Annotated in this window: 119 protein-coding genes and 1 pseudogene (2 of these 120 cut by a window edge); 62 read left to right on the top strand and 58 right to left on the bottom strand. The window is 45.0% G+C overall.

All coding sequences use genetic code 11. The features are described 5' to 3' along the window. Both flgL and ACZ424_RS03925 read left to right on the top strand, forming a co-directional pair. Positions 1-116, top strand: the final stretch of a protein-coding gene (gene flgL, locus ACZ424_RS03930; RefSeq protein WP_464903709.1) for a flagellar hook-associated protein FlgL. It extends 826 nt beyond the left edge of the window; 116 of the gene's 942 nt are visible here — the last part of the coding sequence; its start codon lies off the left edge, out of view; its stop codon occupies positions 114-116. Positions 117-123: 7 nt separating this feature from the next. After that, complete coding sequence (locus tag ACZ424_RS03925) at positions 124-909, top strand: hypothetical protein (RefSeq protein WP_464903708.1); 786 nt, start codon at positions 124-126, stop codon at positions 907-909. A 3-nt stretch (positions 910-912) separates the two neighbouring features. Here the strand turns inward: ACZ424_RS03925 and cmk are convergent, their stop codons facing one another. From cmk to ACZ424_RS03900, 5 genes are read right to left on the bottom strand one after another with little or no spacing between them, the layout of a single operon-like run. Then, positions 913-1,569, bottom strand: a complete 657-nt coding sequence (gene cmk / locus ACZ424_RS03920; protein WP_464903707.1) for a (d)CMP kinase — start codon at positions 1,567-1,569, stop codon at positions 913-915. Beyond that, positions 1,562-2,878 carry a nicotinate phosphoribosyltransferase gene (locus ACZ424_RS03915; protein WP_464903706.1) on the bottom strand — a complete coding sequence of 439 codons (1,317 nt, stop codon included), beginning with the start codon at positions 2,876-2,878 and terminating at the stop codon, positions 1,562-1,564. The genes cmk and ACZ424_RS03915 overlap by 8 nt, the downstream gene beginning before the upstream one ends. Then, positions 2,878-3,537, bottom strand: a complete 660-nt coding sequence (locus ACZ424_RS03910) for an endonuclease III domain-containing protein (RefSeq protein ID WP_464903705.1) — start codon at positions 3,535-3,537, stop codon at positions 2,878-2,880. The genes ACZ424_RS03915 and ACZ424_RS03910 overlap by 1 nt, the downstream gene beginning before the upstream one ends. After that, positions 3,515-4,312 carry a 3-deoxy-8-phosphooctulonate synthase gene (gene kdsA, locus ACZ424_RS03905; protein ID WP_464903704.1) on the bottom strand — a complete coding sequence of 266 codons (798 nt, stop codon included), beginning with the start codon at positions 4,310-4,312 and terminating at the stop codon, positions 3,515-3,517. The genes ACZ424_RS03910 and kdsA overlap by 23 nt, the downstream gene beginning before the upstream one ends. Before the next feature lie 54 nt (positions 4,313-4,366). Beyond that, positions 4,367-5,119 (bottom strand): pseudouridine synthase, encoded by a 753-nt coding sequence (locus ACZ424_RS03900; RefSeq protein WP_464903703.1) that lies wholly within the window; start codon positions 5,117-5,119, stop codon positions 4,367-4,369. Positions 5,120-5,173: 54 nt separating this feature from the next. Here ACZ424_RS03900 and deoC point away from each other — a divergent pair, with 54 nt between their 5' ends. Genes deoC through ACZ424_RS03870 form a run of 6 tightly spaced genes read left to right on the top strand, consistent with a single transcriptional unit; the run spans position 5,174 to position 9,092 of the window. Beyond that, entirely contained in the window at positions 5,174-5,836 is a 663-nt protein-coding gene (deoC, locus tag ACZ424_RS03895) for a deoxyribose-phosphate aldolase (RefSeq protein ID WP_464903702.1), read from the top strand. Beyond that, a complete protein-coding gene (locus ACZ424_RS03890; protein WP_464903701.1) occupies positions 5,808-6,638 on the top strand; it encodes a riboflavin kinase in 831 nt (276 codons plus the stop codon). Before deoC ends, ACZ424_RS03890 begins: the two co-directional genes overlap by 29 nt. 4 nt (positions 6,639-6,642) lie before the next feature. Further along, positions 6,643-7,563 carry a GTPase Era gene (gene era / locus ACZ424_RS03885; protein ID WP_464903700.1) on the top strand — a complete coding sequence of 307 codons (921 nt, stop codon included), beginning with the start codon at positions 6,643-6,645 and terminating at the stop codon, positions 7,561-7,563. Between the two features lie 12 nt (positions 7,564-7,575). Next, positions 7,576-7,974, top strand: a complete 399-nt coding sequence (locus ACZ424_RS03880) for a hypothetical protein (protein WP_464903699.1) — start codon at positions 7,576-7,578, stop codon at positions 7,972-7,974. Continuing rightward, positions 7,967-8,380: a hypothetical protein gene (locus ACZ424_RS03875; RefSeq protein WP_464903698.1), complete on the top strand. Its 414-nt coding sequence runs from the start codon at positions 7,967-7,969 to the stop codon at positions 8,378-8,380. The genes ACZ424_RS03880 and ACZ424_RS03875 overlap by 8 nt, the downstream gene beginning before the upstream one ends. Then, complete coding sequence (locus ACZ424_RS03870) at positions 8,367-9,092, top strand: pseudouridine synthase (protein WP_464903697.1); 726 nt, start codon at positions 8,367-8,369, stop codon at positions 9,090-9,092. The genes ACZ424_RS03875 and ACZ424_RS03870 overlap by 14 nt, the downstream gene beginning before the upstream one ends. 1 nt (position 9,093) lies before the next feature. Here ACZ424_RS03870 and ACZ424_RS03865 read toward each other — a convergent pair whose 3' ends face one another. Beyond that, positions 9,094-11,004, bottom strand: a complete 1,911-nt coding sequence (locus tag ACZ424_RS03865; protein WP_464903696.1) for a thioredoxin domain-containing protein — start codon at positions 11,002-11,004, stop codon at positions 9,094-9,096. A gap of 105 nt (positions 11,005-11,109) precedes the next feature. On the opposite strand from ACZ424_RS03865, the gene ACZ424_RS03860 reads away from it, so the two are divergent. Then, positions 11,110-11,493, top strand: a complete 384-nt coding sequence (locus tag ACZ424_RS03860) for a rhodanese-like domain-containing protein (RefSeq protein WP_464903695.1) — start codon at positions 11,110-11,112, stop codon at positions 11,491-11,493. Here ACZ424_RS03860 and ACZ424_RS03855 read toward each other — a convergent pair. Continuing rightward, positions 11,490-12,518 carry a KamA family radical SAM protein gene (locus ACZ424_RS03855; protein ID WP_464903694.1) on the bottom strand — a complete coding sequence of 343 codons (1,029 nt, stop codon included), beginning with the start codon at positions 12,516-12,518 and terminating at the stop codon, positions 11,490-11,492. The two genes, ACZ424_RS03860 and ACZ424_RS03855, sit on opposite strands and share 4 nt — an antisense overlap. After that, the gene (locus ACZ424_RS03850) at positions 12,511-13,260 is read right to left on the bottom strand and encodes a type II toxin-antitoxin system RelE family toxin (protein WP_464903693.1); all 750 of its coding nucleotides are present in this window, start codon (positions 13,258-13,260) and stop codon (positions 12,511-12,513) included. Before ACZ424_RS03850 ends, ACZ424_RS03855 begins: the two co-directional genes overlap by 8 nt. A gap of 34 nt (positions 13,261-13,294) precedes the next feature. On the opposite strand from ACZ424_RS03850, the gene ACZ424_RS03845 reads away from it, so the two are divergent. From ACZ424_RS03845 to ACZ424_RS03820, 6 genes are read left to right on the top strand one after another with little or no spacing between them, the layout of a single operon-like run. After that, positions 13,295-14,041 (top strand): MBL fold metallo-hydrolase, encoded by a 747-nt coding sequence (locus ACZ424_RS03845; RefSeq protein WP_464905198.1) that lies wholly within the window; start codon positions 13,295-13,297, stop codon positions 14,039-14,041. Beyond that, positions 14,041-14,307 (top strand): hypothetical protein, encoded by a 267-nt coding sequence (locus ACZ424_RS03840; RefSeq protein WP_464905197.1) that lies wholly within the window; start codon positions 14,041-14,043, stop codon positions 14,305-14,307. Before ACZ424_RS03845 ends, ACZ424_RS03840 begins: the two co-directional genes overlap by 1 nt. A 51-nt stretch (positions 14,308-14,358) precedes the next feature. Then, positions 14,359-16,947: a preprotein translocase subunit SecA gene (gene secA / locus ACZ424_RS03835; protein WP_464905196.1), complete on the top strand. Its 2,589-nt coding sequence runs from the start codon at positions 14,359-14,361 to the stop codon at positions 16,945-16,947. 43 nt (positions 16,948-16,990) lie between these two features. Further along, the gene (locus ACZ424_RS03830) at positions 16,991-17,854 is read left to right on the top strand and encodes a C40 family peptidase (RefSeq protein ID WP_464905195.1); all 864 of its coding nucleotides are present in this window, start codon (positions 16,991-16,993) and stop codon (positions 17,852-17,854) included. A gap of 23 nt (positions 17,855-17,877) precedes the next feature. Continuing rightward, positions 17,878-19,317, top strand: coding sequence for a DegQ family serine endoprotease (locus ACZ424_RS03825; RefSeq protein WP_464905194.1), 1,440 nt, complete (start codon positions 17,878-17,880; stop codon positions 19,315-19,317). 1 nt (position 19,318) lies between these two features. Continuing rightward, positions 19,319-20,281: a sigma-70 family RNA polymerase sigma factor gene (locus tag ACZ424_RS03820; protein WP_464905193.1), complete on the top strand. Its 963-nt coding sequence runs from the start codon at positions 19,319-19,321 to the stop codon at positions 20,279-20,281. On the opposite strand, the gene ACZ424_RS03815 is transcribed toward ACZ424_RS03820, so the two are convergent. The 3 genes from ACZ424_RS03815 to ACZ424_RS03805 are packed head-to-tail and all read right to left on the bottom strand — an operon-like array spanning position 20,262 to position 22,499. After that, positions 20,262-21,026: an OmpA/MotB family protein gene (locus ACZ424_RS03815; protein WP_464905192.1), complete on the bottom strand. Its 765-nt coding sequence runs from the start codon at positions 21,024-21,026 to the stop codon at positions 20,262-20,264. The genes ACZ424_RS03820 and ACZ424_RS03815 overlap by 20 nt on opposite strands. A 7-nt stretch (positions 21,027-21,033) precedes the next feature. After that, positions 21,034-21,735, bottom strand: a complete 702-nt coding sequence (locus tag ACZ424_RS03810; RefSeq protein ID WP_464905191.1) for an OmpA/MotB family protein — start codon at positions 21,733-21,735, stop codon at positions 21,034-21,036. Beyond that, positions 21,735-22,499 (bottom strand): motility protein A, encoded by a 765-nt coding sequence (locus tag ACZ424_RS03805; RefSeq protein WP_464905190.1) that lies wholly within the window; start codon positions 22,497-22,499, stop codon positions 21,735-21,737. Before ACZ424_RS03805 ends, ACZ424_RS03810 begins: the two co-directional genes overlap by 1 nt. A gap of 243 nt (positions 22,500-22,742) precedes the next feature. On the opposite strand from ACZ424_RS03805, the pseudogene ACZ424_RS03800 reads away from it, so the two are divergent. The 3 genes and pseudogenes from ACZ424_RS03800 to ACZ424_RS03790 all read left to right on the top strand — a co-directional run. Further along, positions 22,743-22,913: pseudogene (locus ACZ424_RS03800) on the top strand (IS5/IS1182 family transposase); the annotation flags it as partial. A gap of 126 nt (positions 22,914-23,039) precedes the next feature. Next, on the top strand, positions 23,040-24,656 hold the full coding sequence (locus tag ACZ424_RS03795; RefSeq protein ID WP_464905189.1) for a lytic transglycosylase domain-containing protein: 1,617 nt from the start codon (positions 23,040-23,042) through the stop codon (positions 24,654-24,656). Further along, complete coding sequence (locus ACZ424_RS03790; RefSeq protein ID WP_464905188.1) at positions 24,632-25,423, top strand: site-specific integrase; 792 nt, start codon at positions 24,632-24,634, stop codon at positions 25,421-25,423. Before ACZ424_RS03795 ends, ACZ424_RS03790 begins: the two co-directional genes overlap by 25 nt. On the opposite strand, the gene ACZ424_RS03785 is transcribed toward ACZ424_RS03790, so the two are convergent. The 3 genes from ACZ424_RS03785 to ACZ424_RS03775 form a co-directional block, all read right to left on the bottom strand. After that, positions 25,420-26,151 carry a segregation and condensation protein A gene (locus ACZ424_RS03785; RefSeq protein ID WP_464905187.1) on the bottom strand — a complete coding sequence of 244 codons (732 nt, stop codon included), beginning with the start codon at positions 26,149-26,151 and terminating at the stop codon, positions 25,420-25,422. The genes ACZ424_RS03790 and ACZ424_RS03785 overlap by 4 nt on opposite strands. Further along, positions 26,152-26,556 carry a CBS domain-containing protein gene (locus ACZ424_RS03780; RefSeq protein ID WP_464905186.1) on the bottom strand — a complete coding sequence of 135 codons (405 nt, stop codon included), beginning with the start codon at positions 26,554-26,556 and terminating at the stop codon, positions 26,152-26,154. A gap of 120 nt (positions 26,557-26,676) precedes the next feature. Continuing rightward, positions 26,677-27,327, bottom strand: coding sequence for a DUF2155 domain-containing protein (locus ACZ424_RS03775; protein WP_464905185.1), 651 nt, complete (start codon positions 27,325-27,327; stop codon positions 26,677-26,679). Positions 27,328-27,445: 118 nt separating this feature from the next. Here ACZ424_RS03775 and ACZ424_RS03770 point away from each other — a divergent pair, with 118 nt between their 5' ends. From ACZ424_RS03770 to groL, 4 genes are all read left to right on the top strand, one after another. Beyond that, positions 27,446-30,976, top strand: coding sequence for a 4Fe-4S dicluster domain-containing protein (locus tag ACZ424_RS03770; RefSeq protein WP_464905184.1), 3,531 nt, complete (start codon positions 27,446-27,448; stop codon positions 30,974-30,976). 1 nt (position 30,977) lies between these two features. Continuing rightward, complete coding sequence (locus tag ACZ424_RS03765; protein ID WP_464905183.1) at positions 30,978-31,886, top strand: transglutaminase-like domain-containing protein; 909 nt, start codon at positions 30,978-30,980, stop codon at positions 31,884-31,886. A gap of 154 nt (positions 31,887-32,040) precedes the next feature. Beyond that, positions 32,041-32,331 carry a co-chaperone GroES gene (groES, locus tag ACZ424_RS03760; protein ID WP_464905182.1) on the top strand — a complete coding sequence of 97 codons (291 nt, stop codon included), beginning with the start codon at positions 32,041-32,043 and terminating at the stop codon, positions 32,329-32,331. Positions 32,332-32,359: 28 nt separating this feature from the next. Next, on the top strand, positions 32,360-34,006 hold the full coding sequence (groL, locus tag ACZ424_RS03755) for a chaperonin GroEL (protein WP_464905181.1): 1,647 nt from the start codon (positions 32,360-32,362) through the stop codon (positions 34,004-34,006). A gap of 219 nt (positions 34,007-34,225) precedes the next feature. Here groL and ACZ424_RS03750 read toward each other — a convergent pair whose 3' ends face one another. From ACZ424_RS03750 to rpiB, 3 genes are all read right to left on the bottom strand, one after another. Beyond that, complete coding sequence (locus tag ACZ424_RS03750; RefSeq protein WP_464905180.1) at positions 34,226-35,260, bottom strand: GGDEF domain-containing protein; 1,035 nt, start codon at positions 35,258-35,260, stop codon at positions 34,226-34,228. A gap of 61 nt (positions 35,261-35,321) precedes the next feature. Continuing rightward, the gene (locus ACZ424_RS03745; protein ID WP_464905179.1) at positions 35,322-36,578 is read right to left on the bottom strand and encodes a serine hydroxymethyltransferase; all 1,257 of its coding nucleotides are present in this window, start codon (positions 36,576-36,578) and stop codon (positions 35,322-35,324) included. Next, positions 36,565-37,035, bottom strand: a complete 471-nt coding sequence (rpiB, locus tag ACZ424_RS03740; RefSeq protein WP_464905178.1) for a ribose 5-phosphate isomerase B — start codon at positions 37,033-37,035, stop codon at positions 36,565-36,567. Before rpiB ends, ACZ424_RS03745 begins: the two co-directional genes overlap by 14 nt. A 50-nt stretch (positions 37,036-37,085) precedes the next feature. Between rpiB and hypF the strand changes: the two genes are divergently transcribed. From hypF to ACZ424_RS03650, 18 genes are all read left to right on the top strand, one after another. Continuing rightward, positions 37,086-39,329, top strand: coding sequence for a carbamoyltransferase HypF (hypF, locus tag ACZ424_RS03735; RefSeq protein ID WP_464905177.1), 2,244 nt, complete (start codon positions 37,086-37,088; stop codon positions 39,327-39,329). Beyond that, positions 39,326-40,498 (top strand): nickel-dependent hydrogenase large subunit, encoded by a 1,173-nt coding sequence (locus ACZ424_RS03730; protein ID WP_464905176.1) that lies wholly within the window; start codon positions 39,326-39,328, stop codon positions 40,496-40,498. Before hypF ends, ACZ424_RS03730 begins: the two co-directional genes overlap by 4 nt. 9 nt (positions 40,499-40,507) lie before the next feature. Beyond that, positions 40,508-41,245, top strand: a complete 738-nt coding sequence (gene frhG, locus ACZ424_RS03725; RefSeq protein ID WP_464905175.1) for a coenzyme F420 hydrogenase subunit gamma — start codon at positions 40,508-40,510, stop codon at positions 41,243-41,245. Between the two features lie 10 nt (positions 41,246-41,255). Continuing rightward, complete coding sequence (locus ACZ424_RS03720; RefSeq protein ID WP_464905174.1) at positions 41,256-42,149, top strand: Coenzyme F420 hydrogenase/dehydrogenase, beta subunit C-terminal domain; 894 nt, start codon at positions 41,256-41,258, stop codon at positions 42,147-42,149. Beyond that, on the top strand, positions 42,149-42,433 hold the full coding sequence (locus ACZ424_RS03715) for an ArsR/SmtB family transcription factor (protein ID WP_464905173.1): 285 nt from the start codon (positions 42,149-42,151) through the stop codon (positions 42,431-42,433). Before ACZ424_RS03720 ends, ACZ424_RS03715 begins: the two co-directional genes overlap by 1 nt. Before the next feature lie 212 nt (positions 42,434-42,645). Next, positions 42,646-43,728, top strand: coding sequence for a hydrogenase small subunit (locus ACZ424_RS03710; protein ID WP_464905172.1), 1,083 nt, complete (start codon positions 42,646-42,648; stop codon positions 43,726-43,728). A gap of 32 nt (positions 43,729-43,760) precedes the next feature. Continuing rightward, the gene (locus ACZ424_RS03705; RefSeq protein ID WP_464905171.1) at positions 43,761-45,506 is read left to right on the top strand and encodes a nickel-dependent hydrogenase large subunit; all 1,746 of its coding nucleotides are present in this window, start codon (positions 43,761-43,763) and stop codon (positions 45,504-45,506) included. 44 nt (positions 45,507-45,550) lie between these two features. Further along, the gene (cybH, locus tag ACZ424_RS03700) at positions 45,551-46,198 is read left to right on the top strand and encodes a Ni/Fe-hydrogenase, b-type cytochrome subunit (protein ID WP_464905170.1); all 648 of its coding nucleotides are present in this window, start codon (positions 45,551-45,553) and stop codon (positions 46,196-46,198) included. A gap of 63 nt (positions 46,199-46,261) precedes the next feature. Continuing rightward, positions 46,262-46,792 carry a HyaD/HybD family hydrogenase maturation endopeptidase gene (locus ACZ424_RS03695; protein WP_464905169.1) on the top strand — a complete coding sequence of 177 codons (531 nt, stop codon included), beginning with the start codon at positions 46,262-46,264 and terminating at the stop codon, positions 46,790-46,792. Then, the gene (locus ACZ424_RS03690) at positions 46,793-47,032 is read left to right on the top strand and encodes a HypC/HybG/HupF family hydrogenase formation chaperone (protein WP_464905168.1); all 240 of its coding nucleotides are present in this window, start codon (positions 46,793-46,795) and stop codon (positions 47,030-47,032) included. Then, positions 47,032-47,382, top strand: a complete 351-nt coding sequence (locus ACZ424_RS03685; RefSeq protein ID WP_464905167.1) for a hydrogenase maturation nickel metallochaperone HypA/HybF — start codon at positions 47,032-47,034, stop codon at positions 47,380-47,382. The genes ACZ424_RS03690 and ACZ424_RS03685 overlap by 1 nt, the downstream gene beginning before the upstream one ends. Beyond that, a complete protein-coding gene (locus tag ACZ424_RS03680) occupies positions 47,383-48,078 on the top strand; it encodes a class I SAM-dependent methyltransferase (RefSeq protein WP_464905166.1) in 696 nt (231 codons plus the stop codon). It abuts the gene before it with no gap. Beyond that, positions 48,071-48,823: a hydrogenase nickel incorporation protein HypB gene (gene hypB, locus ACZ424_RS03675; RefSeq protein ID WP_464905165.1), complete on the top strand. Its 753-nt coding sequence runs from the start codon at positions 48,071-48,073 to the stop codon at positions 48,821-48,823. Before ACZ424_RS03680 ends, hypB begins: the two co-directional genes overlap by 8 nt. Before the next feature lie 116 nt (positions 48,824-48,939). Beyond that, on the top strand, positions 48,940-49,182 hold the full coding sequence (locus tag ACZ424_RS03670; RefSeq protein ID WP_464905164.1) for a ribbon-helix-helix protein, CopG family: 243 nt from the start codon (positions 48,940-48,942) through the stop codon (positions 49,180-49,182). A gap of 187 nt (positions 49,183-49,369) precedes the next feature. After that, the gene (locus ACZ424_RS03665; RefSeq protein ID WP_464905163.1) at positions 49,370-50,611 is read left to right on the top strand and encodes a TolC family protein; all 1,242 of its coding nucleotides are present in this window, start codon (positions 49,370-49,372) and stop codon (positions 50,609-50,611) included. Beyond that, entirely contained in the window at positions 50,608-51,846 is a 1,239-nt protein-coding gene (locus ACZ424_RS03660; RefSeq protein WP_464905162.1) for an efflux RND transporter periplasmic adaptor subunit, read from the top strand. Before ACZ424_RS03665 ends, ACZ424_RS03660 begins: the two co-directional genes overlap by 4 nt. 64 nt (positions 51,847-51,910) lie before the next feature. Beyond that, positions 51,911-52,075: a rubredoxin gene (gene rd / locus ACZ424_RS03655; protein WP_464905161.1), complete on the top strand. Its 165-nt coding sequence runs from the start codon at positions 51,911-51,913 to the stop codon at positions 52,073-52,075. Next, positions 52,075-53,271 carry an FprA family A-type flavoprotein gene (locus ACZ424_RS03650; RefSeq protein WP_464905160.1) on the top strand — a complete coding sequence of 399 codons (1,197 nt, stop codon included), beginning with the start codon at positions 52,075-52,077 and terminating at the stop codon, positions 53,269-53,271. Before rd ends, ACZ424_RS03650 begins: the two co-directional genes overlap by 1 nt. A gap of 30 nt (positions 53,272-53,301) precedes the next feature. On the opposite strand, the gene ACZ424_RS03645 is transcribed toward ACZ424_RS03650, so the two are convergent. From ACZ424_RS03645 to ACZ424_RS03625, 5 genes are read right to left on the bottom strand one after another with little or no spacing between them, the layout of a single operon-like run. Beyond that, positions 53,302-54,141, bottom strand: a complete 840-nt coding sequence (locus ACZ424_RS03645) for a 4Fe-4S binding protein (RefSeq protein ID WP_464905159.1) — start codon at positions 54,139-54,141, stop codon at positions 53,302-53,304. Positions 54,142-54,149: 8 nt separating this feature from the next. After that, the gene (locus tag ACZ424_RS03640) at positions 54,150-54,290 is read right to left on the bottom strand and encodes a CD1871A family CXXC motif-containing protein (protein ID WP_464905158.1); all 141 of its coding nucleotides are present in this window, start codon (positions 54,288-54,290) and stop codon (positions 54,150-54,152) included. After that, on the bottom strand, positions 54,280-55,170 hold the full coding sequence (locus ACZ424_RS03635) for a P-loop NTPase (protein ID WP_464905157.1): 891 nt from the start codon (positions 55,168-55,170) through the stop codon (positions 54,280-54,282). Before ACZ424_RS03635 ends, ACZ424_RS03640 begins: the two co-directional genes overlap by 11 nt. A 12-nt stretch (positions 55,171-55,182) precedes the next feature. Next, positions 55,183-55,962, bottom strand: coding sequence for an inositol monophosphatase family protein (locus ACZ424_RS03630; RefSeq protein WP_464905156.1), 780 nt, complete (start codon positions 55,960-55,962; stop codon positions 55,183-55,185). Continuing rightward, positions 55,946-56,200 (bottom strand): hypothetical protein, encoded by a 255-nt coding sequence (locus ACZ424_RS03625; RefSeq protein ID WP_464905155.1) that lies wholly within the window; start codon positions 56,198-56,200, stop codon positions 55,946-55,948. The genes ACZ424_RS03630 and ACZ424_RS03625 overlap by 17 nt, the downstream gene beginning before the upstream one ends. A gap of 61 nt (positions 56,201-56,261) precedes the next feature. Between ACZ424_RS03625 and ACZ424_RS03620 the strand changes: the two genes are divergently transcribed. Both ACZ424_RS03620 and ACZ424_RS03615 read left to right on the top strand, forming a co-directional pair. Beyond that, positions 56,262-56,921 carry a response regulator transcription factor gene (locus ACZ424_RS03620; protein ID WP_464905154.1) on the top strand — a complete coding sequence of 220 codons (660 nt, stop codon included), beginning with the start codon at positions 56,262-56,264 and terminating at the stop codon, positions 56,919-56,921. Continuing rightward, positions 56,869-57,780, top strand: a complete 912-nt coding sequence (locus tag ACZ424_RS03615; protein WP_464905153.1) for a sensor histidine kinase — start codon at positions 56,869-56,871, stop codon at positions 57,778-57,780. Before ACZ424_RS03620 ends, ACZ424_RS03615 begins: the two co-directional genes overlap by 53 nt. On the opposite strand, the gene ACZ424_RS03610 is transcribed toward ACZ424_RS03615, so the two are convergent. The 4 genes from ACZ424_RS03610 to ACZ424_RS03595 all read right to left on the bottom strand — a co-directional run bounded on the left by ACZ424_RS03610 (position 57,772) and on the right by ACZ424_RS03595 (position 61,447). Beyond that, on the bottom strand, positions 57,772-59,517 hold the full coding sequence (locus tag ACZ424_RS03610; RefSeq protein ID WP_464905152.1) for an HD-GYP domain-containing protein: 1,746 nt from the start codon (positions 59,515-59,517) through the stop codon (positions 57,772-57,774). The genes ACZ424_RS03615 and ACZ424_RS03610 overlap by 9 nt on opposite strands. Before the next feature lie 489 nt (positions 59,518-60,006). Further along, entirely contained in the window at positions 60,007-60,522 is a 516-nt protein-coding gene (locus ACZ424_RS03605; protein ID WP_464905151.1) for a hypothetical protein, read from the bottom strand. Next, entirely contained in the window at positions 60,455-60,838 is a 384-nt protein-coding gene (locus ACZ424_RS03600; RefSeq protein ID WP_464905150.1) for a hotdog domain-containing protein, read from the bottom strand. The genes ACZ424_RS03605 and ACZ424_RS03600 overlap by 68 nt, the downstream gene beginning before the upstream one ends. A gap of 9 nt (positions 60,839-60,847) precedes the next feature. Next, positions 60,848-61,447, bottom strand: a complete 600-nt coding sequence (locus ACZ424_RS03595) for a hypothetical protein (protein WP_464905149.1) — start codon at positions 61,445-61,447, stop codon at positions 60,848-60,850. Between the two features lie 80 nt (positions 61,448-61,527). Between ACZ424_RS03595 and prfA the strand changes: the two genes are divergently transcribed. The 4 genes from prfA to ACZ424_RS03575 all read left to right on the top strand — a co-directional run bounded on the left by prfA (position 61,528) and on the right by ACZ424_RS03575 (position 65,724). Beyond that, on the top strand, positions 61,528-62,616 hold the full coding sequence (gene prfA, locus ACZ424_RS03590) for a peptide chain release factor 1 (RefSeq protein WP_464905148.1): 1,089 nt from the start codon (positions 61,528-61,530) through the stop codon (positions 62,614-62,616). A 67-nt stretch (positions 62,617-62,683) separates the two neighbouring features. After that, positions 62,684-63,799, top strand: coding sequence for a radical SAM protein (locus ACZ424_RS03585; RefSeq protein WP_464905147.1), 1,116 nt, complete (start codon positions 62,684-62,686; stop codon positions 63,797-63,799). 12 nt (positions 63,800-63,811) lie between these two features. Continuing rightward, positions 63,812-64,858 (top strand): uroporphyrinogen decarboxylase, encoded by a 1,047-nt coding sequence (gene hemE, locus ACZ424_RS03580; RefSeq protein ID WP_464905146.1) that lies wholly within the window; start codon positions 63,812-63,814, stop codon positions 64,856-64,858. Continuing rightward, positions 64,855-65,724 (top strand): hypothetical protein, encoded by an 870-nt coding sequence (locus ACZ424_RS03575; protein WP_464905145.1) that lies wholly within the window; start codon positions 64,855-64,857, stop codon positions 65,722-65,724. The genes hemE and ACZ424_RS03575 overlap by 4 nt, the downstream gene beginning before the upstream one ends. On the opposite strand, the gene ACZ424_RS03570 is transcribed toward ACZ424_RS03575, so the two are convergent. The 12 genes from ACZ424_RS03570 to murJ form a co-directional block, all read right to left on the bottom strand. Further along, complete coding sequence (locus ACZ424_RS03570; RefSeq protein ID WP_464905144.1) at positions 65,721-65,900, bottom strand: hypothetical protein; 180 nt, start codon at positions 65,898-65,900, stop codon at positions 65,721-65,723. The genes ACZ424_RS03575 and ACZ424_RS03570 overlap by 4 nt on opposite strands. Before the next feature lie 165 nt (positions 65,901-66,065). Beyond that, positions 66,066-66,317 carry a 4Fe-4S binding protein gene (locus ACZ424_RS03565; RefSeq protein WP_464905143.1) on the bottom strand — a complete coding sequence of 84 codons (252 nt, stop codon included), beginning with the start codon at positions 66,315-66,317 and terminating at the stop codon, positions 66,066-66,068. 94 nt (positions 66,318-66,411) lie between these two features. Beyond that, positions 66,412-67,773, bottom strand: a complete 1,362-nt coding sequence (locus ACZ424_RS03560; protein ID WP_464905142.1) for a sigma-54-dependent transcriptional regulator — start codon at positions 67,771-67,773, stop codon at positions 66,412-66,414. A gap of 2 nt (positions 67,774-67,775) precedes the next feature. Next, a complete protein-coding gene (locus ACZ424_RS03555) occupies positions 67,776-68,765 on the bottom strand; it encodes a two-component system sensor histidine kinase NtrB (protein ID WP_464905141.1) in 990 nt (329 codons plus the stop codon). A 31-nt stretch (positions 68,766-68,796) separates the two neighbouring features. Beyond that, positions 68,797-69,198, bottom strand: a complete 402-nt coding sequence (locus tag ACZ424_RS03550) for a hypothetical protein (RefSeq protein WP_464905140.1) — start codon at positions 69,196-69,198, stop codon at positions 68,797-68,799. A gap of 48 nt (positions 69,199-69,246) precedes the next feature. After that, positions 69,247-69,969 (bottom strand): 23S rRNA (guanosine(2251)-2'-O)-methyltransferase RlmB, encoded by a 723-nt coding sequence (gene rlmB / locus ACZ424_RS03545; RefSeq protein ID WP_464905139.1) that lies wholly within the window; start codon positions 69,967-69,969, stop codon positions 69,247-69,249. After that, complete coding sequence (gspG, locus tag ACZ424_RS03540) at positions 69,969-70,400, bottom strand: type II secretion system major pseudopilin GspG (RefSeq protein WP_464905138.1); 432 nt, start codon at positions 70,398-70,400, stop codon at positions 69,969-69,971. Before gspG ends, rlmB begins: the two co-directional genes overlap by 1 nt. Then, complete coding sequence (locus tag ACZ424_RS03535) at positions 70,388-70,642, bottom strand: DUF4911 domain-containing protein (protein ID WP_464905137.1); 255 nt, start codon at positions 70,640-70,642, stop codon at positions 70,388-70,390. The genes gspG and ACZ424_RS03535 overlap by 13 nt, the downstream gene beginning before the upstream one ends. Continuing rightward, complete coding sequence (locus ACZ424_RS03530) at positions 70,639-72,072, bottom strand: ASKHA domain-containing protein (RefSeq protein ID WP_464905136.1); 1,434 nt, start codon at positions 72,070-72,072, stop codon at positions 70,639-70,641. The genes ACZ424_RS03535 and ACZ424_RS03530 overlap by 4 nt, the downstream gene beginning before the upstream one ends. A 278-nt stretch (positions 72,073-72,350) precedes the next feature. Beyond that, complete coding sequence (locus tag ACZ424_RS03525) at positions 72,351-73,265, bottom strand: branched-chain amino acid transaminase (protein ID WP_464905135.1); 915 nt, start codon at positions 73,263-73,265, stop codon at positions 72,351-72,353. Further along, on the bottom strand, positions 73,266-74,024 hold the full coding sequence (gene lgt, locus ACZ424_RS03520) for a prolipoprotein diacylglyceryl transferase (protein WP_464905134.1): 759 nt from the start codon (positions 74,022-74,024) through the stop codon (positions 73,266-73,268). Next, positions 74,025-75,545 (bottom strand): murein biosynthesis integral membrane protein MurJ, encoded by a 1,521-nt coding sequence (gene murJ / locus ACZ424_RS03515; RefSeq protein ID WP_464905133.1) that lies wholly within the window; start codon positions 75,543-75,545, stop codon positions 74,025-74,027. A 16-nt stretch (positions 75,546-75,561) separates the two neighbouring features. Here murJ and ACZ424_RS03510 point away from each other — a divergent pair, with 16 nt between their 5' ends. From ACZ424_RS03510 to lepA, 6 genes are all read left to right on the top strand, one after another. Further along, on the top strand, positions 75,562-76,848 hold the full coding sequence (locus tag ACZ424_RS03510; RefSeq protein WP_464905132.1) for an NAD-binding protein: 1,287 nt from the start codon (positions 75,562-75,564) through the stop codon (positions 76,846-76,848). Beyond that, a complete protein-coding gene (locus ACZ424_RS03505; protein WP_464905131.1) occupies positions 76,845-78,293 on the top strand; it encodes a TrkH family potassium uptake protein in 1,449 nt (482 codons plus the stop codon). Before ACZ424_RS03510 ends, ACZ424_RS03505 begins: the two co-directional genes overlap by 4 nt. A 76-nt stretch (positions 78,294-78,369) precedes the next feature. Next, positions 78,370-79,566 (top strand): GumC family protein, encoded by a 1,197-nt coding sequence (locus ACZ424_RS03500; RefSeq protein WP_464905130.1) that lies wholly within the window; start codon positions 78,370-78,372, stop codon positions 79,564-79,566. Then, the gene (locus ACZ424_RS03495) at positions 79,559-82,717 is read left to right on the top strand and encodes an SLBB domain-containing protein (RefSeq protein WP_464905129.1); all 3,159 of its coding nucleotides are present in this window, start codon (positions 79,559-79,561) and stop codon (positions 82,715-82,717) included. Before ACZ424_RS03500 ends, ACZ424_RS03495 begins: the two co-directional genes overlap by 8 nt. Positions 82,718-83,007: 290 nt before the next feature. Continuing rightward, on the top strand, positions 83,008-83,718 hold the full coding sequence (locus tag ACZ424_RS03490) for a hydroxymethylpyrimidine/phosphomethylpyrimidine kinase (RefSeq protein ID WP_464905128.1): 711 nt from the start codon (positions 83,008-83,010) through the stop codon (positions 83,716-83,718). A 36-nt stretch (positions 83,719-83,754) separates the two neighbouring features. Continuing rightward, entirely contained in the window at positions 83,755-85,551 is a 1,797-nt protein-coding gene (gene lepA, locus ACZ424_RS03485) for a translation elongation factor 4 (protein ID WP_464905127.1), read from the top strand. A 261-nt stretch (positions 85,552-85,812) separates the two neighbouring features. On the opposite strand, the gene hpf is transcribed toward lepA, so the two are convergent. Next, positions 85,813-86,376, bottom strand: a complete 564-nt coding sequence (gene hpf, locus ACZ424_RS03480) for a ribosome hibernation-promoting factor, HPF/YfiA family (RefSeq protein WP_464905126.1) — start codon at positions 86,374-86,376, stop codon at positions 85,813-85,815. A 60-nt stretch (positions 86,377-86,436) separates the two neighbouring features. Between hpf and ACZ424_RS03475 the strand changes: the two genes are divergently transcribed. Genes ACZ424_RS03475 through ACZ424_RS03465 form a run of 3 tightly spaced genes read left to right on the top strand, consistent with a single transcriptional unit; the run spans position 86,437 to position 88,398 of the window. After that, entirely contained in the window at positions 86,437-87,426 is a 990-nt protein-coding gene (locus tag ACZ424_RS03475; RefSeq protein ID WP_464905125.1) for a DUF814 domain-containing protein, read from the top strand. Between the two features lie 10 nt (positions 87,427-87,436). Then, positions 87,437-87,910 (top strand): universal stress protein, encoded by a 474-nt coding sequence (locus tag ACZ424_RS03470; RefSeq protein WP_464905124.1) that lies wholly within the window; start codon positions 87,437-87,439, stop codon positions 87,908-87,910. Continuing rightward, positions 87,910-88,398 carry a universal stress protein gene (locus ACZ424_RS03465; protein WP_464905123.1) on the top strand — a complete coding sequence of 163 codons (489 nt, stop codon included), beginning with the start codon at positions 87,910-87,912 and terminating at the stop codon, positions 88,396-88,398. Before ACZ424_RS03470 ends, ACZ424_RS03465 begins: the two co-directional genes overlap by 1 nt. Positions 88,399-88,564: 166 nt before the next feature. Here ACZ424_RS03465 and bioA read toward each other — a convergent pair whose 3' ends face one another. From bioA to ACZ424_RS03375, 18 genes are all read right to left on the bottom strand, one after another. Continuing rightward, positions 88,565-89,917, bottom strand: coding sequence for an adenosylmethionine--8-amino-7-oxononanoate transaminase (bioA, locus tag ACZ424_RS03460; protein ID WP_464905122.1), 1,353 nt, complete (start codon positions 89,915-89,917; stop codon positions 88,565-88,567). Next, positions 89,918-90,142, bottom strand: a complete 225-nt coding sequence (locus ACZ424_RS03455) for a hypothetical protein (RefSeq protein WP_464905121.1) — start codon at positions 90,140-90,142, stop codon at positions 89,918-89,920. Then, entirely contained in the window at positions 90,142-92,583 is a 2,442-nt protein-coding gene (locus tag ACZ424_RS03450; RefSeq protein ID WP_464905120.1) for an OmpA family protein, read from the bottom strand. The genes ACZ424_RS03455 and ACZ424_RS03450 overlap by 1 nt, the downstream gene beginning before the upstream one ends. A gap of 55 nt (positions 92,584-92,638) precedes the next feature. Next, a complete protein-coding gene (gene paaI / locus ACZ424_RS03445) occupies positions 92,639-93,046 on the bottom strand; it encodes a hydroxyphenylacetyl-CoA thioesterase PaaI (RefSeq protein ID WP_464905119.1) in 408 nt (135 codons plus the stop codon). 100 nt (positions 93,047-93,146) lie between these two features. Next, positions 93,147-93,773 (bottom strand): 2-oxoacid:acceptor oxidoreductase family protein, encoded by a 627-nt coding sequence (locus ACZ424_RS03440; RefSeq protein WP_464905118.1) that lies wholly within the window; start codon positions 93,771-93,773, stop codon positions 93,147-93,149. Further along, entirely contained in the window at positions 93,770-94,621 is an 852-nt protein-coding gene (locus ACZ424_RS03435) for a 2-oxoacid:ferredoxin oxidoreductase subunit beta (protein ID WP_464905117.1), read from the bottom strand. Before ACZ424_RS03435 ends, ACZ424_RS03440 begins: the two co-directional genes overlap by 4 nt. Positions 94,622-94,632: 11 nt before the next feature. Further along, positions 94,633-95,784, bottom strand: a complete 1,152-nt coding sequence (locus ACZ424_RS03430; RefSeq protein ID WP_464905116.1) for a 2-oxoacid:acceptor oxidoreductase subunit alpha — start codon at positions 95,782-95,784, stop codon at positions 94,633-94,635. An 11-nt stretch (positions 95,785-95,795) separates the two neighbouring features. Beyond that, on the bottom strand, positions 95,796-96,023 hold the full coding sequence (locus ACZ424_RS03425) for a 4Fe-4S binding protein (protein WP_464905115.1): 228 nt from the start codon (positions 96,021-96,023) through the stop codon (positions 95,796-95,798). 11 nt (positions 96,024-96,034) lie between these two features. Next, complete coding sequence (gene sucD / locus ACZ424_RS03420) at positions 96,035-96,937, bottom strand: succinate--CoA ligase subunit alpha (protein WP_464905114.1); 903 nt, start codon at positions 96,935-96,937, stop codon at positions 96,035-96,037. A 10-nt stretch (positions 96,938-96,947) separates the two neighbouring features. Next, positions 96,948-98,117 carry an ADP-forming succinate--CoA ligase subunit beta gene (gene sucC, locus ACZ424_RS03415; protein ID WP_464905113.1) on the bottom strand — a complete coding sequence of 390 codons (1,170 nt, stop codon included), beginning with the start codon at positions 98,115-98,117 and terminating at the stop codon, positions 96,948-96,950. A 71-nt stretch (positions 98,118-98,188) separates the two neighbouring features. Further along, positions 98,189-100,297, bottom strand: coding sequence for an HD domain-containing phosphohydrolase (locus ACZ424_RS03410; RefSeq protein WP_464905112.1), 2,109 nt, complete (start codon positions 100,295-100,297; stop codon positions 98,189-98,191). Positions 100,298-100,304: 7 nt separating this feature from the next. Continuing rightward, positions 100,305-100,793 (bottom strand): hypothetical protein, encoded by a 489-nt coding sequence (locus ACZ424_RS03405; RefSeq protein WP_464905111.1) that lies wholly within the window; start codon positions 100,791-100,793, stop codon positions 100,305-100,307. Between the two features lie 60 nt (positions 100,794-100,853). Beyond that, positions 100,854-102,092 carry a (Fe-S)-binding protein gene (locus ACZ424_RS03400; protein ID WP_464905110.1) on the bottom strand — a complete coding sequence of 413 codons (1,239 nt, stop codon included), beginning with the start codon at positions 102,090-102,092 and terminating at the stop codon, positions 100,854-100,856. 85 nt (positions 102,093-102,177) lie between these two features. Further along, complete coding sequence (locus ACZ424_RS03395; RefSeq protein WP_464905109.1) at positions 102,178-102,924, bottom strand: dihydroorotate dehydrogenase electron transfer subunit; 747 nt, start codon at positions 102,922-102,924, stop codon at positions 102,178-102,180. Continuing rightward, complete coding sequence (gene rpoZ, locus ACZ424_RS03390; RefSeq protein ID WP_464905108.1) at positions 102,924-103,133, bottom strand: DNA-directed RNA polymerase subunit omega; 210 nt, start codon at positions 103,131-103,133, stop codon at positions 102,924-102,926. The genes ACZ424_RS03395 and rpoZ overlap by 1 nt, the downstream gene beginning before the upstream one ends. A gap of 53 nt (positions 103,134-103,186) precedes the next feature. Beyond that, on the bottom strand, positions 103,187-103,840 hold the full coding sequence (gmk, locus tag ACZ424_RS03385) for a guanylate kinase (RefSeq protein WP_464905107.1): 654 nt from the start codon (positions 103,838-103,840) through the stop codon (positions 103,187-103,189). Then, positions 103,830-104,699 (bottom strand): YicC/YloC family endoribonuclease, encoded by an 870-nt coding sequence (locus tag ACZ424_RS03380; protein WP_464905208.1) that lies wholly within the window; start codon positions 104,697-104,699, stop codon positions 103,830-103,832. Before ACZ424_RS03380 ends, gmk begins: the two co-directional genes overlap by 11 nt. Before the next feature lie 5 nt (positions 104,700-104,704). Further along, positions 104,705-106,015, bottom strand: a complete 1,311-nt coding sequence (locus ACZ424_RS03375; protein ID WP_464905106.1) for a peptidylprolyl isomerase — start codon at positions 106,013-106,015, stop codon at positions 104,705-104,707. Positions 106,016-106,097: 82 nt separating this feature from the next. Between ACZ424_RS03375 and ACZ424_RS03370 the strand changes: the two genes are divergently transcribed. Further along, entirely contained in the window at positions 106,098-107,345 is a 1,248-nt protein-coding gene (locus tag ACZ424_RS03370) for a tetratricopeptide repeat protein (protein ID WP_464905105.1), read from the top strand. Here the strand turns inward: ACZ424_RS03370 and hflX are convergent. After that, positions 107,338-108,435, bottom strand: coding sequence for a GTPase HflX (hflX, locus tag ACZ424_RS03365; protein ID WP_464905104.1), 1,098 nt, complete (start codon positions 108,433-108,435; stop codon positions 107,338-107,340). The genes ACZ424_RS03370 and hflX overlap by 8 nt on opposite strands. Before the next feature lie 74 nt (positions 108,436-108,509). On the opposite strand from hflX, the gene ACZ424_RS03360 reads away from it, so the two are divergent. The 6 genes in view from ACZ424_RS03360 to ACZ424_RS03335 are tightly spaced (at most 11 nt apart) and all read left to right on the top strand, a layout consistent with a single transcriptional unit that may run on beyond the window. After that, positions 108,510-108,836, top strand: a complete 327-nt coding sequence (locus ACZ424_RS03360) for a YbaB/EbfC family nucleoid-associated protein (RefSeq protein WP_464905103.1) — start codon at positions 108,510-108,512, stop codon at positions 108,834-108,836. Continuing rightward, positions 108,833-109,444, top strand: coding sequence for a recombination mediator RecR (recR, locus tag ACZ424_RS03355; protein ID WP_464905102.1), 612 nt, complete (start codon positions 108,833-108,835; stop codon positions 109,442-109,444). The genes ACZ424_RS03360 and recR overlap by 4 nt, the downstream gene beginning before the upstream one ends. Beyond that, positions 109,437-110,003: a 2-oxoacid:acceptor oxidoreductase family protein gene (locus ACZ424_RS03350; protein WP_464905101.1), complete on the top strand. Its 567-nt coding sequence runs from the start codon at positions 109,437-109,439 to the stop codon at positions 110,001-110,003. The genes recR and ACZ424_RS03350 overlap by 8 nt, the downstream gene beginning before the upstream one ends. Beyond that, on the top strand, positions 110,000-110,290 hold the full coding sequence (gene porD / locus ACZ424_RS03345) for a pyruvate synthase subunit PorD (RefSeq protein WP_464905100.1): 291 nt from the start codon (positions 110,000-110,002) through the stop codon (positions 110,288-110,290). Before ACZ424_RS03350 ends, porD begins: the two co-directional genes overlap by 4 nt. 1 nt (position 110,291) lies before the next feature. After that, positions 110,292-111,500 carry a pyruvate ferredoxin oxidoreductase gene (porA, locus tag ACZ424_RS03340; RefSeq protein ID WP_464905099.1) on the top strand — a complete coding sequence of 403 codons (1,209 nt, stop codon included), beginning with the start codon at positions 110,292-110,294 and terminating at the stop codon, positions 111,498-111,500. An 11-nt stretch (positions 111,501-111,511) separates the two neighbouring features. Further along, positions 111,512-112,310 carry the 5' portion of a thiamine pyrophosphate-dependent enzyme gene (locus ACZ424_RS03335; protein ID WP_464905098.1) on the top strand. Its footprint extends 182 nt past the window's final position, so 799 of the gene's 981 nt are visible here — the first part of the coding sequence; it begins with the start codon at positions 111,512-111,514; its stop codon lies beyond the right edge, outside the window.

Below are 112,310 nucleotides of genomic sequence, written 5' to 3'. Positions count from 1 at the left end.
CCGATTACGCTGGGGCTATAGCAGAATACGAGAAGGCTAAGACGGCGTATCAAGCCCTTCTGGCGGCAATAAGTCAAACTCAGAGCCTTTCCCTTTTGAACTTCTTCGTAAAGTAATTTAAATATGGCCTTATTTAGCTGTTATGTAGACGTTGAAAGATTTTTGGGAGAGCCTGTTAAGGAGCTTGTCCACTTTCTCATCTGTCTGAGGAGAAAGGATAGGCTGCCGGTTATTACGCATATAGCTAAGTTCTTCCAGCACGTTGACCACGTCAGCCAGTTCTACCAATTTAAAAAGGAGCGGAAAGAGGAGTTTTTAAGCTTTATTCCTCTATCCCTTGCTGAAAAAAATATCCTTTGGAACCTGATAGAGAACTTTTTCCTTAAACACGCGGAGAACTCATCCGGAAAGCCGATTCCTCAGGACGACGTTGTCTCTCTGAGGAAGGGGAGACTCTTTGAGGAGCTCGTTTACAACTTGGGGCCGATAGGTAGGGATAAGGTGGAGCTCCTCTCTATGCACTGTCAAGCGATGGTAAACAGAGAGAGGTTGAGGATATTCTGCGGGGAGAGGGAGCTCTCCAACAAAAACGTTGACGTTGCCTTTTGGGGGAGGCACTACGTTGAGGCTTACGAGTGTAAGGGAAACGTTGAGTTCTTTATGAAGCTGGCCTTTCAGGGAGGGGAGAAGGCGAGAAAGGTTAAGGAGAAAATACTCTACCTGAACCAGTTGGCCTATGAGCTAAGGAAACATTTTGAGACGAAGGTTTACCTTGCCAGTTTTGCTCCCGATATAGACCTTAACTGGTGCAATGAGACGGCTCTGAGGTTGGTGAGGGAGTGCGGAGCTCCCAAGTTGGACTTTGAAATCATTACAGTTAACGAGTTTTTAGAGAAGGTAGAGAAGTAAACTTTAAGGGTCTATTAGTTTCTCAACCTGAAAGAGGACTTCCTCAAGGCTTTTATCGGTTGTGTCAATTATTACGGCTCCTTTAGGGACTGTGAGGGGGGCAAAGGGTCTACTCTCGTCCTTTCTGTCCCTCTCTATTACTTCTTTTAGTATCTCTTCGTATGAGACGTTATAACCTTTCTTTCGGAGCTCCTCCCACCTCCTCCTTGCCCTCTCCTCCGGGGTTGCAGTCAGGTAGATTTTAAGCTCTGCCTTCGGGAATATGTAAGTTCCTGCATCCCTTCCGTCTGTTACAACCTTTTTCCCTTCTGCCAGTTGTCTAAGCTTCTCTACAACAATTTCCCTCACCTCGGGATACTGGGCAACTTGAGAGGCCAAAACTCCCCCTTCAGGAGTTCTTATCCTCTCCGTAACGTCCTCACCGTTGAGTAGAACTCTTCCGTCTGGTAGGAGCTCCACCTCTAAAGACCTGGCAACCTCTACAACGGTTTTCCTGTTTTTCAGGTCAACTCCCTTTACCTTACAGCCGTAGCCGATTGCCCTGTAGAGAGCTCCAGAGTCTAAGTGTAAGTAACCAAATCTCCTTGCTATCTCCTTTGCAACTGTGCTCTTTCCCGCCCCTGCAGGGCCGTCAATCGTTATTACTTTTGGATTAATCATTTTCTCCCTCTATCCTCTCAAGGACTTTTCTGTAGAGATTTTCTAAATTACTGCTGATTCTGACCGGGTATTCTACGCTCTCGTAGATGTTTTTAATTTCGTTTGGGAGCTTTGAGAACCTACTTAGGAAGTATTCCCTTGACTCCTTTAGTGAAGGGAGCTCCTTAAGGAGCTCCCCGTTTTCCATTACCTTCTCAAGGAGCGGCTCTCCGGAGAGCTCCTCTCCGAAAACTCCTACAGTGTCGTATCCTTCGTTTCTGAATACCTGTTTCCTTCCCGGATACATCCTCTTCCCTGTGCTCGTCTTCATAACGGGCTTTCCGTTGATCTCAACTAACTTATAGACAAAGTCTATGTAAGGTGAGTCTGCAGACGTTCCGACCTTTGTTCCGACTCCGAAGGCGTCAACGGGAGCTCCGGCCTTTAGAATCTCGTCTATCCTATACTCGTCAAGTCCTCCGCTTACGATTATCTTCGTATCTGTAAATCCAGCTTCATCTAAGATTTTTCTCGCTATTTTTGAGAGCTCTAAGACGTTTCCGCTGTCAAGCCTCACTGCTTTTAGTGGAACTTCCGTTTCCTTTGCAACTCTTACTGCTTTTTTGACTCCCTCTACCGTGTCGTATGTATCAACCAACAAAACTCCGTGGTTTGGAAACGCCTTAAGATAGGCTCTGAAAGCCTCTTCTTCGCTTTCAAAGGCCATAATGAACGAGTGGGCAACGGTTCCGACCACCGGAATTCCGTAGAGCTTCCCTGCCAAAACGTTAGAGGTTGAGTCAAAACCTGCTAAGTAGGTATTCCTTGCAACCTTTAAACCGGCGTCAAACCCGTGGGTTCTCCTCAGTGAAAAGTCTGCAAGTTTTTTTCCTCTTGAGACTGAAAAGACTCTCGCGGCCTTTGAGGCTATTAGGGAAGAAATGTGAACCTGGTTCATTATTGCCGTCTCAAAGAGCTGTGCTTCGTATATCGGTGCTTCAACCCTTAAAACGGGCTCGTTGTGGAAGAATACCTCTCCCTCCCTCATTGCGTAGAGGTTCCCGGTAAATCGGAACTCTTTTAGAAAGTCTAAGAAGTCGTCTGGGAAGAGGTTCAGAGAGTGAAGGTAGTCAATGTCTTCACTTGAGAACTTAAAGTCTTGGAGAAGCTCCACAACCTCTTTTAGCCCTGAGAAGACCAGGTAGTTCCTGTTCTTAGGGAGCTTCCTCACAAAGAGCTCAAATGAGGCCGTTTCTCTCTTTCCGGCCTTCAAGTAGGCGTTCATCATCGTAAGCTCGTAGAGGTCTGTGAAGAGAGGGGAAGTTCTCATTACCTGCTCCTCTTAACTCCGATTTTGGGACAGTAGGGCTCAATGGGGCACTGTGAACACTTTGGGGAAGTTGGATGACAAATGTGCTGACCTAAAGAGACCAGGAGGTCGTTTATCTCTATCCAGAACTCTTTTGGGAGTTTTTCTCTGAGGGCGAACTCGGTCTCTTCAGGGGTTTTTGTCTTTACGTAGCCTAACCTGTTCATTATCCTGTGGACGTGGGTATCAACGCAGATTCCCGGCTTTCTGTATCCGAGGGTTACAACGAGGTTTGCCGTTTTCCTTCCAACTCCCGGAAGTTTGAGGAGCTCTTCTAAATCATCAGGAACTTTTCCACCGTAATTTTCAAGGAGGATTTTTGCAATCTCTTTGAGGTTCTTTGCCTTTCTCCTGTAAAAACCTACAGGGTAGATGAGGGAGGCTATCTCGTCTTCCTCAAGTTTTAAGAGTTTTTCAGGAGTGTCTGCGACCTGAAAAAGCCTCTCTGCCGCTTTTGCAGTTACTTCGTCCTTTGTTCTCAAAGAAAGGACTGTTGCAACTAATATCTTAAACGGGTCACTCCCTGTTTGGGACATCAGCGTAACTATCGGAACGTTCCACTTTTCCTTCTCTTTTCTCAGTATTTCAATGATTTTCTTAATCCTCTCTTCTTCCTTCAACGGCTTCCTCCAGGCAGGAGTTTAGTTTAAGGAGTTCCTCTATTAGACGTGGAAACTCTTTCAGCGGAACCATGTTGGGGCCGTCGGAGAGAGCTCTCTCAGGGTTCGGGTGGGTTTCAAAGAAGAGTCCGTCAACTCCAACGGCAACTGCAGCCCTTGAGAGGTATGGAACAAACTCCCTGTCTCCTCCGCTTGCCTTTCCAAGTCCCCCGGGTTTTTGGACAGAGTGGGTTGCGTCAAAGATAACCTTATCTGAAAACCGCTTCATTATGGGAAGAGACCTAAAGTCAACTATGAGGTTGTTGTATCCAAAGGTTGTTCCCCTCTCTGTAAGCCAAACCTCCTTAGCCCCGCTCTCTCTCAGCTTTTCAACTACGTTCTCCATGTCCCATGGAGCCATGAACTGTCCTTTCTTGACGTTTACCGTCTTTCCCGTTTTTGCCGCAGCTACTAATAGGTCTGTCTGCCTGCACAGGAATGCCGGTATTTGAACAATATCAACGATTTTCCCTACAGGTTTGGCTTGGTGGCTCTCGTGGATATCTGTCGTTACGGGAAGGTTGAACTTTTCCTTTACCTCTGAGAGGATTTTCAGGCCTTCCTCAAGTCCCGGCCCTCTGTAGGAGTGGATGGAGCTCCTGTTTGCCTTGTCAAATGAGGCCTTGAAGATGAACCTGTGATCCGGGAAGCGGTCTTGGAGCTCCCTTACAACCTGTGCAACCTGAAATACCGTTTCCCTATCCTCAATAACACACGGCCCAGCTATTACTACCATGGCTAAATTTTTCCTCCCAAGAAGAAAATAAAAAGATTTAAAAGATAAAGATATCTAGCTAATTTCTAAACCTGTAGCCTTCTTAAGTCGTTTAACCTCCTCAGGAGTTAACTCCCTGTAAGTTCCCTTTGGTAAATCCCCAAGTTTTATGGGGCCAACTGCTACTCTCTTGAGCTTTAAAACTCCGTGGTCAAACCTGTCAAAGAACCGCCTAACTACTCTGTTCTTTCCCTGGTCTATGGTTATCTGAACGTAAGTGTTCCTTCCGGTTTTACTTGGATGGAGAAGTTTGACGTCTAAAGGCTTTATGAAAAACTTTTTACCCTTATCGTCAACCAGGAGAGCTCCCTTCTTCATCCTCTCAACCTCAGCAGGGCTAACCCTTCCCTTAACCTTTGCTATGTAGGTTTTCGGAACGTGGTATCTGGGGTGGGCAAGCCTGTCGGCAAGCTCTCCGTCGTTCGTCATTATGAGTAGGCCTTCCGTGTTGTAGTCAAGTCTACCGACGGGAAAGAGGCGAACCGGGTATTTCCTGAAGTAGTCTGCAACTATCGGCCGCCTGTCGCCGGGAGCTCTCTCCATTGCAGTTAAAACCCCCTGTGGTTTGTTAAAGGCAATGTATACAAACTTTTTTGGTAACCTTACCCTTTCTCCGTCAACCTTAACTACATCCTTCTTTGGGTCAACCTCAACGGCAGGGTTCGTTACTACCTCTCCATTTACTTCAACCCTTCCCTGCTTTATTATCTCCTCAACCTTTCTCCTTGCTCCAAAGCCTGCGTAGGCTAAAAACTTATTTAAACGCATCTTTTACCTCCCGGTTTGTTTAAAATTAAAACAAGAACCCCTTTTGAGGTGGTTATGGAAACTGAAAAGAAGCTGCTATCAAAAATAGACTATTCCGTTTTAAAGGCCACAACAACAGAAGAAGACGTATTTAGGGCAGCTGAGATGACTAAAGAGTTTGGATTTGCAACCCTCTGCGTCTTTCCAAAGCACGTTAGGGTTGCAAGGGTTGTCCTTCCTAAAGAGAGGGTCTGCTCGGTAGTTGCCTTTCCACTCTCTACCGTCCCTTCTCAGCTAAAGGTTGCTGAAGGCCTGTTTGCAGCCGAGGAAGGAGCTGGGGAGCTTGACGTAGTCGCCGACATAAGCGCCGTGAAGGAGGGGAACTGGAAGGGGGTTGAAGAGGAGCTCCTTGAAATCAGAAACAACCTCTCGGATGTTGTTTTGAAGCTGATAATGGAGTGCTGCTACTTAACTGAAGAGGAGAAGAGGACGCTCTGCAGGTTAGCAATTGAGACCGGCTGGGACTACGTTAAGACCTCAACAGGTTACGGGGCTTACGGGGCTACCGTAGGGGACGTTGAGTTACTAAAGCGGTGTTCCGGCGGAAAGATTGGGGTAAAAGCGGCAGGCGGAATTAAGAACCTTGACCTTGCAAAACAGTTTGTAGAGGCTGGAGCAGACAGAATTGGAACGAGCTCGGCAGTTGAAATTGCAAAAGAGCTGCTGCACGGTTGGTAAGTTTGAGGCCTTCCACAGGGGGCACAGGAAACTGATAGAGGTAGCCAAAGGCCTCTGCCCTTCCGTTAAGGTCATCTCTATCAGGGGTAAAGGGGAGACCCTCTTTACAGATGAGGAAAGGGAGGAGATAGCCAGGGGTTTGAAAATTGAGCTTCTGAACCTTTCTTTTTCAGAGGTTAAAGAATTAACTCCTGAAGAGTTCTTTAACCTACTTAAAGACTTGGGGTGTAGCGTTTTGGTAGTTGGGGAAGACTGGAGGTTCGGGAAAGATCGCTCCGGAGACGTTGAGACAGCCCGGGAGTTGGGAAAGAAGCTTGGAATAGAAGTTGTGACTGTCCTTGTTGAAAGGTTTAACGGAGAGAAGATAGGGGCTACTAAAGTAAGGGAACTCCTCTCTATAGGAAAAGTAGAGGAAGCCAACAAGCTCTTGAGTTTTAACTACTTTGCTTTTGGAGAGGTTGTTAAAGGCTCATCTAAAGGAAGAGAAATCGGGTTTCCAACTGTTAACGTTAAACCTTTTAAGGAGCTCCCTCTTCCTTTTGGAGTTTATGCAGTTAACTTAGTGGTTGACGGAAGAGTTTACAGAGGGATTGCCAACTACGGGAGAGCTCCTACACTGAAAGAATCTGAACCCCTGATTGAGATTTTTGTGCCGGGGGAGGAGCTGCCGGAGCTCTACGGAAAGACCGTTAAGGTAGAATTTCTCAAGTTCTTTAGGCCTGAGAAGAGGTTTAGTTCAGTTGAAGAGTTGGTAAATCAGATTAAATTAGACTTAAAAAATCTAAAAGAGTTTTGGAGGTAAGGAGTTGGAGCAGGAGAGTAAGGGGTTTAAGTCGGGATATGTTGCAATTCTTGGAAGACCTAACGTAGGAAAGTCAACCCTCTTAAACAGCCTTCTGGGAACTAAGGTAGCAATCGTTACAGACAAGCCCCAGACCACTCGCCACAGGATCGTTGGAGTAAAGCACTTAGAGGACGGCCAGATAGTCTTCTTAGATACTCCTGGAATCCACAAGGAAAAGTTTGAGCTCAACAGGTACATGAACGAGATAGCTTTCAGCGTTATTCCCGATGCAGACATCATTCTGTTCCTCATAGACGCAAGGGCCGGCCTTACAGAGGCAGACAGGAAGATTCTCCAGAAGATCGAAGAGGAGAAGAGAAAGGATACGAAGGTTATCGCCGTTATAAACAAGATTGACGGCGTTCCAAAAGAAGAGCTCCTTCCACTGATTGACGAGATACACAAAGAATTCCCGTTCGTTGACGAGATTATTCCCATCTCCGCCACCAGGGGAACGAACCTTGATAGGTTGCTGGAGCTCCTTGTCAAATACCTTCCAGAAGGTCCAAAGTACTACGAAGACCACATGGTAACCGACCAGCCCATTGAACAGTTCATAGCCGAGATAATCAGAGAAAAGATAATGCTCTTAACGAGGGACGAAGTTCCCCACGCAACAACAGTTCAGGTAGTTAACATTCAGCCCGGCGATAAGAACCCCAACATGCTTGTAATAGATGTCGACATAATCGTAGAGAAAGAGTCCCAAAAGCCCATAATCATTGGTAAGGGTGGTCAGAGACTAAAAAAAATCGGCCAGCTTGCAAGGGAGGAACTTGAGCAGCTCCTCGGAAAGAAGATCTACCTGAGGCTTTGGGTTAAGGTGAAGGAGGACTGGAGGAGCAGACCTGAGCAGCTGAGGGGACTGGGGTATTCCTACTAGTAGGAGGTGGTTTTGAACAGGAAGTATAAGGCGTTTCTGATATACGCCTACGTTTTCATCTTTATCTACATGATAAACAGCCTGATTACTCGGCTCTTTCTGAAAATGGAGCTCCCTTGGGTTTTGGGAACGGCAGTAGAAGCCCTCTTAATGGTTTTAGCCCTATACTGGGCTTTTGTTGTTCTTATGAAGAAGTATTACAGAATAGAGGATAGAAAGAAGCTTGCCGTTGCTTGGCTCTTTCACTTTATTCCTTTTATAATTTCTTCGTTTCTTCTCTTCTTTGCCCTAATTAAGGCCGTTCCGAACCCTTCTTTTGCAGTTTTCGTCTACCTTAACGGAGCGATTCTTATGCTGTTTATCACTTATAAGTTTGCAGTAGAAAAGTTTATAGAGAAGGAAAATGGGTAGGTTTATTCAAGGTGCTGCCTTTTATCTTTTTGTCTACTTTATGTTAGGTTTAATTAATTCGGGAATTCTTTACTTTCTGACTAAATTTTTTCACGTTTATCCTGCAATATCCCTTGGGCTTTTGATATTTCTGACAGTTTTTGTTCTATTTTTCGGCTTTAAAAAGTCCATTGAAATCTTCTTTCAGTTTAAACTTAAAATGAGCAGGACTGTTTTAGGCTGGATAGTTCAGGTAGTTCTGTTTATAACCGTTGCAACACTGATAGAAAAGAAGTTGGCTGCTGCAGTCGGGAATCCGAAAGTTTTTAAGGTTTTGACAGTTTTTATTAATTTCGTAGTTTTCTTTATTACCTACTGGCTTTCAGTCAGGTTTATCGTTCTAAGAGGTGAATGTGAGGTTAGATAAGCTCCTCTCAAATGCCGGTTTCGGTCCTCGCTCTCAGGTTAAGAGGTTAATCAGAAAAGGGCACGTTACGGTTAACGGGGAGGTCATTAAAGACCCTTCTTTTCACGTTGACCCAAAAAAAGACGAGGTATTGGTTGATGGTGAGCTGGTTTTCTACGAGGAGAACTACTACGTTATCCTAAACAAACCGGCAGGCTACGTCACCTCAACGAAGGACAGGGAGCTGACTGTTATGGAGCTCCTTGCCGACATTCCCCGCTTTGAGAGACTTTTTCCCGTTGGAAGGCTTGATAAGGATGCCGAAGGGCTGCTCCTTTTAACGACAGATGGAGAGCTTGCCCACAGGCTCACCCACCCTAAGTGGAAGGTTCCTAAAAAGTACTACGTTGTCGTTGATGGTAAGCTGACGGAAGAGGAGGTTGAGCCTTTAAGAAAAGGAATAGAGCTTAAGGACTTTAAGGCCAAGCCGGCAAAAGTCAGGATAGTTAAGGCAGGGGAAGGGGAGTCTGAAGCGGAGATAGAGATTTCAGAGGGGAAATATCACCAAGTAAAAAGGATGTTTGCAGCCATAGGTTACCCGGTTAAATACCTGAAGAGGGTTGAGTTCGGGGGGATAAAGCTCGGGGAACTCCCCGTCGGAGAATACCGCCACCTTACCGACGAAGAAGTGGAGCTCCTTAAAAGGCGCGTAGGTCTAATGAAAAGATCTTAATTCAAATTTCCTCTACCTCTCTACAGGTTCCCTTCTGGCACACTTTTAACTTTTCTACCTGTGGGTTAACCTTTGTTGCCATGTAGGGTCTGTAAGGAAGACTTTTAAGTTTTTCCTCTTTTCCATTTACTAGCTGAAACTCTTCGTATATTACTGCCCCTTCAAGTGATGAGGTAAGAGCTGCCGGATACCTTTCGGCCGATTCACTTAGGTTTTTTATGCTTCTTTCAAAAATCTCTCTGAACTTAAACTCTCCGGTTAGGTTAAAGAGTAGAGAGAGGTTTTGGAGCATCACTCCGTTGGCAGAGGGGTAAGCTCCGTCTAAGAGCTCTTTCTGTTTCACTGGGAGGTCTTTCTGAACTGAGGAGAAAAAGTTTCCCCTCTCTCTGTCGTAGAACAGTCTAATGGCCTTCTCTGTAAGCTCTACTGCTCTCTCTAACAGTTTCTCGTCCCCTACGGTGAGGTATAGCTCAACTGTTCCTCTAACGGTAAAGGCGTAGTCGTCAAGAAGCCCCTTTTCTGCGGCTTCTTTCCCGTATACGACGTGGGGGAGCTCCCCGTTCTCTGCATATTTTTCAATTTCGTTGTAAAGAACTTGAGCAGCTTCTCTCATCTCGTTGTCGTTTAGACTTCTGGCTGCAACAGACAGTCCCCACAGGAGGTAGCTGTTCCAGTCTATGAGGATTTTCTCGTCCCTTTCCGGTTTTGGCTTGTTCTTCTCCCTAAAAGAGAGGAGTTTCTCGTCAACTGTTCTTTTCTTCTCTATCAGGGTAGGGAGTTCCATTCCCACCTCCCTTGCCGCCGTTTCAAGGTCTCTTCCTATGAAGGGAAGGTTGTAGCCCCCTTCGTAGTTTCCTTCAGGCGATAGATTGTAAATGTGCCTTACAAACTCTAGTTCCTCAGAAGTTAAGGCCTCTTTTAGCTCCTTCCAATTCCAGAGGTAAAATCCTCCCTCTACTCCGTTTGAGTCGGCGTCTTGAGATGAGTAGAAAGTTCCGTAAGGGTTTCTCATTTCCCTCTTTAAGTACCTGAATATTCCTTCGGCGGTTTCTTTGAAGAGCCAGTATCTGCTGTAGCCGTATGCCGTTGAGTAGGCCACAAGTAGGCCGGCTTGATCGTAGAGCATCTTCTCAAAGTGGGGAACGAACCACATGGCGTCTACAGAATACCTGTGAAACCCGCCTCCTATCTGGTCGTAAATTCCCCCTAATCTCATGGCTTTAAGTGTATAGGCTGCCATTTCAAAGGCCTTTTCCGTTCCATAAAGTGACGAGACGTTTGTCAAGAACCAGAGGTTCTGTGGTTGGGGGAACTTTGGCGGTGGAGAGAAGCCGCCGTTTACCTCGTCAAACCGGTTTTCAAGCTCTGCCGTAAACTTTTCTACCAGTTTTAAAACGTTGGGGAGCTCCCCTTCCCTCTCTAAAGAAAAACTCTGAATGTGTTTAACCACCTCTTCACCTGCAGAAACGAGCCTTTTCCTCTCCTCTCTCCACATTTTTGCTATCTGATTCAGGATTCTTAACAGCCGTCCTTTCGGTAGGTATGTTGCAGCAAAGAAGGGTTTTCTATCTGGAGTTGCGACTACAGTTAACGGCCAGCCGCCGCTTCCTGTCATTGACTGACAGGCTTCCATGTAAAACCTGTCTACGTCCGGTCTCTCTTCCCTGTCAACTTTTATCGGGACAAAATTCTCATTTATTACTCTTGCCACTTCTTCGTCTTCAAAGCTCTCCTTTTCCATTACGTGACACCAGTGGCACGATGAGTAACCGATAGAGATAAAGATTGGTTTATCTTCCTTTTTTGCTTTTCTGAAGGCTTCTTCTCCCCAGGGGAACCAGTCAACGGGGTTGTATGCGTGCTGTTTCAGGTAGAAACTCTTCTCTTTTATTAGTCTGTTTGCCTTCTTCATGGTCTTTCTCTCCGTTATTAGGAATGATTATCAATTATCAATTTAACTCTTGTCTTCCGATTTGTCTATAATTATTTCGTCAAACTTAGAAAAAGGAGGGATGCTATGACTTTTGACGAGTATCTGAAAAGCTTTGACTACGAAGAGAGAAGGAAGATGAAGATTGGAACTGAAGAGCTCCTTGAACTCTACGCTAAAGGCGAAGCTGAGATAGTTGACATTAGGTTTCCTGAGGAGTATGAGGCTTGGCACTTTGGCTTTGGAAAGCACATTCCGTTAAACGAGCTTCCGGATAGACTTAACGAGCTTGATAAGGATAAAGTGATAGTTACCGCCTGTCCCCACAAGGATAGGGCTGAAATTGCAAGGCTCTACCTTACGTTTAAAGGATTTAAGGCAAGGTATTACACAGAGGGACTTTTAAAGCTTGCAGACTACTTAAGGGGAGACAGGGCAAGGAAGTTTATTGAGATGATAAAGAAAGGTTAGCGGTCTTCCATCTCAAACCAGTTTCCATTGAAGCTCTCAAACAGGTATTTTCCGTTTTTCACTCTGAACCTATGGGGGAGGAGGGGGACTTTTCCGTACCCTCCGGGTCCGTCAACGGCGTAGTAAGGGATTGCAAGGGGCGAAAGTTTCTTAAAGAGCTCCCTCACTATCTCAAGTCCTTTTGTTATTGGCGTTGAGAAGTGCATCACCCCTTTAACTGGGTCGCAGTGGAAAAGGTAGTAGGGACGAACTTTTGCCTTCTGGAGCTCTCTAAATAGCTTTTCTAATACCTCTACAGAGTCGTTTATTCCCTTTAGTAGAACCGTTTGGTTGTTAACGGGAGCTCCACACTTTAGGAGAGCTCTGACAGCCTCTTTAGACTCCTCTGTTACCTCGTCTGGGTGGTTAAAGTGGGTGTTAACCCAAACCTTCTCTGCCCTTTCTATGGTTTTTAGGAGCTCTTCGTCTAAGACCCTATCCGGGTCTACTACAGGGATTCTCGTTCCGATTCTGACCACTTCAACATGCTCAATCTCTTTCAGTTTCTCAAGGAGTTCTTTGAGGAGTTCTAAAGGAAGGGTTAAAGGGTCTCCGCCAGAGATTAGAACGTCTCTGATTTTGCAGTTCTTCCTGATGTAGGAAAGGGCTTTCTCTAACTCTTTTTCGGATATCGTAAATGTAGGTTTTTTCCAGTTTCGCTTTCTCATACAGTATCGGCACAGAACGGGGCAGTAGTTTGTGGTTACTAAGAGGACTCTGTCGGGATACCTGTGGGTAAGGTAGGGAGTCGGGGAGTCTTTCTCCTCGTTTAGAGGGTCATCTTCCCCGTGTTTTTGAACTTCCGGGTCAATTTCCTCAACCGATGGAATTACCATCTTCCTGACGGCGGGGGAGCTCCGTGCAACGCTCAAGTAGTATTCGGTTGTTGAAAACGGATAAACTGGAGTTACTCTCTTAAAGACCTCTACCTCTTCCTTAGAGAGATAGGGAGAGACCTGACAGAGTTCCCTTAAAACCCTACTCAAACTTCCACCCGCAGGCCTCAAGCTCTCTGTAAATTGAGTCTCTCTGACCGAACCGAACGAACTTTATCGTGTTCTTCTCCATCTGCAGGTAAACAGCCCTGTATTCTCCGTATGGAGAGGTGACCCTTATTCTGTAAATGTCGTGTTTTGAGTCTCTCTTTAGTAGTTTTGAAGTCGTCCCAATTCTTGAAAGTGCAGAGATAAAGCTGTTAAACAGAAACGGCCTTACGGAGACTTCTTTAACCATATCCTTCCTGAACCTTTTGGAGAAGAGAACTTTCGTTTTACTCTGTCCTGCTGCAAGTTCTGAAACGGAGTTTAAGGCTACCTCAATAAAGAGCTCAACCTTCGGTTTAGGGATTTCCTGAGCTTTTAGGTTCTCTATCTGCTTATCTTTCTCGGCAATTTCTCCTTTAAGTTTTGATATCTCCGCCTGAAGACTATCAATTTTCTCTTTATACCTGTCAATTTCCTGAAACTCTTTTTCCTTTTTCTCCAATTCTTTTTGAATTTTCTTAAACTTTGAGAGTTCGTTCTGAAGTTGACCTATCTCACGGTAGAGCTCCCTTATTTTCCTGTCTTTCCCTTTGAGTTTCTCGTTAAGGTTCTTTATCTGATTTATCAAGTTCTCCCGTCTCTGGACAGGTCTTTGGTTTCTTTCCTTCTTCTCTTTAATCCCCTTTAGCCTCTTTTCCTCGGCTTCTAAGAAGAACTGTTCTATATCGCTAAAACCTTTCTTCATTGCTCTTCTCCCTTGATGAGATAAATTCACCAACATGGGACTTCAGATAGAAAATTTAGGTCACTCCACCATTCGGGTAAAGTTAGGAAGTTTGGAAATCCTAACTGACCCTTTTCTCACCAGCTCTGCCGGGGGAATTCCGAGGGTCGTTCCGCCGGCCTGCTCTCCTGAGGAGGTTTCCCCGGAGGTCGTCCTTATCTCCCACGCCCACTACGACCATTTAGACCTTAAAACTGTAAGGCGAATCCCTTCAGATTTCGTTGCCGTTACTCCAGAAAACTGCTCCAAGCTCCTAAAAGGGAGGGAGACCGTTGAGCTTAGACCCTTTTCTTCCTTTGCTTATAAGGATTTAAAGGTAACTTTAGTTCCTGCAAGGCACAACAGGGGTAGAAACGTCCTCTACCCGAATACCGGTGTCGGCGGTTTCGTTCTTGAGTGGAGCGGCTTAACCGTCTACTTTGCCGGAGATACTGCCTTTTCTGAATACCTTTATATCTCAATAGCAGAGAGGTTTAAGGTTGACGTTGCTCTTCTTCCGATAGGCGGTTTTATGCCTTTTCTTAGGAAGTTTCACCAAACTCCCGAAGAGGCCGTTAGAGGATTTAAGATTTTGGGAGCAATGTGGCTTATTCCCATCCACTACGGCTGCTGGCACGTGATTCCCTTCCTTGCCAAGAGGGAGAGGGCACTTGAAAGGCTTCTCTCCTACAGTTATATTTCAAACGTTAGCGATAATGTTGTAGTTCTTGAAACCGGTAGTTGTTGGAGCTTAGAGGATTGATGAAGTTCAGGAAGTTCCTGATAGGTTTTTTCTTACTGACTGCGGTTATCTGCTGCGGAGTAGAGGTTTCCGGTTTCTCCGATGGACACTATTCGAGGGAAGTTGCTTCTTACGTTGTAGTTTCCCATCAGAGGCGGGAGCTCTCGCCTTCAGCACCAGCCCTTCCCGTTGAGAGGGAGGCTGAGACGGAGCTCCGCTACAAGTTCACAGTCAAAATATCCCACCGCTTTAACTCCTCTCCACCGAGGGCTTCACCTACCGTTTAGGATAAATTTTGCGCCAATCTCTTTTCGCTAAAACCTTTTGGAGGTGAAGCCGTGATAAACGCCATTCTTACTAAGATTTTGGGAAGTAAAAACGAAAGAGAGATAAAGAAACTAAGGCCTATCGTTGACAGGATAAACTCCCTTGAGAAGGAGTTTGAGAAGAAGAGTAAGGAGGAGCTCCAGTCACTAACTGCAAAATGGCGCTCAGAGCTTAAAAAGATACAGGAGCTTGAAGAGCAGTTTAGGTATATGGACAGGATTCTTCCCGAGGCCTTTGCAGCAGTCAGGGAGGCGGCAAAGAGAACTAAAGGAATGCGCCACTACGACGTTCAGCTCATAGGGGGTATTGTTCTCCACCGGGGAAAAGTTGCAGAAATGAAAACGGGAGAGGGTAAAACCTTAGTTGCAACTCTTCCTGCCTACCTTAATGCCCTTGCAGACAGGGGAGTCCACATCGTTACGGTTAACGACTACCTTGCAAAGCGTGACGCCGAATTGATGGGGCCAATTTATAACTATTTAGGGCTAACCGTCGGTTACCTTCAGAACCAGATGGAGAAAGACAAAAGAAAAGAGATGTATTCAAGGGACATTACCTACGGAACCAACTCGGAGTTCGGTTTTGACTACCTCAGAGACAACATGGTCTTCTCAAAAGAGGATAAAGTTCAGAGGGAGCTCTTCTACGCAATTGTTGATGAGGCGGACTCTGTCCTCATAGACGAGGCGAGAACTCCGCTCATCATTTCGGGTCCCTCAGAGGAGAGCGTTGACGTCTACTACATAGCTGACGGGATTGTTAGGCAGCTTCAAAAAGGTAAACACTTTAAGGTTGAGGAGAAGACGAAAACGGCAACCCTTACAGACGAGGGAATCAGAAAAGTTGAGGAGATAGTTTCACAGATTACGGGAATTAAAGACTTTAACCTTTACGACCCTAAGTTTTCAGACCTTCTCCACGCAATAATCCAGTCTTTAAGGGCTCACCACCTTTTCCACAGAGACGTTGATTACGTCGTAAAAGATGGCAAGGTAATAATTGTTGACGAGTTCACAGGCCGTATCATGCCGGGAAGGCGATGGAGCGACGGTCTCCACCAGGCTGTAGAGGCTAAAGAGGGAGTGAAGATAGAGGCTGAAAACCAGACCCTTGCGACCATAACCATTCAGAACTACTTCAGGCTTTATAAGAAACTTGCCGGAATGACAGGAACGGCCGAAACTGAAGCTGCAGAACTGAAGGAGATTTACGGCTTAGACGTCGTCGTAATTCCGACGAATAAGCCGGTTATAAGAAAAGACCACCCTGACCTTATCTACAAGAATAAGAAGGCCAAGTTTAACGCCGTTGTTAAAGAGATTGAGAAGAACTACCGGATAGGGAGGCCTGTTCTTGTAGGAACCAACTCCATTGAGGATTCTGAGTACCTATCAAGGCTCCTCAAGAAGAGAGGAATTCCCCATCAAGTCTTAAACGCTAAACACCACGAAAGGGAAGCTGAAATCGTTGCTCAAGCTGGAAGGCTTGGGGCCGTTACGATTGCAACAAACATGGCCGGTAGGGGAACAGACATTCTCCTTGGAGGAAACCCTGAGTTCCTTGCAAAGAGAGAGCTAAAAGAGAAAGGAATAGCTCCCGAAAAGGTCGGAGAGGAAAAGTATCAAGAGATTTACGAGGAAACTTTCCGGAAGTATAGAGAGATAACGGAAAAGGAGAAAGAGAAAGTTAAAGAGTTAGGCGGTCTTTACATCATTGGAACTGAGAGGAACGAATCACGGAGGATTGACAACCAGCTGAGGGGTAGGGCAGGAAGGCAGGGAGATCCAGGAGAGTCAAGGTTCTTCCTCTCCTTAGAGGATAACCTCTTAAGGCTCTTTGGTTCCGACAGGATAAAGAAGATGATGGAGATGATGAACGTTCCAGAGGACGAGCCTATAACCCACAAAATGGTCAGTAAAGCCCTTGAGAATGCTCAGAGGAGGGTTGAGGAGCAGAACTTCCAGATTAGGAAGAGGCTCCTTGAGTATGACGAGGTTTACAACGTCCAGAGGAAAGTTGTTTACGAGCAGAGAAACAAGGTTTTAGAGGGTGAAAACCTGAAAGATGAGATTTTAGGATTCTTTGAGGATGTTGCTTGGGAGCTTGTTGACTCTTTCGCTCCGGAGAACGTTCTGCCGGATGAGTGGAACTTAGAAGAGCTTAAGAGAACCCTTGAAGCCCGTTTCGGTTTTGAGTTCCCGATTCCTACAAAGTATGAAGAGCTTATGAACTTGCAGGTTGAGGGAGCTCCCACCGACAGAGAGAAACTCGCAAAGCTCATTTACGATACGCTGATTAGTAAGTATGAGGAGCTTGAGAATCTGGTAGGAGAGGGACAGCTCAGAGAGATTGAGAGGATGATACTTCTTGACAGGCTTGACCACTACTGGAGGGAAAATCTTAGAGCTCTTGACCACATAAAGGAGAGCATCGGCTGGAGGGGTTACGGTCAGAGAGACCCAGTTGTTGAGTTTAAGAAAGAGGCCTACCAGCTTTTTGAGGATTTCCTCTCAAACGTTGAAAACGGAGTGGTAGACTCTCTGATAAACTACTACAGGTACGTAAAGGAGCAGGTTGAGACGGAAGGAGCAGTAGTATAAGTGTGCTAAAATCTAAGTTCACCGTATGAGGGAGAGGTTGGAGTTGAGGAAGCTGATTTTCTGTACCTTATTTCTCCTATCCTTTTCTGTTCCAGCTTTTTCTCAGGTTTACGTAGTAAAAAGAGGAGATACTCTATCTAAGATAGCTAAACGGTTCCATCTTTCCGTTTCAAAGATAAAGAGGGCTAACCACTTAAGGAGCTCCATAATATTAGTAGGTCAGAGGCTCTACATACCGCCTAAGTTTCACTCTGTTAGCTGGTATCGGCAGTTTAGACCTAAAAAGAGCCTTGAAACTATAGAGTTTTTAGAGGAGAAGTCTGAGAAGTTTAAGTCAAAAGTCGTTTCTGAGGAGATATACCCGATAACAGACGTGGTCTACAGGGAGTCTGAAGCCCTTTCAGACGTTCTCTCTACTCCTCTTAATGTAAGGTATGACAACTGGAGTCTTTCAATACTCAACGACCCTCAGTATAAGGGAACTTTCTATCAAATATTGGCAGATATTTTCAAAACCCTGAAAAACACTCCTTACGTTTTCGGGGCAGCAAATCCAAAAGTAGGTTTAGACTGTTCCTCTTTTACCATGTATGTATACAGAAAGTTAGGGATAAACCTTCCGAGAACTGCAAGGGCTCAGTTTAATGTAGGGATGCCTGTTGATAAGAACCACCTAAAAGTAGGTGACTTGGTTTTCTTCAGAACTTACGCCAGCTACCCGTCCCACGTTGGTATATACATCGGAAACGGAAAGTTTATCCACTTCTCTTCAATGTTCCATGGTCTTGCAATTTCATCACTTAGCAACCGTTACTTCAGGTATAGGTTTATTGGTGCAAAGAGAGTTTTAAGTGAAAAAAAGGTAAAAGAGTTAGTAGAAAAGCTATATGCTAAGAAAGACAACTAAAAACAAATTCTGGAGGTAGTGCGATGAACACCAGACAGCTTCTAAGGTGTGTCCTAACAGCTGTAGCTGCAGTATCTATTACATCTTCTTCCGTTTTGGCCTCTGTTCAGGCTACGCAGGAGGATTACTCCGTTGCCGAGTCTCTACAGAGAGTTTTTGAAACTGTTGCTGAAAAGGTAAAGCCTGCCGTTGTCAACATCAGCACGGTTTCTGAAGTAAAGATTAACCATCCACCTATTCCACATGAGTTTAGAGATTTCTTCCACCAGTTTGGGTTTCCTTTCCCACAGATTCCAGATCGTTTTCAGATGAGAGCTCTCGGTTCAGGTTTTATCGTTAAGGAAGAGAAGGGCTGGGCTTACATCCTTACAAATAACCACGTTGTTGCACAAGCAAAGGTTATAAAAGTTAAGCTCAGCGACGGTTCTGTTTACAGGGCTAAGATTGTAGGTAGAGACCCAAAAACAGACGTTGCACTTATAAAGATTAAGGTAGGCAATAGGAAAGTTCCTACAGTTAAGCTTGGGGATTCAGACAACATAAAAGTAGGGGAGTTTGTTATTGCTGTTGGTAACCCTTACGGCCTTAACTGGACTGTAACCCACGGAATAGTATCAGCAAAGGGTAGGCACGGTTTAGGCCTTAACCCGATTGAAGACTTTATCCAGACCGATGCAGCTATAAACCCCGGAAACAGCGGAGGTCCTCTGTGTGATATTCACGGCAGGGTAATCGGAATAAACACCGCTATTGTAAGAAACGCTCAAGGTTTAGGCTTTGCCGTTCCCATAAACATTGCAAAGAAGGTGATGAACGACCTTCTCAAGTACGGAAAAGTCATTAGAGGCTGGTTAGGAGTCTACATTGAGGACGTTTCTCCGGATCTTGCAAAGAAGTTCGGCGTTAACCACGGAGTTCTCGTAACAAAGGTAATGCCTGGTTCTCCTGCGGAGAAGGGAGGTTTAAAGAGCGGCGACATTATTGTTGAGTTTAACGGAGAGCCTGTTAAAGATGTGACAGACCTCCAGCTAAAAGTCATAAACACGCCTCCGGGGGAGAAGGTAAAAATTACACTTATCAGAGATGGCAAGAGGAAAGTCCTTACGGTCAAGATCGGTCAGATGCCCGGAGGGACTAGCGTAGCTTCTGTTGACTTGATGAGTAAGTTTGGCTTCTCAGTTCAGAAGCTTACTCCGGAGCTCCGCAAGAAGTTAGGCGTTCCAAGTTGGATAAAGTACGGGCTTTTAGTTACTTCTGTTAAACCCGGTTCTCCTGCAGACGATGCCGGTCTGAGCGAAGGTGACATTATCGTTGAAGCTGGTATAACGCCGAGGACTATGAAGTCAGTAAAAAGTGTTGATGACCTCATTAAAGTCCTTGAACAGGCCGGAGATTCCGGTGTTCTCCTCAAAGTGATCAGAGGAGAGGGTGTTATTTACCTAGTTCTCAAGCCGGAGGAGTAGAATGGAAGAAAAGGATTTCTTTTTAGAGGATGAAGAAAATCAGGTTTTTGACGATAGTATGGGAGCTCCCTCTGAGGAAGGGGAGCTCTCCCTCTTTGACCAAGAAATTGACCCGTCTCTCATAGAGTCTTTCGTTCCCGATAAGGACTCCTTAGACGCCTTTTTAAAGGCCATATCAAAGATTCCCCTTCTTTCAAGGGAGGAAGAGGTTAAACTTGCAAAGAGGGCAAAGGCTGGGGATAAAGAAGCTCTGAAGAAGCTCGTTGAGTCTAACCTCAGGTTCGTCGTCAGCGTTGCGAAAAAATATCTGGGATGCGGACTACCACTTCATGACCTCATAGCCGAAGGGATTTTGGGGCTTATAGAGGCCGCAAGGCGTTTTGACCCAGATAAGGGCGTTAAGTTCATCTCCTACGCCGTTTGGTGGATAAGGCAGTCCATAATGCAGGCTTTAGCTCAGCAGACAGGGGCAGTAAAGATTCCCGTTAAACAGGCGGTTTTGGTTAACAAGATAACCCGCTCCTACGGGGAACTCCTTAAAAAACTTGGAAGAGAGCCTACCACCGAGGAGCTTGCAGAATACGTTGGTATGGATCCAAAAGAGATTGAAAGGCTCCTCTCAGTCTGTCAGGTTCCCCTCTCTTTAGATACTCCAATAGGGGATGAAGAGGATACGACTTTTAAGGACTTCTTAAAAGGGGAGGGAACTGCAGAAGTTGAGGAGAAGGTGGTTCAGGAGGAGCTGAAACAGAGCATCCAGGAGATGCTTGAACAACTTACTCCTCAAGAGAAGAAAATAATAACTATGCGCTTTGGTTTAGACGGAAACGAGCCTAAAACCTTGAGAGAGATAGGCGAAAAGTTGGGCATTAGTCGTGAAAGGGTTCGCCAGCTTGAGACGAGAGCTAAGAAGAAGATGAAAGAGTATGCCCTTAGGAAGAAGCTTAACGTTTTTCTGAACTGATGGAGCTCTTCTCACTGCCCTTTCCGGGCAGTTTTTCCTTCTTCTTAAACTCAACCTTTTCCTCATTCTCTTCTTTTGGAACGGCAACCTTTATGTATATCTCAACCCGTCTGTTCCTTGCCTGAAGTATCGGGTTGTTCCAGGTATAAAGAGGCCTCGTTGTATCGTAGCCGACTGCTTCAAACTTTGAGGGGTCTACACCCTTTGATGTAAGATACCTGACTACGGCTGTTGCCCTTCTTATTGATAAGTCCCAGCTATCCTGAATGCCGGGTATGGGAACTGTCGGTTCACCCTTACTTGTGTGGCCTTCTACAACGACTTGGTAATTGCCCTTTAGTCCTTTTATTACCTTTGCTATTTGGTCTAACGCTCTCTTTGCCTGAGGTGTTATCTCGAGAGAGTTCTCCTTGAATAAGATTCTGTTAAATAGCCTTACCATTACGTAGTTCTTGGTTACTACTATCTGGTATCCGGATATAGGAAGAATCCTCTTTAGAATCTTTTTTATTTTCTTTGCAAGGTCTGTTGTGTATATCTGAATGGGTTTAACGACCGATAACTGTTCAAAGGATTTTGCCTTTTCTCCCTGAAAGTATGAGAGGAATTTCATAGCTTTTGTTATGTCAAGTGTTGACATAGAGTAGAGGAGGATGAAAAAGGTAAGGAGAAGAGACATCAGGTCGCTAAAGCTGGTTAGCCACGCTGGAACCGATTTACACTCTTCCTGCTTCTTCCTTGCCATAGCCCTCTCACATCGGAAGGTGAATTACGATCTCTATTCTTCTGTTTTTTGCTTTCCCTTCTGGGGTTGTATTGGGGGCTATAGGCCTATAAGGGCCGCAACCTGCTGCTGAGAGTTTCTTTGGATCGTAACCACACTGAAGAAAGAGCCTTAGTACGCTGGTTGCCCTTGCAGCAGAGAGTTCCCAGTTTGAAGGGAATCTATTGCTTTTTATAGGAGTGTTATCCGTGTGTCCCTCTATAGTTATAGGAAGGTTAAGCTCTTTGAGTTTTCGGCATATCTCCATGATTACAGGTATGGTCTGAGAGTAGGGTCTGTCGCTTCCTGGAGGAAAGAGTTTGTCTGTGTTTATTCTGAGCCTTATGCTTGTTCCGAACTTTGCAACTTCAGACTTTATCCCGAGTTTACTGAGGGTTTCTCTTATCTCGTGGAGTTTTTCTTCAATTGCTTTTCTGCTTCTCATCTTCGGGTACATGTTAGGCATTTGAACGGGAACATTTTTTCCCCGTATTACCCTTTCCTCGTAGACTACGTAGTGACCACCAAAGGCCTGAATAATTCCTTTGATTGCTTGGTAGAACTTCTCTAACGAGATGGTAGACATTGAGTATAGGAGAATAAAAAAAGTAAGGAGGAGGGACATTAAATCACCGAAACTTGTAAGCCACGCCGGAGGAGCCTTACACTCCTCCTTTTTCTTCCTTGCCATTACTGACCCTCTTTCAGCTCAACTCCAAATAGCCCTGCAAGCTTCTGACGGAGGATGTTCGGGTTTATACCCTTCTCTATTGCTTCTGCAGTAATGATGTAGGCTTCAAGGAAGAGCATCTTTAAGTCTTTATAGTATTTAAGTTTCTTGGCTACAGGAATACAGAGGGTATTGGCCAGAATAGCTCCGTAAAGGGTTGTAATCATAGCTACCGCCATTCCGGGACCTAAAGCAGAAGGGTCTGACAGGTTCTGAAGCATCTGGATAAGTCCTATGAGGGTTCCAATCATTCCAAAGGCCGGGAATAGGTCTCCAAGGGCTTCCCATACAGCTACTTCAGTTGAGAGTTTTTGGTCTATTTGAGCCATGGAACTCTCCGCCGTACTTTTTATCTCTTCTACCTCTAACCCGTCTATCAGCATCCTCATTATGTTTCCAAAAAACGGATCTTTTGCGTAGAACTGGTCTATGTCGGCTTCTAGTGCAAGGATTCCCTCTTTTCTTGCCTTCTTTGCAATCTCTGTTAAGAACTCAACGGTCTCTATCGGGTCTCCCACTTCCGGCTTAATTGCTTTCAGTATTGCTTTAAGGCCACCGATAAACTCTCCTAACGGGTAGCCGGCCATTCCTGCAGCAAGGCCACCTCCGACAGTGATGAGGAGGGAAGGAATGTTTATGAAGGCACCCGGGCTACCGCCAATGACTATTGAACCGATAATCAGTAGGTAAGCTGCAGCAATACCGATTACCGTTGCTATGTCCATGGTTCACCGCCGTGTTTTTGGTTTTGGCCAAAGAAATACCTTTATCCATTTTCGGCTTTATTTTAACGGTTTTTAGCTTCCTATGGAGGGTGTTTGAAAACTGCAAAAACGAAGAAAAAAGCCTATCCTCTCCGGTATGAGAGTAAAGAGTCTTAACTTCAGAAAAATACTTAAACTCACCAAACGCTACGTGCACCGGAGAGGACAGGCTCTAGAGCTTTATCCACTGAAGATTTTAAAAGGATATTTGGAGAGATAAAACAGGCAGTTGGTAGTTATGAGAGGACTAAGAGCTTTCAGATAGCTCAGTTATTTGTATTAGCTAAGTTTTGTCTATTCAATCTCTGGGTTCTTTTCTTATTCCTCTGGATTTTTCAAACAGCCTTACTTCGTATGTGTCAAATTGTTTCTTAAAAGAACGATAATATTTTTAATGATAGGGACTTTTCCCTGATGCCCCACAATAGCCGTCCCCTCGGCTGCAGAGCAGCTTGAAAGCCCCTCCTTTGGGAGGGGTTCCTTTAAGGGTATAATTTTCTTATGGTTTTCTTCATTTTCGTTATTTTCTTCTTGATTCCTTCTGTTTCAAGGGCTCTACCTTTAAAAAGTGCAGAGCTCTTTATTAGTTCCATTAAGACGGGTAATTTCTGTTCAGAAGATTTTAGGGAGCTCTTTAAAACAGACCTGAGAGAGCCTTCTCTTCTCCTCTACATAGATAGCTGCTCTGTTTCAGAAGGTGTTCCGGAGCCGAAGAACCTATACGGGAAGCTGAAGTTGGCTTCCCTTTTAAGGAAGGAAGGAAGAGAAAAAGAAGCGAGAGAGCTCTACCTAAAGGTTTTCACACTTACCGATGACCTTGACGAAGACGTTCTTATGGCTAACAGGGGTAACACCTCTTACCTGTTCAAACCAGAGGTTTTAAGGAAAAAGGTTTGGCTGGCTGCAAAGAACGGAGATACAGATACTGCACTGTTCTACCTTTCCTACCTAAGGGAAGACCCTTACTACACCTACCTTTTGGCTTATACCCTTTTGAAAGAGGGAAAGAGAGCTCCCGCCAAGACCCTGTTTTCCGGTTCTCTCCCCGATGAGCGTTACCTCTTTCTGATGTTTCTCTCCCAAAGTTTGGCGGAGAAGTTTGAATTCTACAGGGAACTTATAGAGAGTTCTGACAAAATTTCTTTTAAGAGGACAGCAACAGTCTACATTTTAGACAAACTGTTTAACAAGGATTTGGGGCTTTTTAGGAGGGCTCTCTCCTACGCCAAGGCTTTCCCTGACATTTATAACTATTACCTGTCGCGCTACTATGCCTTTACAGGAGACTGTAAGAGTTTAGAGAGGTTAAAAAGTTCTTCAGAAACCGCTAAAGTTCTGTATGCGATTTGCGTTGGAAGGAAGTGGAAAAGTTCAGACATTGATTTCTATACGCTCCTTCTCTCCCCTCCGAAAAAGTTCCCTTACGAAAAGAGAAAGGCTTTTTCAGAGCTTAGGCTGAGAGATAGAGGCTTAAAGTTCCTCTACAAAAAAGGTTACTGCGATGCTATTTCTTTTATAGACAGACCTACTCCACAGAACGCTTTAGCTCAATACCTGTGTAGTAACTACAAGCTCGGAATAAAGCTTGCAGTTCCTTTTAAAAGTAAGTTAAACAAGTATCCCTACCTTTTCCCTGTTCTCTACCCAAAGCCTTCCGTTTTTGGAGACGACCTAATCTCCCTCTCTATTGCGAGGCAGGAGAGTTTATTTGACGGGAGAGCCCTCTCAAGGAGCGGGGCAATAGGCCTTATGCAGATAATGCCCCGAACGGGAAAGCACATTGCCGGAAAACTGAAAGTTAAGAATTTTAAAGTTCACTACCTCTACAAACCCGAAGTTAACTATAGGTTCGGCTCATACTACATCCATTCTCTATTAAATGAGTTTAAGCTCTTTCCTTTAGCAGCTGCAGCCTACAACTTTGGGCCTTCACGGGTAAAGAAGGCTATAAAGAGTTTCGGAAAGATTGAAACACCGGAAGACCTAATAATCTTTAACGAGGTTTACATTCCTTTTCAGGAAACGAGGGATTACGTTAAAAGAACTTATGTTAATTTATACTACTACTCAAACTTGTATGGGAAAGGGAAAGAGTGGAAGATTTTCTCTCATCGCTGATAGAGGACGGGTATAAGAAAAACACAATAGATACCTACAGGCGGGTTCTTCGCTACTTTCAGAGTTTTTTAGACCTTTACGGTTACGAACTTACGGACTTTGACGAAGACAAACTCTACGGTTACTTCTCTACAAGGTATAAAACGGAAAAAAGCTTCAGAACTGCTATGTCTGCAATTCAGCACTACTTGAAGTTTAAGGGAATAAAGAGAAGGCTTAAGTTTACTCCACCGGAAACGGCAGAGTTTCAGGAGTTCAGGCCTATAGCTAAAGAAGAGCTTGACTTTCTCTACTCCCAGCTATCCCGTTTAAAGTCTGAGGACTTAAAAACCGCCCTTATGATGATTTTCAGACTGGGACTTTCACCTGCAGAGATAGGGAAACTGAAAGTAAGTTCTTACGGCTACTTTATGGGAATTCCCGTTTTACAGGAGAAGAGGATAAAGCGGTTCGTTATAGACGACGAGATAAAGGAGAGACTTGAGTCTATTAAGTCAGAGAAACTTCCTATAGCTCCTCTTTTAAACGTAAGGCCGGCAACGGTTAAGGTAACCTTTCACAGGATAATGAAGCAGCTGGGCTCAAAACTGACAGTTGCTGACTTTAAAGACAACTACGTTGCAGAGCTCCTTAAACTTGGTCTCCCCTTAGACATAGTTGTAGAGTATTCAGGAAGGAGTTTAGAGAGGGTTTCATACATAAACAGGCTTTTAAACCTTCAGAGTAAAGCTGAAGTTATTGAGAAGAAGCTGAGGAAGAAGGATTAGTCAGTTGCAACTGTCAACCTTACACTTCGGTTAAGTGGGAAGACCCTTGAGATGAAGAACTCTTCTCCGTCGGTAAAGGTTGCAACTTCTCCAAGCCTTGAGAGCTCCAAAATCGCCAAAAAGTGGGTGATTGCCTCTAACCGGCAGGAGCTCCTCTCAATCAGCTCTGAGAACGGGAAGAGGTATTTCTCCTTCATTAAGTTTCTTATCTCTTCAATCTTGTCTGAGACTTTAAAAGACTCTGAAGAGAGTTTTATTCCTACTTTGAGTTTTGGTGGTTTTTTCCTTTCAAGGATGTTTATAAAAGCGTTTTTTAAGTCTTCTACAGTATTTGCTATCTTAACTTTATCCTGAAACTGGAAGATTAAGTCTGAAGGGTTGTGTTTAAAGAACTTTGCCTCTTTCTCTTCTAACTTTTCAAGTTCTTCTGCAGCCCTTTTTGACTTGAGATACTCTTCAATAATCTGAACGAGCTCTCTCCTCGGGTCTTCTTCCTCTTCCCTTGGAATTAGGTATTCTGACTTTATCCTTGCAAGGGTTGCCGCCATTAAGAGAAACTCTGAAGCAAGGGGTATGTTTAACTCTTGCATCTGGTAGATATAGTTTAGGAATTCCTCTGTAATTTCCGCAATGGGAATGTCGTAAATGCTCACTTCCCGTTTCTTTATGAGGTAGATGAGCAGGTCTAAAGGCCCTTCAAATACTGGAGTTTCTACCTTTATCGTCATCTATCCCCTTATTGCCGCTATGAGGTTGGCAAACTCTGTGGTGAGGAGCTCCATAACGTCGTCTATGGAGATTAAACCTACAAGTTTACCGTCCTTATCTACAACGATTAACCTTCTTACGGCAGCGTTTCTAAAGGTTTTGGTAAGCTCAAAGAAGGTTGCGTCCTCACTTATCGTAATTGGGTCTTTCGTCATCACCTCCCTTACGGGAGTATCTGGAAATTTTTCTCCACCAACGACCCTTATGGCGATGTCCCTGTCTGTTATTATTCCTACAGGTTTGTCTCCCTCAATAACGACCAAGCTTCCCACCATCTTATCTTCCATTCTTTTTGCTGCAAGCTTAACCGGATCGTCTGGCTCTATAACAACAACCTTTCTCCTTATTAGGTCCTTAACCGGCATCTCTCCCTCCTGAAAGAACTTTCTTTTCAAATTTTAAGTTATGTAGCTTAGTGTGGAAGTTTCAAGGTGAAGTTCTTAATTGGTAGCCCTGTTCTTTGGACTCTCAAAGAAGAGGAGGGATTACCCCTCCTTTGATATTTCCTTGAGGATTAGGACGTAGCGGGGATGGTTGATGTTATACATTGCAGGGAACTTCTGGTAGATAGGCCCTGCGTAGATTGTCTTTCCGTTTTCATTAACCTCTACAAGTATCGCCGGGTTTTGTGGCTCGTTTGAGCCGGAGGTGTAGCCGTTATCTAAAACAAGGTGTGGAACTATGTAGAGAACTTTAATCTCAAGTCCTCCGTACTTGACGGTCTCTCCGTTGTGAACCTTAAACTCTTTAACCGTCTTTCCGGAAGCTTTGTCTACTATGTCAACTGTTGCGCTTTTCCAGGTTTTTGTTACCTCTTCAGGAATTCTTATGGGCCTGTCAAACTTTGTCAAGTTCTTGCTCGTGTGCATTGACATTAACTCCTTATCTACCTGAGGGTGCCCCGGTGGGAGTTCCTTGTTAAGTGGTGGATGTCCGGGTGGAAGTTCAGGGTGTCCTGGTGGTAGGTTCTGATTCTGGTTTTTCTCTTCAAGTGAAGTTAGAGGTTTTGGCATAGGAGCTCCCTTTTCAGCCTTTGGAGCTTCGCTCTTTTTAACTTCCTCTTTTTTACCACACGAGGAAACGGCGGCGGTTGACATTCCTACTAAAAGGGCAAGAACTGCTACTCTCAGTTTCATCGCACTCTCCTTAAAGGTTGATTTAAAAAGCTATTCTATCAAAGAGTCTTTTATTGGAATTTTCTATTTAAGCTATAGGTTAGTTAAAATTCTATCCGATTAACCTTCAGGAGGTAGCATGGAGAGGCGGGAGTTCTTGAAAGTAGCCGGTTTAACCGTTTTGGTCGGAGCAGGAGTTAAGTTAGAGAGCTCCTCTGCAAAGGAGGAAGTCTTTAAGCCTGTTCTCATATTTGATCAGGGAAGGTGTATGAGTTGTAAGGCCTGTATGGCCGCCTGTCAGCTGGAGCACGGTCTCAACGAAACTCCTGAGGTTAACCTCTTCTGGATAAAGGAAAAAGAGGTAGGAGAGTATCCTAAGGCTAAGCTCGTTTTCAGCCAAGAAAACATTTGCGTTAACTGTTTTGACCACCCTTGTGTCTCTGCCTGTCCCTTTGGGGCGATTTCCGTTAAAGAGGGCGGAGTTGTTGTTATTGACGAGGATAAGTGTACCGGTTGTGAAAAGTGCGTTCCCGCCTGTCCCTTTGACGGGATAGTTATGGACAAGGGAGACAAGGCGAGGAAGTGCGACCTCTGTTTTGAGAGGGCGGTTAAGGGAGGAGACGTTCCCAGGTGCGTCTCTGTTTGTCCCAGCGGAGCTCTCATCTTCGGAAACCTCTACAGACCTACGGGGCCTCTGGCAGAGCTCCTTAAGGCAAGGCCGGAGGTTAGTAGGGTTCTCCTAAAGAGCCACCACGCTGAAATCCTTCCGGAGGTTGAGAAGGTTAACCCTTACTCCTACCCTGAGACGAAAAAACCCGAAGGTGACAGGATAGTCAATACGGTCTGCCTTGCCTGTAATGCCCGCTGCGGACTAAGGGTAACTGTTAAGGACGGAAAGCTCGTTCAGGTTGACGGAAACCCGTATCACCCCTACAACCGCTCAGGTAAGGAGATTTTCTATGACACTCCCGTTGAGGAGAGCTTTAAGTCAGTTGCAACTACCTGTGCAAAACCGCAAATGGACAACGACTACCTCTATAACCCTTACAGGATTACCCAGCCCTTAAAGAGGATCGGAAAGAGGGGAGAGGGTAAATTCAAGCCGATTAGCTGGGAACAGCTCATAAGGGAGGTTTCAGAGGGAGGATACCTCTTTAAGGAGATTGGGGATAACCGCTACTACCCGGGAATTAAAGACGTTCTTTCCGACGAACCCGTTGACCCGGGAGCTCCTGAGTTTGGCACAAAGAGGAACCAGCTTGTCTGGTTTACAGGCCGCTCACAGGGTGGAAGGAGCCACTTTATAAAGAGGTGGATATTTAACTCAATTGGCTCAAAAAATTACATCTCTCACACCGATATCTGTGGAATCGGTTTCAGGATGGGTAACTACGCCCTGTCAGACGGGAAGCAGGTTGAGTTTAAAGCAGACTACTGGAACAGTAAATACATGCTGGTTTTCGGTTCAAACATCTACTCTGCCCAGCAACCCGGAGTTAACACCTCCGGAGCGATAATTGCAAGGAGGATTGCCGCCGGAGAGTTAAAGCTCGTCCTTATAGACCCGAGAGCTCCCAAAGCCGTTGCCCACGCCCACAGATGGCTTCCGGTTAGGCCGACTAAGGACGGAGCTCTTGCAATGGGCTTTATCAGAGTGATGCTTGAAAACGGCTGGTATGATAAAGACTTCCTCTCAATTCCCTCAATGAAAGCTGCTAAAAGAGCAAAGAGAAATGTCTACACGAACGCAACTCACCTAATAATCGTTGACGATAAACACCCGGAATTCGGAAGGGCTTTAAGAGTTAAAGACGTTAAAGGCCTTAAGGGCAGAAAAGAGGAAGAGGTTGTTATAGACCCAAAAACAGAATCTCCTGTTTCGGCCTCTGAGGTTGACAGAGCTCTCCTTGAGTGGGAAGGTGAGGTAGACGGTGTTAAGGTTAAAACCGCCTTTCTCCTTATGAAAGAGAGCGTAATGAAGCACCCGCTTTCCTTCTACGCTAAAGAGTCCGGAATAGACGAGGAGACAATTAAAGAGGTTGCAAAAGAGTTCTGGGAACACGCACCCTATTCAGTGGCTTTTGCCTATCACGGAGGAGGAAACTACGTTGGAGGGACATACGCAAGCTACGCCCTCTCAATGATGAATGCCCTTGTTGGGAACATAAACAGGAAGGGTGGATACCTCTGTAGAGGAAAGGGAGCTGCAAACTGGCAGAAAGGACTTTACGACCTTAAAAACTTCCCAGGAATGAGGAAGCCAAAGGGAGTTAAAATTTCAAGGGAGAAGGCGCGCTACGAGGATACAACGGAGTTCAAGAAGAAAGGATATCCGTCAAAACTCCCGTGGTTTCCCTTTACAAAAGGTGGCCTTTCAGTCTCTGCAATCTCTGGAATTGACCAGAAATACCCCTACCCGGTTAAGGTGGTTATTACTTACTTTTCAGACCTCATCTACAGTATGCCCGGTGGAAGAAGGTTTATTAAAACCCTCAGTGACCCAGATAAAGTTCCACTCTACATCTCAATAGACACGACGATAAACGAGACCAACATCTACGCAGACTACATCGTTCCAGACGTTACCTACCTTGAAGGGCACTACGGCTTCCTCACTCCCCACGCTCCCGGCTGTTGGTTTACGGCAGTAAGGACTCCTGTTGTTGAGCCGTTAACAGGAAGGACAGAGGATGGAAGGCCGTTCTGTATGGAGACTTTCATCATTGACGTTTCAAGATACTTGAAACTTCCGGGCTACGGAGAGAGGGCGATTCCCGGGAAAGACGGTAAACTCTACCCTCTGATAACGCCTGAAGACTACTACCTTAGGGGAATTGCAAACCTTGCTGAGAACGCGAAAGTAAGGAAAGCTCCCAAAGAAGAGGTTGACTATGTTGAGAGGAACTACTATGTCGCCAAGTTTAAGAGAATCCTTCCTAAAGAGCAGTGGGAAAAGGTCTGCACAGTCCTTTCAAGGGGAGGAGTTTTCAGACCTTACGAGGAGACCTTTGATGAGAACGGAAACTTCAAGTTCGGAATTCCAAAGGTCTGCATCTGGAACGAGAAACTTGGAACCAGCAGGAACTCGTTAACGGGAGAGAGGCTCTGGGGGACCCTCAGGTATTACCCGTCAACTACCTACTTCGGAAAGCCTGTTGAGGAAGTAGACAAAGACTATCCATTCAACGTAATCACCTACAAATCTGCACTTCATACACAGTCAAGGACAATTGTCTACAACCAGGCACTGGTTTACGACCCGGACTTTGAGCTTAAAGTCAACCCTAAGGACGCCGAGAGGTTAGGCCTAAAAGAGGGAGACAGAGTAAGGGTTTACTCAAGGAGCAATAGAGAGGGAGTTGTTACGAAAGTCAAGATTACAAACCTCGTTCGCCCTGGAGTAGTTGCCTACTCCCACCACTTTGGCCACTGGCAGCACGGAGCTTCTCCCGTTTACATAGAGAACGCCGAAAAGGTCATGTTGGGAGGTAAAAAAGTAGCCGAAGGTAACTGGACGAAGGTTTCTCCAAGTAGAGGGGTAGGAGTTACGATGAACAGGCTTACGAGGAGGGACGAGGAGCTCTACGACCTTCCTTTAGTTGAGCCGATAGGCGGTATTCCGGACTTCAGCAGCACCAAAGTCAGGATTGAGAAGCTTAAGGAGGGCTAAGATGAAAAAGCTTTTAGTTTTAGCGACACTTTTCTTTTCAACTGCTGCTTTTGGAGCTACCTACCAGCTTACAGAAACGGTTGACGTAAAACCTCAACCTAACGCAAAGCTTGTTGAGGTTTGGATTCCCGTTCCCTACGAGAACCGTTGGCAGAAGGTAAGAAGAATAGAGGTTGACTCTCCTTATCCGTTTACCCTTCAGAGGGAAAGTGAGTACGGAGACCGTTTTGTGTACATCAGGAAAGAAGGCGGGGTAAAAGAACCTTTTAGGGTAAAAGTGAAAGTGGTTGTTGACAGGAAAGAGGTTTCCCCTACGGAGAGGAGCTGCCCCGTTCCCCTTCGTTACTACCTATCAGACAGGTTAGTTCCCGTTGAGAAGTTCAGGAAACTTGCAGAGAGGATAACCGCTGGGAAAAAGACAGACCTTGAGAAGATGAGTGCAATCTACGACTACGTCGTCTCCCACATGAAGTATCAGAAAACCGGAACAGGTTGGGGAAGGGGGGACGCCATTTGGGCTTGTTCTGCAAAACACGGAAACTGCACAGACTTCCACTCTCTTTTCATTGCCCTCTGCAGGGCTGCAGGAATCCCTGCCCTTTTTGAGATTGGAATTCCCGTAAACGGAGACGGTGTGGTTAAGGGTTATCACTGCTGGGTTTTGGCCTTTCCAAAAGGTTACACTTATGGGATTGACGCCTCTGAGGCTGCTAAACACCCTGTAAAGAGGAGTTACTTTTTCGGCCACCTGTGTGACCACAGGATAGGAATTACGAGGGGAAGGGACGTTCTCCTATCACCTGTTCAGCACGGGAACAGGCTCAACTTTATCTATAAGGCTTACGAAGAGGTTGACCTTCAGCCAGTAGACGGCGTTACAACTACCTACACCGTTAAGAAGCTAAAGTAGTTTTAGGGGGAGCTCCCCCTTTATTTCAACTCCACTTTACCTTCAAACCCTGAGAAAACCCTTGACAACTTCCCGCCGTTTTATATTTTTATTACCAGCAATTAGCACTCATCTTGGGTGAGTGCTAACAAAACCAAGGGAAGAGGAGGGCGAGATGAAGCTGAAGCCGCTCTACGATAGGGTTGTAGTTAAGAAGATTGAGATGGAGCAGAAGACTGCTGGAGGAATCATCCTTCCTGACACGGCTAAGGAGGAGTCCCAAATCGGAGAGGTTATCGCCGTAGGAGAGGGACGGCTCCTTGAGAATGGTGAAATCAGGCCACTCAAAGTTAAGGAAGGAGACAAAGTTCTCTTCAGCAAGTATGCCGGAAACGAAATTAAGGTTGACGGCGAAGAGCTCCTTGTAATCAGGGAAGAGGACATCCTTGCAATCGTTGAGGAGTAATTAAAAACCACTGAGAGGGAGGTGAGAGATGGCTGGAAAGGAAATTATCTTCGGCAATGAGGCAAGGCAGAAGATAAAGGCAGGTGTAGATAAACTTGCAAACGCCGTTAAGGCTACAATGGGTCCTGGTGGAAGGAACGTTGTTCTTGAAAGAAAGTTCGGCTCTCCACTTGTTACAAAAGACGGCGTTACTGTTGCTAAAGAGATAGAGCTCCCAGACCCTGTTGAAAACATCGGAGCTCAGCTCGTAAAAGAGGTTGCTCAGAAGACTGCTGACAAGGCAGGTGACGGAACAACTACTGCTACAGTTCTTGCTCAAGCCATCTACAGCGATGGCCTTAAGTTCGTAACTGCAGGAGACAACGCCATTGAACTCAAGAGGGGAATTGACGAGGCTGTTAAGGTAATCGTTGACGAGATCAAGAAGATCGCTAAGCCCGTTGAAACAAAAGAGCAGATTGCTCAGGTAGCTACAATCTCTGCAAACTACGACCGTGAAATCGGCGAGCTCATCGCCGAAGCTATGGACAAGGTTGGTAAGGAAGGTGTAATTACCGTTGAGGAAGCTAAGGGTCTTGAGACAACCCTTGAAGTAGTTGAAGGTATGCAGTTTGACAGAGGATACCTCTCTCCATACTTCGTGACAGACCCAGAGAAGATGGAGTGCGTTCTTGAGAACCCATACATCCTCATCTACGGTAAGAAGATTAGCAATATCAGAGAGCTCCTTCCAGTCCTTGAGGCAGTAGCAAGGGAAGGAAGACCGCTTCTCATTATTGCTGAGGATGTTGAAGGTGAAGCTCTTGCTACACTCGTAGTTAACAAGCTCCGTGGAACCCTTCAAGTATGTGCAGTTAAGGCTCCTGGATTTGGTGAGAGAAGGAAGGCAATGCTCCAGGACATTGCAGTTCTCACAGGTGGAACTGCAATCCTTGAAGACCTTGGAATCAAGCTTGAAAACGTTACACTTGACATGCTCGGTCAGGCCGACAAGGTCGTTGTTGACAAGGAGCACACGACAATCATCGGCGGTAAGGGTAAGCCGGAGGATATTGAGGCAAGGATTAAGCAGATTAAAGCTGAACTTGAAAAGGCAACATCTGAGTACGACAAAGAGAAGCTCCAGGAGAGGCTTGCTAAGCTTGCAGGTGGAGTAGCAATCATCAAGGTTGGTGCTGCAACTGAGGCTGAGCTTAAGGAGAAGAAGGCCCGTGTTGAGGACGCACTACACGCAACCAGGGCTGCTGTTGAGGAAGGTATCGTTCCCGGTGGTGGAACAGCTCTTCTTGCAGCAGCTACGAAGCTTGACGACCTTGCTAAAGAGCTTGACGAGAAAGGTGAGGTTGACAAGAAGCACGGAGTTGAGATTGTCAAGAAGGCTGTTGAGGCTCCACTAAGGCAAATTGCAGACAACGCCGGTTATGCTGGGCAGGTAATCGTTGAGAAGGTTAAAGAGCTCATCAAGGAGAAAGGCGTTGAGTGGGGCTTCAACGCAAGGAAGGGTGAGTTTGAGAACTTAGTTGAGGCTGGAGTAATTGACCCTGCTAAAGTTGAAAGGGTTGCTATTCAGAACGCTTCCTCTGCAGCAGGTCTTCTCCTTACAACTGAGGCTACAGTAACAGAGATTCCTGAGAAAGAGGAGAAGACTCCGGGTGGAGGAATGCCTGAGTTCTAAGGTTTAAGAAGAGTTAAAAACTGAGGGCGCCTTCGGGCGCCTTTTTTTATTTAAGGCCATCTCTTCCTTGTTTCCTGAGGTTGAGAGCTCTCATCTTTAGCTCATGGGCGAAGGGAAACTACCGTAAAGCCTCAGACATTGCTGTTTACGGAGAGGGATTCAGTTTCAGAACTATCCTCAGGCTTAAGGGGGCGTTTGAGGGGAGCTCTAAGATAGGGGTTAGTCTGAAACCACTCTGTTTTTCCCTTCTTTCTTTGCCCTGTAGAGCCTTTCGTCGGCCAGCTCTATTACCCTTTCTGCTTTTCCACCTTCTCTGCAGTCGGCAACGCCGAAGCTTACGGTTAATCTTCTTCCCGGGAAACTGAAATACCTGCTTTCAATAATTCTTCTTAGCTTTTCTGCAACAAACTTGGCGTTTTTCTTGTCCGTGTTCGGAAGAACTATCAGAAACTCCTCTCCGCCGTATCGTCCTACAAAGTCGTTTCTCCTTAGGTTTTCCTTTAGGATTTCTCCTACCTCTTTTAAAACCCTGTCTCCTGCCTGGTGCCCGAAGACGTCGTTTATCTGTTTAAAGTTGTCTATGTCTGCCATTATTACGGAGTAGGGAGCTTTGCTGCAGTCAATTGACTTTAGCCGAGAAAAGAGAGTTCTCCTCGTCAAGACTCCCGTTAGGTAGTCTATGTCTAAGAGTGTGCTGAGCTCCTCTCTATACTTGTCTAAGATAAACCTGTATAGGGCTGCTACCGTTGAAAAGACCAAGTAAGCTGCAAAGGCGCTGAACCCCAACCTGTATGTTTCCAAAGTGAAGAGGACGTAGCTGTCGTCAAAGAGCTGGAAGGAGAATATCAGTGACACTAAAAAGATTGGGGTGTAGGTGAAGAACATAAACGTTTTAAACTCAAAGAGCATACTGGCAAGTAGTGGAATAAGAGGAAACCAGTAGAGGCTGTATATCTCTCCCTTTATCAAGTGAAAGCAGAGAATAGCCGTAAGGGCTACGATTGAGATTACGGCTGAAACGAACGGTTTTCGGAACTTTATGAGGAATAAAAGGGCAATCAGATAGAGGGATATAGATGTAACGTTTCCCCAGAAGGAGGGTCTGTTTCCTGCAAAGAACTCTAAACCGATAAAGACCAGCTCAACGATAAGTCCTGTAACTACTGTAAGCAGACTAAGGAAGGTCTTACAGCTCTCAGAGAGCTCCGTTGATTTAACAGTTTTTGAGAAGCAGTTTAAAGTTTTCTTAATCACTCTGAAACTCCGACTGTAAAGAGGGGAGAAAACTCCCCTCTAAAACGGGTAAAGACAGTTTTTAAGAGTAGAGTTCTTCAAGCTCTGGGTAAAGTGGGTGTTTTCCGCATATTTCAAGGACTTCCTGTTTCACCTTCTTTATAACAGACTCGTCGTTTATGTTCTTGAGAACTTCAGCTATCAGCTGGGCGATTTTTCTTGCCTCGTCCTCTTTCATTCCCCTTGTTGTAATTGCAGGGGTTCCAATCCTGATTCCGCTGGTTACGAACGGGCTTCTCGTGTCAAATGGAATCGTGTTCTTGTTAACGGTGATGTTTGCCCTTCCAAGGGCTGCCTCTGCCTCTTTTCCCGTTATTCCCTTGTCGGTTAAGTCAACTAACATAAGGTGGTTGTCCGTTCCGCCTGAGACGAGTCTGAACCCTTGACGCTGGAGCTCTTCTGCCATAACCTTTGCGTTCTTAACCACCTGTTCCTGATACTTCTTAAACTCTTCGGTTTGAGCCTCTTTAAAGGCAACGGCCTTTGCTGCAATTACGTGCATTAGGGGACCGCCCTGTAGGCCTGGAAATACTGCTTTATCAATGTCCTTTGCAAACTCCTCTTTACACATTACAACTCCGCCCCTTGGTCCCCTGAGGGTTTTGTGTGTCGTTGTGGTAACGAAGTGGCAGGCTTCAACTGGTGAGGGGTGGAGTCTTGCAACTACGAGTCCCGCTATGTGAGCTATGTCTGCAAGGAGGAGAGCTCCCACCTCGTCTGCAATTTCTCTGAACTTGTCAAAATCTATAACTCTCGGGTAGGCAGAGGCTCCGCAGATTATGAGCTTAGGCTTATGCTCCTTTGCAAGCTGATAAACCTGGTCAAAATCAATTGTTTCCGTGTCCTTCCTTACTCCGTACTGAAGTACGTTGAAATACTTACCGGTCATGTTTACTGGGGAGCCGTGGGAAAGGTGCCCACCGTGGGAAAGGTTCATTGAGAGAATAGTATCTCCGGGCTTTAGAACTGCTAAGTAAACTGCCTGGTTTGCCTGAGAACCTGAGTGGGGCTGAACGTTTACGTGGTCTGCTCCAAAGAGCTCTTTACACCTCTTTATCGCAAGCTCCTCGGCAATGTCTACGCACTTGCATCCCCCGTAATACCTCTTTCCGGGGTAGCCTTCGGCATACTTGTTCGTTAAAACTGAACCTTGGGCTTCCATAACTGCAGGTGAAGTGAAGTTCTCAGAGGCAATGAGTTCAAGGTGTTCGTTCTGTCTCCTATACTCACACTTTAGCGCCTCAAAGATTTCAGGGTCAACTGCCTTAAGGTGCTTCATCGTCTATTCCTCCACATTCGTTTTGCTCTATCCGGTGAATCTTGTTGACTCTCCTTTCGTGCCTTTCCCCTTCAAAGGGAGTCTCAAGCCACGCCTTTACTATTCTCTTTGCAAGCTCGTCCCCTAAAACCCTTCCACCTAAACAGAGGACGTTTGCGTCGTTGTGTCTCCTGCTCATCTCTGCTGCGTAGGCGTTGTAGCAGAGGGCGGCCCTTATTCCACGAACCTTGTTGGCGGCGATTGAGATGCCTATTCCCGTTCCGCAGATGAAAATTCCTCTGTCTGCCTCTCCGTTTACGATTCCCTTTGCCGCCTTGTAGGCAAAGTCCGGGTAGTCAACGGACTCCTCGGAGTAAGTTCCGTAGTCAACGTACTCAACTCCGAGTTCCTCAAGGTAGGATTTGATAACCTCTTTTAGTCTGTATCCTCCGTGGTCGCAGGCCAGGACTATTTTCATAACTTTCCTCCTTGAGAGTTAGCCGAATTATATTACTTCAGGGAGATTAGATGAGACTAAAGCTCTACGTAACAGGTGTTGTTCAGGGAGTAGGTTTTAGGCCCTTCGTTTACAGGCTTGCAACGGAGCTTGGGCTTAAGGGCTACGTTCTAAACAGTGAAACCGGGGTTGTTGTTGAAGTTGAAGGAGAAAAGGGACTTTTAGAGGAATTTCTAAGAAGGCTTCAGGTTGAAAACCCTCCTGCTTCTAAGATTTTCAGTATAGATAAGAAGTTTTTAGACGAAGTCGGCTACGAGAATTTCGAGATAAGGAAGAGTGAGAAAAAGGGGGAAGTTCAGGTTGCCGTCCTTCCAGACCTTTCAACCTGTAAAGAGTGTCTACAGGAGCTCTTTGACCCTAAGAACCGGCGGTATAGGTATCCGTTTATCAACTGCACAAACTGTGGTCCAAGGTTTACGATTATCCTCTCCCTACCCTACGACAGGCCGAACACCACCATGAAAGATTTTGAGATGTGCCAAAAGTGTAGGGAAGAGTATGAGAACCCTTTGGACAGGAGGTTCCACGCCCAACCAAACGCCTGTCCCGTATGTGGTCCCCACGTTTGGCTTGTTAACGAGAAGGGAGAGAAGTTAGCAGAAAGAGAAGAGGCTTTAGAGACTTTGGTCAAATGGTTGAAAGAAGGAAAAATACTGGCAGTTAAGGGACTCGGCGGCTTTCACCTTGTCTGTGATGCAACGAACGAGGAGGCTGTTTCAGAGCTCCGCCGCAGAAAGAGACGCCAGGAGAAGCCCTTTGCCGTTATGTTTAAAGATCTTAAACAGGTTAAGGAGTTTGCAAATGTAAGTTTCCTTGAGGAGATAGCTCTAACCTCTGTAGAGTCTCCGATAGTCATTCTTAACCAAAAGGAAAACAGTAAGCTTGCACCGTCTGTTTCGCCAGATACAAAAACGGTTGGTGCTTTTCTTCCATATACCCCCCTTCACCACTTAATCCTCAGGGATTTTGGGAAACCGATAGTTGCAACCAGCTGTAACCTTACAGACGAGCCGATAATGTTTAAGAACTCTGAAGTTGAGAGAGTTTTGGGGGACTTGGTTGACGGAGCTCTCTTCCACAACCGTGAGATTGCAAGGAGGTGTGACGACTCAGTTGTTAAGGTTATGGGGGGAAGGGTCGTTCCATTCAGGCGCTCAAGGGGATACGCTCCACTTCCCGTTCTTCTTCCGTTTAGCCTAAAAAGACCCGTCCTTGCGGTTGGCCCACACATGAAGATTACCGTAGCCCTCGGTAAGGGAAGCAGGGTTTATATCTCCCAACACATCGGAGATGTGGACAACGTAAAGGCAGAGGAGTTCTTTAAGGAGACTGTTAGAGATTTGACGGAGCTCTTTGAGGTAGAGCCGGAGGTTGTCGTCTCAGACTACCACCCGGGATACTTTACAACGAAGTTTGCGAAAGAGGTTTTTGGAGATAGGTTGGTTCAGGTTTACCACCACCACGCCCATGCCATTTCTGTTATGGCTGAGAACGAGGTTCCTTTAGATTCAAAACTATTAGCCTTTACGTTTGATGGAACGGGCTACGGAAACGACGGGAAAATCTGGGGAGGGGAAGTTCTCATCTCTGGCTACACGGAGTTTGAGAGAGTTCTCCACCTTAAATACTTCCCCCTTCCTGGGGGCGACAGGGCTGTAAAAGAGCCCTACAGGGTTGCCATTTCGCTTTTAAAGGCGGTTGAAGAGGAACCTGAGAGGTTTTTAAAGGTTGAGCCCCAAAAACTTTCCCTCGTTTCCCAGATGATTGAGAGGGGAGTAAATTCTCCGTTAACCTCAAGTATGGGAAGGCTTTTTGATGGAGTCTCTGCAATCTTGGGGATTCGCTACGCCGTCAACTACCACGCCCAAGGAGCTATTCTCCTTGAAGAGGTCTCTTCACGATCAAGTGAGACCGGTTTTTACCCGTTTAGAATAGAAAACAAAGAAATTGACTGGAGAGATTTGATTTCGGCCGTTCTCTCTGACGTTAAAAAGGGCCTTTCCCCTTCAGACATTGGAATGAAGTTCCACAATACAGTGGTTAAAATGGTAGTTGATTCCGCTCTTTTACTCAGGGAAAAGACGGGTTTTAATACCGTTGCCCTCTCAGGTGGGGTTTTCCAGAACAGGATTTTGACTGAGAAGTGTTTGAGGGAGCTCCCAAACCACGGTTTTAAAGTTTTGGTCCATCAGGTTGTTCCACCAAACGACGGTGGGCTCTCTTTAGGTCAGGCAGTTTACGGAGGTCTGGTTTGAGGAAAGTTGTAAAACTTGAGGGAATTCCCCTTACTGAAGGTCACTCAGGACTCTATTTAGAAGTAGAGGACGGGACTGTAAGGAGGGGAATCTACTACGCCCTTGTTCCGGTAAGGGGTTTTGAGATTCTCCTTTTGGGAAAAGACGCCCGAGTAGCTCCAACGATAACCACGCGAATTTGCGGTCTCTGTCAGGTAACCCATGCAATAGCATCTGCAAGAGCTGTTGAGAACGCTGCCGGAATTGAAGTTCCACCTGAAGCAGAGAAGTTAAGGGAAGTTTTGGGGCTTGCCGTTAGGATATACAACAACCTTCTCCACCAGATAATCGTCTCTGAAGACCTTTTTTCAGACAAAAAAGAGCAGCTTGCTTTTATAAGGGAACTCCAGGAAGTTAGAAAGTTTGCAGGTATGGTTCTTGAAACTGTAGGAGGGGAGATTATCCACTCTCCAAACGTTAAAGTGGGAGGGATTTCTGAACCTTTGGAAGAGTTTGTGAAAGAGAAGATACTGGCGGAAATTGAAGGGACTTTTTTAAAGCTCAAGAATAGTTTCTCTCTCTTTAAGGAGAAGTTAGATGAGCTGTGGAAGGGAAAGGGGCTTTCTGAAGATTTCGGGAGACACGACCTTAGCTACTTTGCGACAGACCTTTTCTACGGAAATGACCTTGATTTTGACAGGTTCTCTTTCGTTCTTCCTCAAGAAGTAGTGGAAGGAGGACTTAAGAGGAGGGTTTCAAACCTGTTCCCTTTAATTGACGGAAGTCCTGTTGAGACGGGACCAAGGGCAAGGGCAGTTCTCTTTAAGGGATACAGGCCCAAAGGAGGGGTGAAGGAGCTCCACCTTCTACGAGGAGAAGAGAACATTGAGGCTTTAAGGAGAATAGGCGAAATTCTTGAGAATAATCGGTTTGACGGGAAGCTTTGGAACAGAAAGACCCCCTCTTCAGACGGGGAGACCTTGGGAGTTGGCGTTCACGAAGCCCCGAGGGGAACGAACGTTCATGCTGTGAAAATTGATAAATCTGGAAAAATTTTATATTATAAAATTGTAGTTCCAACGGAGATTAATTTCTTTGCAGTGAGTGAGGCTTTGAAGGGAGCTCCCGCCAAGAAGGTGGAGTTTATAGTGAGGGCTTACGACCCCTGTATTGTCTGTGCAGCCCATTAAGGGGGTAAGATGTTTTTCAGGGACAAAATTTTTGAGGAAGAAGACCTAAAGCTTAAGGTGGGATTCCTTCACTTCTCAAGTTGCTCCGGGTGTCAGGTGGCCTTTTTAGACATGTTTGAAGAGGCCGTTGAGATACTTGATACCGTTGAGCTTGTCTACTCAAACATGCTCACAAAGAGACGAGATCTTCCCCATATGGACGTTGCCTTCGTTGAGGGAGCTCTCTGCGTAGAAGATCCTCACCAGGTTAACCTCATAAGGGAACTTAACAAAAAGGCGAAAATTATTGTTGCAGTTGGAGGATGTGCCTCTTTCGGAGGAGTGAGGAGACTTTCCTGTGGGAACCAGCTTCCCCAACCTCAGCACCAAACCTTCGTTCCCATTACAGAAGTTGACTTTCTAAAAACGAAAGTGAAGTATGCTATTCCTGGATGTCCCCCAAACCCTTCACTCCTTTACAGCTTTCTACTTGCACTTTTAGAGGTCAATGAAGATTTCCTGCTTCCCTTTGAGCTAATTACTTCTTCAACTAAAGCTTCTGGTTTTGACATAATTTCTGAAGTTGTTAATAAAGGATTTTGCGTAGGCTGTGGAACCTGCTCAACTGCTTGTCCTACTCGAGCTATTTCGTTTAACAGAAAGTGTGGAAAGCCGACTTTCAGTGCTGATCTCTGTGTTCACTGTGGTTCCTGTTTAGCTGCTTGTCCTCAGAGTTTTAAACCTTATCCTCAGCCTATCTATACGTAGGAGTTTAAAGATGGTAAGTCTAAACCGCCGTTTCTTAATAGGAAACTTCAGGGGGGCTTTTGTAGTTGAAGGGAGAGGAAAAAATCCTGTTGAAACTATTTTTAAGCTTATGCTTGACCACAGTTTTATAGATGGTCTTTTAACCTGCAGTAAAGAGGGGGATAGCCCGAGGTTAATTTTAAAGAGTAACGAAGTGGAGCTCCCCTCAAAAAACACCTGCTTTGGCATAAACTCACTTTTAAAAAAGGCCATTCAGAAGTATAGGTTTTCACGGCTTGCCGTTTACGCTCCCGCCTGCTCTTTTGACGGCCTCAACAAAACCCAGTATTTCGGAATAGGTTGTAACTGGACGAAGACGGCAATCTCTCTGAAGGTTGGGTTTCTGTGTCCTGGTCTTCTAACGGAGAATGGTTTTACAGTTGAAGTTACCGATTTAGCCGGAAGACCTTTAAGGGTAAAAAGGTTTTACTTTGATGGTGGAGAGCTCTTCTACCTGCTTGAGGACGGAACTGGGCTGAAAGTTCTCCCTTCCGTTCACCACCACTACACAAACAGCGCCTGCCGTTACTGTCTGAACATGGCTGCAAAGGGAACGGACATTACCTCTGTTAACCTTAGGGATGAGGATAGAGCCCTTCTCATAGTGAGAAGCGAAAGGGGATGGAGTACCCTTGCCCATCTTCAAAAAGCCTCTCCAGGAGAGGTTCTTTTTAGGAAGGCTGACGAAAACCTCTTAACGGAGGTTGAACATTTCCTTAAGGAGAAGGTTCTTCTCAACATAGCCGACATTGTTGAAAGGGTAGAACTTGGCCTTCCCGTTCCTAAGTGGAGTGACAACAAGCTGAGGAAGTTCTATCGCATTTGGAACTCGGTCGATATAAACTTTGAGGAGGAGGTGTTCTAATGGCTACTTTAACTGAAGTAGAAGAAAGGGAGCTCCTTGAGAAAGCTGAGCTTTTAAAAGTTTTGGGTCATTCTGAAAGGCTTGCAATTGTGCTTCTTACCCTTGACAAGGAAATGTGCGTTAAGGAGTTAGTTGAAGTTTTGGGTATCTCTCAACCTAAAGTTTCCCAACACGTTGGTCTTATGAAAGAGCTTGGGATTCTCTCTTTTAGAAAGGAGGGAACAAAAGTCCTTTATAAAACTACCAACAACATTGTGAGAGAATTGATAGATATACTCTTTTGAAACTTTTATGGGGAGGGAGCAATTTAATTTTTCTATTTGGAATGTTCCTGCTTTGTTTTAACGGAATTGAGATATAAAAATTCTTTATATTATTACTTATGATAAGCACTAAATAAATTTCTAAAAATAGAAAATTAGCATAACGTTGACATCTTAATAAGCTTATTCTAAAATGAAAAGCAAAGGGCAAACAAACTATACAGGAGGGCACCATGAACAGAAGCCTTTTTATGGGGGGAATACCGGGGACGATGTCCCGTAGGGGTTTCCTCAGAGCCTGTGCCATAGCTACAGCTGCAATGGGACTTCCTATGGAGATGGTTCCAAAGGTTGCCGAAGCGGCCTCAGACCCCAAAAGGCCCAGCGTTGTTTGGCTTCATTTTCAAGAGTGTACCGGGTGTTCTGAGAGCTTGCTGAGGGCATCCCACCCAGACATCGCAACACTCATCCTTGACCTCATATCCCTTGATTACCACGAAACCCTTTCAGCAGCAGCAGGAAAGCAGGCTGAGGAGAACCTTGAAAAGGCTATTGAGAGAGGGAACTACGTTCTTGTAGTTGAGGGAAGTATCCCTCTAAAGGACGGAGGAGTTTACTGTAAGATTGGAGGTAAGACTGCTGTTAACATTCTAAAGAGGGCAGCAGAGAAAGCAGTTGCAATTATTGCAATTGGAACCTGTGCATCCTACGGTGGCGTTCAGGCAGCAAGGCCTAACCCAACGGGAGCTGTTGGAGTTTCAGACATAATTAAGGACAAGCCAATAATCAACGTTCCAGGATGTCCACCAAACCCCCACAACTTCCTTTCAACGGTTCTTTACTTCCTTACATTTAAGAAGCTTCCACCAACGGACAAGTTTGGAAGGCCGCTCTTTGCTTACGGAAGGAAGGTTCACGACCACTGTGAAAGAAGACCACATTTTGACGAGGGTCGTTTTGCTGAGCAATTCGGAGACCTTGGCCACAGAATGGGTTTTTGCCTTTACAAAGTTGGATGTAAGGGACCTGAGACCTACTCCAACTGTCCTGTTATCAGGTTTAACGACGTAGAGGTATGGCCGGTTTCCGTTGGTAACGGATGCTACGGATGTACCGAGCCAAACTTCTGGGATACTATGACTCCTTTCCACAAGAGGCTGCCTAACGTTAAGATACCTGGAGGCGGTGAGGGAATCCAGACCAGTGCCACGAAGGTTGGAAAAGCTGCCCTTGGAGTTACGGCGGCAGCCCTTGCAATCCACGCTGGTGTTGGTGTAGCTAAAAGGCTTGCAACAGGTTCAAAGTCTGAAGAGTAAAAATTTTAAAAACCCGGATGGGGAGGTAAGAAATGGCAAACAGAGTAGTAGTTGACCCGATTACGAGGATTGAGGGTCACCTTAGGATAGAGGTTGTTCCGGAGAACGGCTTTATAAAAAATGCTTATTCCTCTGCTCAGATGTGGAGGGGAATTGAGGTTATCCTTCAGGGAAGAGACCCAGACGACGCTTGGATGTTTACTCAGAGGATATGCGGTGTCTGCACAACAGTTCACGCTATAGCTTCAGTTAGGTCTGTTGAGAACGCCCTTCAGCTTGAAATCCCTTACAACGCCCAGATGGTTAGAAACCTAATCATTGCTGCCCACGCACTCCACGACCACATTGTTCACTTCTACCACCTTTCAGCCTTAGACTGGGTAGACGTAGTTTCTGCCTTAAAAGCTGACCCGCACAAGGCTGCGAAAATTGCAGAGAGCTACCAAAGCTGGAAGCTTAACGGAGCTCCGATATTCAAAGCAGTCCAGGATAAGCTCAAGAGGTTTGTTGAGAGCGGCCAGTTGGGGCCCTTTGCCAACGGTTACTGGGGACACCCTGCAATGAAGCTTCCACCGGAGGTTAACCTCATCGCAGTGACCCACTACCTACAGGCCCTTGACTTCCAGAGGAAGGCTGACCAAGCCATTGCTATCCTTGGTGGTAAGAACCCACACATCCAGAACCTTGCAGTAGGTGGTGTTTCCACTGCAATTAACCCAGACAACGAAGCAACCCTTAACATGGAGCGCCTCTACTACATCAGGCAGCTCCTTGAAGAGGTTAGGGATTTCGTCCACAACTGCTACGTTCCAGACGTTATTGCAGTAGCCGCCTTCTACAAGGATTGGCTTCAGTATGGAAGGGGTGTTGACAACTACCTTGCAGTTCCAGACTTACCTCAGGATACAAAGGGAGAGGTCTTTGACCTCCCTGGCGGAACGATTTTCGGCGGAGACCTCTCAACGGCTAAGCCGATTAAGAGCTTCAACGACGAGTACTTCATTAAGAACGTTAGAGAGAACATTACCCACTCCTGGTATCAGGGAAGCTGGACAAGGCATCTTTGGGATGAAGAAACAGTTCCAAACTACACAGATATGCCCGGCGGTTACGTAGATCCTAACGGTAAGTACTCCTGGGCTAAGGCTCCAAGGTTCATGAAGGGGAATGAATACGTTCCAATGCAGGTGGGACCACTTTCTCAAATTCTTGTTGGATATGCCCTTGGCCACAAACTCACCAAGAAATACGTTGATCAGGCTCTCTCTGACCTTAAGAGCGTTCTCTCACTCCTTGGAGAGAGTGCCGATGGAGTTGATGTTAACGTCCTCCAGTCAACTCCAGGAAGACACCTTGCAAGGGCTCTTAGGGCTAAGGTCATCTCCGACCTTGCACTGAAGCAGTGGGAGCAGCTTGTTGATAACATCGGCCGTGGAGACCTGGAGATATACAACCCACCAAGCTACCCAGCTGGAGAGGTTAAAGGTTGTGGATTCCACGAGGCTCCAAGGGGAACACTCTCCCACTGGACTGTAATTGAGAACGGTAAGATTAAGAACTACCAGTGCGTTGTTCCTTCAACCTGGAACTCTTCCCCGATGGACGATAAGGGACAGCACGGCCCATACGAAGCTTCTCTCATTGGAAACCCACTTGCAGATCCGGAGAAGCCCCTTGAGGTTCTCAGGACTGTTCACTCCTTTGACCCGTGTATCGCCTGTGCAGTTCACCTCGTTGACCCAGAAGGTAACGAGATTACAAAGGTTAAAGTTCTTTAAGGGAGGGAGTTCCCCTCCCTCCTAAAGCCAATGAGGAGGGAAAAATGGCTGTTTACGAGAAGAGGTACGTTTGGAGTATACTCCTGAGGCTCTTCCACTGGACGTTTGCTCCTTCAATATTCACACTCATCGTTACAGGCCTCTACATCCACTGGCCTTGGACAAACACGTGGCTTGAGGGTAGCCACCAGTTTACAATGGCAACAATGCGCTGGATTCACTTTATAGCAGGAATGCTCTTTACCTGTGCTGTTATTACAAGGCTCTACCTGTGGTTCTTTGGAAACAGGTATGAGAGGATTTGGGACTTCCTTCCCATAAGTGGAAGGAACATTAAGAACCTCTTCTCAACTCTCCTCTACTACGCCTACCTTACAGACCACCACGAGGAGAGGTTGGGACACAATGCTCTTGCTGGAACTGCTTACTTCTTTACGATTCTCTTAGCTATTGCCCAGTTCATCACAGGACTTTACCTTCTCTACCCTGAGAACAGCTTCTTCGTATCTTTAGGTTCCGCCCTCTTTGGAACTCAGCAGGAGGCAAGGTTTATCCACTACATCCTCAACTGGTACTTTGCTTGGTTTGCCCTCGTTCACATCTACATTGTTGTCTGGAACGACATCAAGCATCCAGAAGGCCTTATCTCTTCAATATTTGACGGCTTTAAGTTTGCTAAGAAAGAGCAGTAGGTTCTGATTTTGACATCACGGTTGGGGGAGTTTTCACTCCCCCATTTTTAATTTGGAGGAAAAATGAAAGTAGGTTTCATGGGAGTTGGAAACGTTCTGCTAAGAGATGAGGGATTTGGCGTAAAGCTCCTATACCTTATGAAAGCAAGGTATGAATTTCCTGAAAACGTTGTTTTAATAGACGGTGGAACAGCAGGAATTTTCCTTTCCCCTGAAATTGATTACCTTGATAAGCTCCTTATAGTTGACGTCGTAAAGGCAAAAGGAAATCCAGGTGATATAAAGGTCTACGAGAAAGAGGACTTCTTCATTGACCGTTTACCTTTAAAACTCTCCCCTCACCAGCTTGGACTTCAGGAAGTTCTTCTTCTAAATGAAATTAAGGGGACGTGTCCTGAAGATGTAAAGCTTTTAGGGATAATTCCAAAGTCTATAGAGACGGGGACAGGATTGACGCCTGAGCTTGAGGCAAAACTTCCTGAAGTTGAGGAAAAGGTTTTAGAAATTTTAAAGAGTTGGGGAGTTGAACCTAAATTGAAGGAAAAACCTGAAGACCCGAACATTTGGTGGGAAAAGAAATTAAAGGAGGCTTAAATGTGCGTTGGCGTTCCTATGAAGGTTGTTGAGATTGACTACCCTATGGCCGTTGCGGAGGCTAAGGGGGTTAAGAGGACTATAAGCCTTATGTTTTTACCTGAAGATGAAGTGAATGTTGGTGACTACGTTATGGTTCACGTTGGAAACGCAATTGAGAAGATAGACGAAGAGGCTGCGCGGGAGATATGGCAGGCCTTAGATGAGGTTTTAGAAGTCCTTGAGAAAGAAGGTGGGTGATGCACGAGACCTCAATAGCTATGGGACTCCTTGACTCCCTCAGCGATATGGCAGAGAGGGAGAATGCAAAGAGAGTTCTGAAGGTAAAGGTAAGAATAGGGAAACTTTCGGGGATTGTCGTTGATTCCTTCGTCTTTGCCTTTAACGCCCTAAAAGAGCAGTATCCCAAGCTCTCGTCTACGGAGTTCTACGTTGAAGAAACTCCTATCCGGTATAGGTGTAGAGAGTGTGGAGAGGAGTTTGAGGTTGAGTCTGTCTTTTTTCCAGAGTGTCCCAAGTGTGGGTCTGTGAAATTGGAGCTCCTTTCTGGAGAGGAGCTTGAAGTGGTAGATGCAGAGATAGAGGTGTAGATGGAGGTAAAAGAGATTTTTAACAGTGACTTTGCCGTTTACTACGAAAAAGTCATAAACAGGCTCTCAAGTCCCGTTCAGGTAAACAGGTGGAGGAGATACTTAATAAGGGAAGCCCTTTCAGTTGCTCAAAATCCTAAGGTAGTTGTTGACTTCTGTTCTGGTGCCGGGAATATTGGGGAGCTTCTTCTGAAGGAATCACCTCAGTTTAAAGTTGTTAACTGCGATATAAGTAAACCTCTTCTGAGACTTGCAAAAGAGAGGCTGAAGAATAAGGGAAGCTACATCTGTTCGGACAACAGGTTCTTCCCTCTGAGGGACTCTTCTGTTGACGTTCTTTTCTCATCATTCTGCGTGAGGAACTCTCCAAACCCTGAGTTGACGGTTTTAGAGGCCTCAAGGGTTCTAAAAGAGGGTGGAGTTTGGGCAGTTTTAGACTTCTTTAAACCTCACAAAGAAAGTGTCTATTTTACCGTAAACAACCTGATGTTCAAGGGATTTATGAGCCTAACTAAGTTTACAACTAGAAGAAAAGAAGCGATAGATTACCTGTTTGAATCAATAGAGAACTTTTACACGCTGGAAGAGTTTGTGGAGCTCCTTGAGAAAAACGGGTTTTCAGTCGTTTCAGTAAGGGAGTTTATGGGAGGAGTTGCCGAGGGAGTAATAGCAAAAAAGGAGGTTAAAGATGTGTGACGTATGCGGATGTGGCCAGCACAACCATGAACACAACCACTTTGTAGTTTCAGACGACACAACTAAAAAGAACGTTGAGATTAAAAAGAGCCTTCTCAGTGAGAACGACAGGGTTGCCCGCTCAAACAGGGAGCACTTTGATCACCACGGAGTCCTGGCAATAAACCTGATAAGCTCTCCAGGTTCTGGTAAAACCACTCTCCTTGAAAGGACGATTGAATCTTTAAAGGACGAGTTTAAGATTGGAGTATTAGAAGGAGACATTGAAACCGAAAGGGACGCTGAAAGGGTTAGGGCAAAAGGAGCTGCTGCTGTTCAGCTGACTACTGGAGGTGCCTGCCACCTTGAGGCTCCCCTCGTCCACAAAGGCTTTCACGCCCTTGAGAAGCAGATGAACGGATATCCAGATATCCTCTTTATTGAAAACGTTGGAAATCTTGTCTGCCCATCTTCCTTCTACTTGGGAGAACACATAAGGGTCGTTCTTATCTCCGTTCCGGAGGGAGAAGATAAACCGGCTAAGTATCCAAAAGCTTTTAAAACGTCTGACGTTTTTATCATCACAAAGGCAGACCTCCTTCCCTACTTTGACTTTGATGTTGAGAAGGTAAAGGAGGAAGCCCTTTCCCTAAACCCAAACCTTAAAATCTTCGTAGTTTCCTCAAAAACTGGAGAAGGACTTGAAGACTGGTTTAACTTCTTAAGAGAGAAGGTTCAGGAGAGGAGAGCTCCCGCCGTTAAGTAGGGGGCTCCTTCGTTTTTAAGCTAAAGGTGTTTCTGGATATGGTTGTAGATTGGCACTCTCTCTTTTGCTGTGCATATAATTAAGTATGGATAAACCCATTCTTAATGGAGTTTATGGTGAAAGTAAGAAAAACGATTACTTTGTCTCAAAAGGCAGTAAAAGATCTTGAAACATTAGCAAGGTCTTACGGTAAACCTTACAGTGTTCTTATAGAAAATCTAATAGAGAGAGAAATGGAAGAACTTAAGCGAAGGAGAAGAAAGGAAGCCATTGAATGGATAAAAGCTAATAGGAAATATTTTAAAAGGGCGATAGGAAATAAGACTTTTCAGGAGCTAAAAACGGAGATTGGAGGTTGAACTTTAGAAAAGTTTTTTTGGAAGATAAGTCTGAATTGTTTACAAGTTGTGACTCAATAACTACCGTCTACTATGTGCTGTCTAAAGTGAATAAAAGTAGAGCGTTAAAATCTCTCCAGATATTAAAATTCTTACAACTAAAGAGTTTGTAGAAAATATGTCTCTCTGAGATAAAAAGAGGTTGGAGTTGAAGCTTCTAACTGCCGTTCTCTTTATGTTGATTCCTGTTAACGCTCTTGCTCTGACTCCTCAGGAACTTAAGAGTTTAATCGTAAAACGCTCCCTCACACTGAAAGTTAAAGAGGAACAGGTAAAGGAGCAAGAGTTTAGGAAAGAGGTAACTTTCAGGTCTTACTTCCCAAAGGTTAACCTCTCTGCAAGTTTTAGTGAGTTCTACCCGGACGTCTTTAGAAACTGGAACCAGAACTATTCATACGGGGTAACCGTTAGTGCAGAGCCTCTCAACCTTCAGAGGAACGTTCAGCTCCAGATAGACAGAGAAAAGTTAAAAGAGCTCCGCTACGCCGTTAACTCAACTTTCCTTGACGTCTATTCAGAGGCACTCTCCTACCTCTACAGGCTAAAAGTTTTAGAGGAGGAGATTAACCTAGGGAGGAAACAACTTGAGAGTTCTGAGAAGATCCTCTCCGTTGCACAGGAGAAGTTCAAGAAAGGCCTCGTTATGATAACAGACGTTCTAAAGGCAAAGTCTGAGGTTGAGAGGAGGAGAGCTCTCCTCTCCCAAGCGAAAAACGACTACAGGAAAACATTTAACTCACTCGACGCTCTACTTGACTTCTCGTTAAGTAAAGGTGACAAACCAGAAGTTCCTCTCTTAAAAGAGAAGTTAGCCCTAAACAGAAACGATTTAGTTTTAAAGGCTTTTAAGCTCAGGCCAGAAGTAAAGGAAGCTGAGGAGCAGTTAAAAATCTCAAAGAGGAGAGTTCTCTTTACTGAGAGGAACCTTTCTCCAAGCCTTACAGTTTCACTTTCTGCAAAGAGGAGTGGAACGGAGCTCCCGGGGGATAAGAGCTACTCAGCAGCTTTTACTGTTAACTTTCCGATATTTGACAGTGGAGTAACTAAGTTTCAGGTCCTTACGGTATCCTCTCAGGTTAGACAGTCAGAGCTCCAGCTAAAAGAAACTAAGAATAAAGTAAAGCTTAGTGTTTTAAACGCTTTAAGCGACGTTGAACACTTCTACAGCGAACTAAAGTCTTCAGAGAGCTCTCTCATCTATGCCGAAAAGGCATACGAAAGGGCTTTAAACGAGTATAAGCTTGGAGTTTCAGATATCGTTGCGCTCCTTCAGGCCTTCCAGTTCTACTGTCAGTCTCAAGAAGACTACCTCCAGTCGCTACTTAAATATAACCTCTCAATTGTAAACCTCAGGAAGGCTACCGGAGAGTTAATTGGAGGTGGAAATTGAAGAAGTGGATTGTTCTGATTCTCATAGTTTTTACTGGAATTTTCCTCTTTCTGAAGTTTGGAAAGAAGAAAGAGGTTCTGATTCCCACCAAAGTTGTTGAAGTAGAGAGGGGAACCGTAAGGAAGGTTATAAACGCCACCGGGATAGTAAAACCACAGGTTGGAGCGGAGATAAAAGTTGGGGCGAGAATATCCGGAACGGTTGTCAAGGAGAACGTTAAGGTCGGAGACTGGGTTAAAAAGGGAGATCTGATTGCCGTAATAGACAACAGGGAGCTCCGGGCATCTTTAGAGAGGGCTGAGGCAAACCTAAGGGAGGTTAAGAGGACTTATCCTAAAAGGATAGAAGAGCAGAAGTTAAAGGTTGAGTCTGCAAGAGCAGAAGTTTCCTCGGCAGCTGCAAAGTTAAAGGCAGCGGAGGAGAATTACAGGGTTAAAAAGTGGGAGTTTGAGAGGCAGAGGGAGCTCCTCTCAATTGGCTACACGACGGAGGAGAAGTTTAAAAACGCTAAAAGCCAGCTTGCCTCTGCGGAGAGCTCTCTAAAGGCAGCCCAAGAGGAGCTAAAGAGGGCGGAGTTAAACCTTAAGGCTCAAAAGGAAGAACTTCACAGGCTCCAAGAAGAGTTTAAAGAGAGCTTAAAGAAGGCTGAAGCAGACCTTAAACAGGCAAAAGTTCGCTACTCCTACTCCTACATCTACGCTCCAATGGGCGGCGTTATCTCCTTCGTTTCAACGCAGGAGGGGGAGACCGTTGTGGCAGGGTTAAACGCTCCACAGTTCGTAACAATTTTAGATCCAAAGAGGCTTGAGAACTGGATATACGTTGACGAGACGGAAATCGGAAAGGTTAAGAGGGGAATGCCCGTTGAGTTCACGGTTGACGCTTACAGGGACAAGGTTTTTAAGGGAAAGGTGGTTGAGATATACCCAAAGCCCAAAATCCTGAACAACGTTGTTTACTACATAGTTGTAGCAAGGGGATTCAAGGGAGAGAGTTTCTTAAGGCCTGAGATGACTACGCACAACAGGATAGTTGCAGGGGAAAAGAGAAACGTTTTAGTCGTTCCAAACGCTGCAGTTAAGTGGAAGAACGGAAGGTACGTTGTCTACAAGGTAGTTGGAAATAGGGTAATAGAGGTTCCCGTAGAGGTCGGCTGGAGCGACGACACCTATACGGAAATCGTTAAGGGGTTGAAAGAGGGAGATAAAGTAGCTCTTTCTCTAAAGAAACAGTGATTTGACTTTTTTTCTATTAGTTATACCTTCCTTATTAGGAATTGTTCTTTTTAAGGAGGTAAAAATGAAGAAATACGTTTGTGTTCCCTGTGGATACATCTACGATCCAGGGTTGGGAGACCCTGAAAACGGAATTCCTCCAGGAACGCCTTTTGAGGAACTTCCTGATGACTGGACCTGCCCTTGGTGTGGGGCTGGGAAGGAAGACTTTGAGCCTGTGGAGGAGTAATGGCTGCTAAGAAGATAAAAGAAGGAGTTTACTGGGTAGGGGCGATTGACTGGGACAGAGTTCTGTTTGACGAGCTCGTAACACTTCCTGAAGGGACAAGCTACAACGCCTATTTAGTTGTTGGAAGCGAGAAAACTGCATTAATAGATACGGTTGAGCCTTTTAAGAAGGAGGAGCTCTTTAGAAACTTAGAGGATGCTGGAGTTGATAGGGTTGACTACATCGTTTCAAACCACGCAGAGCAGGACCACTCCGGAGCAATTCCAGACGTTTTAGAGAGGTTCCCAGAGGCTAAGGTCGTTACAAACAAAAAGTGTAAGTCAATGCTCATAGACCTTTTAGACCTTCCTGAAGACGTTTTCCAGGTTATTGAGGAGGGAGAGGAGCTCTCCCTTGGAAATAAGACACTTCAGTTCTTTATGGCTCCTTGGGTTCACTGGCCGGAGACGATGTTTACCTGGCTAAAGGAGGATAGAGTCCTCTTTACCTGTGACTTCTTAGGCTCACACATTGCTACTTCAGAGCTCTTTGACACTACAGACGAGAACAGGGCAAAAGTCTACCTTGAGACAAAGCGCTACTACGCAGAGATTATGATGCCCTTCAGGAACTTTATAAAGAAGCACCTTGCCCTCATAGACAGGCTCCAGCCCGAGATAGTTGCCCCAAGCCACGGCGTAGTCATAAAGGACGTTGATTTTATGACTGATGCCTACAAGAGGTGGGTTTCAGACGAAGTAAAGCCTATGGTGATAATTCCATTCGTCTCAATGCACGATAGCACCCGCCACATGGTTGACTTTCTAACTTCAGAGCTCTCAAAGGAGGGGGTAATCGTCCGCCCATATAACCTCATAAAGTCAGACCTTGGAAACGTTGCTATGGACTTGGTTGACGCCGCAGCCGTCGTTATCGCCTCCCCAACTATTCTTGCAGGAGCCCACCCTGCGGTTATCTCATTTGCCTACCTGATGAACGGTTTAAGGCCGAAGACCAAGTTCTTAGGGGTTATCGGTTCATACGGCTGGAACGGAAAGGTTATGGTGAAACACGTTCAGGATACTCTGAAAAACGTAAAGGCCGAGTGGCTTGAGCCTGTTTTGGTTAAGGGACTTCCAAAGGAAGAAGACTACGAGAAACTCACTCAGTTTGCAAAGGAGCTTGCATACAAAGTTAAGGAGGTCAGTACACTTTAGGGTACTTTCTGCCCCTGCGGGGGCTTACTCTTAATTGTTTAAGTTCTCTACCGTTTCATTTGTCTTAAAAACGGGAAAATCAACCTTAACAACAGGGCAAACCCTTACGCAGTTTAGACACCTTAAACAGGCCGGAGAGTTCGGATCTTCGTATATCGGGTAGTTAACTGGACAGGACTTCTTACACAGGTTGCACTCAATACAGTTTTTCCTGTCAACCTTAAAGTCAACGATGCTGAGCTTATTAAAGATTGAGAAGAGAGCTCCCAGCGGGCACACATACCTGCAGAAGGGCCTTTTTATGAAGATTGAGCCGTAGAGGAACATACTTCCAAAGGCAAGTTTAAAGAGGAAGAAAGCTCCTGCCATGTTTGCAATCATTGAACTAACTGCAACCCAGTAGATTCCTGCTTCAACAGTTCCCGTCGGGCAGACCATACAGAAGTAGTGTTCCTTAAAGAGGAACGGTAGGAGAATAACTCCGAAGATTAGCATCAGGTATTTGAGGTAAACGAAGGGCTTTGGAAGGTCAAACTTAAAGGAGGGAATTTTGTTCAGTAAATCCTGAATTAGCCCAAAAGGGCAGACCCAGCCGCATATCCACCTTCCAAACGAGGCTGAAACGGCAGAGATAATTCCAAGTGTTAAGAGAGGAATTTTGTTTATGACCAATAAGTGTGAGATTGTCCCTATTGGACAGGAGTAGAGTGAAGCAGGGCAGGCGTAACAGTTCATAATTGGGAATGGAATAGACTTGAGCTTCCCTGTGTAGAGCCTTCCGGTTATAAAGTTCCAGAGTGGAAGGTTTGCAGTTAAACCTGTTAAGAACTGATAGAGCCGCCTGTTCTTAAAGAGCGAAATTTTTAACATACCCTCTCCTAATTTATCCCGATACAGGTAAGGCAGAGGATTTTACCGTTACTCCAAACTATTCTGGGCTCTCCAAGGAGAACTCCAAGGATTATTAAAAGGAGGGAGAGGAGGAGAGTTCCTCCCGCAACAACCTTTTTAGTTGGCACTTTCAACCTTCTCTCCTACTTCCTCTAAGAGTTTTTCAACGATCTCGGAGAAAGCCTTTGCAGAGTGACTCTCCGGGTGGGAGACAACAATGGGAACTCCCTTATCTCCAGCTTCAACTACTGCAGGTTCAATGGGAACTCTACCTAAGAAGGGAACTCCGATCTCCTTAGCGGCCTTCTCTCCGCCGCCCCTCTTAAAGAGATCAATCTCCTTTCCGCAGTGGGGGCAGATAAGGCCGCTCATGTTCTCAATAACTCCTAAAACTGGAACGTTCATCATCTTTGCAAAGCTGATAGATTTCCTCGTGTCTAAAAGTGAAACCTCTTGAGGTGTCGTGACTATAACGAACCCGTCCATCGGTTTAATGAGCTGGGCAACGCTTAAAGCCTCATCTCCAGTTCCCGGGGGAAGGTCAATAATTAGAAAGTCAAGGTCTCCCCAGTCAATGTCTGCAAGAAACTGCTTTATTACCTGGTGCTTTAATGGTCCTCTCCAGACGACCGGTTGGTCTGGGTTTTCAAGGAGAAATGCCATAGAGACAACCTTTAAGTTCGGCACTCCAAGTGGAATAAACGGCTTTATAGTTTGTGTATTTGGGTCAGCAAAGAGCCTCTGCCCTTCTGCTCCAAGCATCTTTGCAACGTTTGGCCCGTGGATGTCTGCGTCTAAAAGGCCAACCTTGTAACCTTTCTTTGCAAGCTCTGCTGCCAAGTTTGTTGCAACTGTAGTTTTTCCAACTCCACCTTTACCGCTGAGAACTCCGATTCTATGCTTTATCTTGGAAAGGTTGCAGGTGAGCTTAACGTCCATAGGGTCTTGTGCGGTTTGGCACTTGTCCTTGTGGGCGCAGCCTTCACACTTCTTCTCGTCAAATGCCATTCTCTTAACCTCCTAAGTAAGGTGTCTTTGGACTATCTGAAGAAGCTTCTTAAAAGTATTTGGAGAAGCTCCCACTATATTTCCGCTCTCTAAGTAGCCTTTCTCTCCTTTAAAGTCTGAAACCTTACCGCCTGCTTCTTCAATCAGAAGAACTCCGGCGGCTATGTCCCACGGGTGGAGGGACATCTCCCAGAAACCGTCAAACACTCCCTTTGCCGTGTAGGCAAGGTCTAAAGCTGCCGAGCCGCACCTTCTAATTCCGGAGACCTTCAAGAAAACCTCTTTAAAACACTTTAGATAGTCTTCCAGCAACTCTTTCCCTCTAAAGGGGAAACCTGTTGCAACTAAGGCCATCTCAAAAGGCCTTGAGCTTACCTTTAGCTTCTCTCCGTTACAGTAGGCTCCGCTTCCTTTCTCGGCTAAAAAGGTTTCGTCTAAAACGGGAGCTTTAACAACTGCCGCAACTAACTCCCCCTTAAACTCCACTCCGATAGAGACGCAGAACATAGGCAGCCCGTGGATAAAGTTCTTCGTCCCGTCTAAGGGGTCTACGAACCACTTCCAGTCGTTTCCGGAGTGGAGGCCGCTTTCCTCTGCAACTATAGTGTGTTGAGGGAAAACTTCCTGTATTGTCTTAATAATAATCATTTCTGATTTTTTGTCAGCTTCTGTCACGAAGTCGTTTTTCGCCTTCTCCTCAACTTCTGGTGTTTTTATCTTTCCGAAGTAGTCAAGGAGAACTTCTGAGGCTCTCTCTGCCGCCCTTACGGCTGTGTTAATAACTTTCTCCATAGGTATCTCCCGGTACTGGTCTGTATGATAGGGAAATCAGGTTCCCGTTTTCGAGGAGGAACTCAACCTTAAAGGTGTGGTGAAACGAGACGTAGTTTACACCGTTTTCAGAGATTAACCCTTTTGTGTGGAATATGGCCTCGTCCCAGGTTTCAAGGTCGTGGAACTCAACGTTCAGGTCAAATCCCTTTACAGAAAAGGCTTTTTCAACTGCAGCTATAAACTCGTCTGATAACATTTTAACGGTTCCTTTACAGGTTTTTTCCTAATTTTAACCCTAATGTAGTTCGGGAGGAGCCTTGAGAGTAGCCGTTGTTGAAGACGACCTTTCAATTGTAAACCTTTTAAAGAGAGTTTTGATGAAGGAAGGGTTCTCTGTAAGGGAGTTCTCTACTGCAGAGTCTTTTATAAGTGCCCTCTTTGACTACGGGGAGGAGTTTGACGTTGTGATTCTTGACCTGATGCTTCCGGGAATGAGCGGCGTTGAGGCCTGTAGATTCATAAGGGAAAGGGGAGTAGAGGTTCCGGTTCTGATGCTTACAGCCCTATCAAGTGAAGATGACAAGGTAAAGGGGCTTGACAGTGGAGCCGACGACTACCTTACAAAACCCTTTGGTATAAAGGAACTCCTTGCAAGGGTAAGAGCTCTTTTGAGAAGGAAAGGTAGTTTTATATCTTTCTCTGATAGTAAGGGCATTCAACTTACAGAGATAGGAGCTCTCATTGATGGAAAAGAAGTTAAATTGACCAGGAGGGAGAAGGAGCTTCTAAAAGTTTTACTGGAAAACGCCGGAAAGGTTGTGCCTAAGGAGGAGCTCCTTAACAAGGTCTGGAAGGGAGAGAGGGTCTCAAAGAGGGCTGTTGACGTCCACGTTAAGCACCTGAGGGACAAGATTGGAGGAAGGATTGAGACGGTTTGGGGAGTTGGATACAGGCTGGTTGAAAGAGCTCCAGACTAAGTTTCCGGAGATAAAAGTCGTTGACCTGAAAGGTTTTGTTGTTGGGGAGAAGTTTTTAAAGCTGTGGGACGTTTACCCGTTCCAGGGGGTTATAAAGGCCTTTGACGAGGCCATTAAAACGGGAGGGAGCTCCGCAACGTTTAACGAAGGTGAAAGGACTTACCTTTTAAAGCTTTCTAAGGTTGGAGACCTTGTGGTTTGCCTGAAGAAGGATATCACCCTTGAGGTTGAGATTGAGGAGATAAAGAGAAACGTTGTTTCAACCCTTTCCCACGAGATAAAAACTCCTCTAACAGCGATAAAGGGAAATGCCGAGTACCTTCTCCTTTACGGTGGTTGTTCAGAGAGAGAAGTGGTTGAAGAGATTTATGAGAAGTCAAAGAGGATTGAGTCAATTCTTTTTGGAATTGGAAAGCTCTTCTCTCAGGGGACATCTTCCTTTCAGTGGATTAACCTGAGGCCTTTAACCGAAGAGGTTGTTTCTCTGTTTCAGGAAAAGGCCAAAGAAAAGGGTCTAAGTTTGGTTTCAAACCTTGTAGACGTTAGCCTTCCTGCAGATGGAATCTTGTATCAGCAGCTTCTTAAGAACCTGATTGAGAACGCCCTCAAGTTCACAGATAGCGGAGAGGTAAGGGTTGAGCTAACGCCTGATTTCTTGAAGGTTTCAGATACAGGTAGGGGGATTCCTAAAAAGCTCCTTCCGAGAATCTTTGAGAGGTTTTTTAAGGGGGAGGGAAGTTCCGGCTCGGGGATGGGTCTATCTGTAGTTAGGGAGATTGCAAAGTTTCACGGCTGGAAGGTTGATGTGGAATCGGAGGTTGGCAGGGGGACGGAGTTTAAAGTGAAGTTTCTAAAATAGCTTCGTGGCACTCTTAACTTTGGGGAAGCTTTTAAGGAGTTTAAAATTCTCCTCTTCCTTATCCTTCCCGGAGATGATTAGAATCCTCTTGTCTGCCAGTAAAACTACTTGAACGTTACTCTTGTCTAAAAAGAGCTTTAGGAATTCCCTGTATGCTTCGTAGGAAAACTCTTTAAACTCAACTAAAACTCCTCCTATATTTCCTCTGCTTGTGCAGTTTCCGAAGCATACGGAGCTCCAGGAGAGGAGTTTCCTGTACATGTCTAAGAACTCAGCCTCCTTCATCTTCAGTGAGAAAGTTTCAACCGGTTCAACACTTTTCAGAACTTTTTCAGCAACCTCTAAAACCTTAGGGTCGTACTTCTCCCTCTCCTTCATAATAATCTTAAGAGCTTCATCGGCAGTTAACCCCTTCCTATAGGGCCTGTCTGAAGTTAGAGCGTCAAAGACGTCAGCAACAGCTATTATTCTTGAGAGTAGGGGTATCTCCTCGCCTTTCAGGCCGTCTGGGTAGCCTGAGCCGTCCCACCTCTCGTGGTGGTGTTTCACTGCAGTTGCAACTTCCTCAAACCTTTTTATCTCCTTAAGTATCAGGTACCCAACAGTAGGGTGTAGTTTTATAACCTCATACTCCTCCTCTGTTAGTTTTGTTGGCTTGAGGAGGATCTTGTCGGGTGTTACTATCTTCCCAATATCGTGGAAGAGGGCCGCCTTCTCCAGCTTCTCAAGCTGGTTACTGGTTAGGCCTAAGGCTTTTCCTATTTCTAGGCTGTAGTGGGTAACGTTTGCTGAGTGTCCCTTTGTATACGGGTCCCTTAGCTCAATAGTATCGACCAATATTTCCTCAATTCTTTGCTGGTATTCCTTTTTCTCCTCCTCAAAGATTACCTTTAAAAAGAGGACTGAAATTGTTGCTGCAATGCTGTTTATCCACTCAACCAATATAGGGAACTTAAAAAGGGGATGGGCCTTTATCTCTACCAAGCAGAAGCCAAAGTTCCACCTGAAGGTTTTCCCTCCATTCCTTCTGGATACAAAGACTTTTCTCTCTTCCCCCGAAACTCTTATGCTGTTGACGTGGAGCGTAGGAAGGAGCCTTTTTAGAGTTCTTGAAATTACCTTAACACCTGCTGGAGAGGGAAGCTTTACTAATAGGATTTCTCTAAGCTTTGCCAGGTAGAGGAGCCTGTTTACTACAGTTCCCGACAAAAAAGAGGCTCCGTAGATTCCAGAGAGGGAAAGAAGAGAGTAGAGGTACAAGGTTGGATAATTTGAAACCACAAAGCTTCCGTTTGACTTGAAGATAAGGAGTGAGGAGAGGAGTGTTATAGCTGAAATTGAGGAAGCTGAGATAAAAGGGTACATAAAGTTGTAGTAGACTGAGTACCAGAATGATATGTATCCAGCGTTAATAGTTGAAAAGAGGAGTGAGGCTACTCCTCCGTAGATGGTGTTCTTAACTCCGTAGATTGAGTAGCCGAGGAACAGGAGAACAGGAAGGAAGGAGAGGTTTGAGTATTTTGGGTTTCTTGTAAATAGGAGGGGGAGTACTAAAACCGTTTGGAGTAAAACCGTTAATAGAAGCGATATCTTTACTTTATTCTCAACTGAGGAGAGAAAGATAACAACTAAGAGAAAAAGGTTAACTACAGAAAGGATGAAAAGGGTAAAAGCAAAGCTCCTGTTCCTCTCGGTTCTAATTCTTCGGAAAACATGAAACGCTTTTTTAGATTTCATACCTTTCTCTTAAAGGATTTTTTCTGAACTTAGTTAATTTTAGTATAAGAGATATGTAATTTCAAAAAGAAAATCTATAAAGTAAAAGAGCTTCAAGAAGTTCTTAACTGTTCCAAACTCTAACGCCACTCCGTGCTGGATTGCGTGTCTGTTTAAGGTCCCCTCTTTGTATTCAATAAAGGGATGTCAGTCTAAAAAGGGTGGAATGTTTTCGGCTGAGAATACCCTCTCAACTATCAGATTTACTACATACTGGATTGTTACAAACTTCCTGTTCCTCTTCCTTATGAGAACTTCAACGTCTGCCTCTAACGTGTTTTCCTTTACGAAAGTGTCCCAAACAACCCCCTCAGAGAGCGGAAACAGGCCGTAGATTCCAAGCTCTAAACAGTTTAAGCTATAGGCCTTTAGTATGTCGTTGACTATCTTTTCCCGCCTCTTAAATGGTGGGAGTTTTAACCATTTCTCAGCTCTCTTTTTTAAAAACTCCTAGTTTGAAGTCCTGATTATCCAGTCTTCAAACTCTTCAGGTTTTCCGTTAAAACCGTTTAGGATTTCTGAGGGGAGAAGCCACTCCCGTTTGTAGAGTTCCCTCATAACCTCCCAGTTGTCTACCCTTAACAGGTATATGCTTGCCGCCTTGTGGAGCTTCTCCTCAAACTCCTCCCTCCAGTTCTTAATCTTTCTTTCCCACTCCCTTTCAACTTCTGCTCTCTCCTTTAACCTAAAGGCCTTTCTGAGGGTACTGTAAATGTTTTTACTCTTTGAGGGGAAGAAGAACTTCTCTAAATGGTTGGCCTTAACAATCTCCTTTATCAGTTTTTCATGGTTTAACTCCTTAATCTCCCTTCGGGGAAGGCCGGAAAGGAGTTCCACCAGCCTGTAGAAGAACTCCCGGGAGCTCCCCTCCTTTTCGGCTTCCTCTAAAGCCTCTCTGCTAACGGTCAAGGACGTGTTTTGAGGGAACGAAACAGGTAAACTTTCCCTTAAAGACCTCTTCTCCATCTCTGTATCCTACAACTTCAACAACTCTCTTTTTGTTCTTGGTTTCTCCTTCTGCAATGAACTCAACCACATCACCAACCTTTACAGGCTTCAGAAAAGAGACTTCTGCAAATCCCAAAACGACGTTTGGGTGGTTAACAGAGAGCATTGCAGCGTAGTCTGCGGCAGAGAAGAGGAATCCTCCGTGGACAAGCCCCTTCTCGTCTGCGGCCATGAAAGGTTTTGTCTTTAAAATAACCTTGGCGTAGCCCTCTTTTAGCTCTACAGGCTCTCCAGAAATCTCCTTATCAATCTTTCTGTGGGTTTTTATCTCCATTTTCCACCTCTACTTACAGTTTTTGACGCAGAACTTGTAGGGAATTATCTCTCCACCGCAGGAAGTAAAACAGCTGTTGTAGACCTCTTTACATCCGCAGTCTGTGTAGCAGTTTGACGAGAGCTCTGAAACGATGTCGGAAAGGTTTGGTTTTTTAGGAGGTGTCGGAGAAACCGGTTTCTGTTCGTTTAGAGTCTCTAAAGCCTCCTCAAGCTGGTCTCTTCTGTTGCAGGCGTAGTAGTCCTTTGTCTTCTTACAGGCCCTCTTGAAGTAGAGATAATCCCTGTACAGTTTCCTGTAACTGTTGTTCCAGTTTAGGAGAGCTCTCTGGTAGTCGTTGTATGCCCTGTTGTAGGCTTCAAGTTCTTTCTCGTAAACGTCTAACTCCTTCTGGTAGACTGCTTCTGCTCTCTTTCTAGCATCCTTAAGGCACTTATCTCTCTCTTTAGCACACTTTTCTTGGCACTCTGTAAACTTTTCCTGACACGCCTTAAGACACTTCCCGTTGTTATTTGGAGGAACGTATCTATAACCGACGCTGAACTCTGGACCACCGCAGGAGAAGAGGAGGGGAATAATGACGGTGGCAGTTAGAACTAATTTTTTCATAATGTCCTCCGTTTCCTTCCTTGCTAAACTATTTTATAGGTTAATCTTTTTATGGCGAAAATTGAATCTGAGGGGTCAGTATGGAGAAGGCCATTGAGACGAGGCTTGAGAACATAGCCAAGAAGTTTAAAGAGATAGAGGAGAGTTTAGGGAAACCTGAGGTTATTTCAGACCAGAAAAGGTTTCAAGCCCTTGCAAGGGAGCACAAGGAGCTCCAGCCGATATACGAGGCATACATGGAGTATAAGAGGGCAAAAGAGGGAATAGCTGAGGCTATTGAAGTTATAGAGTCTGGAGAGGACGAGGAACTTGTAGAGCTTGCGAAGGAGGAGAAGAGGGAGCTTGAGAGGAAGGCTGAGGAGCTTGAGGATGAGCTGAAAAAACTCCTGATTCCAAAAGATCCCAACGATGAGAAGAACGTAATCCTTGAGATACGGGCAGGAGCAGGTGGAGAGGAGGCCGCCCTCTTTGCCCAAGATTTGTTCCGAATGTATTCAAGGTATGCAGAGAGGAAGGGGTGGAAGGTTGAGATACTCTCACTAAACGAAACCGGTCTTGGCGGTTTTAAGGAAGTCATTGCAATGATTTCCGGTAAGGGAGCCTACTCAAGGCTCAAGTATGAGTCTGGAGTTCACAGGGTTCAGAGGATTCCCGTAACTGAATCTGGAGGAAGGATTCATACATCAACGGCAACTGTTGCAATTCTCCCTGAAGCTGAGGAAGTTGACGTTGAGATAAACGAGAAGGATTTAAAGATAGATACCTACCGTTCTTCCGGTGCAGGAGGCCAGCACGTAAACACGACGGACTCTGCGGTAAGGATTACTCACATCCCAACGGGAATTGTCGTTACCTGCTCAAACGAGCGCTCTCAGATTCAGAACAGAATAAAGGCGATGAAAATTCTAAGGGCAAGACTTAAAGAGCTCTACGAGAGAGAGCAAAAGGAAAAACTTGACTCGGCCCGTCGCTCTCAGGTTGGAAGCGGAGACAGGAGCGAGAAGATTAGAACTTACAACTTTCCTGAAGGTAGGGTAACAGATCACAGAATAAAACTTACCCTCTACAACCTTCAGGAGTTCTTAGACGGCGACTTAGACGAGATGATAGACGCCCTTGCTGCTGCTGAGCAGGCTCAGAAAATAGAAGAACTGGCAAAAGCCGAGTAGAAGGCAAAGGTGGGATTTTTTATTCTTCTATATTTTGGCTTCTCAATAAAATTGCAGGAGACTAAAGATGGCTACAAAAGAGGAGTTTTTACCCAAGTGGATAGCTTGGGAGATTACGAGACGTTGTAACTTGGAATGTATCCACTGCCGTTCTGCATCAACCATTGAATCTGAACAGGGAGACTTCTCAACTGAGGACGGAAAGAAGCTCCTTAATGACATAGCAAAGCTCTCAAAGCCTACCGTTGTCCTAACCGGGGGAGAACCCCTCTTAAGGGAGGACATCTGGGAGCTTGCCGAGTACGGGACGAAGCTTGGCTTTAGGATGTGTATAGCTACAAACGGAACGCTGGTGGACGACCAAGTCTGCTGGAAGATGAAGGAAGTTGGGATAAAGATGGTTTCCCTCTCTTTAGACGGTTCAACTCCCGAAATCCACGACGACTTCAGAAAACAACCGGGAGCCTACGAGGGGGTTATAAGGGCTGCGGAGCTCTTCAACAAGCACGGAATTCCGTTCCTCATAAACTCCTCTTTTACGAAGAGGAACGCCTTTGACATTCCAAACGTCTATAAGAAGGCGAGGGAGCTTGGAGCAAAGGCCTGGTATATGTTCATCGTCCTTCCCGTTGGAAGAGGAGAGGAGGCAAACGCGGAGCTCCTCAACGCCGAAGAGGCTGAATACTGGCTCAACTGGCATTACGAGCTTGAGAAGGAGCTAATCCTTAAAGGGGACAATACAATCTTAGTTCGCCCAACCTGTGCTCCCCACTACTACAGGATCTTCTACCAGAACGCTAAGCGCGACGGCCTTGACCTTAAGAGGAGGAACCTTGTCTTCGGAACTGGCGGAGGAAAGGGCTGCGTGGCTGGACAGTCAATAGCCTACATAGACTGCCACGGCTGGTTAAGGCCTTGTAGCTACTTCCCGATTTCAGACACAAATGTCTTTGACGTTCCCTTCCACAGGGCTTGGTTTGAGTCAAAGATAATGCAGGATATGAGAAAGATTGAAGAGTACAAAGGAAGGTGCGGAGTTTGTGAATACGTTAAGATATGTAACGGTTGTAGGGTAAGGGCTTACTGGGAACACGGAGACTACATGCACGAAGACCCTATCTGTAAGTACGTTCCTGTAAAAATGAGGGTTGGAGTTAACCTGGACAGGATAAAGAAGATTTAACCGGAGGAGCGAATGTCTTTAAAAGACCATCCAATTCTTAAGGCGGCAAGGGGAGAGAAAACTGAATACACTCCCATTTGGATTATGAGACAGGCAGGGAGGTACTCTGAACGTTACAGGAAGATTAGGGCTCAGGTTGGTTCTTTTATGGGCTTGTGTAGAAACCCTGAACTTGCCGCTGAGGTTACTCTCATTCCAATAGAGGAAATAGGAGTTGACGCTGCGATTCTCTTTTCTGACATCTTAGTTCCTGTTGAGAAGATGGGAATAAAAGTCTCATTCGTTGAAGGGAAAGGACCTGTTCTTGAGCCAAAAGTAGAGAGTTTAGACGACGTTGAGAGGCTGAAAGTTCCAAATCCTGAGGAAGACCTACCTTACGTCCTTGAGACGATTCAGATAATTAAAAAGAGGCTTACAGACAGGCCGTTGATTGGGTTTTCTGGAGCTCCCTTCACCCTTGCAAGTTACATGTTGGAGGGGGGGAGCTCCAAGAACTACATAGCTGCAAAATCAACAATGTGGAACAGCCCAGAAGTTTGGGACGCTCTTATATCAAAGCTTACAGACACAGTTGTTGAATACCTCTCTGCCCAGATAAGAGCCGGTGTAGATTTAGTCCAGATATTTGACTCCTGGATGGGAGTTCTGTCAAGGGAAGACTACGAGCAGTTTGTCTTTCCGTATACAGAAAAAATTGTAAATGCATTGAAGGAAAGGCACCCTGAGACTCCTATAATCCACTTCGGCGTAAACGCCGCTCACCTGTTAGAGGTAAACAACAGGCTCAACGTTGATGTTATAGGCCTTGACTGGAAGACGGAAATTCCCTTTGCCCTTGAAAGGGTTGATAAGTCAATTCAGGGGAACTTAGACCCAGTTGCCCTCTTTGCAGACGAGGAGACGATAGAGAGGAAAGTCAGGAAGATACTTGAGGAGGGACTAAAGGCAAGGGGGCACATATTCAACCTTGGCCACGGGATTCTCCCACCGACAGACCCTAAGAAGGCAAAATTCTTAGTTGATACAGTTCACAGGGTTAGCAGGGAGCTCCGTAGATGAAGAAAAGGATATTAGTCGCCGTTGTTCTCTGTATTGTTGCTTTAGTTTCAGCCTACTTTGCCATTGAGGCCTACGCAAACATTAAGCTGAAGGAGAAGTTTGACAGGCGCTTATCAAGATTACCCTATACAACTTCCTACTCCCGGTTTCACTACAGTTTGGGACCAAACGACCTTGAAGTTGACGGCTTAACGATTAAGGGGGAGCTCTTCTCCGGTAGATTTCAAAAACTTATAGTTGACCTCCCTTTTAACTTTAGGGAGAAGAAGTTCCCTCCTTACCTGAGGACGGTAATTAAAGGCGGGGAGTTTCAGTTAGAGCTCCCCATTTTTAACGAACTTCTTGGTAGATCAAGTTTTAACTTTGACTTAAACGGTGGTTACAGTTTTAACGGTAAGAGCTTTCTTCCTTTTTTCTTTTTGGACCTTAAAAGTATGGGAAGTTTTTCTTTTAAAGCAGAAATAGACAACTTTGATTACCCGACTGTTGAGAAGTTCTTTGAGGGAAGGACGACTATTAATCCTATTTTGAGGAAAGGGGAGCTCTCCCTCCTTGAGATAGTCTTTAAAAACAGGGGTCTTTACGAAACGTTTCTCAACTACGCAGCAAAGCAGGAAGGGATGACGCCTGAAAGGATAAAGGAAGAGCTTACCTCAATGGTAGATCAGAGCTTTAAGGATAGGGAAATTTACGACAGGATAGGAAGGCCTTTAAAGGAATTTATCAATAACCCTTCCTGTCTGAAGATAGAGATTCAACCACCTGAACCTGTTAGCCTTAAGGAGTTAAAGACACTTATTGCTTCTAAGCCGAACGTTAAAGAGGCTGTTAAAGAATTGGGACTGAAGCTCTCGGTCTGCGATTAGCGTGAGCTTTTCCTCAGCTTTACTCTCCTTTTCATCTCTTCAAGGGGAATAGGTCTTGCTTCTATGCTCTTTGCTGGGCAGATGTTGCCGCAATGGCCACATCCAGAGCATATTTCTGGAAACTCTGGGATTACGTTTCCGTTTTCGTCAATTCCCCTCGTTTCGCAGAGCTTCAAACACCTCTCACAGTTCTGACATCTACTGTGGTCTATGTCCTTTAAGTATGTAGGAGTATAGAGTAGCCCTCCAAGGGTTAGGTAGGCGTAGTTTCCGTTTTCGTCTGAGAGGAGCTCTTCTTCGTTTACCTCTACCTCCTCCGAACCGGAGGAACAGTTTACGCCTCAGAGGAACGCGTCTTCAGGGCAGACGATTTTACAGAAACCGTCCCCTATACAGAGTTCCGACCCCGTTATTATTGCAACGGTTTTTCCTTTAATCTCTTTCAGTTCAATACAGTTCTGGGGGCAGATTTCAACACACTCTCCACAGCCTGTGCACTTTAAAAGGTTTATACCTCCCGGGTATTGGGGAAGGAAAGGTGAGCCGTCTTGAGTCAGGATTACTTGGTTTCTCACCTGTGCTGATACTTTCATCTTTACCGTCCGAATGTGTCATCTAATATAGGCTAATTTATTCTATATCATCACTCAATTTATTCCTAGATACAAATGGAGGAATTGATTTTCGTCAAGAGAGCTCTATTCCCAGCTCTTTTATTTTTCTTCTTAGTGTGTTCCTGTGGATTCCCAGCACTTTTGCGGCCTTTACTTGGTTAAAGTTGCACCTTTTTAATACTTCCGAGATTACGGCTCTTTCCGCCGCTTTTACGACTATGTCGTAGAGGTTGTTCTTTTCCTTCTGCTCAACCGTAAAGACCTTTAGGACGAACTCCCTGATTAGGCCTTCTAAGGAGGGAGCTTCTTGGTATACCTGCCTTTTTAAGTCTTCAGCTGTAATGAAGTCTGAGGACGAGAGAACCATTGCCCTTAGAATCATGTTTTCAAGCTCTCTGACGTTTCCCGGGAAGTGGTATGAGAGGAGGAACTCAACGGCGTCGGCGGAGAGTTCCTTAGGGGACAGTTTGAACTCCTGAGAGAACCTCTTTATAAAGTGGTGGGCAAGGGGGACGATATCCTCTTTCCTCTCCCTTAAAGGGGGGAGTTCTACCTTCACAATGTTGAGTCTAAAGTATAGGTCCTCCCTGAAAGTCCCATTCTTAACTTCTTCTTCAAGGTTTCTGTTCGTTGCAGCTATTACCCGAACGTCTACCTTTTTGCTTTTTTCGCTTCCTATAGGACGAACCTCTTTCTCCTGCAGAACTCTTAACAGTTTCGCCTGTAAGGGCAAGGGGAGTTCTCCTATTTCGTCTAAGAATATGGTCCCGCCGTTTGCCTGTTCAAAGAGTCCCTTCTTTGATGAGACGGCTCCCGTAAACGCCCCTTTCTCGTATCCAAAGAGCTCCGCCTCTAACAGGTTTTCAGGGAGGGCTGCGCAGTTTACGGCTACAAAGGGTTTATCCTTCCTGTCTGAATATTTGTGGATAGCCCTTGCAATGACCTCCTTTCCCGTTCCGCTCTCTCCGGTTATTAGGACGGTTATGGAGCTCCTTGCAACCTTTGCAACGGTCTTAAAGACCTCCTGCATAACTTTACTGCTTCCGACAATTCCCGATTCTGCCTCTTTTCTTCTCTCTACCTCTTCCTTTTTCGTTAAGAGCTTTTTAAGTACTTCTTCTATCTCCTCAAAGGAGAAGGGTTTTGTTATGTACTCTGCAGCTCCAAGCTCAATGGCCTTTACTGTGTAATCCATTGTTCCGTAGGCCGTTAAAACGACAACAGGTACGTCTTTTACTTTTTCAAGAACTTCAAGTCCGTTGAGTTTCGGCATTTTTAGGTCTAAGAAAATAAGGTCAATCGGTTCTTTTTTTACAATTTCAACAACTTTTTTCCCGTTTTCTGCTTCTAAAACCTGATGTCCCCGTGACGTTAGGAACTTTTTAAGGACTATTCTTATGCTCTTTTCGTCGTCAGCTATGAGTATCTTTGCCAACCTTACCTCTTTATCGGGTTCATGGGAATCAGGAGTTTAACAGACGTCCCCTTGCCGGGGGAACTCTCCACTTTTACCTCTCCGCCGTGCCCTTTGACGACCTCTTTCACTATAAAGGCTCCGAGGCCTGAACCTTTCTCCTTCGTTGTAAAGAAAGGAAGGCCGAACTTCTGGAGCTCTTCTTCGTCCATTCCCCTGCCTGAATCTGTAACTTTTACGTAGATAAACCCTGAAGGCCGTATGGCGTAACCTGTTTCAACTGTAATTTCTCTGACCTCCGCCTCTTCAACCGCTTCTATGGCGTTCTTTACAACGTTTAGAACTACCTGTGTCATTTTATCAACGTCAACGGGAACTTCCGGCAGAGATGGGTCAAACAGGAACTTTACTTTTATTCCTTTCTCCTGTAGCCTGGGAGTAAAGAGGTTAAAAACCTGCTGAATTATTCTGTGGATGTTTTCCTTTGTGAACGAGAGCTTTGAGAAGTCAAAACTCCTTGTAATGTTCTTTAATAACCTCTCTATTCTCTCAACCTCTTTAACTATTACCTGAGCCAACTCCTCGTCGTAGGTTCTGAGCTCTTTAAAAAGCTTTGCCGCTCCTTTTATTCCGCTTAAAGGGTTCTTTATCTCGTGGGAAAGCCCTTTAAGAAACAGTGTTATATCTTCTTCAAAGGGAGAGAGGTTACAGGGCTCTATTAGAATCAGAACTCCTACCTTTTTTGAGGGCGTAAAGAGGGGGGAGATGTGGAATATGAACTCTCCCTTTCTAAATCCCCTTATCTCTATGCTTTCTTTAAAGGATTTCTCTATGAGGGACTGGAGCTCCTCTACCTTTAGAATTTCAGATATCCTTTTTTCCTTTAGAAACTTTAAAGACCTGTTTGAGAGTGATTCAAACTTCTGGTTGACTCTCTCTATCTTTCCCGTCTCGTCAGTTATCGCCGCAGGAAACGGTAGAGAGAAGAGTAGGTCTTCAAACTCAACGTTCATCTCTTAACCTTTAAGGGGAAAGGGAGCTCCCCTAAGTTATGGAGAGCCCTCCTTTGTTTCCTCCACCTTTTGGAAATTCTTTCAGTTTGGACATGTCTATTGTCCCTGCGCTGGGGAGCTCTATTCCGGCTGCTGCAGCCTTAAACTGCTGGTGGAACTCTTTAAGTCTTGACCTGTCTCCTACCGGAACGATTGCGACGATTTGTGACTTTACCAGGTATGCCTCTACAGGCTCGTTTGCCGTTGGGTCTAACGGCATAATTGTTGCCTGAGCTCCCTTTGTTGTAGGTAGAAGGGCGAACACCCCAGCCTCTTTAAGCTTTACAGCTTCGGGGGTAATCTCCTCAACAACTCCAAGGATTCCAGACGTTGGAACTGCCCCTTCTCCTCCAGCAGTTTGAACAAAGACCAGCTTACCCTTAAGTTCTTCCATCTCTCCTCCTGAAATTCCGTTTTTTCCGTCCCTCAAATAATTTAGTTTTTAACCGTTTAAAATAAACCTCTCTGTGAAAACTTTATAAAGCCCTATTGCTACCGCGTTTGAGACGTTGAGTGAGTTAACGTGTCCTCCCATCTCTATTTCAACTACTTCGTCTAAGAGCTTCATCGTGCTCTTTGAAATTCCTTTCCCTTCTGAACCTGCAACAAGCCCTAAAGGAAACGGGAAACTGAAACTGCTTAGAGGTTTTCCTCCTGCTTCAAGGCCGATTAACCAGCCTCCGACCTCTTTAAACTCTCTGAGTGCCGTTGAGAAACTGTTTACTATGGAGAAGGGAACGTAGAATACCGCTCCGGTAGAGGCCTTAACGACAGTTTCTGTAATTGTTGCGCTTCTGTCTTTAGGAAGGACTATTCCTGTTACCTTGAAGGCGTCTGCAGACCTGAAGATTGCTCCAAGGTTGTGGGGATCTTCTATTCTGTCTAAAAAGAGAAGGTAGCCGTTTTCCCTAACGGTTTTTTCAAGGAGTTCTCCATATTCAACAGGTTCAACGGGAGATATTAGTGCTACTATTCCCTGGTGTTTCTCTGTTTTGGAGAGCTCCCTCAGCTTTTTCTTAGAGGCCTTAACTACCTTTATTCCCTTTTCTTTGGCGATTTTTAGAACTCTTTCCCTGTCTCTAAAGTGTTCATCAACGTAGATTTTCAGTATTGGGTAGTTGGCTCTAATCGCCTCTGCAACCGGGTTTACGCCGTATACAACCATTACTGGTTCACTTTCAGGTCGTCGTCTGTTCCTTCCTCTCCGTCGGGGCCGGGAGAGATGAGCGTAAAGTGCTTTCCATTAGAGATGTAGATAAAGTCGTTTCCCCACGCGTCTTTTGGAACTTTCTCTATGTAGGGGCCTTTCCAGTTTTTGGGTATCGGTTCAAGTGTGGGTTTTTCAACTAAGGCTTTAAGTCCCTGCTCTGTTGTGGGGTAGAGGGAGTTGTGGAGTTTATACAGATTAAGAGCTTCCTCTAAGTTTTTCATCTGCACCTGGGTGAGGGTTATCTTTGCCTCCTCTCCCCTCTTTATGAGCTTCAGCCCTATTAGGCCTGCAAGCATACCCAAAATGACGATTACAATCATCAGCTCAAGTAGAGTAAAACCTCTCCTTTTTCTCCTTTCCAACTTGGCCTCCTCTACTCTCTCCACCAGTTATCTCCTACCTCTTCTACAAACTCCATTTTATCAACGAAGTTTTTAAGGTGTTCAACTGCCTTCATCGCCTCGTCAAAGAAGTCTGGGGCTATCCAGAGCTCTATCAGCCCATCTTTAGGGTCTCTCGTCCTGACCGTTGCTATTTCGTGATACCACTCAAAAATGGCGTTTATAAAAGCTATGTCTTTTGGGTTAACTCTGTAAACCAAGTTTCTACCTTTAATTAGTGGTCTCAAAGCTCCATTCCTTCTATGTAGGCCTCTTCAAAGGTTTTGTTCGTTGCAAGCTCAACTGGAGTAACAACTCCTTTTAACTCCTTAATTTTTTCCTTCTTTTCGTTTCTGCCAAGTAGGAGCGATGCCCCTTTTAAGGCTAAGTTTCCGACAGCAACAGGTTCTGGGAAGTTTTCGGGGATTAGCTTAAGTCCCTTTACGCTCCGCCTATCTATGTGGCTTCCAAAAGCTCCCGAGAAGAAGAGCTCTTCAGGAATTCCGGCCTCTTCAGATAGTGTTTTGAGAGCTCCGTAAACGGCCCCCTTTGCCAAGAGAAACTTCCTGATGTCGCTTTGGGTTAGGGCTATGAGTGTTTCGTCAGACTCGTAAAGGACAAATGCTTTTTCTCCGTTAATCTCCCTTATCCTCTGGGCTATTAGTGGGGGAGCTCCTTCTCTCTTGAGAGTCCCCTCTTTTGTTATTACCCTAAAGCTTTTAAGCAGGTATATAAGGTCAAAGTATCCGCTTGCACATATTCCTAAGGGTCTCTTTCCTCCTATCGTTAAGAACCTAAAGTCCCTTCCGTCAAAGAACACCTTGAAAATAGCTCCCTCAACTGCCCTCATTCCGGAAAAAAGTCCAACTCCCTCAAAGGCAGGCCCTGCAGGGACTGAGGCGGCAACTCCCTCTCTGCTTTTCCAGATTCCCATCTCTGCGTTTGTTCCAAGGTCTGCAACGGCAAAATCTTTTCTGTCTTCTGTTAAGACCAGTAGGTTTGAGAGGAAGTCTGAGCCGATGAAACCCTTTAGAGGTGGTGGGACGTAGAAGACTGTTTCTTCAAAACCTTCAATCCCTAACTCCTTACCTGTTGTGTAAACCTCCTCTTCAACCTGAAGCTTAAACGGAAACCTCTCAAATCCTGATACTGGAAGTCCTAAAAAGAAGTGGTGAATAACGGAGTTTGAGACGACGACTGCCTCTTTTACGGGAGCTCCTAGTTCTCTAAAGAGGAAAGAGACTGTGTTTAGGAGGAGCTCCCTCTCCTTTTCGTAGTTCTCACTTGCAAGCTCAACCCTCGTTACGACGTCTGCTCCGAAGGCTGACTGAAAGTTCAGGGTTTTCAAACTCTTTATAAATTTCCCCGTTGACAGGTCAAAGAGGGCTACCTCAACTCCAGTCGTTCCAAGGTCTACTGCAACTCCAAATCCCTCCTTCCCTTCAACAGGAATATCTGGAAGCCTCTCTCCTTCAGAGATGAGGGTCTCCTCCGGGAGCTCCACCTCCCCTTCAAAAGGGCCAAATAGAAGACAGGCCAGTTCTTCCCTTCCATTTACTTTAACGATACACTTTCCGCATATTCCCCTACCTCCGCAGTAGGCAGAGCGCATAAAACCCTTCTCTCTAAGGATTTCGTATAGTGTTCTTCCCTCGGGAACGGAAACTCTAATCTTCAAGCTCTATTCTCCTTTCATTGAGGTAGTTCTTGAACCTGTCTAAGATTTTTGGGAGCTCTTCTTTCCAAGGGTAGGTGAGGGTTAGAAGGTTCCTGAGCTCCATTAATTCTTTCTACCTTTCTAACTTGTTGAGTATGTCTAAAAGTTAGTCTTCTAACGTTTTGAAGTTTAGTCTATCTTTGTGCTTCTATAAAGCCAAACCTCCCCCCTCCCCGACGATCTTCCTTACCGTTTCTCTTATCGCCTCTAATTCTTTTTCCGAGGGCCTTATCTTTTCATCAGTAAACGGGAGTAAGCCAGTGGAAGTATTTCTCGTTCTCACCTTTGGTTATTGAGAAGTAAATCTCTTGAAGTCTTTTCGTAATTTTTCCTATTTCTCCATTCCCAATTACAACGTGGTCAATTTGAACTACCGGGGCGATCTGAGCTGCCGTTCCCGTGTAGAAGACCTCGTCTGCAACGTAAAGTTCGCTCCTTAAAATCGGCCTTTCCTCTACCTCTATTCCGAGCTCGTTTCTTGCAATCTCTATAACTGCATTTCTCGTAATGCCTTCCAGTATGTTTGATGAAGAGGGAGTTGTTATGAGCTTTCCTTTCCTAACGATAAAAACGTTCTCTCCGCTTCCTTCTGCTACAGTTCCGTCTGGGTTGAGCATTATGGCTTCGTCGTAGCCGTTTAGTAGAGCCTCTGTCTTTGCAAAAGCGCTGTTAACGTAGGCTCCGGCGACCTTACACCTTGCAGGAATCATTGTGTCGTTTATCCTGTGCCAACTTGAGGTCTTTGCCTTTAAACCCCTTGAAAGGTCTAAGTAATCTCCGAGGGGAAGTGTGTAAATTGCAATTTCTGTTCTGTAGCCGACGAGCTTGGGGGAGATTTTTAGGTCTGCAAAGTAGGCTATCGGCCTTATGTACGTGTCCTCTCTGTGGTTGCACTTCCTGAGGAGCTCCACCGTTATCTCAGTTAGCTCCTCAGCGCTCTTTTCAACCTTCAGGTTCAGAATTTTGCAGTTTGCCAGCATCCTCTCGTAGTGTTCCTTAAAGAAAAGTCCAAAGAGCTGTTTTTTCTTTTCGTTCCAGTATGCTCTTATTCCTTCAAAAACTGCCGTTCCGTAGTGGAACGAGTTTGTCTGTATGTTTATGTTGGCCTCTCTTAGAGGAACAAACTTTCCCTCAAAGTAGGCGAACCTTTCCATCTACGCTTCCTCCGCTCTCTTTCTTCTGTAGATGAGAATTAGTATTCCTGCGGCAACCATTATAATACTTATGATCTGGTTGTTGCTGAAAGTTCCCAGTATCTCCTTTGGCGTTGCCCTTACAAATTCAATAAGGAACCTGAAAGTTCCGTAGAAGATTAGGTAGAACCCGAATACCTCTCCGGGAACTTTCCTCCGTCTGTAGAGAAGGTAGAGGATTAAGGCTATCAGGAAGTTCGCTGCAGATGAGACAGGTTCGGTAGGCCACAGTGGAACGTTTAAGGGAGCCGCAGAATGTGGGTCTTTAAAGACGATTGCAAAGGGGGCGTGGCACTCCTTACCGTAACAGCAGCCTGCCGTTGTACATCCTATCCTTCCGAAACCAAGCCCGACGGAGAGGGCTATTGAAACGACGTCTGCAAACTTCCAGACGGGAATGTTCCTTTTCCTTATGAAGTAGATTGCCGTAAGAGCTCCGAATATTACTCCACCATACCATACCAGCCCTCCTTCCCATATGTAGAAAACTCTATACCAGGGTTTTAAGTATTCCGGGTTGTAGATGAAGAAGAAGAGCCTTGCTCCTAAAAAGCCTGCAACTACACTCCAAAAAGCCGTATCAACGATGTCTTCCCTCTTAATTCCCTCTCTCTCTCCCAACTTAACTAAGACAAGTGAACCAAAGAAGATACCTAAAGCAACCATTACCCCGTAGGTGTAGATTGTTATGGGGCCGATTTTGAAAAGTATTGGGTGCATTTATGCCTCCTTCTTTTTTGTGAGCATTTCAACAAGTGGGTCTTTAACGAGGAAGAGGAGAGCTCCGTAAACAGCACCGGAAAAAACCACCGTTAGTGCCACAATAAACGCTTTCTCCAACGGTTCACCTGCTTTTCCGTAGAGGTAGGTCGCTCCTACTGTTAAAAGAGCAACGGGAATAGATAAGGCCAAATACCTTCCTCCTTTGACTATAACCGCTTTCACGGCGTTAATTTTAAACCTTCTCTTTAGAATGAGAAGTAGCGTAGAGAGGTTTACAAGTGAAGTTAGACTCGTTCCAAGGGCTAAGCCGGGAGCTCCCATTCCAAAAACAAAACAGAGAACTAAGTTCACTATCAGGTTAAAAAAGAGAGTGTAGGCCGCAACCTTTACGGGGATTTTGAACTCCTCTAAGGAGTAGTAGACGTTTGAGACTATCTTTTCCATTGAGAAGAAGAAGAGGCCTAAGGAGTAGCATATTAGGACGGTGTAAGTTCTGTTTAAGTCTGCTTCTGTAAATGCTCCGTGGTTAAAGAAGAGATCAAGTATGGGTTTTCCGAAAAAAATAAGTCCCACTGCCGACGGAATGACAACTGCAGAGCAGAGGAGAATTCCCGATTCAAATTCCCTGTGGAAGTCCTTTTCCCCTACGTTCCTTGAGAGCCTTGGAAGGAGAACTTGGGACAGGCCTATCGCAAACATTCCTAAAGGAAGCTGAACAAACCTGTTGGCGTAGTAGAGGTAAGAAATGGCTCCGGTAGAGAGGAAAGAGGCTATTACTGTGTCTATGAGCATTGATATCTGTCTGACTGCAAACCCGAAGATGCCAGGAACAGTGTTTATAAGGACTTTTTTCGCCTCCTGAGACAGAGAAAAGATAGGGCGCAGTTTAACGGGAACTTCCTTTAGAAATGGAATCTGAAGGAGAACTTGAAGGACTCCACCAGCTATGACTCCGATTGATAGAGCTTCAACTGAGAGCTCTTTAGAAAGTAGTAGTGCCGACAAGATGAGTGATAGGTTAAAAAGGGCTGTTGAGAATGCGGGGGCAAAGAAACGGTTGAATGCGTTAAGGATTCCCCCTAAGAAGGCTGTAAGGCTTATCAGCATTATGTATGGGAACATTTCCCTTAAAAGCTTAACAGCGTATATAAATTTATCTCCACTGAACCCGGGAGCTACGGCTTTTACTATGAAAGGGGCAAGGAGCTCTCCAAGAAATACTGTAACCGTTAAGAGTATTAGAAGGACTGCAAATACCTGTCCGGCTAAAATTTCCGCTTCTCTTACAGACTCCTTTGCTTTTTTGGTAAATGTTGGAACGAAAGCTGCGTTGAACGAGCCCTCTGCAAATATCCTTCTCAGCAGGTTTGGAATTCTGAAGGCTACGAAGAATACGTCGGTGAGAGCTCCGGCTCCAAAAGTGGATGCAATAACGATGTCTCTTAAAAGTCCTAAAACTCTACTTCCAAAGATTGATAGTGATACAATACCGGCAGATTTTAAAAGAGAACTTCTCATAGCAGAGGAATTATAGTTGAAGATTTGCGTTGTAGGGGCGGGAGTAGTAGGAAGCTACTTGGCTAAAAAACTTAGTAGGGAGGGGTTTGAAGTAGCTGTTGTTGATCTTGATTCCTCAAAGCTTGAAGCTCTCTCTTACAACTACGACGTTATGACAGTTAACTGTAATGCCCTCGACATAAACTGTTTAAAAACCGTTCAGGAATTTGACCTGTTCGTTGTTGTTACAGAGAGTGACGAGAAGAACCTTTCTATAGCTGTTCTACTAAAGGCGCTCCTTAATAAGGAGAAGGTAATTGTAAGGGTGAGCAACAAGGCTTTCTCGTCTCCACCGTTAAAGGAGTTTTTGAAGTGTGACGTTGTAAACATCCTTTCAGAAACCGTTCAGGCCGTTCTTAATCAGGTTAAATACCCGTTTGCTTTAGACGTTGTAAGGTTAGAGAGGGAAGGGATTGTGATATTTAAGTTAAAGCTTACTGCTGAGAGCTCCCTTGCCGGCAAGCAGGTTTTGGAGCTCTCTGAGGTAAGAGAAAAGCTCCCTTTTACTATCGTTGCCATAGAGAGGGAGGGAAAGACGATTCTTCCCTCTGGAACCAGCTTTATGTATCCAAACGACGTAATCTACGTTGCCGTAAAGGAAGAGAATGCTGTAAAGTTGGCTGAAGTTTTGGGTATAGAGTATTCTCCTGTAAAGCTTGTTTTTGTCTTTGGTTACTCTAAGTTTACAGAGGAGCTCCTTACCCAGCTCTCAAACCTTCCCGTTAAAGTTAAGTTCGTCTGTTCCGACTTAGAAAAGTGTGAGGAGATATCAGGAAAATTTCCGAAAGTTGACGTTTTTCACGGAGAGTTTTCCGACATAGAGTTTCTAAAACAAGAAGGTATTGAAAAGGGAGATCTTTCCGTCTCTATAACAGAGGATGAAGAACAAAACGTTCTCTCTGCCGTTCTCTGTAAAAAGTTGGGAGTTAAGAAAACCCTTGCCCTTATCGTGCATCCTGAGTATGAGGAGATAGTTACCTCTATTGGAATAGACGTTCCTCTTATTCCGAGAAAACTCCTTGCTTCTAAGGTTTACAGACAGTTAAGTAGGAAGAAGTTTATTGACATCTTTGAGCTCTCTGAAGACCTTGAGATAGTTGAGATGGAAGTTCCCGAAAAGAGCGCTAATAAGAAGGTAAAGGATGCCGGTCTCTGTAACTTAATTGTTGCCGTAAGGAAAAACGGAGAGGTTGATCTTGCCAAAGGTGACACACTTCTTGAGAGTGGAGATAAGCTCATCTGTATTAAGAAGAGGGAAAGTTGAGGTATCAGCTTATCTTTAAGTACGTTGTGATACTCCTTTTTTTCCTTTCACTCTCTTTTTTTATTCCTGCCGGATACTCGTTTTTCGTCCACGACGGGTTAACTGAAGACTTTCTCTTCCCTGTAATACTAATGGGAGCTCTCTTTTTAGTAGCCTTTCAGATAAAAGAGAGGGTATCTGACATAACGGTGAAAGAGGCCATTTTAGTTGTTGTCCTCGTCTGGTTTCTCTTCCCTGGACTTTCAGCCCTTGTTTACATGGAAACGGGGGCAATTTCCCACTTTCCAGATGCCTACTTTGAATCGGTTTCCGGTTTTACGACAACGGGAGCCTCTATCCTTACAAACATAGAGGCCCTTCCGAAAAGTGTTCTTCTCTGGCGTTCAACTACACACTGGATAGGGGGAATAGGTTTCGTCGTTTTTTCCCTTTCAATCCTTCCGGCCTTAGGTGCAGGTGGTGCGCAGCTTATAAGGTTTGAATCGTCTAAGGCAGTTGAGGAGAGAGTTCTTCCAAAAGTGAAAGAGATAGCAAAGGCTATCCTGTACGTTTATGCCGTTTTGACAGTTGTTCAGGTGGTTTTGTTGGAGCTCTGCGGTATGAACCTTTACGACTCGGTAATCCACACCTTTGGAACAATAGCAACAGGAGGTTTTTCGGATAAAAATGAAAGTGTTGCAGCCTTCCACTCTCCGGCTGCTGAGATAGTTATTTCTGTTTTTATGCTCTTGGGAGCCATAAACCTGTCTCTCTACTACAGAGCCTTTAAAAAGAGGAGTATCAGACTCTTTTACTCCTACTACGAGGTAAAATCCCTTCTTATTATTGTTTCTCTATCTACAGCCTTTGCTACGTTTCTTCTATACAGTGATGGCGTTTACAGTTCACTCCTTCAGGCTTTTCGTTACGCTTTCTTTCAGGTTTCAACGGCAGCTTCAACTACAGGATTTGCCTCAACCGATTACTCCAACTGGCCTCCTGCCATTCTCGCCCTTTTGATGATTCTCTCACTTATCGGTGCTACGTCAGGTTCAACAGGAGGTGGTATAAAGCAGTTTAGATTCTTAGTCATGCTTAAAACGACCTCACGGGAGATAAAGAAAACTGCACATCCGAGGCTTGTATACAGGGTAGACCTAGGGGGAAAAGTCCTTGAAGTAGATACACTTAACGCTATCTGGGCTTTTATCTCCGTCTACTTCTCGTTAACGGTCCTCTTTGGATTCATAGTATCAATTTCCGGTTACGACCTTGTTACTTCCTTTTCAGCCTCTATAGCCTGTATAACCAGCTTGGGGCCAGGGCTTGGGAAAGTAGGTCCTGCCGGTAACTTTTCCTTTTTCTCTGATTTTGACAAGCTGCTCCTTTCGGTGGAGATGCTTCTCGGTAGACTTGAGGTTTTCCCGATACTAACGGTTTTACTTCCGGCTTTCTGGAGAGATTAATCTTGCAGTTGAATTTTTCTGCTGTTAGAATTTTCAATCATCTGTGAATTTAATAAGAATAAGTTTAGGAGGAAGTTTGGAAGAGAAGCAGTTTAATCAACCTCCCTACTATGAAGACGATGAAATAGACCTCTACGAACTTTGGCTTGTTTTGAAAAGGAGGAAGAGAATAATTTTCTTGGTTACTTCTGTTTTTACATTTGTGGCAATTCTCTACTGCTTTTTAGCCTCTCCTGTTTATAGAACGGAGGCTACTGTTTATCCTCTTGGTGGAAATAAGTCTGGTGATCTTTCATCTCTTCTTTCTTCCCTTCCTATTTCTCTTCCTGTAGGTGGGCAGTCCGGCCTTACTGTTGAAGCTGTTCTTGAGAGTAGAACTCTCAAAGAGCGTGTAATAAAGGATTTAAACCTCCTTCCAAAACTCTTTCCTAGTAAGTGGGACAGTGTAAACCATAGGTGGAAGTTGGAGGGTAATGAAAAACCTCCGACACTTCTTGACGGTGTTGAGAAGCTTGATAAACTGGTTTCTGTTTCAACAAACAAGAAGACGGGTATATTGACTTTAACTGTTGATTTTAAAAAAGACCCGGAAATGGCCTATAAAATAGCTCAAACTTCCCTTGATGAGGCAAGGAAAATACTAAACGAAAAGTCCTTTTCCCTTGCCAAAAGGTACAGGATATACATAGGGAAACAGCTTGCCCTTGCAGAGGAGAAGCTTAGGCAGCTTGAGGAAATCTATAAGGAGTTTATAAGCGGAAAGATAAAAGAGGTTCCTCTGGTCTTCAGTTCTGACAGTAGGGAGTATGGGGAGCTCTACGGGAAGTTAATAGCGAAGAAGAAAAAACTTCAACTTCTCAAAGAATCAAACGTTAATCCTAAAAAGGTTGCAGAGTTAGAAAAGGAAGTTGAGACGATAAAGCAGCGTTTAAGGGCTTTGAAGAGTTCTAAATCCACTTATGTTTCTCTTCCTGATTACCAGCTGAACCTTCAGAAACTTCAGGCTCAGATGGACATAGCCGAAGCTCTCTTTGAAACCTTGGTTAAAGAGTATGAAATGGCAAAAGCTAAAGAGATGAAAGAACAGATCTCTTTTCAGGTGGTAGATCCGCCCTACGTTCCAGATAAGGATAAGCCTTATAAGCCAAAGAAAGTCCTGATTATTAGTGTAGGTTTTATATCTGGCCTTTTTCTTGGGATTTTTGCTGCATTCTTTAAGGAGTGGCTTGACAACTTAAGAGAGCGTTACAAGGGGGAACTGAATAATGCGTAAAGCCATTTTAACGGCAACTCTGTTTCTAACGGGGATTTTTCTTAATAAAGCTTTAGCTACTGGAATTTCACAGTTACAGCTGGTTCAGAGCGGAATTACTGGAGTTATGGAGGGAGCTCCCAGCACAGGTTCTTCACGTGCTGTTTCAGGAGCTGGCGTTAACTTACAGAACCTTCAAGGTGAGTCAGAAAATCAAGGAATAGGGACGCAGCAGGAACTTAACGGTAATTCTGCTCAGAAGCTGAATGAGAACGAGGGAAACAAGGCGGAAAGTGAGAAACCAAAGCAACTAATTAGCACTACTACTGAGTTTTCACGTATAGAAAGCGATTTCTATGCAAGAACACAATTTCTAAACCTAAAGTTGAGGCAGTTTGGATACAATTTCTTCATTGGAAGACCAAAACTTTCTCTCTCTATTCCTGTTGATAGCTCTTACGTCTTAGGACCTGGAGATGAGCTTTTCCTCTACGTTATAGGAAATCCTCCGGGGTTGAACCTTTCTCAGGTTACCCGTTTGGTTGTTGATAGACAAGGAAAGATCTACATACCGGGTTTAGGCGTTTTCTACGTTTGGGGTATGACGTTAGGTGAAGCTGAGAGGATGATATCTCAATCCTTAGGTGCAAACATAAAGCTTACAGTCGGAAAGCTGAGAACGTTTCCTGTTTACGTTTCCGGAGAAGTTAGAAGACCCGGTGCTGTAGTTGTTACTGGTGTTAACACAGTTATAGATGCCATTATGATGGCAGGTGGTATAAAGAAATCTGGAACGCTAAGGGATGTAATTATAACGAGGAAAACACCTAAAGGTATAAAACAGATTCACATAGACTTTTACAAACTCATTTTAGACGGTAAGCCCGTTGATATGCGTTTAAAGGACGGAGATGTTATTTTTGTTAAGCCTATAGGAAAGGTTGCAGGTATAGGCGGAAGGGTAAAAAGACCTGCTATATACGAAATTACAGGTAAAGAAACACTAAGAGACCTTATCAAAATGGCCGGAGGTTTTCTCCCTTCAAGTTATAAGTATAAAGTTATCCTTCAGCGCTACGTAGACAATCAGCTCTTAGAGGTTAAGCAGGGTTCTTTGGACGATGAGAAGTTTATGTCACAGAAAGTTCACGACGGAGATGTACTTGTTATTAAGCAAGTAATTTCTATTCCTCAAAATGCTGTTGCAGTTGAGGGTTACACTCCTTATCCTGGAGTTTACGAGTATAAGCCCAAGATGAAACTCTCTCAGCTGTTGACTCCTGATTTCTTCTTTTTCTCAGATTCAAATATGAACTTTGGTCTTATAGAGAGGCATTATCCGCCAGGAGCTCTCCCCAAATACATTACTTTTTCACCTAAAGCTGTTCTTTCCGGCGAGGAGGACTTAGAGTTAAAGCCTAAAGACAGAATAATCCTTTTCAGATTCGGAACCGTTGAAGGTGTTGACTTTAATAAAGTTAAAGATGCTTTCATAGTTAAGGGAAAGGTTAAATATCCGGGAGTTTATGCTTATAGAAAGAGAATGAAGCTTTCAGACGTTTTAACCCCTGACCTTATTACTGAGGATACAAACCTTGATTACGCCGAAATAGACCGTCGTGATCCGGATACGTTGGAGATAGTAAAAATAGTTCAGTTCAGCCCGGAAGCTGTTTTGAAACATAAAACCGATATGGAAATTCACAGGCTTGATACCATCCGTTTCTTCCCTCGTTATGCTTATAAACCTATAAGGGTTTCCGGAGATATAAAAACTCCTTATAAAGTTCCTTATCACCTTGGGATGAAGTTGTCGGAAGCTTTAGCTTATGCTAAGTTTAATGATGACATAAGAAATTTAAAAGTTTTGCTGTTTAGATTAGAAAAGGGGTCTTCTGGTAGGAACGGTGAGTCTGAAATAAGGGGAGTTGAAAGTAATATTGACTCTCTGTTTAAGAGAAAGGAGTATAAGAACGGCGAGTCTGAAATAAGGGGAGCTGAAAGTAATATTGACTCTCTGTTTAAGAGAAAGGAGTATAAGAACGGCGAGTCTGAAATAAGGGGAGCTGAAAGTAATATTGACTCTCTGTTTAAGAGAAAGGAGTATAAGAACGGCGAGTCTGAAATAAGGGGAGCTGAAAGTAATATTGACTCTCTGTTTAAGAGAAAGGAGTATAAGAACGGTGAGTCTGAAATAAGGGGAGCTGAAAGTAATATTGGCTCTCTGTTTAGGAGAGAGGAGTATAGAAACGTTGCATCATTTTTCTTGTATGATGTATTAGTTAAACAGAAGGAATCGTCATTTGAGCTATTACCTGGGGATAGATTAGTAATTGTTAAAGTAAAGCCTGAGGAGGCTGTTGAGAAGGTAAGGGTTAGTGGTTATGTTAGACATCCAGGGGTTTACAGTATAGGAGAGAAAACTACCCTTTACGATATTCTCAGGGAGGCGGGAGGGTTCCTACCTAATGCTTATCCTAAAGGAATTATTATTTTGAGAAAGTCTGTTGCTGAGCTCCAGAAGCAGCAACTCCAGAAAGCTATTTCTCTTATGAGGCAGCAGCTTGAAAAAGAGGAAGCCGGAGTGATGCAGTCTGACCTCACTTCAGAGGAAATTCGCGCTCGCCAAGCTGCTTTTGAAGCCAAGAGGAGACTCTTAGAGGAGTTCCAGAAATCGCAGGTAACAGGTAGAATTTCAGGTATTTCTGTTCCTGAAGACCTTGAAAAGCTTAAGAACTCTCCTTACAACATTGTTCTTGAAGACGGAGATCAGATATTTGTTCCGAAGGTTCCCGGTAGTGTTCTCGTTTTCGGAGAGGTTTACAACCCTTCTGCCCTTGTTTACGTAAAGGGAATGACTGTTAGAGATTACATAAACGAGGCCGGTGGTTTAACAAAGGATGCAGATAAAGAGAACATTTTTGTTATAAAGGCTAACGGTTCAGTTATAAGTTCTGGAAATATGGGAGATAGACACTTTGACTGGAACAGTGATACTAACAGAATAGTTTTGGGTAAGAGTAGTATTATGGATTACAAGTTAGAACCGGGGGACTCTGTAATTGTTCCTACAGAGGTTCACGTTCCTATTATGTGGAGACCTTTGATTAAGGACGTTATGCAGATTATCTATCAGGGAGCTATAACTATTTATACCATTACTAAACTTTAAAAGCATAAGTATGTTGTTAAATTTCCCTATAACAAAGGGAAGAAGGATGCTTCTCTTCTTCCCTTCTGTCTTTTCAATCTTGATTTTTTCCTTCCTTAAAACGTTAAAAGGTTCTCTATGGAGAAGATTTGTCCCATATGTTATAGATTAACTACTGATTTAAGCGCATTTTCCTATTCTGACGGAAGGTGTCTAAATGGCATCTCAGCCCTGATTGTTCCACGGTTTTTCTTTTGTAGTAGCTCTGTTAAGTTTTTAAAGGGTATCTTACAACATTTTAGGAGAGGGTTATGGAGTTTCTTTTGAGCATTGCCGGTTTTGACCCGACGGGCGGAGCGGGAATTTTAAGGGACGTTAGGACGTTTAACAGGTTCGGATTTTTGGGAGTAGCGGTAATTACTGTTAATACCGTTCAAAATACAAAGGGGGTTAAGTCTTTTGAGTTTGTTAACGGTTCTTTTCTGATCTCGCAGTTAGAAGCAGTCCTTGAGGAGATTTCTCCGAAGGGAGTAAAGGTTGGAATTCCCCACGGGGAACTCCCCGTCAACGAGAAAATTGCAGAGCTCCTCTCTTCTCTCTCTGTTCCAGTTGTCTTTGACCCGGTCATTTTTCCAACTTTTGGAAAAGTGTTCGTTGAAGACTTAAAAGTTTTTCAACCTCTTATTGAAGTTTCAACTCTGATAACTCCAAACTACTCTGAGTTTCAAAGATTAAGAGAGTTTCTCAGGGGAAAGAGTTTCGTGGTTAAAGGAGTCCCGGTAGACTCAGATGTTTGCGATGTTCTCTTTATTGAGGGTAGAGAAAGACTAAAAGTTTGTCATAAGAGAGACGACAAGGTAGTTAGGGGAACGGGATGTGCTTTTTCATCTGCTTTAGTTTCTCTTCTTTCTAAGGGATTGAATATTGAAGATGCCTTTAAAGAGGCAGTTGTTTTTATAACCGAATACAGGGAAAAGGCTTTTCTTTTAGAGAGAGCTCCCCAGCTCTACCCGTCTCTCTGAGGCCTATATTTCTACAAAACCCTTTGGAGAGGCTCAATGAACCAGGAGTTAATCAGGAACTTCTGCATAATCGCCCACATAGACCACGGAAAGTCTACACTTGCAGATAGGCTGTTGGAGTATACGGGAACAGTTTCTAAGAGGGAGTTAAAGGAGCAGATGCTTGATACCTTAGAGCTTGAAAGGGAGAGGGGAATTACGATAAAGCTCAATGCCGTTCGGATGAAGTATAAGGCAGACGACGGTAAAACCTACACGATGCACCTGATTGACACTCCCGGCCACGTTGACTTTACTTACGAGGTTTCAAGGAGCCTATCGGCCTGTGAGGGAGCTCTCCTCGTGATTGACGCTACCCAGGGGATAGAAGCCCAGACGATTGCCAATTTCTTCTTAGCCTTAGATGCAGGCCTTGAGATTATTCCCGTTATAAACAAGATAGACCTTCCAAGTGCAAACCCTGACTGGGTTAAGGAGCAGATTGCCGACGTTTTGGGCTTAGACCCTGACGAGGCGATACTTGCCTCTGCAAAGGAGGGAATAGGAATTAAGGAGATTTTAGAGGCGATTGTAAAGAGAGTTCCTCCGCCTTCCGGAGACCCTAATAAACCTTTGAAAGCGCTAATTTTTGATTCCTTCTACGATAACTACAAAGGAGTTATTCCCTTTATAAGAGTTTTTGACGGCAAAATTAAGCCGGGAATGAGAATAAAGCTCATGTCAAATGATAAGGAGTTTGAGGTTGTAGAGGTTGGAACACAGTCTCCCAACATGGTAAAGACCGAGGAGCTCTCTGCAGGGGAGGTAGGCTGGATAGCTGCAAACATAAAGAACATTGAGGATACACAGGTTGGAGATACGATAACCGACGCAGAAAACCCAACTTCTGAGCCTTGCCCCGGTTTTAGACCTGCTAAGCCTATGGTCTTTGCCGGCCTCTATCCCGTTGATTCAGACGACTATGAGAACCTGAAAGAGGCCTTAGAGAAGTTGAAGCTAAACGATGCGGCTCTTTTCTTTGAGCCTGAAACCTCTGCAGCCCTGGGTTTCGGTTTCAGGTGCGGGTTCTTGGGTCTCCTCCACATGGAAGTTATCAAGGAGAGGCTTGAGAGGGAGTTCAGTCTGAACCTTATAGCAACAGCTCCGAGCGTTGTTTACAAGGTCTACATTAAGGATGGTTCTGTTAAAGAGGTTCAGAACCCTGCCGAAATGCCACCTCCTGAGAAGATTGAAAGGGTTGAGGAGCCTTACATTTCAGCATCAATAATTACTCCGGCAGAGTACGTTGGCCCAATAATGCAGCTCTGTCAAGATAGGAGGGGAATCCAGACAGGTTTTACCTACTTAGACCAGCAGAGGGTGGAGCTCCGCTACGACATGCCCCTCTCTGAAATACTCTTTGATTTCTTTGACAAACTAAAGTCTGTTTCAAGGGGTTATGCCTCCTTTGACTACGAGTTTGCAGGCTATAAACCTTCAGACCTTGTTAAACTTGACATTCTCATTAACGGAAAGCCCGTTGATGCCCTCTCTGTTATTGTCCACAGGGAGAAGGCCTATCAAAGGGGAAGGCAGCTCGTTGACAAGCTCAAAGAGATAATCCCGAGACAGCTCTTTGAGGTTGCAATCCAGGCGGCCATTGGAAACAAAATAATTGCCCGTTCAAACGTAAAGGCATTGAGGAAGGACGTTCTGGCAAAGTGCTACGGAGGAGACGTTACGAGGAAGAAGAAACTCCTTGAAAAGCAGAAGGAGGGTAAGAAAAAGATGAAGATGCTGGGGAAAGTTGAAGTTCCCCAAGAAGCCTTCTTGGCTGTTTTAAAAGTTGATTAAGGGTAAGGGGGAGCTCCCCCTAAACCCTTTTCCACAGGTAGTCTAAATCAACTGAGAATGGACATTCAATCTCAAATGTGAAACTTCCGCAATTATTCTTACTAAGAGGCTTATAAGTCTTTGGTGTTTCCACACAGAGGAGGGAGCCATGGCGTAGGGACTCCCTCTATCAGCTCCTAGTCTCCTCCGGAGGTAGTCTTCAACGGTGTAGTTGGGTAAATACTTAACTGCTAAATTCATTTCCCTTTTCCTCTATCGGCTTTACTTACAGGATGGCATCTCTATCAAACCAACGTTTCCGTCCTTTCTTTTGTAAACAACTGCTGCATTTCCAGTTTCAACGTTACAGAAAACTACAAACTCCCTGTTTGAGCCGAGGAGTTTAAATACTGCGTCCTCAACTGAGATTGGCTTATAGAGCTCCGGCTCAACCTCAATTATCTCAATAGGCTTTTCAACAACCTCTTCCTCTACTACAGTCATCATCCTCTTAGACTTCTGGGCTTCCTTTTTACCGGCGGTTTTAGCCTTATCCTTTAAGCGCCTCAGCTGTTTTTCGGCGGCGTCAACTACGTAGTCAACTGCCGTGTAGAGGTCGTCGGTCTCTTTCTTAATTCTCAGGGTATGGTCAAAGACGTTGTAAATAACGATTTCAACAGATGAACGGTATTTCTCCTTGTTAACGATTACGTCGGCAAATACCTCCCTTCTGTCATCATCTCCCAGATACTTCTCAAGCCTTTTAAACTTCTCCTCAAGGGTTGACTTAATTGCCCCCGTGAGGTCAATTCCGTGGCCGATTAGGTTGAGCTTTAGCTGTGCCATCCCTTCCTCCTTTTCTTTTATCTCTTAACTTTAAATTAAAGCTAACTTGGGGTTCTGTCTATGGAAAGGAAGAAGGCATACCTACTGTTTTCTGGAGGACTTGACAGCGTAATAGCTGCTAAACTCCTACAGAACTTGGGGTTTGAGGTTGTTGGAGTTCACATAACATCTCCATTCTTTGAGAAAGAAGTTAATAAAGTTAAGGAGCTTGCAGACGCTTTGGGAATTGAGCTTAAAGTAGTTGATGTAGGAGACGACTACCTGGAGATGTTGAAAAACCCGGTTTACGGTTATGGTAAGAACGTTAACCCCTGTATTGACTGTAAGGCCTACATGCTTAAGAAGCTAAAGGAGATTGCAGAGGAGGGAGCTCTCCTTGCAACGGGGGAAGTTTTGGGACAGAGACCTATGTCTCAAAGAAGGGATGCTTTTAACGCAATTGAGAAACTTTCGGGCTTGAAAGGGAAAGTTTTAAGGCCTCTTTCCGGTAAACTCCTTCCCAAAACGATTTACGAGGAAGAAGGGCTTGTAAAGAGGGAGGAGCTCTTAGACTTGAAAGGGCGTTCAAGGAAGAGGTATCCGGAGATTCTAAAGAGCTTGGGGCTTGATGGAAGGGAGCTCCCAACACCCGCTGGCGGGTGTCTTCTGACGGAGCCTTCCTTTGCCAAGAAGGTTAAGGACTTGATTGAGCATGGGGAACTCTCTTGGGAGAACGTTAAACTGTTAAGGATTGGGCGGCACTTCAGGCTCAACGGCTGTAAGCTGATAGTCGGAAAGAACAGGGAAGAGAACAGGAAACTGAGGGAGCTTGTAAAACCTGAAGACTACCTGCTGACAGTTCCAAATGTTCCCTCTCCGACTGCACTTTTAAGGTGTAAAGAAGAGCCTTCCGGTGAAGTTCTTAAAACTGCCGGAGGTATAGTTGCAAGGTATTCAGACGCAAAAAATGAAAAAGAGGTTTCCGTTGCCGTTTACAGAGGTGGTAAACTATTAACTGAGATAACTGTTCAGCCGCTCTTTGAGCTTAAGCAGTTCTCTATAACGGGATAAGGAGGGAAAAATGCCCCTTTTTGAGAAAGTTCTCTACTCAACGGACTTTTCTCCCCTTGCTGAAGTCGCCTTAGACTATGTAAAGAAGCTGAAAGAGGCAGGGGAGAAAGAGGTTGTAGTAGTTCACGTTATTGACGACCTGTCAATAGAGCTCCCCGAAGGTACAGACCTTTTAAACGAGAAGGAGCTCTACAAGATACTCCCAGAAGTTGACCAAGAATACGTCACCTCTCTAATTGAGAGGCTTGAGGCCATTAAAAAGATACTTGAAGGTGAGGGTTTAACTGTAAGACTCTATCTCAGGTATGGGAACATTCCAAAGCAGATAGTTGAAGTCGCAAAGCAGGAAAAGGTAAAACTTATTGTTATGGGAGCTCACGGTAAGGGACTTCTTACAGAGATTCTCTTAGGCAGCGTTTCGACAGACGTGATAAGGAATGCAGAGTGCCCTGTTCTAATAGTTAAAAAGCGGGAGGAGGAGTGATGCTCTTTGAGAAGGTTCTCTACCCCTTTGACATGAGGAAAGTTAGTTTAGGAGTGAAGCCTTACATCTTAAAGCTAAGAGAAGCAGGCTGTAGAGAAGTTCACATGCTCTACGTTCTTCTACCGTCTGAGTGGGGATTTGTTGCTAAGGAAGAGTATGATTCTGAAGATAAGATTGAAGCCTTAAGGGGAGCCATTGACGACGGCTACGTTGACGGCCTGTTGAGGATTTTTAAAAAGATGAAAGAGATTGCTCAGGAGTTTGAGGAGAACGGGATTAAGACTAGGGTTGTTCTAATTCCCGGAGAGCTTGACGAAACTATAGGCTACTACTCAAAAGAATACGGAATTAAGTTGGTTGCTCTTGGTATAACCGATGAGTCTCTCTCTTTCTTTAGAGTTGGAAAAGTCCTTGACATTATAAAAGCAGTAGATTCTCCAATTTTGATCGTTAAAACCCCAGAGGAAGATGGTGATAAGCAGATTTGAGGAAGTATAGACCGAACATTAGCCCTAAAAGGGAAACTGATAGAGGAACGAATGTTCTACCTCTGAATAGGCGGCTTACTGGGGCCATTAGTCCGGGAAAGGAAAGCCTCAGTAAGCCGCGACGAACCGTTTGTCTTCCATCATTGTTAAGATTCTCTTGCTGGGCTCAATTCCCGAGAACCTCTACGATAGCATCTCTGTAAGTCTCTACCATAAAGTCTATCTCATCTTTACTTATTGCAAGTGGGGGCATTATAACCAGGACCGGTCCCAGCGGACGGGTAAAAACTCCCTTCTCAATAATTCTCCTTGAGACCTTCCTTCCTACGTCGTCTTTCCAACTGAATCCTATCTTAGTTTTTTTGTCCTTAACTAATTCAATTCCTACCATAAACCCTTTTCCCCTTACATTTCCAACGTGTTTTAGGGGGGAGAGCTCTTCTTTTAGCCTTTCATGCAGGTAGTCTATTTTCTCTTTTAGGTTCTCAGGCCATCCTTTCTCCTCAAAGAGCTCTATGTTCTTCAAGGCTACTTCGCAGCCGAGCTGGTTCCCAGTAAATGTGTGGCCGTGGAAGAAGGTCTTTCCACTTCCGTAGTCTCCTCCCCAGAATGCGCTGTAAACCTCATCTGTTGCCATTGTAGCTGCCAGAGGCATATATCCTGCCGTTAACCCTTTTGAGACTGCCATTATGTCTGGGACGACACCTTCCCACTCACAGGCAAACATCTTTCCGGTTTTTCCGAAACCCGTAGCTACTTCGTCTAAGATTAGAAGAACGCCGTATTTGTCGCAGAGCTCCCTAACTCCTTTTAAAAACCCTTCAGGGTGGACAATTATCCCGGCTGCAGCCTGAACTAACGGTTCCATAACAACCGCTGCGATTTCTTCTCCGTGCTCCTTTAAGGTTTCCTCTAGCTTCTCTAACGAGTAGTTCTTGCACTCCTCAGCTTTTCCCGGAAACCGGTAAGGGTGAGGAGCTGGAATTTTGTAGGTCTGGAACATCAGTTCTCTGAACATTGAGTGAAATAGGTCTATCCCTCCAATACTCACAGAGCCTATGGTGTCTCCGTGGTATGCCTCCTCAAGTTTTACGAACTTGGTTCTTCTTTTCTCTCCTTTTAGCTGCCAGTATTGGTAGGCCATCTTAAGGGCAACTTCCATTGCAGTTGAGCCATCGTCTGAGTAGAAGACGTGGTTAAGCCCTTCAGGAGTAATTTCAACAAGCTTCTTCGCAAGGAGAATTGACGAAACGTTTGCAAGTCCCAAAAGAGTTGAATGGGCAATCTTATTTACCTGCTGACACAGGGCTTCGTTTAGCTCCTTTACGTTGTGGCCGTGAACGTTACACCAGATTGAACCTACTGCGTCTAAGTATCGTTTCCCTTCTGTATCTATAAGCCAGCATCCCTCTCCCCTTTCTATCACGATAGGTTCGTGTTTAACATACTCTGCCATCTGAGTGAAGGGGTGCCAAACAAACTGTTTATCCCATTCTTTTAAAACTTTAGGGTCTAACATCTACTCTTCCTCCCACCAGTGGTTAACGTAAATATAACCACTCCAGGGGGAAGTTCTGAGGAGCCATCCTAAAACTGTAATCTCAGATAGAGATTCCTTCTTCTTAAGCCCTTCTGCCACTTCTTTAGGAAGAATCAGATAGCTCCGGCGGCACTTGCACTTAGGGTTTACGACTAAGTAAACTTCACCTCCTTTTCCAGTCTCAATGGTGCCCCGGAGCTCCACTACTTTCCCCTTTCACACCTCTTAAGAACTTTTATCTCAACTCTCCTGTTCTTCGCCCTGTGCTCTTCCGTGTCGTTCGGGTAGAGAGGTTTTGACTTGCCGTATCCTATTACGGCTATTTTTTCTTTGGGAATTCCCTTTGCTATTAGGTAGTTTGCCACTGCCTGCGCCCTCTCTTTTGAGAGTTTCAGGTTGTATTCTGGCGAACCAATATTATCTGTGTGTCCTTCAACGACTATTTTCCGGTAGTCCATTCCCGAAAGGACAGAGTATATAGTGTCTAAGAACTTAATTGCATCCGGTTTCAGCTGGTAGCTGTTAAAGTCAAACAAAATTCCAGAACCCATGGTTATCTTCGTTTCACAGCTGTTCTCTTCAAACTTTGCAGGTGCAAATTCTCTTATGTCAAAAGGAACTTCTTTTCCGTTTTTTACCAGTGAAAGAACTAAGGCAACCTGATACCTTGGACCTTGGAAGTATTGAACTTCAACAGAGTGGAAGCCTTTTGAGAGCCTTACCGTGCCGGTTTTCTTAATCGGCGGGTGAATTCCGTCGTTGTCAATTACCGTTTTCCCGTCAATTATCAGCTTTGCTCCGTCGTCGCTGAGGAGGGAGAAGGTTAGCGTTTTGTTCTGAGGGAGGTATATCCTTCCCCTGTAGTCTATTGCAAACCACTCAAACCGCTCGGTTATTCCCGGGAATCCTTGGCTGAAGTTCCTCGGAGTGACGTTTAAAATTGCTGAGTAGATTTTTCCTGCAGGTTTAAGCTTATTAAAGTCTGGAAGCCTGTCGGTTCCCGGAGGTAAGTAGTAAATGTTCCCTTCAAAGACAAACGGGTTCTTCTCTGTTGAACCGAAGGAGCTATTTTCTTGAGAAATTCCCAAAACCTCTTCTCTGTAAATCTCTGCTATTTTTTCCGGTGTTAGCGGGAAGTTGTAAATCCTGAGTTGGTCAATAGCCCCTTTAAAGTCCGGGGCGTTGAAGCACCAGTTGGAGTGGCCTATGAAGTTACTGTTTCTCTCCACGTTTACCACAGAGTTGCCAGTTTTCTCTGCTTTGAGATGGCCGTTTATGTAGATTCTCATCTTTCCTGTTCTGTTGTCTACAGTTGCACAGTAAAACTGCCACTTTCCGTTGACTATCCCAGGGTATGTTAGCCTTCCGGTAGTTCTGTTGTATACTCCGTCGCTGTTTACCCAGCTTTCAAGGTTTATTCTGTCTGTATTTTCCAGCCGCCCGAAGACGACGTTGTATCCGCCATTTTCCCCGAACGTTCTTCCCAAGTCTACTATTTTTTCAAACCAGCGGTTGTTTTCAAACTTTACCCAGCTACAGATCGTTATTCCTCTGCTCCAAACTTTTCCGATTTTGGGAATGGCTACGTAGTCTCCTCCCGGTTTACCGCAGCCGTTATCCCTGTCTGAGGCGTTAAAGTATAGTGCCTTCCCTTTGACTCCTTTGATGCAGGCGGGAGCTCCTACAACCGTCCCGTTGTATCCGTTTCCCGAAGCGTCCTTTGCCGTGCAGTCATCAAAGGGATAGTAAATGAGGAGTTTCTTCTCAACCTGAGGATTTTCTTCTTCTCTAACTGGAGTACACTCTCCGAGCCCTCTGAGCCTTGAGTCGGTTTCCCCGTTAAGTGAAACCTTCCAGATAGACGTGTAGAAAAGGGCCGGAGGTAAGTCTACCTGATACTCAAAACCATACTCTCCGGGCTTTTTAACGTTGAAACTGTTGTCTATCTGTTTCTTAACCTCTCCATCTCCTCCTTTTATAACGATCTCTGAATTTACGTACCCGGGAGTGAAAGCTCTAATTTTCCCTTTCAGTAGAAAGCCGCTGGCGGTTCTAAAGGCGTTGTAGCTCTCTATCTGAACGTTTCTGTTGGGTGGAGCTCCTTCTCCTTCTTGATAAAAGAAGAAGGCTCCGTCGTTGTAAGCCATGTCTGCCCCTGCGGCGTCCTCAAACTGGAAGTAGTAAAAGTGTTTTCCCTTTTTAAAAGCTCTAAAAAACTTTGGGTTAAGTGAGGATACAGGCCCATACCATCTACTATACCAGTGGGTTTTGACTATGAACCTTACCCTGTCTCCTTTTTTAAGGTTTTTGGTCTGGATGGGAGCTCCCACCGGAGGCCTTGAGCCTGCAAACTCTACCAAGAAGACCGGTTTACCTCCGTTAACTTGGTAGTAGATTCTGGAACAAGCTGCAGCATCAAACCAGTCCATTTTGAAATACCAAGGCTTTGAATCGTTATCTATAACGACTTCACCGGAAATGGGCCTTTCCTGAATGGCTCTCTGAATTTCTTCAACTTTCTTCTGGGCCTTTTCAATTTTTTTTACTGCTTCTCTGAAGCTGCCAATGTCAAAGCCAACGGCTTTAGACTGGTGTAGGATAAAAAGGTAAAAGAACAGGGTTAGGTAAAGAAAGCAGCTTTTCACAATATCCCCCTCCACATACGGTTCTATGTTTAAACTTATTGTTGTTCTATTTGATTTACAAAATTGGTTTTTCTAAGAAGTAGGCCTGGCCGACGAAAAGGGCTACTGTATTCCCGTCCTCTTTCTTTACCTCTACTCTGTAAACGCCAATTTTTCTACTTTTTGATACCTCTACTGCCTCAGCTGTAAGCTTCTCACCGTTAAAGGCCGGTTTGACAAAGTTGATGTTGGCATTTATAGCAAGGGCAACGTTTCCGTAACTGTTTGATGCAACTGCAAAGGCAAAGTCAGCTAAAGAAAAGATTACACCTCCCTGACACACGCCAGCTGCGTTAAGCATAGAGTTGTTTACTTGGAGTTCCACCAGTGAGTAGCCCTCTTTTACCTCTTTAACCTTCATTCCGTAGGATTTGGCAACTTTGTCGTTTTCTTCCATAAACCTTGCTATTTCTTCAGGTTTCATAGGCAGTCTCTCCCTTTAGGGTTTGGAAAATTATAAATCGGTTATTGAAGTGATTTTAAAGGAAAAGGAAGGGAAGGGGGAAAACTCCCCCTAAAACGGTTTATGCCTTCTGGAGGGCAGCCTTTCCTATCTTTACGCCTTCCTGGAAGGCCGTTTTGTTGAGATCAATGAAGCGCTTCGGAACGCTCTTTTCAATGGCTTTTAAGAAAGACTCTTCAGAGATAAGGGGCTTTCCGTCAAACTGGAGAGTTGTTGCAACCTGAAAGACTCCGAGGGCAACGATGTTCATTACCTGCCTTCTTCCGAGCCCTTCTGCCGCTGTCCTTGCTATTGGAGCGGAAACTACCCTGTACATGTTGCAATCAAGGTCGCACTGGACTAAGTCCTCGTCAACGATTACTAGAGCCCCTGGCTTAACGTTAACTAAAACGTCTGATGTGTTCTCTCCACACTCCGGATCTAACCTTACAGGTTTTCCCTTTACCATCTCGTCGTAGGCTTCCTGGGACTGGATGATAATTGCATCAAGCTCTGTAACCTGTGGGAAGTCAATTGGCTGGTCTGAGATTACAACGTCTCCGAGGGAAGTTCCGCTCCTCATTGCAGCACCGTAAGTAGCCGTTTGGGTAGCCCAGAGCCCTTCTTCCGCTGCAGCTGTAGCAAGAACTACCGCTGCAAGGATTGAACCCTGACCGGCAGAACCTATAACTCTAACTTCATACCTCATTTTTCACCTCCGGAGAGCTGCTTAACCCTGTTCCAGTAAACTTCTGTGTATTCAGGCCTTGAATCGTCGTGGTATAGAACGCCCCTTGGTAGCTTTCCTGCCCTCTTCTCCTCTGGAAGCTTTTCCCACGCCTTAACGGGAACGGTATTCTCTTTAAGCCACATATACATCTCTTCAAAGGACATTCTGTTCTTCCTACCGTAGATGATCGTGCAGGGAGATAGAACTTCAATGAACGAGAATCCTTTATGCTTTATGCCGTCCTGTATTAGTTTTTTAAGTTCTGTAACGTGGTAAGCCGTTCCCCTGGCTACGTACGTTGCTCCTGCAGCCTTTGCAAGTTCGGCAACGTTAAAGTTTGGCTCGTAGTTTCCTCCGGGGGTTGTTGTTGTTTGGGAGCCAAGGGGGGTGGTTGGTGAGACCTGCCCGTGAGTCATTCCATAAATCCAGTTATTTATCATAACTACCGTAACGTCAATGTTTCTACGGGCTGCATGAATAAAGTGGTTTCCACCAATCGCAAAGCAGTCACCGTCTCCTGTAAAGACTATCGTTGTGAGCTCGGGTTTGTACAGCTTTAGCCCTGTTGCGAAGGCCAAAGCTCTTCCGTGGGTTGTGTGGAGAGTAAAACCGTCAAAGTATCCGGGAGTTCTTGATGAACATCCGATACCTGAAACCATTGCAACCTGATCGTTGTCAATTCCAAGGTCGTAGAGTGCCATACAGGTTGCCTTAAGTGCCTGTCCAATTCCACAGCCGGGGCACCAGATCGTTGGGAGCTTGTCAAGCCTTAAGTATTTAAAGTAAGACTCCTTCTTTTCAAGAACTTTCTCGAAGGGGACGTTCATTATCAACCTCCTTAAACTCTTGCTTTTGCAATGTCTTCAAGCTTTGAGACAATTTCGTGTGGATAGATAACTTTACCGTTAGCTCTGTTTAGCCTGTAAACGGGAGCTTCTCCCCTTGCACACCTTTCAACTTCAAGAACGTACTGCCCCATGTTGAGTTCGGGAACTAAGATGGCGTTAACCTGTTTGGCCAACTTGTTAAGCGTTTCTTCCGGAGAAGGCCAGATTGTCACGACTCTTAAAAGGCCAACTTTTATCCCCTTCTCCCTTGCAATATCAACGGCTGTCTTTGCAGCCCTTGCTGTAGTTCCAAACGCGACGATTGCAAACTCGGCGTCGTCAAGCTTGTACTCTTCGTTCTTCTCAAGCTCAGGCTGAGCCCTTTTAACTTTTCCTATTAACCTTTCTATTAACTCCTGACACATTTCCGGGTTTGTTGTCGGGAAGCCTGTATAGTCGTGGTGAAGGCCTGTAGCGTGTCCTCTGTAGCCGGGAGTTCCGTAGTCTGCTATCGCAGGAACTCCGTCTTCTCCGGGTTTGTAGGGTAAATACTCTTCAGGTGGAACCGTCGGCTGCTTCCTGTTCCATATCTCTATTTTGTCGGGAGTAAACTGCTCCATGTCAACGGTTTCCCTCATGTGGCCAAGGACTTCGTCCAAAAGAAGAACTACGGGAGTTCTAAGTCTCTCAGCCCAGTTGAAGGCCCTTATAGTTTCAACCATTATCTCCTGAACGTTTCCAGGGTAGAAGACGGGAATCAGCTTGTCTCCGTGGGTTCCCCAGAGTGACTGCATTATCTCCTGCTGACCTATCTGGGTCGGAAGGCCTGTTGATGGCCCCCCCCTCTGAACGTTAACGACTACACAGGGGGCTTCGGTCATGAAGGCGTAGCCAAGGTTCTCCTGCTTTAGTGAGAAGCCGGGTCCTGAAGTTGCAGTCATCGCCTTTGCACCGGCAAAAGAGGCCCCTACGATAGCGGCCATAGATGCTATTTCGTCCTCCATCTGGATAAAAGCTCCTCCGACCTTTGGAAGGAGCTCCGCCATCCTTTCGGCAATCTCGGAAGACGGTGTGATTGGATAACCTGCGTAGAACCTACACCCTGCCAAGATTGCAGCCTCTGCACAGGCATGGTTCCCATACTTAAGCTCAAGCTTTGCCATACTTTCCTCCCTTAAGCGCTTGCTATTTCTTCATACTCATCTGGAGTGAAAACGTAGATGCAGAAGTCTGGGCATATCATTTCGCACTGCTTACACCCTATGCACTTCTCAGGGTGGGCAACAGTCATGACTGCCTTTACCCTGTCAAGTTCAAGAACCTTTGTAGGGCAGACCGATGCACAGATGTTGCAACCTTTGCACCAGTCCTCTCTAACCTCAACAATTCCTTTTATAGCCATACTTTCCTCCTTTAAAGAAGTCCTCTTTCTTTTAAGGCCTTTTCCATCATTTCTCCAATTTCTGCTGGGGTGTTGCAGACGTAAGCTCCTGCAGCTTTCAGTGCCTCCATTTTGCTCTTGGCATCTCCCTTACCACCGGAGATAATGGCTCCAGCGTGACCCATCCTCCTTCCCGGAGGTGCAGTAACTCCTGCTATGTAGGCAACTACCGGCTTTTCAACGTTCTCCTTGATGTACTCTGCAGCCTCTTCCTCCATCGTTCCGCCTATCTCCCCAATTAAGACGATGGCGTCTGTGTCTGGGTCGTTATTGAACATCTCAACGGCTTCTCTGTGGGTTGTTCCAGGAACTGGGTCTCCTCCGATTCCGATAACCGTTGACTGACCAATTCCCTTCATTGTAAGCTGGTAGGCCGCTTCGTAGGTAAGGGTTCCTGAACGGGAGACGATACCGACCCTTCCCTTCTTGAAAATGTGACCGGGCATGATTCCCATCTTGCACTCTTCAGGGGTAATGATTCCGGGACAGTTGGGACCGATGTAGCGGACTCCTGTTCCCTCTAAAGCCCTCTTAACCTTTACCATGTCGTTGATGGGAATTCCCTCTGTAATGCAGACGATCAGTTTTATCCCTGCGTCTGCCGCTTCCATTATGGCGTCTGCCGCAAATGCAGGCGGGACGAAAATGAGGGAAGCATCTGCTCCTGTCTCTTTTACGGCCTCTTCAACGGTGTTGAATACGGGAACCTCATACTTTCCTTCTTCGTCCTTCCAGATCATTCCTCCCTTGCCGGGAGTAACTCCTGCAACGATTTGAGTTCCGTAGTCTAAGCACTGCTTGGCGTGGAACGAACCTTCCTTTCCTGTAAGTCCCTGAATAACAACTTTTGTGTTCTTATTAACCAATACGCTCATTTTTCCCTCCTTACAGTTCACCTTTTGCTGCTTTTACTGCCTTCTGGGCTCCGTCTGCCATGTCCTTTGCAGGAATTATGTTGAGGCCGCTCTCCTCAAGCATCTTCCTTCCAAGCTCAACGTTCGTTCCCTCAAGCCTTACAATTAGAGGTCTATCAAGCTCAACCTGCTTCGCGGCCTCAATGATTCCTCCTGCAATCCTGTCGCACCTTACGATTCCGCCGAAGATGTTTACGAATATTGCCTTAACCTTTGGATCAGAAAGGAGGAGCCTAAACGCAGCTGCCACCCTCTCAACGGTTGCGGTTCCTCCAACGTCTAAGAAGTTTGCGGGTTCACCACCGTAGAACTTGATGGTGTCCATCGTAGCCATAGCAAGACCTGCACCGTTTACCATACAGCCGATGTTCCCGTCTAAACGGACGTAGTTGAGATCCCACTTCTTGGCTTCAAGCTCAAGTGGGTCTATCTGAGTTATGTCCTCAAGCTCCTGAATGTCAGGGTGTCTGTAGAGGGCGTTGTCGTCAAAGTCTATCTTTGCGTCTAAGCAGATGAAGTTGTCTTCTTTTGTTTTTACAAGGGGGTTTATCTCTATGAGTGACGCGTCAAGGTCAAAATACATCTTTGAAAGGGTCATCAGGATCTTTGCAAACTGGCTGACCAGCTTCCTGTCTGTAAGTCCTATTTTGTAGGCTATTTTCCTCGCCTGGTAGGGGAGAAGCCCTATTGCCGGGTCCACGTGCTCCTTAATTATGAGTTCCGGATTTGTCTTTGCTATCTCCTCAATCTCCATTCCACCGGCTGCAGAGACCATGAAAACAGGCCTTGAAACTTCCCTGTCTAAGGTAAGTCCTACGTAGAACTCCTTGTCTATGTTTACTCCCTCTTCAATCAAGACGCAGTTGATTGGAAGACCTTCGGGGTTTTGGTAGGTTTTCAGCCTGCTGCCTATCATCTGGGCAGCTATTTTCCCGGCCTCTTCGGGAGACTTTGCAAGCTTAACTCCACCGGCCTTTCCCCTACCTCCCGCGTGGACTTGAGCTTTTACGACAACTACCGGCGTTCCAAGCTCTTTTGCTGCACACTCAGCCTCATGTGAGTTGTGGGCAACTATGCCCCTTGGAACAGGCAGGTCATACTTTTTGAATATCTCTTTTGCTTGATACTCGTGGATTTTCATAACGTCCTCCCGCCACTGAAATTGGTAATCATTTTAACAAAATTTTTACAGAACTTTTACAAGAGGGAGAGTTAAGATTCAAACTCAAGTTTTGTAAGTTCTACTTTTAGGGCTTCTATGTCTTCAATATTTTCTATTTGATTGAGAGTGATGTTGATTCTCAGTTCTTGTTCTATCTTTTTAACAGTTTCCTCTACAGCCTCTTTCTTTGGAAAGAATATGAGGAAGTTGTCTCCGGAGTAGCGAACTAGAACTGGGTTTTTGAGTTTTGTCTGAAGGAGCTCCACCGTCCTTCTAAGTATCTGGTCACCCCTCTTCCAGCCATCTCTTATGTTTATCTCTCTCAGCTCTTTTATGTCTACAGTGAAAGCTAACGATTTCTCAAACCGATCTTTGGCCAATTTGTAGGCCAGCTCTAACGCGTTTCTGTTGAAAACTCCAGTGAGAGAATCCCTTAGGTAGTAGTCTAGCCTTCTCTCTTCGATTATGTTTATGAGATCTGAAGAAATGAACTCTTCAGATGGAGGAGGTTCTTCGTTTAGTAGTATGTATAAAGCGTTTTCTACAACTTCTGGGTCGTAGTATTTCCCGGATAAATTTCGGAGCTCTGCAATAGCTTGGGCTTTAGGTATCCCTTTTCTGTATATTCTGTCACTTGTCATTGCGTCAAAGGAGTCTACTACTGCTAATATCCTTGCCTGTAGTGGAATTTCTCTTCCTTTTAGACCTTCAGGGTAGCCGCTTCCGTTCCACCTTTCGTGGTGATACTTTATACCGGGAAGTGAGTTTTTTAGAACGTCTATGTGTTTGAGAAGTTCATAGCTGAGGACTGGATGGAACTTTATTATTTCGTATTCTTCTTCAGAGAGTTTCCCCGGTTTTAGAAGAATGCTGTCTGGGATACCTATCTTTCCTATGTCGTGGAGAAGCCCTGCTACGTATATGGCATTTACTTCTTCTTTCTTTAATCCCATAGATTCTGCAATTCTTTTAGCAAAGAATGCAACCCTTTCAGAGTGACCTCTTGTGTAAGAGTCTCTTATTTCTATACCTCTTACCAAACTCTTTACTATCTTGTCTGTAAGTTCTTTTTCCCTCTTAAGTTTTTCCTCAAGGTCGTTTATCAGTTTCTTTATTTCTACAGAGATTGCTATTGACTTTGCAACGTTCTTTATAAAATGTTTAACTTCATCTTTTATTGGACTTTTGTCAAATTTGAAGAAAATTATAAAACCTACAGTCTCCTCCATTACCGTTAGTGGCATTCCAAAGACGTATTTAATACCTATTTTCCTTTCTAAAGTTGAAAGTAAGGATTGTTTTGTGATTTCTACTTCTTTTTTGAGCTCTAAAATGTAAGGTTCTATTCCTTGTAGTTCATCTATGGCTTTTGTAAGAACTATCGGCTTTTCGTTTTCGTCTCGTTTTATCAATCTTACATTTATCTTTTTATTATCTTTCTCTTTTACCCCAATAATTACTCCGTCACAACCAGTTATGTTCAAAACTTTTCTCATAAGGCTTACAAACTCTCCGTTGAACCCTTTTCCGATAGTTAGGAGGTGTATAAACTGAGATATTACGTCTTCTCTTTCTGTCTTTTTTCTTATGGTTTCTATCATTCTGTTTATGCTTTTTCTTATCCTGCCGAACTCGTCGTCAGTTTTTCCTTCAGGCAGTTTTGAGAGTTCCCCTTTTGAGATTTTCTTTATGTCTCGCCTCATCTTCCCCAGAGGGGTTAAGTAAAAATTCCTGACAGCTATCAGAATAACTCCTGTTAAGATTAGTGTAATTAAAAAGATGCTTAGCGAAACTTTTTGAGCAGACTCTTTGGAACGTTTTAGTATTAAGTCTTTGTTGAGGAGCAGATAGACTTTTATTTTTCCATCAGGAAAGAGGAAGTTTTTTTCAACAAAAAACTTAGAATTTACTTTTAGAGGGGTAAGGTAGACCTTCTTTATATAAGGAGCTCTTTCAAGGATCTCTATTAGCTCCTTGGACTTTGACTTTGAACCTACGGAAACAGCTGCCACTTCAACGTAGTTTTCGGCGTTTCTTAAACTGTTTTTTAGTAGTTCCTCTTTGAAGAACTGGTAGCTGATAAAGTAACTTCCGACGCCTATGAGGATGGATATTAAAAGGCTTATCCCCAATAGGAGCCAGTATTTATCAATTCTCACTGCTTCCTCACTTACCGCAGTAGAGGAACTTGTAAGGGTTCCCTTTTAGGGAGAGTAGTCTCATAACCGCTGGGTCTTTAAGAAGGTCTACTCCGTAGTTCCAGCCCTCTATAACTTTTACCGCCTCTTTCTGTCTGCTGAGTAGTGAATCCTTCATCAGTAATACAAACTTCGTCGGTTTACTTATCGTAGATTTTCTCGTTTTCTTGAGGGCTATAGTGCAGATCTGTTTCCACCTTGGAGAGAGACTCTCTATCTTTTTTGCCGTTTTGGAATCTATTAGGACGACTGAATACTTGCTAAAGTTTAAAAACCTTACAAGTGAGTTTCCGTTGGGGACGGAATCTAACTGAAGGTCTAATTCATTTTTATCAAAAAAGCCGAAGAACTTGCTCGCTTTGAATGGAGCTTGTAGCTGAGAAGAGACAGAAATGGTGTAAACGGTTCTTTCACTGCTGCATCCAGCCGTAAAGACCGAAAAAAGAACTATACTCAATAGAGTTCTCATAGTTCCTTAATTATATCAGACTTTAGAATTTTAATTAGAACTTTAAATTTATTTTAAACATTCAACAAGAAGGTCAGCTATATGGAGCGATTTTTTCTCAGATCCTATTCTTTCAAGGCCTTCTGCGATGTTCATCACGCAACCGGGACACTCTGTTAAGACAGTTTCTGCTCCCGTTGAATCTGCGTTTCTCGCCTTCTTAAGCTGAATTTCCCTTGAGATCTCTGGGTGGGAGAGTTTGAATGAGCCTCCCATTCCGCAGCAGTTATCGGCCTCCGGCATGTCAACGAACTTTACGTTCTGAAGAACTTTTAGAACGTCCAACGGGTAGTGGCGGGGAATTTTCTGGCCTCTAACTATGTGGCAAGGGTGGTGCCAAGTAACTTTAACTTTCTTAGGAAGCTTCCACTTTCCTATCTCTTCAATGTTTTCGTAGAGGACTTCTATCAGCTCCTTTACGGAGGTTTTTACCTCTCTATACTCAGACTTTAGGATGTGGCCGCAGGTTGCACAGGCAGAGACGATAAAGTCAACCTTCTCCTCTCCCCATCCCTTCAGGTTTTTTTCCTTCATCTTTTCAAATGATTTAAGGTCTCCTGAGAAAAAGGCGGGAGCTCCGCAGCAGAACTGTTCCCTTGGAACAAAAACCGTATACCCTAACGCGTTTAATACCTTAACAACGTTCTCTGCCGTTTTCGTGTAGAAGTTGTTAAACATGCATCCGGTAAAGAAGAGGACTTTTCCTTTTTCCTCTCCTTTGGCAGGGTAAATCCTGTCTCTTTCATTGAATGGTTTGCTGCTTGGCTGCGGCAGTAGAACTTTACCGAGCTTCGGAACGCTTACGGGGAGCAGTCTGTTCTGAGGGCTTTTGGAGCTCTTTGTAAAGATTTTTGTTAGAGGAGAGGTTATTTTTCCTATCGTTTCAAGGAGTTTTCTGTTTGAGAAGAGCTTGACCGCTGCGGCTTTCTCCGGCGGCAGTCCAAACTTTTCTACAGTCCTTGCCCTTGCGGAGACAATGATTTTCTCGTAGTCAACCATTACGGGACATATCTCTGCACACCTTAGACAAGTCGTACAGAGGTTAAAGAAGTGAGCTGCTTCTTTGTCAAGCTCTGCCTTACCTTTGTTTATAAGGTCTGCAAGGAAGATTTTCCCCCTTGCAACTGAAGGTTCTTCGTGGGTTACGTTAAAGACGGGGCAGACCTGCCTACACGAGCCACACCGAACGCACTTTTCAACGAGCTCATCTGTTATTCCCAGTATCCTCTTTTCCTGTTCCTGCGCCATTTAGACCGCCAAAGAAGGAGTTTCCTTTAAATTTAGGCCTTTTCAGATTAATTGCGAATGATTCCCAATTAGAAAGAGTTTTATTTTAGAAGATAACCTCTTCAGCTTTGAAGATGGGTCCTTCTATGCAGCACCTCTTGTAGCCTTTTGTGGTCTTTACCGTGCATCCCAAGCAGGCTCCAACTCCACAGGCCATTCTCTTGTCTAAAGAGAGGTAGCACTCAGCCTTTAACTGCTTTGCAATCTCTTTTACTGCTTTCAACATCGGAGTTGGGCCACAGGCTACCCAAGTGTAATCCTTAAACTCTTTGACTCCCTCAGTTACAAGCCCTTTCCTTCCGCAAGAGCCGTCTTCTGTATAGACAACCGTTTCTAACCCATACTTTTCTAAAAACGGAAGTCCCGACAGGTTCTCAGAGCTCCTCTCTCCGTAAATAACAACAACCTCTTTTCCCCTTTCCTTGAACCACCTTGCTGCTAAGAATAAACCTCCTATTCCGATACCTCCTGCAATAAATAGGTATTTTTCCCTGTTTTCAGGGATTGAGTTTCCAAGGGGCATTAGAACTTCAACCGTCCCTTCCGGCTTTACTTTTGTGAGGAGCTCCGTTCCCCTTCCGTAGACCCTGTAGAGGAAAGAGACTCTGTTTCCTTCAACGTTGAAAATTCCCAGTGGGCGGCGGAGAAGGGGGTCAAACTGTAGAGGGCTCCTTACTTGAACCATTCCAAACTGGCCGGGCTTTACCTTTCTTATGGTCTCCTCGTCTGCTTCAACGGTTAACAGAAAATCCCTACCACAAACCTTGTAGTTCTCTACTACCCTAAAGCCCATTATTTTTCTCTCTTCAGACAGACCTTTCCTTCAAGAATTTCGTAGAGGGCTATTATCGTCTTCTTGTGCTCCTCTCCCTTTTCGTCCTTTCCGAATGTATACGGGTCAACGGTGTAGAGGTGCCTTGCCCTTTTTGCTGCAACGTGGACTGTCTCGTAGAAGTTTCCTACCTTGTTTACTACCGGCTCTAAAGGTATCCTCTTTGCCATCTCTTCCTCCCTGATTTGGGTGGTCAAAAATTATGGTCGGAGAAACGAAAAGTCTACAGCTCTCCCTTTTTAAAGAGTTCCGCTATTTCAGGGTCTTTTACGAGCTTATCAAACTGATCCTTTAGCCTTTCAGTTCTACACTTTTCAGCTATTATTATAGACTTGAGCTGTTCAAAGGCCTTCTCTAAAACGTCGTTTACCACTATGTAGTCGTAGAGGGGAGCTCTCTCTATTTCTTTCCTTGCTATTTTGAGTCTTCTCTCTATGGTCTCTTCGTCGTCTGTTCCCCTGTTTCTGAGCCTCCTCTCAAGCTCTTTTAACGACGGGGGAAGTATGAATATGAGGACAGCCTCGGGAAAGTTCTTCTTTACCTGGAGAGCTCCCTGAGTATCTATGTCAAGGAGAACGTCTTTCCCTTGATGAAGAGCCTTTAGAACTTGGGTTTTAGATGTTCCGTATAGATTGCCGTAAACTTCAGCCCACTCTAAAAAGTCCCTTTCCTCTACCATTTTCTCAAAAGTTTTTCTGTCAACGAAGAAGTAGTCCTTTCCGTTTACTTCCCCTGGCCTTGGCTTCCTTGTTGTGTAAGAGACCGAGAACTCCAAGTTTGGGAACTCTTTAAGGAGCATGTGGGTAAGTGTCGTCTTTCCCGTTCCCGAAGGAGCTGAAATAACGATTAAAAGGCCTTTGAGGTTATCACTCAACATTCTGAACCTGCTCCTTTATCCTTGCAATTTCTGTTTTTATCTTTAAAACCGGTTCGGTTATGTCTATCTCCCTAATTTTGTTCCCGAGGGTGTTTATCTCTCTGTGCATCTCCTGACACAGGAAGTCAAGTGTCTTTCCTACAGGTTCATCTTCAATCTCCATTATTTCTCTGAATCGCTTTATGTGGGCTTTTAGTCGGGAGAGCTCCTCTGAAACGTCCTGCTTTTCGGCAAGGAGAGCAACTTCAAGTTCAACCCTTTTCTCAAAGTCTTCCGGAACTTTACCTTCAAGGAGTTTTTGGACTTTCTCTTTTAGCTTCTTAAATAGTTTTTCCTCTACAGTTGCAGTGTTTTCTTCTAACTCTTTTAGAGTGTTCTCTATGGTGTTTAGGTGTTCCGTGAAGAAAGTTTTAATTTTTTCTCCTTCTGACCTCCTTGCTTTGTCAAGTTCCTTCAGGGCTTTTTCAACAGCTTCAAGGAGCGGTTCTTTAAAGGGCTCTGCGTCAAGTTCTTCCTTCTGGAACACTTCGGGTATTGACAGTAGGTCTTTCAGTGATACGGAGATTCTCTTTCCGGAGAGAGCTCCTATCTTTTCAACGGCCTTTATGTATGAGAGGGCTTCTCCGTAGTTAACGCTGACGGGGACTTGAAAGTTAGAAGATAGGCGGTATTTTACGTGGAGCTCCAGGTCTCCCCTCTTTACGAACGAGGAGACGAGGCTATTTATCTGGTTTATCAGCGGGTTAAAAAGCCTCGGGATAGAGAACCTTACCTTGAGAGCTTTACTGTTTAAACTTTTAACCTCTGCCGTTACTTCGGCAAGCTCGTTTGCAGCCGTTCCCTTTCCATATCCCGTCATACTTTTCACTTTAGACTCCTGAAGAGTTCTTCATTTACCTTTATTGTCGCCTTCTGCCTCAGAAGATTTACAAAGTTTTCATAGTCGCTCTGCTTCTTCTGGGCTAAGAGGAAAGCTTTAAGCTTCTTAACCTTCTGAGGGTCAAGCTTTTTCACTGTAAAGTCTGTCTGGGGAGAGAATAAGCCGTAGCCGTTTGAGAGTCTGAGGACTACTCTTTGGCTTACCTGTGCGTTAAAGAGCTTCTCGGGGCTCTCTACCGGTTTGAACTCCTCTATGAATTCAGCCCTGTCTAACTCTTCGGTTGTTTGGGGAAGTTCTCCCTTATACTCCTCTGCTGCTTTCTTGGCCTTATCAACGGATTTCTTTAGGGAGAGCTCCTTAATAATTTGCTCCTTAACCTGGTTAAAAGACTTGTATTTTTGTGTTTCAACCTTAAAAGCAAGGAGTAGGCTGTTTTTTGAGCTCCTAAAGACGAAATCCTTCTTTTTAAGCTCTTCCTGGAGTTCATTGTCTTTTAGCTTGGAAGGGTTCATTTTGAGGAGCTCCTTCAGCTTCCCCTCTTTGGCCAGTTTAAAGGCTTTCTGTGCCTCCTTTTCGCCTTCAGGAGTTTTTGGGAACTTGAGGAGAAACTCTCCAGTCTCTCCCTTCTCTACAAACTCGCCTTTGTGCTTTTCGTAGTATTCCTTTGCCTCTTCTTCAGAAACCTCTCCTTTAAACTGTTTGAACGGGAAGAGTTTATAGCTGAACTTTCTACTTCCGAAGAATTTTCTGTAAAAGATGTCCAACTCAGGCTTTGTTACAGAGGGAGCGTTGTTAACGACAGAGAGGAGCTTCTGAATCAGAAGGTCTTGGCGAACCATCTCTTCAAAGGCTTCTGGTGTAAGTCTCCGTGCTCTTAAAAACTCCTTGTAGAGTTTGATGGAGAACTTTCTGTTCTCCTGAAAGGCCGGTATCTCCTCTATGGCTTTTGCTACAGCCCAGTCGCTTACCTTCAACCCTTCTCTTTTTGCTTCCTGTAGAAGGAGTTCCCTCGTAATAAGCCTCTGAAGGGCAATCCTCTTTATGTCATCGCTGGTTACTATTTTCCTGTAGTTCTCGCCGAACTGAGCTTTTAGCTGACTTACAACGTTTGAATATTCCCTGCTGAACTGCGGCAGCTTTATTCCTTCTCCATTAACCGTTGCAATTTCGTTTCCGGACGGCCCTGAAACGGAGCCTTTTCCCCAAACGAGAAAAATCGTTCCGACGAAAGAGGCTGCCACTATCCAGAGTGGAAGACTGAAAGCCCTAAGGTTCTTCCTTATCTTTGAGAGCATTTTTCCTCCGGTTGAAAATCGGTCGGACTGATTTATACTTAAAATCAGAATCTATCTCAACTGTAATTTCAGGAGACCTTTAGTGAGAAACAGTTACGAGGAGAAGAAACCCAACCTCAAGAATATCCTTGAAAGGGCTAAAACCTTTATTAAATCTAAAAACTTTAAAAAGGCCGTTGAGGAACTTGAGAAGAATAAGGTTAGAGATGTTGACTACTACCTTCTCCTTGCCGAAGCCTACGAAGGGCTTGGAAACAGCGAGAAGGCTGAAGTTTACTTTGAAGAGGCAAGGTTCTTAGACACTGAACTCCGCTCTAAAGAGCTCCTCCAGCGGGGAATTACACTTGCAGCTATTAGGAACTTTAAGGCTGCCGAGAGGGAGCTTTTAGAGTCTATAAGGCTTAACCCCTTTGAGAAAGAGGCCTATTTGGAGCTCTACCGCCTCTACAGGGAGACGAGCTCCCACAAGAAGATGGTTAAGACACTTGAAAACCTTATGACCCTTGATCCATACTCATCTTTTCCCTACTTAGAGCTTGCCCGATACTATGCTTTAAGAAGGAACTATAAAAAGGCCGAGTCTGTTTTGAAGAGAGGCCTTGAGCTTGTAGACTCGGCAGAGCTCCACTACGAGCTCGGTAAAGTTTACGCCGACTGGGGAAGACTTGAAGAGGCGAAAGAGGAGCTCCGTAAGGCCTGCCGTTTAGACATTAAAAACGCTGACTATAGACAGAAGCTCATAGAAGTTCTTGTTAACGACGAGGACTACAGGGGAGCTTTAGAGGTTGTTCACGGCTCCTTAGAGCTCTACCCCGATGCCGTTTACCTACTTCAGAGTGCTGCTGCACTTTACGACCTTTTGGGGAAGGAAGAGATTGCGGAGTATTACTACAGGAAAGCAGTTACCGTATCTGAAGGGTTTATAAGGGACGACGCCTTAAAGGTTCTGGCAGAGTTCTTAACTGAGAAAGGACGCTACGATCAGGCTGAAGAGGTTCTTAAGGAGATACTCTACAACACCGATAACGTTTGGATTCTCTTAGACGTTTTCTCAGAGCTCTCCATCATTCTACTTGAACAGGGGAGGCTCTCCGATATCGTTGAAATAGGGAAGTTTGTTCTTGAAAATGGGGAGCTCTCTGAGGAGGAGTTCTGTGAAGTTTTGGAAGTTGTGGGAGATGCCCTCTTTGAGTTAGGTAGGTTTAACGAGGCAAGGGAGTTTTACCAGAAAATTGTAAACACTTCAGAAGACGAGAAGATGATTAAACGTGCCTACTCAAAGCTTAAAGAGACAGAAGAGGTAAGCTTGCTGGAGAGGATGCTTAAATAGAGTTAACTTCCTTCAGCTTCCCGGAGATTTTCTCCTTTAGCTCTTCCAGCCCCCAGCCTTTAGTGGCTGATACAAAGGCAACCTCAGGATTTTCCTCCGGTATCTTTCCTGCTATTAGATGGTAGAGTTCCTCTTTTCCTTTCGGAGTTTCACTTACTTTGTCAACCTTGTTAGCAACGAAGATTTTAGGCTTTTCCCAACTCTTTAACCTCTTTAGAACCGACTTTACGGCCTCAAGTTCTTCTTCTATTTTTCGGGACGAAACGTCAAAAACGATTAGTAGAAGGTCTGCCTCTTTAACTTCACTTAAGGTTGCCCTGAAAGAGGCTATGAGCTCGTGGGGAAGGTTCCTTATGAAACCTACGGTATCTGAGATGAGAACCTTCTCGCCGTTTAGGTAGAGAGCTCCCGTCTTTACGTCTAACGTTGCGAATGGCATGTCTTTAACGAAAACGTCCTTCTTTGTAAGGGCTTTTATTAGCGTTGACTTTCCAACATTCGTGTATCCCACAACGGCAACGGTTTTAAACCCTTTCTTCTTTCTTCCTTCCCTTACAAGATCCTGTCTTTTTAAGACCTCCTCCAGTTCCCTTTTAAGCTTGTGAATCTTCCTCCTTATTGCCCTTGCTTCAACCTCTGTTTTCGTCTCTCCGGGACCTCTCGTTCCAACCCCACCGCCAAGCCTTGAGAGCGCTTTTCCCATACCCCTAATGTGGGAAAGCTGGTAGTAGGCTTTGGCAAGTTCTACTTGGAGCTTTGCTTCCTTTGTTCTTGCCCTTCTTGCAAATATCTCAAGGATTACCTCCGTTCTGTCAATCACGGGAAGTCCTGTTACCTCTTCAATGTTCCTCTTTTGAGAGTAGGTTAATGGATGGTAGGCAACTATCAGAGTTGCTCTCTCCCCGTCTACCTCCTCTAACTTTCCTTTTCCTATGTAAGTTGATGGAGAGAAACCTTTCCTCTTCTGAACGACTTCCTGGATGACTTCTCCGCCTAAAGCTTCTATCAGCCCCCGGAGTTCCTCTAAATCCACCTCTTCCTTAGGCCTTTTAACAACAATTACAGCTACTTTCTCTTTCTCTAACTCCATCTCACCCTTCTGTTAGTTGTGAACTTTTTACAGTTTGTTTACAATTAAAACACACTTTAAACTGTGGAGGTTCTATGTTCAGAGGCGGAAATATAAACCAGCTGATGCGTATGGTAAAACAGCTTCAGCAGCAGGCTGCTAGGATGAAAGAGGAGCTTGAAGAGAAAGAGTTTACCGGAACTGCCGGTGGGGGAGCCGTTAAAGTTGTTGCAAAAGGCTCCGGAGAACTTGTGTCTGTTGAGATATCACCGGAGTTAATAGAGTCTGGCGACAAGGAGATGATAGAGGACTTGGTTCTAACGGCTGCCAACGCCGCCCTTAAAGAGGCAAGGGATACAATTGCCAGAGAGATGGAGAAGATAACCGGTGGTCTTGGAATAGATCTTGGAGGTCTGTTTTGATATACCCTGAGAACCTTGAACTTCTCATTGAGTTTCTCTCTGAGGTTCCGGGTATAAGTGAGAGGGCTGCCGAAAGGGCTGTTCTTGCTCTTTCAAGACTTCCTGCAGAGCGAAAACAGGTTATATCCAACGCTTTGAGGGAGCTTGAGTCCGTTCACCCTTGTAGGGAGTGTAGACTACCGTCCGTTGGGGAGCTCTGTCTAATCTGCAGCGATGAGGAGAGGGACAGGTCTACAATCTGTGTTGTTGAACAGTCAAGGGACGCCGTTTCAATAGAGAAGTTGGGGGAGTATAAAGGTCTCTACCACGTTTTAGGAGGGGTTATCTCCCCTTTGGAGGACATCTCTCCTGAAGACCTGAACATAGAAAGCCTGTTTAGGAGAGTAGAGAAAGGGAACGTTAAAGAGGTGATAATTGCCCTTAACCCTACAGTTGAAGGGGAAGCAACTGCCAAGTTCCTGATAGACAGGCTTGAGAATTACGGCATTAGAGTTTTCAGGATAAGCTACGGAATTCCCTACGGTGGAACGATTGACGCTTCAGACGAGCTTACTCTCAGGAGAGCCTTTGAAGATAAGAAACTCATAGCTGGAGGAAGAAATGATTGAGATTAGATGGCACGCGCGGGGTGGTCAGGGTGCCGTAACGGCTTCAAAGATCTTGGCCTCTGCAGTTATTGAAGAGGGTAAGTATGCCCAGAGTAACCCAGACTACGGAGCGGAGAGGTCGGGAGCTCCCCTCAGAGCTTATAACAGGGTTTCGGAAACCCCCATAACTCTCCACTGTATGGTCATTAACCCCGACATCGTTATTGTTGTTGACCCAACTCTCCTTAAAACCGTTCCTTTCCTTGAGGGAACGGACGAGAACACTATTCTCATCATCAATACTGATAAGTCTCCCGAAGAAATAAGGGAGAAATACGGGATTAAAGGTAGGAAGATTTATACTGTAGACGCAACAAAGATTGCGATGGAAGAGCTCAAAAGGCCTCTAATGAACGTTCCGATGCTTGGAGCTCTCGTAAAAGTCCTGAACGGCCTTGTAGATATTAAAACCGTTGAGGAGGATATAAAGCGAGCTTTCGGGAAGAAAATCTCTGAAAACGCCCTCAACGCGAACATAAGAGCACTCTACAGAGCTTACGAGGAGGTAAGGTCAGAATGAAGAGCTGGAGAGAGTTACCAATAGGAGCAGTAATACCAGAACCAGGTTCAAGTGAAAAGTATAACACCGGAGAGTGGAGAGCTTGGAGACCTGTATTTGAGTCTGACAAGTGCGTTAACTGTATGCTCTGCTGGGTCTTTTGTCCAGACTCCTGCATTCTTGTTAAAGAGGAGAAGATGGTTGGAGTGGACTACGACCACTGTAAGGGATGCGGAATCTGTGCCCACGAGTGTCCAACAAACGCTTTAGAGATGAAGCCCGAATACCTGTTCCGGGAGGAGGACTGAAATGAGGCCTGAACTGATAAAAGAGGTTAAATACGTTCCCTACTCGGGAAACATGGCAGCCGCTGAAGCCATGAGGCAGATTAATCCAGACGTCGTTGCCGCTTACCCGATTACTCCCCAAACAGAGCTTATGCAGTTCTTTGCAGACTTCGTTGCCAACGGCCTTGTTGATACAGAGTACATTCCCGTTGAGAGTGAACACTCTGCTATGTCTGCCTGCGTTGGAGCTGCTGCTGCCGGTAGCAGGGCTATGACGGCAACTGCAGGTCCCGGTCTTGCCTACATGTGGGAAGTTCTCGGAATAGCTTCCGGTATGAGGCTTCCGATAGTTATGACAGTTGTTAACAGGGCACTTTCTGCTCCTATCAACATCCACGGTGACCAGTCTGATATGATGGGAGCAAGGGACCAGGGCTGGATAATGCTCTTTTCAGAGAACGCTGAGGAGCAGTATGACAACCTGATTCAGGCTATAAGGATAGCTGAAGACGAGAGGACAAGGCTTCCTGTTATGGTTGGAATGGACGGTTTCGTGATTTCCCACTCCATAGAAAGGGTTAGGCTTTTACCAGATAAGGCCGTTGAGGAGTTCGTTGGTGAGACAAAGATTATGTACCCCCTTTTAGACGTTGACAACCCTGTAACCCACGGCCCCGTTGCCATGACAGACTCCTACATGGAGTTTAAGAGGCAACAGAGAGAGGCCATGATGAACGCCTACAAGGTTATCAGGGAAGTGGGAGAGGTCTTTGAAGAGGCTTTTGGCAGGAAGTACGAACACATAGAGACCTACAAGACAGACGACGCCGACTACATCCTCATTATTATCGGTTCAACTGCCGGAACTGCAAAGTTTGTAATTGACAAGCTCAGAAAAGAGAAAGGAATCAAGTTAGGTCTTATAAAGATTAGAACTTACAGGCCTTTTCCTTACTACGACGTTATGGACGCAATAGAAGGTTCAAACTGTAAAGCCGTTGGAGTCTTTGATAGGGCAGAAACATTCGGTGCCGTAGGAGGGCCTCTATACAGCGACGTAGCCACTGCAATGCACCTTAGAAACAAGCACTACCCGATTGTCAGCTTCATCTACGGCCTCGGCGGAAGGGACACAAACGTTCACCACATTGAAGAAGCCGTAGACAAGGTAATGCAGGCTGCTGCCGGTAAAGAAGTGCCTTTCATCAACTACCTTAACCTTAACGAGTAACGGAGGAGATAATGGCTGAAATTAAGACGGCTGAGATAAAGGTTCCACCGCTGAAAAAGCTTACAAACTACCCGGAGAAACTTGCTCCAGGCCACAGGCTCTGTGCAGGCTGTGGGGCTTCAATTATTATCAGACAGATGTTTATGGTTGCAAACGCCCTCGGCTACGAGCTCATTGTTGCTAACGCAACAGGCTGCGTTGAGGTTTGTACATCCATTTACCCCTATACTTCCTGGCGTTCTCCTTGGATTCACAACGCCTTTGAAAACGCAGCTGCAACAATTTCAGGAGTTGAGGCTGCATACAAAGCCCTTAAGAGGAAAGGGAAGCTTCCAACCGACAAGAAGGTTAAGTTTGTAGCCCTTGGAGGGGACGGAGGAACTTACGACATCGGTTTCCAGTCCCTCTCTGGAGCTCTTGAAAGGGGTCACGACTTTATCTACGTTTGCTACGACAACGAGGCCTACATGAATACAGGAATTCAGCGTTCTTCAGCTACTCCTAAGTACGCAAACACTACAACCCAACCTGTCGGTTCTGAGAGTTTAGGAAAGCCGCAGCACAAGAAGTGGATGCCAGAAGTCGCTGCTGCCCACGGAATTCCTTACGTTGCTCAGGTTGCTCCTTCCCACTGGAAGGACTTTATGGAGAAGTTCAAGAAAGCTCTTTTAACAGAAGGACCTTCCTACATTAACGCTTTCGCCGTTTGCCCAAGGGGTTGGAGATCTAAGGAAGAAGAAGGAATCTTGGTTACCAAGATGGCTGTTGAGACCAACTACTGGCCTCTCTTTGAGGTTGAGAACGGCAGGT

It is taken from the genome of Thermovibrio ruber (assembly GCF_055380895.1).
Note: the sequence above shows the minus strand (reverse complement) of the source record. Positions and strands in the feature narration are given on the sequence as shown.

Coding starts and splice junctions, on each gene's coding strand:
- ACZ424_RS03925 (WP_464903708.1), top strand. CDS start 124: ATGGCCTTATTTAGCTGTTATGTAGACGTTGAAAGATTTTTGGGAGAG.
- cmk (WP_464903707.1), bottom strand. CDS start 1,569: ATGATTAATCCAAAAGTAATAACGATTGACGGCCCTGCAGGGGCGGGA.
- ACZ424_RS03915 (WP_464903706.1), bottom strand. CDS start 2,878: ATGAGAACTTCCCCTCTCTTCACAGACCTCTACGAGCTTACGATGATG.
- kdsA (WP_464903704.1), bottom strand. CDS start 4,312: ATGGTAGTAATAGCTGGGCCGTGTGTTATTGAGGATAGGGAAACGGTA.
- ACZ424_RS03900 (WP_464903703.1), bottom strand. CDS start 5,119: ATGCGTTTAAATAAGTTTTTAGCCTACGCAGGCTTTGGAGCAAGGAGA.
- deoC (WP_464903702.1), top strand. CDS start 5,174: ATGGAAACTGAAAAGAAGCTGCTATCAAAAATAGACTATTCCGTTTTA.
- ACZ424_RS03875 (WP_464903698.1), top strand. CDS start 7,967: ATGGGTAGGTTTATTCAAGGTGCTGCCTTTTATCTTTTTGTCTACTTT.
- ACZ424_RS03865 (WP_464903696.1), bottom strand. CDS start 11,004: ATGAAGAAGGCAAACAGACTAATAAAAGAGAAGAGTTTCTACCTGAAA.
- ACZ424_RS03860 (WP_464903695.1), top strand. CDS start 11,110: ATGACTTTTGACGAGTATCTGAAAAGCTTTGACTACGAAGAGAGAAGG.
- ACZ424_RS03850 (WP_464903693.1), bottom strand. CDS start 13,260: ATGAAGAAAGGTTTTAGCGATATAGAACAGTTCTTCTTAGAAGCCGAG.
- ACZ424_RS03845 (WP_464905198.1), top strand. CDS start 13,295: ATGGGACTTCAGATAGAAAATTTAGGTCACTCCACCATTCGGGTAAAG.
- ACZ424_RS03840 (WP_464905197.1), top strand. CDS start 14,041: ATGAAGTTCAGGAAGTTCCTGATAGGTTTTTTCTTACTGACTGCGGTT.
- ACZ424_RS03825 (WP_464905194.1), top strand. CDS start 17,878: ATGAACACCAGACAGCTTCTAAGGTGTGTCCTAACAGCTGTAGCTGCA.
- ACZ424_RS03820 (WP_464905193.1), top strand. CDS start 19,319: ATGGAAGAAAAGGATTTCTTTTTAGAGGATGAAGAAAATCAGGTTTTT.
- ACZ424_RS03815 (WP_464905192.1), bottom strand. CDS start 21,026: ATGGCAAGGAAGAAGCAGGAAGAGTGTAAATCGGTTCCAGCGTGGCTA.
- ACZ424_RS03810 (WP_464905191.1), bottom strand. CDS start 21,735: ATGGCAAGGAAGAAAAAGGAGGAGTGTAAGGCTCCTCCGGCGTGGCTT.
- ACZ424_RS03805 (WP_464905190.1), bottom strand. CDS start 22,499: ATGGACATAGCAACGGTAATCGGTATTGCTGCAGCTTACCTACTGATT.
- ACZ424_RS03795 (WP_464905189.1), top strand. CDS start 23,040: ATGGTTTTCTTCATTTTCGTTATTTTCTTCTTGATTCCTTCTGTTTCA.
- ACZ424_RS03785 (WP_464905187.1), bottom strand. CDS start 26,151: ATGACGATAAAGGTAGAAACTCCAGTATTTGAAGGGCCTTTAGACCTG.
- ACZ424_RS03780 (WP_464905186.1), bottom strand. CDS start 26,556: ATGCCGGTTAAGGACCTAATAAGGAGAAAGGTTGTTGTTATAGAGCCA.
- ACZ424_RS03775 (WP_464905185.1), bottom strand. CDS start 27,327: ATGAAACTGAGAGTAGCAGTTCTTGCCCTTTTAGTAGGAATGTCAACC.
- ACZ424_RS03770 (WP_464905184.1), top strand. CDS start 27,446: ATGGAGAGGCGGGAGTTCTTGAAAGTAGCCGGTTTAACCGTTTTGGTC.
- ACZ424_RS03765 (WP_464905183.1), top strand. CDS start 30,978: ATGAAAAAGCTTTTAGTTTTAGCGACACTTTTCTTTTCAACTGCTGCT.
- groES (WP_464905182.1), top strand. CDS start 32,041: ATGAAGCTGAAGCCGCTCTACGATAGGGTTGTAGTTAAGAAGATTGAG.
- groL (WP_464905181.1), top strand. CDS start 32,360: ATGGCTGGAAAGGAAATTATCTTCGGCAATGAGGCAAGGCAGAAGATA.
- ACZ424_RS03745 (WP_464905179.1), bottom strand. CDS start 36,578: ATGAAGCACCTTAAGGCAGTTGACCCTGAAATCTTTGAGGCGCTAAAG.
- rpiB (WP_464905178.1), bottom strand. CDS start 37,035: ATGAAAATAGTCCTGGCCTGCGACCACGGAGGATACAGACTAAAAGAG.
- hypF (WP_464905177.1), top strand. CDS start 37,086: ATGAGACTAAAGCTCTACGTAACAGGTGTTGTTCAGGGAGTAGGTTTT.
- frhG (WP_464905175.1), top strand. CDS start 40,508: ATGTTTTTCAGGGACAAAATTTTTGAGGAAGAAGACCTAAAGCTTAAG.
- ACZ424_RS03720 (WP_464905174.1), top strand. CDS start 41,256: ATGGTAAGTCTAAACCGCCGTTTCTTAATAGGAAACTTCAGGGGGGCT.
- ACZ424_RS03715 (WP_464905173.1), top strand. CDS start 42,149: ATGGCTACTTTAACTGAAGTAGAAGAAAGGGAGCTCCTTGAGAAAGCT.
- ACZ424_RS03710 (WP_464905172.1), top strand. CDS start 42,646: ATGAACAGAAGCCTTTTTATGGGGGGAATACCGGGGACGATGTCCCGT.
- ACZ424_RS03705 (WP_464905171.1), top strand. CDS start 43,761: ATGGCAAACAGAGTAGTAGTTGACCCGATTACGAGGATTGAGGGTCAC.
- cybH (WP_464905170.1), top strand. CDS start 45,551: ATGGCTGTTTACGAGAAGAGGTACGTTTGGAGTATACTCCTGAGGCTC.
- ACZ424_RS03695 (WP_464905169.1), top strand. CDS start 46,262: ATGAAAGTAGGTTTCATGGGAGTTGGAAACGTTCTGCTAAGAGATGAG.
- ACZ424_RS03690 (WP_464905168.1), top strand. CDS start 46,793: ATGTGCGTTGGCGTTCCTATGAAGGTTGTTGAGATTGACTACCCTATG.
- ACZ424_RS03685 (WP_464905167.1), top strand. CDS start 47,032: ATGCACGAGACCTCAATAGCTATGGGACTCCTTGACTCCCTCAGCGAT.
- ACZ424_RS03680 (WP_464905166.1), top strand. CDS start 47,383: ATGGAGGTAAAAGAGATTTTTAACAGTGACTTTGCCGTTTACTACGAA.
- hypB (WP_464905165.1), top strand. CDS start 48,071: ATGTGTGACGTATGCGGATGTGGCCAGCACAACCATGAACACAACCAC.
- rd (WP_464905161.1), top strand. CDS start 51,911: ATGAAGAAATACGTTTGTGTTCCCTGTGGATACATCTACGATCCAGGG.
- ACZ424_RS03650 (WP_464905160.1), top strand. CDS start 52,075: ATGGCTGCTAAGAAGATAAAAGAAGGAGTTTACTGGGTAGGGGCGATT.
- ACZ424_RS03645 (WP_464905159.1), bottom strand. CDS start 54,141: ATGTTAAAAATTTCGCTCTTTAAGAACAGGCGGCTCTATCAGTTCTTA.
- ACZ424_RS03635 (WP_464905157.1), bottom strand. CDS start 55,170: ATGGCATTTGACGAGAAGAAGTGTGAAGGCTGCGCCCACAAGGACAAG.
- ACZ424_RS03630 (WP_464905156.1), bottom strand. CDS start 55,962: ATGGAGAAAGTTATTAACACAGCCGTAAGGGCGGCAGAGAGAGCCTCA.
- ACZ424_RS03625 (WP_464905155.1), bottom strand. CDS start 56,200: ATGTTATCAGACGAGTTTATAGCTGCAGTTGAAAAAGCCTTTTCTGTA.
- ACZ424_RS03610 (WP_464905152.1), bottom strand. CDS start 59,517: ATGAAATCTAAAAAAGCGTTTCATGTTTTCCGAAGAATTAGAACCGAG.
- ACZ424_RS03605 (WP_464905151.1), bottom strand. CDS start 60,522: ATGGAGAAGAGGTCTTTAAGGGAAAGTTTACCTGTTTCGTTCCCTCAA.
- ACZ424_RS03600 (WP_464905150.1), bottom strand. CDS start 60,838: ATGGAGATAAAAACCCACAGAAAGATTGATAAGGAGATTTCTGGAGAG.
- ACZ424_RS03595 (WP_464905149.1), bottom strand. CDS start 61,447: ATGAAAAAATTAGTTCTAACTGCCACCGTCATTATTCCCCTCCTCTTC.
- prfA (WP_464905148.1), top strand. CDS start 61,528: ATGGAGAAGGCCATTGAGACGAGGCTTGAGAACATAGCCAAGAAGTTT.
- ACZ424_RS03585 (WP_464905147.1), top strand. CDS start 62,684: ATGGCTACAAAAGAGGAGTTTTTACCCAAGTGGATAGCTTGGGAGATT.
- hemE (WP_464905146.1), top strand. CDS start 63,812: ATGTCTTTAAAAGACCATCCAATTCTTAAGGCGGCAAGGGGAGAGAAA.
- ACZ424_RS03575 (WP_464905145.1), top strand. CDS start 64,855: ATGAAGAAAAGGATATTAGTCGCCGTTGTTCTCTGTATTGTTGCTTTA.
- ACZ424_RS03565 (WP_464905143.1), bottom strand. CDS start 66,317: ATGAAAGTATCAGCACAGGTGAGAAACCAAGTAATCCTGACTCAAGAC.
- ACZ424_RS03555 (WP_464905141.1), bottom strand. CDS start 68,765: ATGAACGTTGAGTTTGAAGACCTACTCTTCTCTCTACCGTTTCCTGCG.
- ACZ424_RS03550 (WP_464905140.1), bottom strand. CDS start 69,198: ATGGAAGAACTTAAGGGTAAGCTGGTCTTTGTTCAAACTGCTGGAGGA.
- rlmB (WP_464905139.1), bottom strand. CDS start 69,969: ATGGTTGTATACGGCGTAAACCCGGTTGCAGAGGCGATTAGAGCCAAC.
- ACZ424_RS03525 (WP_464905135.1), bottom strand. CDS start 73,265: ATGGAAAGGTTCGCCTACTTTGAGGGAAAGTTTGTTCCTCTAAGAGAG.
- lgt (WP_464905134.1), bottom strand. CDS start 74,024: ATGCACCCAATACTTTTCAAAATCGGCCCCATAACAATCTACACCTAC.
- murJ (WP_464905133.1), bottom strand. CDS start 75,545: ATGAGAAGTTCTCTTTTAAAATCTGCCGGTATTGTATCACTATCAATC.
- ACZ424_RS03495 (WP_464905129.1), top strand. CDS start 79,559: ATGCGTAAAGCCATTTTAACGGCAACTCTGTTTCTAACGGGGATTTTT.
- ACZ424_RS03490 (WP_464905128.1), top strand. CDS start 83,008: ATGGAGTTTCTTTTGAGCATTGCCGGTTTTGACCCGACGGGCGGAGCG.
- lepA (WP_464905127.1), top strand. CDS start 83,755: ATGAACCAGGAGTTAATCAGGAACTTCTGCATAATCGCCCACATAGAC.
- hpf (WP_464905126.1), bottom strand. CDS start 86,376: ATGGCACAGCTAAAGCTCAACCTAATCGGCCACGGAATTGACCTCACG.
- ACZ424_RS03475 (WP_464905125.1), top strand. CDS start 86,437: ATGGAAAGGAAGAAGGCATACCTACTGTTTTCTGGAGGACTTGACAGC.
- ACZ424_RS03470 (WP_464905124.1), top strand. CDS start 87,437: ATGCCCCTTTTTGAGAAAGTTCTCTACTCAACGGACTTTTCTCCCCTT.
- ACZ424_RS03465 (WP_464905123.1), top strand. CDS start 87,910: ATGCTCTTTGAGAAGGTTCTCTACCCCTTTGACATGAGGAAAGTTAGT.
- bioA (WP_464905122.1), bottom strand. CDS start 89,917: ATGTTAGACCCTAAAGTTTTAAAAGAATGGGATAAACAGTTTGTTTGG.
- paaI (WP_464905119.1), bottom strand. CDS start 93,046: ATGAAACCTGAAGAAATAGCAAGGTTTATGGAAGAAAACGACAAAGTT.
- ACZ424_RS03440 (WP_464905118.1), bottom strand. CDS start 93,773: ATGAGGTATGAAGTTAGAGTTATAGGTTCTGCCGGTCAGGGTTCAATC.
- ACZ424_RS03435 (WP_464905117.1), bottom strand. CDS start 94,621: ATGAACGTCCCCTTCGAGAAAGTTCTTGAAAAGAAGGAGTCTTACTTT.
- ACZ424_RS03430 (WP_464905116.1), bottom strand. CDS start 95,784: ATGGCAAAGCTTGAGCTTAAGTATGGGAACCATGCCTGTGCAGAGGCT.
- ACZ424_RS03425 (WP_464905115.1), bottom strand. CDS start 96,023: ATGGCTATAAAAGGAATTGTTGAGGTTAGAGAGGACTGGTGCAAAGGT.
- sucD (WP_464905114.1), bottom strand. CDS start 96,937: ATGAGCGTATTGGTTAATAAGAACACAAAAGTTGTTATTCAGGGACTT.
- sucC (WP_464905113.1), bottom strand. CDS start 98,117: ATGAAAATCCACGAGTATCAAGCAAAAGAGATATTCAAAAAGTATGAC.
- ACZ424_RS03400 (WP_464905110.1), bottom strand. CDS start 102,092: ATGGCGCAGGAACAGGAAAAGAGGATACTGGGAATAACAGATGAGCTC.
- ACZ424_RS03395 (WP_464905109.1), bottom strand. CDS start 102,924: ATGGGCTTTAGGGTAGTAGAGAACTACAAGGTTTGTGGTAGGGATTTT.
- rpoZ (WP_464905108.1), bottom strand. CDS start 103,133: ATGGCAAAGAGGATACCTTTAGAGCCGGTAGTAAACAAGGTAGGAAAC.
- gmk (WP_464905107.1), bottom strand. CDS start 103,840: ATGTTGAGTGATAACCTCAAAGGCCTTTTAATCGTTATTTCAGCTCCT.
- ACZ424_RS03380 (WP_464905208.1), bottom strand. CDS start 104,699: ATGACGGGATATGGAAAGGGAACGGCTGCAAACGAGCTTGCCGAAGTA.
- ACZ424_RS03375 (WP_464905106.1), bottom strand. CDS start 106,015: ATGCTCTCAAAGATAAGGAAGAACCTTAGGGCTTTCAGTCTTCCACTC.
- hflX (WP_464905104.1), bottom strand. CDS start 108,435: ATGGAGTTAGAGAAAGAGAAAGTAGCTGTAATTGTTGTTAAAAGGCCT.
- ACZ424_RS03360 (WP_464905103.1), top strand. CDS start 108,510: ATGTTCAGAGGCGGAAATATAAACCAGCTGATGCGTATGGTAAAACAG.
- ACZ424_RS03350 (WP_464905101.1), top strand. CDS start 109,437: ATGATTGAGATTAGATGGCACGCGCGGGGTGGTCAGGGTGCCGTAACG.
- porD (WP_464905100.1), top strand. CDS start 110,000: ATGAAGAGCTGGAGAGAGTTACCAATAGGAGCAGTAATACCAGAACCA.
- porA (WP_464905099.1), top strand. CDS start 110,292: ATGAGGCCTGAACTGATAAAAGAGGTTAAATACGTTCCCTACTCGGGA.